Origin of the sequence: Bradyrhizobium sp. KB893862 SZCCT0404, assembly GCF_018130885.1 — a bacterium.
Taxonomy (GTDB): Bacteria; Pseudomonadota; Alphaproteobacteria; order Rhizobiales; family Xanthobacteraceae; genus Bradyrhizobium; species Bradyrhizobium stylosanthis.
In genome coordinates, this window is record NZ_JAFCLT010000003.1 from 399,579 (window position 1) to 505,000 (window position 105,422).

At 65.0% G+C, this 105,422-nt stretch carries 103 protein-coding genes (2 of these 103 cut by a window edge); 45 read left to right on the top strand and 58 right to left on the bottom strand.

Annotation, left to right across the window (positions count from 1 at the left end; translation table 11 throughout):
* Positions 1–218, top strand: partial view of a sensor domain-containing diguanylate cyclase gene (locus tag JQ617_RS15825; RefSeq protein ID WP_212027121.1) — the end only. The gene continues 1,279 nt to the left of window position 1, outside the view; only the last 218 of its 1,497 coding nucleotides appear in the window; its start codon lies off the left edge, out of view; its stop codon occupies positions 216–218.
* Between the two features lie 132 nt (positions 219–350).
* On the opposite strand, the gene galU is transcribed toward JQ617_RS15825, so the two are convergent.
* Complete coding sequence (gene galU / locus JQ617_RS15830; protein WP_212027122.1) at positions 351–1,226, bottom strand: UTP--glucose-1-phosphate uridylyltransferase GalU; 876 nt, start codon at positions 1,224–1,226, stop codon at positions 351–353.
* A gap of 204 nt (positions 1,227–1,430) precedes the next feature.
* Between galU and JQ617_RS15835 the strand changes: the two genes are divergently transcribed.
* Positions 1,431–2,816, top strand: coding sequence for a lytic murein transglycosylase (locus JQ617_RS15835; protein ID WP_212027123.1), 1,386 nt, complete (start codon positions 1,431–1,433; stop codon positions 2,814–2,816).
* 181 nt (positions 2,817–2,997) lie between these two features.
* Entirely contained in the window at positions 2,998–4,686 is a 1,689-nt protein-coding gene (locus JQ617_RS15840; RefSeq protein ID WP_212027124.1) for an SGNH/GDSL hydrolase family protein, read from the top strand.
* Positions 4,687–4,843: 157 nt separating this feature from the next.
* Here JQ617_RS15840 and JQ617_RS15845 read toward each other — a convergent pair whose 3' ends face one another.
* Both JQ617_RS15845 and JQ617_RS15850 read right to left on the bottom strand, forming a co-directional pair.
* Positions 4,844–5,218, bottom strand: coding sequence for a CsbD family protein (locus tag JQ617_RS15845; RefSeq protein ID WP_063694196.1), 375 nt, complete (start codon positions 5,216–5,218; stop codon positions 4,844–4,846).
* A gap of 183 nt (positions 5,219–5,401) precedes the next feature.
* Positions 5,402–6,139 (bottom strand): SDR family NAD(P)-dependent oxidoreductase, encoded by a 738-nt coding sequence (locus tag JQ617_RS15850; protein WP_212027125.1) that lies wholly within the window; start codon positions 6,137–6,139, stop codon positions 5,402–5,404.
* Between the two features lie 97 nt (positions 6,140–6,236).
* Here JQ617_RS15850 and JQ617_RS15855 point away from each other — a divergent pair, with 97 nt between their 5' ends.
* Together JQ617_RS15855 and JQ617_RS15860 are read left to right on the top strand one after the other, a co-directional pair.
* A complete protein-coding gene (locus JQ617_RS15855; RefSeq protein ID WP_212027126.1) occupies positions 6,237–7,016 on the top strand; it encodes an SDR family NAD(P)-dependent oxidoreductase in 780 nt (259 codons plus the stop codon).
* 194 nt (positions 7,017–7,210) lie between these two features.
* Positions 7,211–8,098, top strand: coding sequence for a TauD/TfdA dioxygenase family protein (locus tag JQ617_RS15860; RefSeq protein WP_212027127.1), 888 nt, complete (start codon positions 7,211–7,213; stop codon positions 8,096–8,098).
* A 169-nt stretch (positions 8,099–8,267) separates the two neighbouring features.
* On the opposite strand, the gene JQ617_RS15865 is transcribed toward JQ617_RS15860, so the two are convergent.
* Positions 8,268–8,912: a YqgE/AlgH family protein gene (locus JQ617_RS15865; protein WP_063694200.1), complete on the bottom strand. Its 645-nt coding sequence runs from the start codon at positions 8,910–8,912 to the stop codon at positions 8,268–8,270.
* A gap of 142 nt (positions 8,913–9,054) precedes the next feature.
* Between JQ617_RS15865 and JQ617_RS15870 the strand changes: the two genes are divergently transcribed.
* The 3 genes from JQ617_RS15870 to JQ617_RS15880 all read left to right on the top strand — a co-directional run bounded on the left by JQ617_RS15870 (position 9,055) and on the right by JQ617_RS15880 (position 12,426).
* Entirely contained in the window at positions 9,055–9,894 is an 840-nt protein-coding gene (locus JQ617_RS15870; protein WP_212027128.1) for a protein-disulfide reductase DsbD domain-containing protein, read from the top strand.
* 152 nt (positions 9,895–10,046) lie between these two features.
* Positions 10,047–11,414, top strand: coding sequence for a flippase (locus tag JQ617_RS15875; protein WP_212027129.1), 1,368 nt, complete (start codon positions 10,047–10,049; stop codon positions 11,412–11,414).
* Positions 11,415–11,601: 187 nt separating this feature from the next.
* On the top strand, positions 11,602–12,426 hold the full coding sequence (locus tag JQ617_RS15880) for a sulfite exporter TauE/SafE family protein (RefSeq protein WP_145668324.1): 825 nt from the start codon (positions 11,602–11,604) through the stop codon (positions 12,424–12,426).
* A 154-nt stretch (positions 12,427–12,580) separates the two neighbouring features.
* Here JQ617_RS15880 and JQ617_RS15885 read toward each other — a convergent pair whose 3' ends face one another.
* The 12 genes from JQ617_RS15885 to cysG form a co-directional block, all read right to left on the bottom strand.
* Positions 12,581–13,369 (bottom strand): 3-hydroxybutyrate dehydrogenase, encoded by a 789-nt coding sequence (locus tag JQ617_RS15885; RefSeq protein WP_063694203.1) that lies wholly within the window; start codon positions 13,367–13,369, stop codon positions 12,581–12,583.
* Between the two features lies 1 nt (position 13,370).
* Positions 13,371–14,546 (bottom strand): DUF3734 domain-containing protein, encoded by a 1,176-nt coding sequence (locus tag JQ617_RS15890; RefSeq protein WP_212027130.1) that lies wholly within the window; start codon positions 14,544–14,546, stop codon positions 13,371–13,373.
* A 78-nt stretch (positions 14,547–14,624) separates the two neighbouring features.
* Positions 14,625–15,125, bottom strand: coding sequence for a CAP domain-containing protein (locus JQ617_RS15895; protein WP_212027131.1), 501 nt, complete (start codon positions 15,123–15,125; stop codon positions 14,625–14,627).
* Positions 15,126–15,224: 99 nt separating this feature from the next.
* Positions 15,225–16,259, bottom strand: coding sequence for a sulfate/molybdate ABC transporter ATP-binding protein (locus JQ617_RS15900; RefSeq protein ID WP_063694206.1), 1,035 nt, complete (start codon positions 16,257–16,259; stop codon positions 15,225–15,227).
* Complete coding sequence (cysW, locus tag JQ617_RS15905) at positions 16,249–17,166, bottom strand: sulfate ABC transporter permease subunit CysW (RefSeq protein WP_063694207.1); 918 nt, start codon at positions 17,164–17,166, stop codon at positions 16,249–16,251. Before cysW ends, JQ617_RS15900 begins: the two co-directional genes overlap by 11 nt.
* 11 nt (positions 17,167–17,177) lie before the next feature.
* Positions 17,178–18,014, bottom strand: a complete 837-nt coding sequence (gene cysT / locus JQ617_RS15910) for a sulfate ABC transporter permease subunit CysT (RefSeq protein WP_212027132.1) — start codon at positions 18,012–18,014, stop codon at positions 17,178–17,180.
* A gap of 33 nt (positions 18,015–18,047) precedes the next feature.
* Positions 18,048–19,049 (bottom strand): sulfate ABC transporter substrate-binding protein, encoded by a 1,002-nt coding sequence (locus JQ617_RS15915; RefSeq protein WP_212027133.1) that lies wholly within the window; start codon positions 19,047–19,049, stop codon positions 18,048–18,050.
* 112 nt (positions 19,050–19,161) lie between these two features.
* A complete protein-coding gene (locus JQ617_RS15920) occupies positions 19,162–19,893 on the bottom strand; it encodes a phosphoadenylyl-sulfate reductase (RefSeq protein WP_063694209.1) in 732 nt (243 codons plus the stop codon).
* Positions 19,890–20,405 carry a DUF934 domain-containing protein gene (locus JQ617_RS15925; RefSeq protein ID WP_063694210.1) on the bottom strand — a complete coding sequence of 172 codons (516 nt, stop codon included), beginning with the start codon at positions 20,403–20,405 and terminating at the stop codon, positions 19,890–19,892. The genes JQ617_RS15920 and JQ617_RS15925 overlap by 4 nt, the downstream gene beginning before the upstream one ends.
* The gene (locus JQ617_RS15930) at positions 20,392–22,047 is read right to left on the bottom strand and encodes a nitrite/sulfite reductase (protein ID WP_212027134.1); all 1,656 of its coding nucleotides are present in this window, start codon (positions 22,045–22,047) and stop codon (positions 20,392–20,394) included. Before JQ617_RS15930 ends, JQ617_RS15925 begins: the two co-directional genes overlap by 14 nt.
* 11 nt (positions 22,048–22,058) lie before the next feature.
* On the bottom strand, positions 22,059–22,373 hold the full coding sequence (locus JQ617_RS15935; protein WP_063694212.1) for a DUF2849 domain-containing protein: 315 nt from the start codon (positions 22,371–22,373) through the stop codon (positions 22,059–22,061).
* Positions 22,370–23,794, bottom strand: coding sequence for a siroheme synthase CysG (gene cysG / locus JQ617_RS15940; protein WP_212027135.1), 1,425 nt, complete (start codon positions 23,792–23,794; stop codon positions 22,370–22,372). The genes JQ617_RS15935 and cysG overlap by 4 nt, the downstream gene beginning before the upstream one ends.
* Positions 23,795–24,030: 236 nt before the next feature.
* Here cysG and cysD point away from each other — a divergent pair, with 236 nt between their 5' ends.
* The 4 genes from cysD (at position 24,031) to JQ617_RS15960 (ending at position 29,700) form a co-directional block, all read left to right on the top strand.
* Entirely contained in the window at positions 24,031–24,825 is a 795-nt protein-coding gene (cysD, locus tag JQ617_RS15945; RefSeq protein ID WP_063694214.1) for a sulfate adenylyltransferase subunit CysD, read from the top strand.
* A 21-nt stretch (positions 24,826–24,846) separates the two neighbouring features.
* The gene (gene cysC / locus JQ617_RS15950; protein WP_212027136.1) at positions 24,847–26,763 is read left to right on the top strand and encodes an adenylyl-sulfate kinase; all 1,917 of its coding nucleotides are present in this window, start codon (positions 24,847–24,849) and stop codon (positions 26,761–26,763) included.
* Between the two features lie 407 nt (positions 26,764–27,170).
* A complete protein-coding gene (locus JQ617_RS15955; RefSeq protein ID WP_212027137.1) occupies positions 27,171–29,336 on the top strand; it encodes a malate synthase G in 2,166 nt (721 codons plus the stop codon).
* A 163-nt stretch (positions 29,337–29,499) separates the two neighbouring features.
* Entirely contained in the window at positions 29,500–29,700 is a 201-nt protein-coding gene (locus tag JQ617_RS15960) for a CsbD family protein (protein ID WP_025033984.1), read from the top strand.
* A gap of 128 nt (positions 29,701–29,828) precedes the next feature.
* Here the strand turns inward: JQ617_RS15960 and JQ617_RS15965 are convergent, their stop codons facing one another.
* Positions 29,829–29,984, bottom strand: coding sequence for a Thivi_2564 family membrane protein (locus JQ617_RS15965; RefSeq protein WP_063694217.1), 156 nt, complete (start codon positions 29,982–29,984; stop codon positions 29,829–29,831).
* A gap of 274 nt (positions 29,985–30,258) precedes the next feature.
* Between JQ617_RS15965 and JQ617_RS15970 the strand changes: the two genes are divergently transcribed.
* Together JQ617_RS15970 and JQ617_RS15975 are read left to right on the top strand one after the other, a co-directional pair.
* Positions 30,259–32,352, top strand: a complete 2,094-nt coding sequence (locus JQ617_RS15970) for a methyl-accepting chemotaxis protein (protein WP_212027138.1) — start codon at positions 30,259–30,261, stop codon at positions 32,350–32,352.
* 347 nt (positions 32,353–32,699) lie between these two features.
* The gene (locus tag JQ617_RS15975) at positions 32,700–34,793 is read left to right on the top strand and encodes a methyl-accepting chemotaxis protein (protein WP_212027139.1); all 2,094 of its coding nucleotides are present in this window, start codon (positions 32,700–32,702) and stop codon (positions 34,791–34,793) included.
* Positions 34,794–34,984: 191 nt separating this feature from the next.
* Here JQ617_RS15975 and JQ617_RS15980 read toward each other — a convergent pair whose 3' ends face one another.
* Positions 34,985–35,632, bottom strand: coding sequence for a DUF2865 domain-containing protein (locus JQ617_RS15980; RefSeq protein WP_212027140.1), 648 nt, complete (start codon positions 35,630–35,632; stop codon positions 34,985–34,987).
* Between the two features lie 19 nt (positions 35,633–35,651).
* Positions 35,652–36,428, bottom strand: a complete 777-nt coding sequence (locus tag JQ617_RS15985; protein WP_212027141.1) for a L,D-transpeptidase — start codon at positions 36,426–36,428, stop codon at positions 35,652–35,654.
* A gap of 210 nt (positions 36,429–36,638) precedes the next feature.
* Between JQ617_RS15985 and JQ617_RS15990 the strand changes: the two genes are divergently transcribed.
* The 3 genes from JQ617_RS15990 (at position 36,639) to JQ617_RS16000 (ending at position 38,736) form a co-directional block, all read left to right on the top strand.
* Positions 36,639–37,751: an AI-2E family transporter gene (locus tag JQ617_RS15990; protein ID WP_212027142.1), complete on the top strand. Its 1,113-nt coding sequence runs from the start codon at positions 36,639–36,641 to the stop codon at positions 37,749–37,751.
* Between the two features lie 79 nt (positions 37,752–37,830).
* Positions 37,831–38,202: an ElaB/YgaM/YqjD family protein gene (locus JQ617_RS15995; RefSeq protein ID WP_212027143.1), complete on the top strand. Its 372-nt coding sequence runs from the start codon at positions 37,831–37,833 to the stop codon at positions 38,200–38,202.
* A 78-nt stretch (positions 38,203–38,280) separates the two neighbouring features.
* Positions 38,281–38,736: a hypothetical protein gene (locus tag JQ617_RS16000; RefSeq protein ID WP_212027144.1), complete on the top strand. Its 456-nt coding sequence runs from the start codon at positions 38,281–38,283 to the stop codon at positions 38,734–38,736.
* A 2-nt stretch (positions 38,737–38,738) separates the two neighbouring features.
* Here JQ617_RS16000 and JQ617_RS16005 read toward each other — a convergent pair whose 3' ends face one another.
* From JQ617_RS16005 to JQ617_RS16015, 3 genes are read right to left on the bottom strand one after another with little or no spacing between them, the layout of a single operon-like run.
* A complete protein-coding gene (locus JQ617_RS16005; protein WP_212027145.1) occupies positions 38,739–38,924 on the bottom strand; it encodes a hypothetical protein in 186 nt (61 codons plus the stop codon).
* Complete coding sequence (locus JQ617_RS16010) at positions 38,921–40,129, bottom strand: PepSY-associated TM helix domain-containing protein (RefSeq protein WP_212027146.1); 1,209 nt, start codon at positions 40,127–40,129, stop codon at positions 38,921–38,923. The genes JQ617_RS16005 and JQ617_RS16010 overlap by 4 nt, the downstream gene beginning before the upstream one ends.
* A 5-nt stretch (positions 40,130–40,134) precedes the next feature.
* Positions 40,135–42,144 carry a TonB-dependent siderophore receptor gene (locus JQ617_RS16015; protein WP_249157143.1) on the bottom strand — a complete coding sequence of 670 codons (2,010 nt, stop codon included), beginning with the start codon at positions 42,142–42,144 and terminating at the stop codon, positions 40,135–40,137.
* Positions 42,145–42,840: 696 nt separating this feature from the next.
* Here JQ617_RS16015 and JQ617_RS16020 point away from each other — a divergent pair.
* Both JQ617_RS16020 and JQ617_RS16025 read left to right on the top strand, forming a co-directional pair.
* Positions 42,841–43,989: an OpgC domain-containing protein gene (locus tag JQ617_RS16020; protein WP_212027147.1), complete on the top strand. Its 1,149-nt coding sequence runs from the start codon at positions 42,841–42,843 to the stop codon at positions 43,987–43,989.
* Between the two features lie 92 nt (positions 43,990–44,081).
* Positions 44,082–44,690: a TetR/AcrR family transcriptional regulator gene (locus JQ617_RS16025; RefSeq protein ID WP_212027442.1), complete on the top strand. Its 609-nt coding sequence runs from the start codon at positions 44,082–44,084 to the stop codon at positions 44,688–44,690.
* Between the two features lie 62 nt (positions 44,691–44,752).
* On the opposite strand, the gene JQ617_RS16030 is transcribed toward JQ617_RS16025, so the two are convergent.
* The 17 genes from JQ617_RS16030 to urtA all read right to left on the bottom strand — a co-directional run bounded on the left by JQ617_RS16030 (position 44,753) and on the right by urtA (position 59,710).
* Complete coding sequence (locus tag JQ617_RS16030) at positions 44,753–46,408, bottom strand: CHASE domain-containing protein (RefSeq protein WP_063694230.1); 1,656 nt, start codon at positions 46,406–46,408, stop codon at positions 44,753–44,755.
* 299 nt (positions 46,409–46,707) lie between these two features.
* Complete coding sequence (ureG, locus tag JQ617_RS16035; protein ID WP_212027148.1) at positions 46,708–47,331, bottom strand: urease accessory protein UreG; 624 nt, start codon at positions 47,329–47,331, stop codon at positions 46,708–46,710.
* 159 nt (positions 47,332–47,490) lie between these two features.
* Entirely contained in the window at positions 47,491–48,219 is a 729-nt protein-coding gene (locus tag JQ617_RS16040) for an urease accessory protein UreF (RefSeq protein WP_212027443.1), read from the bottom strand.
* A complete protein-coding gene (gene ureE / locus JQ617_RS16045; RefSeq protein WP_212027149.1) occupies positions 48,200–48,859 on the bottom strand; it encodes an urease accessory protein UreE in 660 nt (219 codons plus the stop codon). Before ureE ends, JQ617_RS16040 begins: the two co-directional genes overlap by 20 nt.
* A gap of 12 nt (positions 48,860–48,871) precedes the next feature.
* A complete protein-coding gene (locus JQ617_RS16050; RefSeq protein WP_212027150.1) occupies positions 48,872–49,171 on the bottom strand; it encodes a putative quinol monooxygenase in 300 nt (99 codons plus the stop codon).
* A 24-nt stretch (positions 49,172–49,195) separates the two neighbouring features.
* Positions 49,196–49,495, bottom strand: coding sequence for a putative quinol monooxygenase (locus JQ617_RS16055; protein WP_212027151.1), 300 nt, complete (start codon positions 49,493–49,495; stop codon positions 49,196–49,198).
* A gap of 127 nt (positions 49,496–49,622) precedes the next feature.
* Entirely contained in the window at positions 49,623–51,338 is a 1,716-nt protein-coding gene (gene ureC, locus JQ617_RS16060; protein ID WP_212027152.1) for an urease subunit alpha, read from the bottom strand.
* Positions 51,339–51,372: 34 nt separating this feature from the next.
* Positions 51,373–51,912 (bottom strand): HD domain-containing protein, encoded by a 540-nt coding sequence (locus tag JQ617_RS16065; protein ID WP_212027153.1) that lies wholly within the window; start codon positions 51,910–51,912, stop codon positions 51,373–51,375.
* Between the two features lie 2 nt (positions 51,913–51,914).
* Positions 51,915–52,355 carry an endonuclease domain-containing protein gene (locus tag JQ617_RS16070; protein WP_212027154.1) on the bottom strand — a complete coding sequence of 147 codons (441 nt, stop codon included), beginning with the start codon at positions 52,353–52,355 and terminating at the stop codon, positions 51,915–51,917.
* Between the two features lie 92 nt (positions 52,356–52,447).
* A complete protein-coding gene (locus JQ617_RS16075) occupies positions 52,448–52,753 on the bottom strand; it encodes an urease subunit beta (RefSeq protein ID WP_212027155.1) in 306 nt (101 codons plus the stop codon).
* Between the two features lie 111 nt (positions 52,754–52,864).
* On the bottom strand, positions 52,865–53,167 hold the full coding sequence (locus JQ617_RS16080; RefSeq protein WP_007605424.1) for an urease subunit gamma: 303 nt from the start codon (positions 53,165–53,167) through the stop codon (positions 52,865–52,867).
* 37 nt (positions 53,168–53,204) lie between these two features.
* Positions 53,205–54,035, bottom strand: coding sequence for an urease accessory protein UreD (locus tag JQ617_RS16085; RefSeq protein WP_212027156.1), 831 nt, complete (start codon positions 54,033–54,035; stop codon positions 53,205–53,207).
* A 33-nt stretch (positions 54,036–54,068) separates the two neighbouring features.
* The gene (gene urtE / locus JQ617_RS16090; RefSeq protein ID WP_063694239.1) at positions 54,069–54,764 is read right to left on the bottom strand and encodes an urea ABC transporter ATP-binding subunit UrtE; all 696 of its coding nucleotides are present in this window, start codon (positions 54,762–54,764) and stop codon (positions 54,069–54,071) included.
* Between the two features lie 3 nt (positions 54,765–54,767).
* The gene (urtD, locus tag JQ617_RS16095; protein ID WP_212027157.1) at positions 54,768–55,529 is read right to left on the bottom strand and encodes an urea ABC transporter ATP-binding protein UrtD; all 762 of its coding nucleotides are present in this window, start codon (positions 55,527–55,529) and stop codon (positions 54,768–54,770) included.
* Positions 55,530–55,535: 6 nt separating this feature from the next.
* Complete coding sequence (gene urtC / locus JQ617_RS16100) at positions 55,536–56,702, bottom strand: urea ABC transporter permease subunit UrtC (protein WP_145668254.1); 1,167 nt, start codon at positions 56,700–56,702, stop codon at positions 55,536–55,538.
* Positions 56,699–58,306: an urea ABC transporter permease subunit UrtB gene (gene urtB, locus JQ617_RS16105; RefSeq protein ID WP_212027158.1), complete on the bottom strand. Its 1,608-nt coding sequence runs from the start codon at positions 58,304–58,306 to the stop codon at positions 56,699–56,701. Before urtB ends, urtC begins: the two co-directional genes overlap by 4 nt.
* A gap of 81 nt (positions 58,307–58,387) precedes the next feature.
* Positions 58,388–59,710: an urea ABC transporter substrate-binding protein gene (gene urtA, locus JQ617_RS16110; protein WP_212027159.1), complete on the bottom strand. Its 1,323-nt coding sequence runs from the start codon at positions 59,708–59,710 to the stop codon at positions 58,388–58,390.
* 507 nt (positions 59,711–60,217) lie between these two features.
* Between urtA and JQ617_RS16115 the strand changes: the two genes are divergently transcribed.
* The 3 genes from JQ617_RS16115 (at position 60,218) to JQ617_RS16125 (ending at position 62,584) form a co-directional block, all read left to right on the top strand.
* A complete protein-coding gene (locus JQ617_RS16115; RefSeq protein WP_063694243.1) occupies positions 60,218–61,792 on the top strand; it encodes a DEAD/DEAH box helicase in 1,575 nt (524 codons plus the stop codon).
* A 24-nt stretch (positions 61,793–61,816) separates the two neighbouring features.
* The gene (gene infA / locus JQ617_RS16120) at positions 61,817–62,104 is read left to right on the top strand and encodes a translation initiation factor IF-1 (protein WP_008131890.1); all 288 of its coding nucleotides are present in this window, start codon (positions 61,817–61,819) and stop codon (positions 62,102–62,104) included.
* A 267-nt stretch (positions 62,105–62,371) separates the two neighbouring features.
* Positions 62,372–62,584 carry a cold-shock protein gene (locus tag JQ617_RS16125; RefSeq protein WP_007599788.1) on the top strand — a complete coding sequence of 71 codons (213 nt, stop codon included), beginning with the start codon at positions 62,372–62,374 and terminating at the stop codon, positions 62,582–62,584.
* Positions 62,585–62,663: 79 nt separating this feature from the next.
* On the opposite strand, the gene JQ617_RS16130 is transcribed toward JQ617_RS16125, so the two are convergent.
* From JQ617_RS16130 to JQ617_RS16145, 4 genes are all read right to left on the bottom strand, one after another.
* The gene (locus tag JQ617_RS16130; RefSeq protein WP_063694244.1) at positions 62,664–63,242 is read right to left on the bottom strand and encodes a TadE/TadG family type IV pilus assembly protein; all 579 of its coding nucleotides are present in this window, start codon (positions 63,240–63,242) and stop codon (positions 62,664–62,666) included.
* 14 nt (positions 63,243–63,256) lie between these two features.
* A complete protein-coding gene (locus JQ617_RS16135; protein WP_212027160.1) occupies positions 63,257–63,835 on the bottom strand; it encodes a TadE/TadG family type IV pilus assembly protein in 579 nt (192 codons plus the stop codon).
* A gap of 229 nt (positions 63,836–64,064) precedes the next feature.
* Entirely contained in the window at positions 64,065–64,562 is a 498-nt protein-coding gene (locus JQ617_RS16140) for a pilus assembly protein N-terminal domain-containing protein (protein ID WP_063694246.1), read from the bottom strand.
* A 154-nt stretch (positions 64,563–64,716) separates the two neighbouring features.
* Positions 64,717–65,544, bottom strand: a complete 828-nt coding sequence (locus JQ617_RS16145) for a sterol desaturase family protein (protein WP_212027161.1) — start codon at positions 65,542–65,544, stop codon at positions 64,717–64,719.
* A 269-nt stretch (positions 65,545–65,813) separates the two neighbouring features.
* On the opposite strand from JQ617_RS16145, the gene JQ617_RS16150 reads away from it, so the two are divergent.
* From JQ617_RS16150 to JQ617_RS16195, 10 genes are all read left to right on the top strand, one after another.
* The gene (locus JQ617_RS16150) at positions 65,814–65,978 is read left to right on the top strand and encodes a Flp family type IVb pilin (RefSeq protein WP_018646598.1); all 165 of its coding nucleotides are present in this window, start codon (positions 65,814–65,816) and stop codon (positions 65,976–65,978) included.
* 70 nt (positions 65,979–66,048) lie between these two features.
* Positions 66,049–66,195: a hypothetical protein gene (locus tag JQ617_RS16155; RefSeq protein WP_212027162.1), complete on the top strand. Its 147-nt coding sequence runs from the start codon at positions 66,049–66,051 to the stop codon at positions 66,193–66,195.
* 121 nt (positions 66,196–66,316) lie between these two features.
* Positions 66,317–66,841, top strand: coding sequence for an A24 family peptidase (locus JQ617_RS16160; RefSeq protein WP_063694248.1), 525 nt, complete (start codon positions 66,317–66,319; stop codon positions 66,839–66,841).
* A gap of 129 nt (positions 66,842–66,970) precedes the next feature.
* Positions 66,971–67,771, top strand: a complete 801-nt coding sequence (gene cpaB, locus JQ617_RS16165) for a Flp pilus assembly protein CpaB (protein ID WP_063694249.1) — start codon at positions 66,971–66,973, stop codon at positions 67,769–67,771.
* Between the two features lie 11 nt (positions 67,772–67,782).
* Positions 67,783–69,276 (top strand): type II and III secretion system protein family protein, encoded by a 1,494-nt coding sequence (locus JQ617_RS16170; RefSeq protein WP_212027163.1) that lies wholly within the window; start codon positions 67,783–67,785, stop codon positions 69,274–69,276.
* 20 nt (positions 69,277–69,296) lie between these two features.
* Positions 69,297–70,031 carry a CpaD family pilus assembly protein gene (locus JQ617_RS16175; protein WP_212027164.1) on the top strand — a complete coding sequence of 245 codons (735 nt, stop codon included), beginning with the start codon at positions 69,297–69,299 and terminating at the stop codon, positions 70,029–70,031.
* Positions 70,028–71,296 carry a CpaE/TadZ family protein gene (locus tag JQ617_RS16180; RefSeq protein ID WP_212027165.1) on the top strand — a complete coding sequence of 423 codons (1,269 nt, stop codon included), beginning with the start codon at positions 70,028–70,030 and terminating at the stop codon, positions 71,294–71,296. The genes JQ617_RS16175 and JQ617_RS16180 overlap by 4 nt, the downstream gene beginning before the upstream one ends.
* A 21-nt stretch (positions 71,297–71,317) precedes the next feature.
* The gene (locus JQ617_RS16185; RefSeq protein ID WP_212027166.1) at positions 71,318–72,790 is read left to right on the top strand and encodes a TadA family conjugal transfer-associated ATPase; all 1,473 of its coding nucleotides are present in this window, start codon (positions 71,318–71,320) and stop codon (positions 72,788–72,790) included.
* Between the two features lie 16 nt (positions 72,791–72,806).
* The gene (locus JQ617_RS16190) at positions 72,807–73,784 is read left to right on the top strand and encodes a type II secretion system F family protein (protein WP_212027167.1); all 978 of its coding nucleotides are present in this window, start codon (positions 72,807–72,809) and stop codon (positions 73,782–73,784) included.
* A 9-nt stretch (positions 73,785–73,793) separates the two neighbouring features.
* Complete coding sequence (locus tag JQ617_RS16195) at positions 73,794–74,768, top strand: type II secretion system F family protein (RefSeq protein WP_212027168.1); 975 nt, start codon at positions 73,794–73,796, stop codon at positions 74,766–74,768.
* A 63-nt stretch (positions 74,769–74,831) separates the two neighbouring features.
* Here JQ617_RS16195 and JQ617_RS16200 read toward each other — a convergent pair whose 3' ends face one another.
* From JQ617_RS16200 to JQ617_RS16210, 3 genes are all read right to left on the bottom strand, one after another.
* Positions 74,832–75,653: a tetratricopeptide repeat protein gene (locus JQ617_RS16200; protein WP_212027169.1), complete on the bottom strand. Its 822-nt coding sequence runs from the start codon at positions 75,651–75,653 to the stop codon at positions 74,832–74,834.
* Positions 75,654–75,741: 88 nt separating this feature from the next.
* The gene (locus tag JQ617_RS16205) at positions 75,742–77,238 is read right to left on the bottom strand and encodes a metallophosphoesterase family protein (protein ID WP_212027170.1); all 1,497 of its coding nucleotides are present in this window, start codon (positions 77,236–77,238) and stop codon (positions 75,742–75,744) included.
* Between the two features lie 291 nt (positions 77,239–77,529).
* Positions 77,530–77,733 (bottom strand): hypothetical protein, encoded by a 204-nt coding sequence (locus tag JQ617_RS16210; RefSeq protein ID WP_063694258.1) that lies wholly within the window; start codon positions 77,731–77,733, stop codon positions 77,530–77,532.
* Positions 77,734–77,930: 197 nt separating this feature from the next.
* Between JQ617_RS16210 and JQ617_RS16215 the strand changes: the two genes are divergently transcribed.
* The gene (locus tag JQ617_RS16215) at positions 77,931–79,304 is read left to right on the top strand and encodes a leucyl aminopeptidase family protein (protein WP_212027171.1); all 1,374 of its coding nucleotides are present in this window, start codon (positions 77,931–77,933) and stop codon (positions 79,302–79,304) included.
* Positions 79,297–80,151 carry a C40 family peptidase gene (locus tag JQ617_RS16220; protein WP_212027172.1) on the top strand — a complete coding sequence of 285 codons (855 nt, stop codon included), beginning with the start codon at positions 79,297–79,299 and terminating at the stop codon, positions 80,149–80,151. The genes JQ617_RS16215 and JQ617_RS16220 overlap by 8 nt, the downstream gene beginning before the upstream one ends.
* A gap of 29 nt (positions 80,152–80,180) precedes the next feature.
* Here the strand turns inward: JQ617_RS16220 and JQ617_RS16225 are convergent, their stop codons facing one another.
* Entirely contained in the window at positions 80,181–80,420 is a 240-nt protein-coding gene (locus JQ617_RS16225; RefSeq protein ID WP_212027453.1) for a hypothetical protein, read from the bottom strand.
* 244 nt (positions 80,421–80,664) lie between these two features.
* Here JQ617_RS16225 and JQ617_RS16230 point away from each other — a divergent pair, with 244 nt between their 5' ends.
* Complete coding sequence (locus tag JQ617_RS16230; protein WP_212027173.1) at positions 80,665–80,946, top strand: hypothetical protein; 282 nt, start codon at positions 80,665–80,667, stop codon at positions 80,944–80,946.
* A gap of 36 nt (positions 80,947–80,982) precedes the next feature.
* A complete protein-coding gene (locus JQ617_RS16235; protein ID WP_212027174.1) occupies positions 80,983–81,210 on the top strand; it encodes a hypothetical protein in 228 nt (75 codons plus the stop codon).
* Positions 81,211–81,295: 85 nt separating this feature from the next.
* On the opposite strand, the gene JQ617_RS16240 is transcribed toward JQ617_RS16235, so the two are convergent.
* The 6 genes from JQ617_RS16240 to JQ617_RS16265 form a co-directional block, all read right to left on the bottom strand.
* Positions 81,296–82,933, bottom strand: a complete 1,638-nt coding sequence (locus tag JQ617_RS16240) for an ABC transporter ATP-binding protein (RefSeq protein WP_212027175.1) — start codon at positions 82,931–82,933, stop codon at positions 81,296–81,298.
* 4 nt (positions 82,934–82,937) lie between these two features.
* Positions 82,938–84,116 (bottom strand): ABC transporter permease, encoded by a 1,179-nt coding sequence (locus JQ617_RS16245; RefSeq protein WP_063694263.1) that lies wholly within the window; start codon positions 84,114–84,116, stop codon positions 82,938–82,940.
* A complete protein-coding gene (locus JQ617_RS16250) occupies positions 84,116–85,225 on the bottom strand; it encodes a microcin C ABC transporter permease YejB (protein WP_063694264.1) in 1,110 nt (369 codons plus the stop codon). Before JQ617_RS16250 ends, JQ617_RS16245 begins: the two co-directional genes overlap by 1 nt.
* A 2-nt stretch (positions 85,226–85,227) precedes the next feature.
* Entirely contained in the window at positions 85,228–87,102 is a 1,875-nt protein-coding gene (locus tag JQ617_RS16255; protein WP_212027176.1) for an extracellular solute-binding protein, read from the bottom strand.
* 14 nt (positions 87,103–87,116) lie between these two features.
* Entirely contained in the window at positions 87,117–89,018 is a 1,902-nt protein-coding gene (locus JQ617_RS16260) for an extracellular solute-binding protein (RefSeq protein WP_212027177.1), read from the bottom strand.
* Between the two features lie 211 nt (positions 89,019–89,229).
* Positions 89,230–89,787: a c-type cytochrome gene (locus tag JQ617_RS16265; protein WP_063694267.1), complete on the bottom strand. Its 558-nt coding sequence runs from the start codon at positions 89,785–89,787 to the stop codon at positions 89,230–89,232.
* Between the two features lie 220 nt (positions 89,788–90,007).
* Between JQ617_RS16265 and JQ617_RS16270 the strand changes: the two genes are divergently transcribed.
* The gene (locus JQ617_RS16270; protein WP_212027178.1) at positions 90,008–90,748 is read left to right on the top strand and encodes a 3-deoxy-manno-octulosonate cytidylyltransferase; all 741 of its coding nucleotides are present in this window, start codon (positions 90,008–90,010) and stop codon (positions 90,746–90,748) included.
* Positions 90,749–90,769: 21 nt separating this feature from the next.
* A complete protein-coding gene (locus JQ617_RS16275) occupies positions 90,770–91,627 on the top strand; it encodes a prephenate dehydratase (RefSeq protein ID WP_063694269.1) in 858 nt (285 codons plus the stop codon).
* A 129-nt stretch (positions 91,628–91,756) separates the two neighbouring features.
* On the opposite strand, the gene JQ617_RS16280 is transcribed toward JQ617_RS16275, so the two are convergent.
* Positions 91,757–92,770, bottom strand: coding sequence for an LLM class flavin-dependent oxidoreductase (locus tag JQ617_RS16280; protein ID WP_212027179.1), 1,014 nt, complete (start codon positions 92,768–92,770; stop codon positions 91,757–91,759).
* Between the two features lie 395 nt (positions 92,771–93,165).
* On the opposite strand from JQ617_RS16280, the gene metF reads away from it, so the two are divergent.
* The 5 genes from metF (at position 93,166) to JQ617_RS16300 (ending at position 100,576) form a co-directional block, all read left to right on the top strand.
* Positions 93,166–94,086, top strand: a complete 921-nt coding sequence (gene metF, locus JQ617_RS16285) for a methylenetetrahydrofolate reductase [NAD(P)H] (RefSeq protein WP_212027180.1) — start codon at positions 93,166–93,168, stop codon at positions 94,084–94,086.
* Between the two features lie 6 nt (positions 94,087–94,092).
* Positions 94,093–97,944 (top strand): methionine synthase, encoded by a 3,852-nt coding sequence (gene metH / locus JQ617_RS16290; protein WP_212027181.1) that lies wholly within the window; start codon positions 94,093–94,095, stop codon positions 97,942–97,944.
* Positions 97,945–98,641: 697 nt separating this feature from the next.
* Positions 98,642–98,770, top strand: a complete 129-nt coding sequence (locus JQ617_RS40250) for a hypothetical protein (RefSeq protein WP_283806199.1) — start codon at positions 98,642–98,644, stop codon at positions 98,768–98,770.
* Positions 98,771–98,802: 32 nt separating this feature from the next.
* Positions 98,803–99,519 (top strand): hypothetical protein, encoded by a 717-nt coding sequence (locus JQ617_RS16295; protein WP_349630621.1) that lies wholly within the window; start codon positions 98,803–98,805, stop codon positions 99,517–99,519.
* A gap of 199 nt (positions 99,520–99,718) precedes the next feature.
* Complete coding sequence (locus JQ617_RS16300; protein ID WP_212027183.1) at positions 99,719–100,576, top strand: tetratricopeptide repeat protein; 858 nt, start codon at positions 99,719–99,721, stop codon at positions 100,574–100,576.
* Positions 100,577–100,602: 26 nt separating this feature from the next.
* On the opposite strand, the gene JQ617_RS16305 is transcribed toward JQ617_RS16300, so the two are convergent.
* Entirely contained in the window at positions 100,603–101,232 is a 630-nt protein-coding gene (locus tag JQ617_RS16305; protein ID WP_212027184.1) for a glutathione S-transferase family protein, read from the bottom strand.
* A gap of 151 nt (positions 101,233–101,383) precedes the next feature.
* On the opposite strand from JQ617_RS16305, the gene JQ617_RS16310 reads away from it, so the two are divergent.
* Entirely contained in the window at positions 101,384–101,797 is a 414-nt protein-coding gene (locus tag JQ617_RS16310; RefSeq protein WP_212027185.1) for a DUF6636 domain-containing protein, read from the top strand.
* 120 nt (positions 101,798–101,917) lie between these two features.
* Entirely contained in the window at positions 101,918–102,307 is a 390-nt protein-coding gene (locus tag JQ617_RS16315) for a hypothetical protein (protein WP_212027186.1), read from the top strand.
* A 111-nt stretch (positions 102,308–102,418) separates the two neighbouring features.
* Here the strand turns inward: JQ617_RS16315 and glpK are convergent, their stop codons facing one another.
* The 3 genes from glpK to JQ617_RS16330 all read right to left on the bottom strand — a co-directional run.
* On the bottom strand, positions 102,419–103,924 hold the full coding sequence (glpK, locus tag JQ617_RS16320; RefSeq protein ID WP_063694279.1) for a glycerol kinase GlpK: 1,506 nt from the start codon (positions 103,922–103,924) through the stop codon (positions 102,419–102,421).
* A 263-nt stretch (positions 103,925–104,187) separates the two neighbouring features.
* Positions 104,188–104,961 carry an SDR family NAD(P)-dependent oxidoreductase gene (locus JQ617_RS16325; protein ID WP_212027187.1) on the bottom strand — a complete coding sequence of 258 codons (774 nt, stop codon included), beginning with the start codon at positions 104,959–104,961 and terminating at the stop codon, positions 104,188–104,190.
* 171 nt (positions 104,962–105,132) lie between these two features.
* Positions 105,133–105,422, bottom strand: partial view of a hypothetical protein gene (locus JQ617_RS16330; protein WP_212027188.1) — the final stretch only. Its footprint extends 307 nt past the window's final position; only the last 290 of its 597 coding nucleotides appear in the window; the start codon falls outside the window, past its right edge; it ends in the stop codon at positions 105,133–105,135.

Genomic DNA, 105,422 nt, shown 5'->3' on the forward strand with positions numbered 1-105,422 from the left:
TCAAGGTCGCCGAGACGATCCGCCTCAAGGTTCAGGGCTGGTCCGACGATCAGGCGACCTCGACGGTGTCCTGCGGCGTTGCCAGCCTCGTTCCCAGCGCCGGCCTCGACTGGGCCGTGCTGGTCGCCGCGGCCGACAAAGCGCTCTACGCGGCCAAAGCCGGCGGCCGCAACCAGTCGGTGGTCGCGAGCTTGCCGCAGCTGTCGCTGGTGGCGTGAGTTAGGCCGTCGTTCCGGGGCGATGCGAAGCATCGAACTATGGTGCGCCCTTGCGCACCAGAGAATCTCGAGATCCCGGGTTCGGTCCTGCGGACCGCCCCGGGATGACACCGAAGGCGTTCGCCTTCGATGTCACTGCCCCAGATACTTCTTCATCTCCGCAATCAGCCCATCTCGCAGCTCGGGGCGGCGCAGGCCGTAGGCGATGTTGGCGCGGAGGAAGCCGGGCTTGGAGCCGCAATCGTGGCGCTCGCCCTCGAACTCGACGCCGTAGAATTTCTGCGATTTGGCGAGGCCGATCATGGCGTCGGTGAGCTGGATCTCGCCGCCGGCGCCGCGCTCCTGGGTCTCCAGAATCTTGAAGATCTCGGGCTGCAGGATGTAGCGGCCGGTGATCGAGAGGTTGGAGGGCGCGGTGCCCTTGGCCGGCTTCTCGACCATGCCGTCGACCTCGAACATCTTGCCGGTGCGTTTGCCGACGCCGCAAATGCCGTATTGATGGGTGAGATGGTCGGGCACCGCCTCGACCGCGATGACGTTGGATTTCTCGCCGAGCTTGCTCGCGGTCTCGATCATCTGCTTCAGGCAACCGGGCGTGTTGAGCACGAGCTCGTCGGGCAGCACCACCGCGAACGGCTCGTTGCCGACGATGTCGCGCGCGCACCAGACCGCGTGGCCGAGGCCGAGCGGCGCCTGCTGGCGGGTGAAGCTGACGGCGCCGGCGTCCGGCTGGTTCTGCGCCAGGATCTCCTGCTCGGCCTTCTTGCCGCGCGCAGCCAGCGTGGCGTCGAGCTCGAACATCTTGTCGAAATGATCTTCGATGACGTTTTTGTTGCGGCCGGTCACGAAGATGAAATGCTCGATGCCGGCTTCCCGCGCCTCGTCATAGACGTACTGGATCAGCGGCTTGTCGACGATGGTCAGCATCTCCTTCGGCATCGCCTTGGTGGCGGGCAGGACGCGGGTGCCGAGGCCGGCGACAGGAAATACGGCTTTGCGAATTTTCATGGGATCGATCGGATACCTGAGGAGATAGGTGAGGTGAGCAATGGCATCTTGCTAGCTTGTTTGCAGCCGCTAACAAAGGCGGATGTGGGGCCTCGCGCGCGCCGGGGTTAAGAAAAATGCAGCCACTAAAATTTCACCTTTGTTAAGCTATTGGCAACCGGTACCGGGCCTCCTGATGGCGGATTTTGGCCGGGCGGATAGGACATGATGCAATCAGTGGCAGGGCTGGCAAAACGTGCTGGATTTGTGACCGGCGGAACGATGCTTGCGGCCGCCTTGTTGCTGCCGGTTCATGCGCATGCCCAGGCGCAGAACGGCCTTTCCAATCTGTTCGGCGGCATCTTCTCAGGGTCAAACCCTGCCCCGTCGCAACCGGCACCCGGCCCCGGCGGCGCACAGCCCTGGAGCGGCGAGGACGGTGCCTCCGGCCATCCGCTGATGACGGCCGCGGCGATCCGCGAGGCCGCCGGCAATTTCAACAATTGCGTCGCCGGCATGTGGCCCGATGCCGCACGGCGCGGCATCACCCAGGACAATTTCCAGCGCTTCACCGCCGGCCTCGCGCCCGACCTGCGCATCATGGACCTGATGGACTCGCAGCCGGAGTTCACGAAATCGATCTGGGACTATCTCGACATCCTCGTGAACGACAACCGTCTCGCCAAGGGGCGTGAGGTGCTCGCCAAGTACAAGGCGCAGTTCGATGCGACCGAGAAGGCGACCGGCGTCGACCGCTACATCATCGCCTCGATCTGGGGCATCGAGTCCAATTACTCGACGCAGATGGGCGACCGCAGCGTGCTGCAATCGACCGCGACGCTCGCCTGCATCGGCCGCCGCCAGGCTTATTTCAAGGATGAATTCCTCTCCGCATTGGAGATCCTCAACCGCGGCGATTTGCGCCCGGAGCAGATGCGCGGCTCCTGGGCCGGCGCCTTCGGCCCGACCCAGTTCATGCCGACCGCGTTCAAGCGCTTTGCCGTGGACGGCGACGGCGACGGCCGGCGCGACGTCGTCGACAATCCGACCGACCTGATCGCCTCCACCGCCAACAACCTGAAGAAGGACGGCTGGCAGGCCGGCCAGACCTGGGGCTTCGAGGTCGTGGTACCCAAGGACTTCAACTACATGCTGGCCGACCGCGCCAAGGCGATGACGCTTGCGCAATGGGAGAAGCTCGGGATGAAGCGAGCGACCGGCCAGCCTTTCCCGCATCCGGCGGAGAAAGCCTATCTGCTGGCACCGGCGGGCGCGCAGGGACCGGGCTTCCTGATGCTGCAGAACTACCGGGTCATCATGAAGTACAACCCGGCCGAGGCCTATGCGCTGGCGATCGGCCATTTCGCCGACCGCCTGCGCGGCGGCCAGCCCTTTGTGCAGCCCTGGCCGCGCCAGGAGCGCGAATTGTCCCGTACCGAGCGGCTGGAACTGCAGCAGCTCCTGGCCCAGCGCGGCTTCTACAAGGGCACCCCGGACGGCCAGTTCGGCGGCCAGACCAGGGAAGCCCTGCGCAATTTCCAGGCCTCGATCGGGATCCCCGCCGACGGTTTTGCCTCCTCCGACGTGCTGGACCGGCTGCGCGGGCGGTAAAATCGCGCCGAAAGTAACCCTAAACAGGGATTTTGGCCGATTGCCTTGACGGGGACGGCAGTTCCCCGGTCTATGGACCAAGAATCTGCAGGAAATCTGCAACGGAATATGCCCGTTTGACGCCTGATTCCGTTATTATATCGAACCACTTCCGATCCCAATTGCGCGTGCCCGAGATCGCATGTCGAAGAAGTCCCTGTTCAAGGCGCTGACCGAGACCGGCCCGCTGATCGCGCTGGGGACGGCGCTTGCGATATTGGTCTCGATTGCGGGGCCGGCTTCCGCGCAGTTCTTCAACTTCCCCGGCTTCGGCGGTCCGCCGCAGCGCCAGGCCCCACCGCCGCGCCAGGGCGGAGGTGGAGGCGGCGGCTGGTTCGGCGGCGACTTCTTCCAGCCGTTCCAGCAGCAACAGCCGCAGGCGCCGCGCCAGGATTTCTCGCGCGCACCGGCGCCGGCCAAGCGCGACAGCGTCGCGGAGAAGAACGTGCTGGTGATCGGCGATGCCATGGCCGACTGGCTCGCCTACGGCCTCGAGGACGCCTACGCCGAGCAGCCCGACATGGGCGTCGTCCGCAAGCACAAGACCACCTCGGGCCTGATCAAGTATCAGCCGAAGGGCGAGCCTTCGGATTGGACCGCGGCCGCGAGAGGCATTCTCGAGACCGAGAAACCCGACGTGATCGTGGTCATGCTCGGCCTCAACGATCGCATCGCGATCCGCGAACCAGTCGCCGACAAGTCGGACAAAGACAAAGATAAGAAGAACGACAAGGGCGCGCGCGCCAAGCAGCCGGCAAAGCCCGGCGATGCCAAGCCCGACGCCGCCGCCAAGCCTGACGACAAGCCCGCCGATGCCGACCTGCCGCAGGATGATGCCGACAACGCCGACACGCCCGCGGCGGCGCCGGAAAAGACGGCGCGCAATCCGAACGGCCTCTACGAATTCCGCGACGAGCGCTGGGTCGAGCTCTACACCAAGAAGGTCGAGGAGCTCGCAGGCGTACTGAAGGCCAAGGGCGTACCGGTGCTCTGGGTCGGCCTGCCCGCGATCCGCGGACAGAAGGGAACGGCGGACATGCTGTTCCTGGATTCGCTCTATCGCGAAGGCGCGGCCAAGGCCGGCATCACCTATGTCGATGTCTGGGACGGCTTTGTCGACGAGGCCGGCCGCTTCCTGCAGAAGGGCCCGGACTTCGAAGGCCAGATCCGCCAACTCCGCAGCTCCGATGGCGTCTTCTTCACAAAGCCCGGCGCGCGGAAGCTCGCCCACTATGTCGAGCGTGAGATCACGCGCCTGCTCGCCGGACGCTCCGGCCCGATCGCGCTGCCGAGCGAGCCTGCGACGCCCGACACCAGCGCCGAACCCGGCAAGCCCGCGCCGCGTCCGCTGGCCGGGCCGATCGTGCCGCTGGTCGCGGCCTCGATCTCGGCCGATCAATTGCTGGGCGGCCCGGGCTCGCGCCCCGCCGCCGTCGATGCGCTCGCCGCAAAAACCATGGTGAAGGGTGAGCCGCTGGCGGCTCCCGCCGGCCGCGCCGACGATTATGCCTGGCCGCGCCGCGAAGTCGGCCGCGAACAGGCCAAGGGCGATACGCCGATGGCGGCGACCACGCCGGACGGCGGCGCCACTTCGGGTTCACCAGGCGCGGCGGCTGCGATCGCGCCGCCTAAGCCCGCGCCGAAAAAGCCGCCGGTGGTGCAGCAGCAGCCGGCGCAGGCCACGCCGTCGTTCCGGGATTTCTTCGGCTTCGGCTCGCCGCAGCCTGCGCCCCGGCAAATGACGCCGGCACCGGGACCGCGCAATCCGAATCTCACCCCCGGGATTCCGCGCCCGCCGGGTAACGTCGGGCGATCGGCGGAAATCAGGTAATTGATATCGCATGTCCCGGACGCGGCGCGGCACCTCTTGGTGATGCGCCACAGAGCCGGGACCCCGCATCCTTACTTCAGAAACAATGGGCCCCGGCTCTGCGCAGCAGCGCTTTAGCGCTGCAGCGCGTCCGGGGCACAAGATACGTGTTTATCCACTAGCCGTAATAGCGCCAGCGCGGCGGCGGACGGCGGGCGGGGCGTGACATCAGCAGCGCGAGTGCGAAGCCGATGCCGCCGGCGACCAGCAGCGAGCCGAGCGGGTTGTCCTTCACCTTCTTGGAGAGCGCCTGCGTGCCGTCGCGGAAGGTGTCGCCGCTATTGTCATAGGCGTCCTTGGCATAGCCGGCCGCTGTGTCCGCGGCATCACGCACCGCATCCTTGGCTTGGCCGTAGAGATTCTGCACCGTGCCGGCGGCTTCGCGCGCCTTGCCCGATGCCTGCGTCTTGGCATCGCCTGCCATGTCTCCGATCGCGCCTTCCGCGCGTCCGGCATATTCCTTGGCCGATCCGACAATCCGATCCGTGTCCATGATGCTCCTCCTCGGGGGTCAGCCCAAGTAACCGATCAGGAGCAGCGCAGTTCCAAGCCACGACGAAAGTGTGTAGCCCAATGAAGATGCGTAGCCCGGATGGAGCGAAGCGCAATCCGGGAAAGTCTTTCCGCGAGGCGAGAACCCCGGATTACGCTTCGCTCCATCCGGGCTACAAGAAGGCTACAAAATGAGGCCGCCATCGACGACCAGCGTCTGGCCGATGATGTAGGACGACAGCGGCGAGGCCAGGAACAAGGCCGCGCCCGCCATGTCGGCCGGCGTGCCCAGCCGTCGCAGCGGAATGCGCGCGAGCGCACCTTCGAGCCGCTTGGGGTTGTCGGTCGTCACCTTCGTCATTTTGGTGTCGACGAGGCCGGGCGCGATGCCGTTGACGCGAATGCCGTCCTCGGCCCAGGCCTCGCCCAGCGTGCGCGTCAATCCGACCGCGCCGGTCTTCGAGGCATTGTAGGCGGGATTGCCCATGGTGGAATGATAAGCCGCGGTGGAGGACACCATGATCAGCGCGCCCTTCGCATCCCGCAACATGGAATGAAACCGCGTCGCGCAGGCCATCAGGCTCATGAGATTGACCTCCACGACCTTGCGGAAGCCGGCCATCTCGAACTCGCCGCGGCGATAGAGCACCGCGCCTTGCGCAAGCACCAGGATGTCGAGACGATCAAAGGACGGATCGAACGCCTCGATCGCACCGGGGTTGCCGACATCGAGCTGCGCGTAAGCAAGCCCTGCGAGATCTGAGCCTTCCTCCGCCGAATATTCCGCTGCGCGAGCACGCGTGCCGCACACCGCAACTGCCGCGCCTCTGGCGCGAAAAGCTTGCGCGATGCCGTTGCCGATGCCGCTGGAACCGCCGACGACCAGCACCTGCTTGCCCGAAAAATCCAGCTCGTTCGCCATCGCGCACCTCCCTTTTGTTTTGCTTGTTTGACCTGTCTGCGGATCGATGCCAGCCTTGTCAATCATAACAACAAGCAAGACGCCGCGAGGAAGCAGCATGACGGAGTTCAGGGAGCTCAGCCGGTCGGTGAAGGGCCTGACCGTTCTCGTGACGGGGGCGGCGAGCGGCATGGGCCGCGCCACTGCGCGCGTGTTCGCACGCGAGGGCGCCAACGTTGCCGTCACCGACTATGACGAGCAGGGCGCGCATGCGGTCGCGACGGAGATCGCGGCGAGCGGCGGAGCGGCGAAGGCCTGGAAGCTCGATGTCGCCGACGGCGGCGAGATCAAGCGCGTGGTCGGCGATGTCGCCGCGCATTTCGGCGGGCTCGACATCGTCGTCAACAATGCCGGCATCTCCGTGCGCGTCGCGATCGACGACGAGACTTACGAAGACGCCTGGGCCAAAGGCATCGCCGTGATGCTGACCGCGCATCCGCGCATCATCCGCGCCGCGTTGCCGCATCTGCGCAAGTCGAAGAGCCCGCGCATCGTCAACATCGCCTCGACCGAGGCGCTCGGCGCGACCGCGCTGCACAGCCCCTATTCGGCGGCGAAGGGCGGCGTCGCGAGCCTCACCCGTTCGCTGGCAGTAGAGCTCGGCCGCGAAGGCATCACCGTCAACTGCATCTGCCCGGGCCCGATCCGCACCGCCATCACCGACCGCATCTCGGAAGAGCACAAGACCATCTACGCCAAGCGCCGCACCGCCCTCGGCCGCTACGGTGATCCCGAAGAGGTCGCGCACATGACGCTGAGCCTGTGCCTGCCGGCGGCCTCGTTCCTCACCGGCGCGGTGATTCCGGTCGACGGCGGCCTGATGGCGCGGAACGCCTGAGAAACTCGTAGCCCGGATGGAGCGTAGCGTAATCCGGGAAGGGCTTTCCGCGGGGTAAGAAGCCCGGATTGCGCTGCGCTCCATCCCGGCTACGGAGGAGCCATGCGTTCCGCGCGTTGACAACTTCGAGTGCAGGAGTAGCTTTTTCACCGACAGAGCGGGACCAACCGCTCGCGGCACCGGGAGAGAACACCATGACGATCGCCATCCGTCAGCTTCAGAAACATTTTGTCGGCGAGGTTTCGGGCCTCGACCTGCGCAAGCCCCTCACACCGGACGAAGCGCGCGAGGTCGAGGCCGCCATGGACAAATACGCGGTACTCGTCTTTCACGACCAGGACATCAGCGACGAGCAGCAGATGGCGTTTGCGCTGAACTTCGGGCAGCGCGAGGACGCGCGGGGCGGCACGGTGACCAAGGAGAAGGATTACCGGCTGCAGTCCGGCCTCAACGACGTCTCCAATCTCGGTAAGGACGGCAAGCCGCTCGCCAAGGACAGCCGCGCGCATCTGTTCAATCTCGGCAATTGCCTGTGGCATTCCGACAGCTCGTTTCGCCCGATCCCGGCAAAATTCTCGCTGCTGTCGGCGCGGGTGGTGAATCCAAAGGGCGGCAACACCGAGTTCGCCGACATGCGCGCGGCCTATGACGCGCTGGACGATGAGACCAAGGCGGAGATCGAGGATCTCGTCTGCGAGCACTCGCTGATGTATTCGCGGGGATCGCTCGGCTTCACCGAATACACGGATGACGAGAAGGAGATGTTCAAGCCGGTGCTGCAGCGGCTGGTGCGGACCCATCCCGTGCATCGCCGCAAGTCGCTTTACCTGTCATCGCATGCCGGCAAGATCGTCAGCATGAGCCTCCCCGAAGGACGCCTGTTGCTGCGCGATCTCAACGAGCACGCGACGCAAGCCGAGTTCGTCTACGTCCACAAATGGAAGCTGCATGACCTCGTGATGTGGGACAACCGCCAGACCATGCACCGCGTCCGCCGCTACGACCAGTCCCAGCCCCGCGATATGCGCAGGGCGACGGTCGCGGGCACCGAGCCGACGGTGCAGCAGCAGGCGGCGGAGTAGGGGCTACTGGGCGCGGTGCTACTCAGCGATCGGTGTCATCGCCCGGGTGGACCGGGCGATGCAGCACGCCGAGACGGTCGTGAAAGAGCCGATGGGCAGCGGCGTACTGGATACCCCGCCCCCCGTGCGCAATTGCGCACTAGGCGGGGCATGACAGCGAGAATGACGCCTACGCGTGTCCGGCCTCGTTCGAGAGCATGCCGGGGTCGATGCCGATCTTGCGCAGGGCGCGGCCATATTTCTCGTCGACGTCGTCGCCGAAGATCAGGTCCGCGTCGGCATCGCAATGCAGCCAGCCGTTACTCTGGATCTCGGTCTCGAGCTGTCCCGGCGCCCAGCCGGCATAGCCGAGCGCGAGGATGGCGTGCTTAGGACCGGATCCGTTGGCGATCGCGCGCAGGATGTCCACGGTCGCGGTGAGGCAGACGCCGTCGTCGATACGCAACGTCGCCTTCTCGATGTAGAAATCGCTGGAATGCAGCACGAAGCCGCGGCCGGTGTCGACGGGACCGCCTTGCAGCACCTTCATGCTCTCGGCATTCCCGGGCAGCTTGATGTGCTCGCCCTTCTTGATGATGCCGAGCTGCTGCAGCAGCTCGGGGAAATCGATGCTGCCGGCCGGATGGTTGACGATGATGCCCATGGCACCTTCGGCGGAGTGGGCGCAGAGATAGATCACCGAGCGTTCGAAGCGGGGATCGCCCATCACGGGCATCGCGATCAGGAGGCGGCCGTCGAGGTAACCGGCCGAATTGGGGAGCGCGACACCCGCGCCGCGGGTGCCTTCGCCCATCCTCTTGCCAGTGGGAGCCATCGCTGAAGCACTCCGGTTTCAATTCCTATCCTGATGTCGGGCCGGGCCGCTGTCAAATCAAGGCTTGCCGAGATTTGATTCGAGTGCATCCATCACAAGCAATTCAATGGTTTGCCCCGGGGTGACCCTGTAAAGACGTGCCATGCTCACACAAGTTCCCCTGCGTGCGGCGATTGGCGTCGTGACAACCCTGTTTGCGTCGTCGCTGGCGCTTGCCGCGCGTGCCGACGACGCCTCACCCTGGCAGCGTGACGGACATTCCGCGGTGCGGCTGCTCGCGGGGTCGCGCAGCGGCGCCGTGCTGCTCGGCGGTATCGCCTTCCAGCTCCAGCCCGGCTGGAAGACCTATTGGCGCATACCCGGCGATTCCGGCGTCCCGCCGCGGTTCGACTTCTCCAAGTCGGATAATGTCGAAGCGGTCACAGTGATGTGGCCGGCGCCGTTGAAATTCGACGACGGCGCGGGCGGCCATTCGATCGGCTATCACGACCAGGTCGTGCTGCCGCTGCGCATCGTCGCCAAGGCAGCCGACAAGCCGGTGACCCTGCGCGCCGAGATCAACTATGCGGTGTGCGAAAAGCTCTGCATTCCCGTCGAGGCCAATGCCGAGCTCGGCTTCAACAGCGTCGCCTCGACCGAGGACGCGAACCTGCGCGCCGCGCTCGACACCGTGCCGAAGCCCGCCACGATCGGCGATCCCAATCCGCTGACCATCCGCGACGTCAAGCGTGACGGGCCCAAGAACGTGATCGTCGACGTGGCCGTGCCCGACAGCCGCAACGTCCATCTCTACGTGGAGGGGCCGACGCCCGATTGGGCATTGCCGATCCCCGCGCCGGTCAAGGAGAGCCCGGCCGGTGTGAAACGCTTCTCGTTCGAGCTCGACGGACTTCCCCCAGGCGCCAAGCCCGACGGCGCGGCGCTGAAGTTCACGCTGGTCGGGCCGGACAAGTCGTACGAGTTCAATACGAACTTGGATTAATCGTCGTCCCGCGCGCAATTGCGCGCTAGGCCGGGACGACAGCGGGGTGAGGCAACAGCCTCCCACCCAACCGAATCTTAACGAATGGTTGCTAATCCCCAAGCCTACCGCATCAAGCCTGCCGCAGCATGCGGAACGCCTGGGGACTCTTCGTGGCCGTGATGGATGCACAACCCGCAACGACCGGACCGGCCGGGCTGATCGCGCGGCTGCGTGCCAGGCTCACGGGCGGGTCGAGCGAGGCGTCGCTGACACGGCGGCTCGCAGGCACCATCTTCATCATCCGCGTGATCAGCGCAGGCCTCGCCTATTTCTCGCAGGTGCTGCTCGCGCGCTGGATGGGCACCTCCGACTACGGCATCTATGTCTATGTCTGGACCTGGGTGCTGCTGCTCGGCAGCATGATGGATTTCGGCATCTCGGCGTCCGCGCAGAAGATCATTCCGGAATACCGCACCAGCGGCGCGCATGCGCTGCTGCGCGGCTTTCTCTCCGGCAGCCGCTGGCTGACCTTTGCCGCCTCCGCGCTGGTGTCGCTCGCCCTTGCCGGCCTCGTCAGGCTGCTTTCGCCCTGGATCAATCCGGCCGAGGTGCTGCCGCTCTATATCGGCTGCATGACGCTGCCGGCTTTCGTCGTCGCCAACACCCAGGACGGCATCGCGCGCTCGCATGACTGGATGCAGCTCGGCCTGATGCCGCAATTCATCATCCGCCAGGGGCTGATCATCGGCATCACGGCCGGCGCCTTCCTGCTCGGCTACCATCTCGGCGCGGTCGCAGCGATGGTGGCGAGCGCGGGCGCCGTGTGGATCGCGATGACCGGGCAGATGGTGGTGCTGAACCGCAAGCTCGCCGGGCACATCGAGCCCGGACCGAAGGCCTATGACGTCAGGGGCTGGCTCGCCATTTCGTTGCCGATCCTGCTGGTCGAGAGCTTCTACCTGCTGCTGTCCTACACCGACGTGCTGGTGCTGCAGCAATTCCGCCCCTCCGACGAGGTCGGCGTCTACTTCGCCGTGGTGAAGACGCTGGCGCTGGTCTCGTTCATTCATTACGCGATGTCGGCGACGACCGCGCATCGCTTCGCCGAATACAATGCGCTCGGCGACAAGGCGCGCCTGTCGGCCTACGTCGCGCACGCCATCAACTGGACGTTCTGGCCGTCGCTGGCGGCGACCATCGTGCTGCTCGCGCTCGGCAAGCCGCTGCTCTGGCTGTTCGGGCCGCAATTCGTGGTCGGATACGACATCATGTTCGTCGCCGCCATCGGCCTCGTGGTGCGCGCCGCGATCGGGCCGGTCGAGCGCCTGCTCAACATGCTGGGCGAGCAGCGGATCTGCGCCCTCGCCTACGCGCTGGCCTTCGTGATGAACCTGGTGCTCTGCGTGATCCTGGTGCCGCGTTACGGCGGCCATGGCGCCGCGGCAGCGACGTCGATCTCGCTGACCTTCGAGACGGTGCTGCTGTTCTGGATCGTGCGCCAGCGCCTCGGCCTGCACGTGCTGGCGTTCGGCAAATAGGCCCCGCGCACCCAGCGGTGCGTTGGAACGGCTGTTTCGCCGGAAGTTGCAAAAAGAGGCGAAACTCCTGCTCATTCTGGGCCGGCAGCATGATTTTTCTTATTCCATCCAAGTAGTTGCGCCTCAGGGAAAGTTTATTCTACGTCATATTGCTCAACCGACGCGATAAACCTAAGATTCCCTGGACATGATCGATCCACTCTACGTGGCCTCCGGATTTGGCGTCGGCCTGCTCGTCGGGATGACCGGCGTGGGCGGCGGCTCGTTGATGACGCCGCTGCTGATCCTGCTGTTCGGCGTCCACCCCTCCACCGCTGTCGGCACCGACCTGCTCTATGCCGCCGCCACCAAGACCGGCGGCAGCGTGGTGCATGGCTGGTCGCGCAGCGTGCACTGGCCGGCGGTGCTGCGGCTCGCCTGCGGCAGCATTCCGGCGAGCGCGCTGACGCTGCTCGTGCTGTGGAAGCTCGACCTGAAAAGCGACGCCGAGCGGAGCCTCGTCAATCTCGTGCTGTGCTTCGCGCTGCTGCTGACAGCGACCTCGCTGATCTTCCGCAAGGCGATCATGGAGCGCTACCGCAGGAGACTGGAGCAGGTCGACGAGCGCACCACGGCGATCGCCACCGTCGTCACCGGCATCGTGCTGGGCGTGCTCGTCTCGATTTCGTCGGTCGGCGCCGGCGCGGTCGGCGTGACCGTGCTGCTGATGCTCTATCCGCGCCTGCCGATGGCAACGATCGTCGGCTCCGACATCGCCCATGCCGTGCCGCTGACGCTGGTCGCCGGCATCGGGCACTGGGCGCTGGGCGACGTCGACTGGGGTTTGATGGGCGTGCTGCTCATGGGCTCGCTGCCCGGCATCATCGTCGGCAGCTACAGCGCAACGCGCGTCCCGGAAACGGTGCTGCGCCTGACCCTTGCCAGCGTGCTGTTCGTTGTCGCCGGCAAGATCGTGTTCGCGGAGCTGAATCTGTCGTCGGCCATCGTGACGGCGCTGGCCTGGACGCATTGAGCGGGAGGCTGCCGCCTCACCCTCGCTCTCGTAGGGTGGGGAAAGCGCAAGCGTGCCCACCACCTTTTTCAATCAGGTACTGAGCGTGGGCACGGCGCAAGTGCGCCTTTGCCCACCCTACGGATCTGTCGTCCGGGAGACAGGGCTTGCGCCCTCACTCCGCCGTCCAGCCGCCGTCGATCGACAAATTGGTGCCGGTGATCTGCGCGGCATCGTCACCGCACAGGAACAGCGCCAGCGCCGCGACCTGCTCGGAGGTGACGAACTCCTTGGTCGGCTGCGCGTCGAGCAGCACGTCGTTAATGACCTGCTCGCGCGTCAGATTGCGCGCCTTCATCGTGTCGGGGATCTGCTTCTCCACCAGCGGGGTCCAGACATAGCCGGGGCTGATGCAATTGCAGGTGATCTTGTGGGTCGCAACTTCCAGCGCGACCGTCTTGGTGAGGCCGGCGATGCCGTGCTTGGCGGAGACGTAGGCCGACTTGAAGGGCGAGGCGACCAGCGAATGCGCCGAGGCCGTGTTGATGATGCGGCCCCAGCCCTTTTTCTTCATACCGGGCACCGCGGCGCGGATGGCGTGGAAGGCCGAGGACAGGTTGATCGCGATGATCTGGTCCCACTTCTCGACCGGGAATTCCTCGATCGGCGAGACGAACTGGATGCCGGCATTGTTGACGAGGATGTCGACCGAGCCGAACGACTTCTCGCCGAGCGCGATCATGCCGGCGATCTCGGCCGGCTTGGTCATGTCCGCGGGCGAGTACACCGCCTTGACGCCGAAATCGGACTCGATCTTGGCGCGCTCCTTCTCGATGTCTTCAGGAGAGCCGAAGCCATTGATGACGACATTCGCTCCCGCGGCGGCAAAGGCACGCGCGTAGGCGAGCCCAATGCCGCTGGTCGATCCGGTCACGACGGCGTTCTTGCCTGACAGAGTACCCATGTTATTCGCTCCTTTTTGGCGGGGGCGCAGTGACGTCCCCCGTGAGATCGTAGGTCACCATGGTCTCGCCGGACTGCGGCTGCTCGAGCCAGTCCTTGTGACGCATCGACAGGTGCACGTCGCGCACGCCGGCTTCCCAATGCTCGACCATGGCGACATGCGAGAAGTCGTAGTCCTTGGACGAGGATTCGTAGTTCTTGCTGCGGTAGATCAGGTGCACCACGGTGACCGTGCTCTCACGAGATGCCTTGGCAAGGAATTCGACGGAAGGGTCGTTCTTGAGATAATCGGGCAATTTGGAAATCAGGTCGCGCACGGCCCGGCGCGCATTGTGGATCTGCTTGTTCTTGTCCGTATTCATGCGCGTACGGCTGGAGAAGCGGATGTCCTTCTCGCGCTCGGTCGCTTCGAGCAGCGAGTTCGGCAGATCGCCGCGCGCGGAAAACAGGTCGACCTGGAAGATCAGCATGTCGCGCGCGAGCTCGGCGTCGAGCACGTAGTCGAGCGGCGTGTTGGAGGCGATGCCGCCGTCCCAGTAATGCTCGCCGTCGATGATCACGGACGGAAAGCCCGGCGGCAGCGCGCCGGAGGCCATGATGTGCTCCGGACCGATCTTCTTGCCGAGCTTCTTGAACTCGTAATTGTCGAAATATTTGAAGTTGCCCGAGGTGACGCCGACCGCGCCGACCGAGAAGCGCGTCTTGAGGTCGTTGATGCGGTCGAAATCGACCAGGCGCTCCAGCGTCTTCTTCAGCGGCGCGGTGTCGTAATAGCTTTCCGCCTCGCGATGGCCCGGCGGCCACATCGGCGCAGGCGGGACGCGCGGCACGAAGAAGCCGGGCACGCCGAAGGTCGCGATCAGCGCGGCGCTGGTCGAGTTGAACAGCTCGCGGCTGTGATCGCTCTTGCCGACCGGCTTCCACGGCACCGGCGCCGAGACCATCTCCCAGAATTCCTTCAGCCGCTTGACGCGGGTGTGGCCCTCATTGCCGGCGATGATGGCGGCGTTGATCGCGCCGATGGAAATGCCGGCGACCCATTCCGGCTCGAAGCCGTAGCCGCACAGCGCCTGATAGGCGCCGGCCTGATAGGAGCCGAGCGCGCCGCCGCCCTGCAGGACCAGGACGCGTTGGGCATTCGCGGGGACGCTGGCGGATTCCGGGCTATGATCTGTCATAAGGGAACAATAGCAAATGGCGCGCCACCGTGGCGACAGTCCGCCGCGGCGTCAATGCATCCCGGGATCAAGTCTGGCTTATCGCTCGGTCGAGGCCAGGATCATGGTCCAGAACACCTTGTACTTGGTGCCCGGAGCATAGCTCGCCGCGATGCCCAATTTTGTGACACCGCTCTTGAGCATATTGGCGCGGTGCGGGGGCGAGTCGCGCCAGCCGGAAAACGCTTCCGCCAGCGTATGATAGCCGGCCGAGACGTTCTCGACCGCAACGGTTGCGGGATAGCCGCCGGTGGCGAGCCGCTTGGCCAGCGGCGCGCGGACGTCATGGTCCATCTTGTTGGCGGCCGCCATGGCGCCCGACTGGGATTCGGCGAGCCGCATCAGGTCGGGGTCGATCACGACGGCGCCGAGCATGTTGTTCTGGCGGTATTGCGAGATCATGATCGCGGCCGCCTGGGCATCGAGCTTGGCGCCCGGGACCGCCATGTCGGTATACATTGACGGCTGCTGGACCGGCGCTTCGTTGCCGGCACAGCCGGCGAGCAGCAAAGTGATGAGAATTGCGGCCGCAGCGCGCATGGTCAGGAGCCCCCAATGAGGGGCCGTTGTTGCATACCAACCGTGGCTGAAAGGTGAATTTTGAGGAAAATCGGCGCTATCGTCCCGGGGCGACAGGCCTCAGCCCGCAAATATCCGGTAGCGGCGGGGATTGAGGCCGATGGTATCGCCGGCACGGAGTTCCTTGTCGCGGGGGGCATCGATCTCGATGGTTTCGCCGCCGGATAGCGCCACCTCGGCCCGCTGCACCGGGCCGAAATTGCGGACATGCTGGACCGCGCCCTCGAAGGCGCCGCTGCCGGCCGGGCCGACCAGCATGTCATGTCGCCGTACGAACAGTTTTGACGCGCCAGGCGCCAAGCCCTCTGCCGCGAGCTGAAGCGGCCGGTCGCCGAGCCTGATCACGCCGCCATCGACCTGGACCGGCAGCTCGATGGACTCGCCGATGAAGCCGTGCACGAAGGCCGTCGCAGGGCTTTCATAGACGTCGTCGGGCGAGCCGATCTGCTCGATCCTACCCTTGTCCATCACCACCACGCGGTTGGCGACTTCCAGCGCCTCCTCCTGGTCGTGGGTGACGAAGATCGAGGTCACGTTGATCTCGTGATGCAGCGAGCGCAGCCAGCGGCGCAGCTCCTTCCGCACCTTGGCATCGAGCGCGCCGAAGGGCTCGTCCAGCAAAAGGATGCGCGGTTCGATCGCGAGCGCACGGGCGAGCGCGATGCGCTGGCGCTGGCCGCCGGAGAGCTGGCTCGGATAGCGGTCGGCGAGCCAGTCGAGCTGTACGAGGTCGAGCAGCTCCTTGACGCGCGCACGGATGGTTGCTTCGTCTTTCCGGACAGCGCGCGGCTGCACGCGCAAGCCGAAGGCGACGTTCTCGAACACGCTCATGTGGCGGAACAGCGCGTAGTGCTGGAACACGAAGCCGACGTGACGCTCGCGCGCGCCCTGTGCCAGCGCGTCCTCGCCGTTGAAGGAGACTTCGCCGGAATCGGGCCAGTCGAGACCGGCGATGATCCGCAGCAGCGTGGTCTTGCCGGAGCCGGAGGGGCCGAGCAGCGCCAGCAGCTCGCCATTGTCGACCTTGAGGTCGACACCGTCGAGCGCGGCAAAGCTGCCGAACTTCTTGACGAGATTTTTGACTTCAATGGTCATTGACGTCTTGTCCTTCGTCGAGGTGACGTTCGAGAACGGTCTTTGCAATCAGCGTGATCAGCGCCAGCATCGCCAGCAGCGAGGCGATCGCGAAGGCGGCGACGAATTGGTATTCGTTGTAGAGGATCTCGACCAGCAGCGGCATGGTGTTGGTCTCGCCGCGGATGTGGCCGGAGACGACCGAGACCGCGCCGAACTCGCCCATCGCGCGCGCATTGCAGAGCAGGACGCCGTAGAGCACGCCCCATTTGATGTTGGGCAGCGTGACACGGAAGAAGGTCTGCAGGCCCGAGGCGCCGAGCGAGATCGCGGCCTCCTCCTCCTGCGTGCCCTGCTCCTGCATCAACGGGATCAGCGCGCGCGCCACGAAGGGGAAGGTGACGAAAGTGGTGGCGAGCGCGATGCCGGGCACCGCGAACAGGATCTGGATGTCGTGATCCCTCAGCCAGCTGCCGAAATAGCCCTGCGCGCCGAACAGCAGCACGAAGACGAGGCCCGAGATCACCGGGCTCACCGAGAACGGCAGGTCGATCAGCGTGATCAGGAAGGTCTTGCCCGGGAATTCGAATTTCGCGATCGCCCAGGCGGCGACGAGGCCGAACACGAGATTGAGCCCGACCGAGATCGCGGCGACGATCAACGTCAGCTTGATCGCCGCCATCGCCTCCGGCTCGGCGAGCGCGGCGAAATAGGCCAGGACGCCCTTCGAGAAAGCCTGCGCGAACACCACCACCAGCGGCAGCACGACGAAGACGGAGAGGAACAGCACCGCCAGCGTGATGATGGCGATCCGTACCGCAGGCGGCTCGGTGCGGAGGCTGTCGCGTGCCGCCGCCGCGCGGGCCTTTTCACGGGCCTTGGCGTCGGAGGCCGAGAGCGACACCGTATCTGCGATCTGCATCGTCATCGCATCCTCCCTCACCGCACCGGGATCCGGCTCTGCGCCCAGCGCTGGAGCCGGTTGACGGCGAAGATGATGACGAAGGACACGACGAGCATGACCACCGCGATGGCGGTCGCATCGGCGTAGCGGAATTCAGAGAGGCGGATCACGATCAGCAGCGGCGCGATCTCCGAGACGTTCGGCAGATTGCCGGCGATGAAGATCACGGAGCCGTATTCGCCGACCGCGCGGGCGAAGGCGAGCGCGAGGCCCGTGAGCAGCGCCGGCGCGAGTGAGGGCAGGATCACGCGGATGATGGTCTGCCAGCGGCTGGCCCCGAGGCTGCCCGCGGCCTCTTCGATCTCGGGATCGAGATCCTGGAGCACCGGCTGCACGGTGCGGACCACGAAGGGGATACCGATGAAGATCATGGCGACGAAGATGCCGACCGGCGTGAACGCCACCTTGATGCCGAGCGCGGCAAGCGGCGCTCCCAGCCAGCCCTTCTCGGCGAACAGCGCGGTCAGCGCGACGCCGGCCACCGCCGTCGGCAGCGCGAACGGCACGTCGACGATGGCATCGAAGATGCGCCGGCCGGGAAAGCGGTAGCGCACCAGCGCCCAGACGATGATGCTGCCCATCACCAGATTGACGCAGGCCGCCGCGAAAGCGAGCCCGAAGGACACGCGGAGCGCGTTCAGGGTGCGGCGGCTGGAGAGGATGTTCCAGAACTGCTCGGGGCTGAGCTCGAACGATTTCAGGAACAGGCCGGCGAGCGGAATCAGGATGATGATGGACAGCCAGGAAAGCGTCAGTCCCATGGTGAGACCGAAGCCCGGCAATGTCCGGCGTCGTGCTGCGAGTGCGCTCACCAGGCCCCCTGTTGCCCCTCCGACAGCGCCCGATCAGTTCTTGTAGATCTGATCAAAGACGCCGCCGTCGGCAAAATGTTCCCGCTGCGCCTTGGTCCAGCCGCCGAAAACGTCGTCGATCGTGAACAGCTCGACCTTGGCAAAGGAATTCTCGTACTTTTTGGCGATCTCGGCATCCCGCGGACGGTAGAAGTTGCGCGCGGCAATCTCCTGGCCTTCCTTGGTGTACCAGTACTGGAGGTAGGCGTCGGCGGCGTTGCGGGTGCCTTTTTTATCGGCAACCTTGTCGACGATCGCGACCGGCGGCTCGGCGAGGATCGACAGCGGCGGCGCCACGATCTGGAATTTCTCGGGGCCGAATTCCTTGAGCGCGAGATAGGCCTCGTTCTCCCAGGCCAGCAGCACGTCGCCGACGCCGCGTTCGACGAAGGTGACGGTCGCGCCACGCGCGCCGGTGTCGAGCACCGGGACCTGCTGGAACAGCTTGCCGACGAACTCCTTGGCCTTGTCGGCCGAGCCGTACTTCTTCTGCGCGAAGCCCCAGGCCGCCAGATAATTCCAGCGTGCACCGCCCGAGGTCTTCGGGTTCGGCGTGATCACGGCGACGCCCGGCTTGAGCAAATCGTCCCAGTCCTTGATGCCCTTGGGATTGCCCTTGCGTACCAGGAAGACGATGGTCGAGGTGTAGGGGGACGAATTCTGCGGCAGACGCTTCTGCCAGTCGGCCGCGGTGAGGCCCTTGCTCGCGACGGCGTCGATGTCATAGGCGAGCGCCAGCGTCACCACATCGGCCTGCAACCCGTCGATCACCGCCCGCGCCTGCGAGCCGCTGCCGCCATGCGACTGCTTGATCTCGACGCTCTTGCCGGTTTCCTTCTGGTAGGCGGTCGCGAATGCCTTGTTGAACTCGGCATAGAGCTCGCGCGTCGGATCGTACGACACGTTCAAAAGATTAATGTCAGCAGCGAGAGCCGAGCTTGCCCAGAGGAGTCCTGCAGCGAGCGGAACGATACGGCGCATCATGTCCATCTCCATTCACTCCGACGACGTCAATGTCGGCGAAGACATGCAGGCGAAACTCGTGGCGAAACACTCTCAAGTCAACGGAACCGGATTTTCTTGTTTGAAGCAGGGCAGCGCGGCTGTGCTACGAAGTCTTCATCGTGTGGATGCCGCATTCTGTCTTGGCCCGGCCGCGCCAGCGACCCGCGCGCTCATCCTCGCCTTCCGCCGTTCTGCTCGTACAAGGCATACACCCAACCGAACGAAAACCGGACGCCGCAAGTGGATGACGCGGCAATTTGGCGCGGACGAAGATCGCCTCGAGTTCCTCACGCGAGACGTTGGCGAAGGGGTTGAACTTCAACCGTGCACCGTCATCCTCGACGACGGGAATATCGGCGCGCGCATTTCCCTGGAAGCGCTTGCGGCCGTTGAGCCAGGCATCGAACGGTTTCAGCGCGCGGGCCAGCGGCTCCACTTTACGGATACGGCAGCAGGCGTCGGGATCGGAGAACCAGAGATCGCGGTCGGGATCTTCGGCCGACAGCGTCTCCTCGGCCGGCTTGATCGAGCGGACATCCTTGAGGCCCAGCGTCGCGATCAGCGTGTCCCGATAGGCCAGCGTCTCCTCGAACAGCCAGCCGGTGTCGAGGAAGATCACGGGGATCGCAGGATCGACATCCGCCATCACCTTGAGCAGCGTTGCCGATTCCATGCCGAAGGAGGACACCAGCGCCAGCTTCTCGCGCCCGACAGTCTTCAGCGCCGCCGCGATGACCTCCGCAGGCGAAGCATCGCGCAAGGCGCGATCAAGCTTCGCCGCGGAAGGCAGCGCAGAGGCTGGCACCGATGAAACCTGGGGCGCGATCGCGTTCACGTGCCGACACCTTCGGAGTGACGCAGCTGCATGCGCCGGTGCAGCGCCGTGATGCGGCCGTCGCCGGTCGGCTGGTAGAAGACCGAATAGCGCTTTGCGGTCTGCATGAAGGCTTCCGCGTCGGCCTGCTTCTTGACCTCGAAGGAATCGAAGCCGGCACGCAGCATGAACACGAACTGGTCGCGCAGCACCTGCCCCGTCGCACGCAACTCGCCGCGATAATTGTAACGCTCGCGCAGTAGCCGCGCCTGGCTGTAGGCGCGCCCGTCGCGGAAGCTCGGGAACACCAGCGCGACCACGGCGATCTTGCCGAGATAGGGCACGAGCTCGGCGATATCGCGATTGTTCGGCCAGATCACACCGATCTTGCCACCACGCTTGAGCAGCGCCTCGGCCTCGCCGAGGAAACGCTCGGCCGGCACCAGGATGTCGCCGCCCTCGGGCAGCGGCGTGTCGACGGCCAGCTTGACGAAGCTGTCGTCGGCGATTTTTCCGCCGTTAACGAGTGGCATAGACGCGCTCCTTGAAGGGTTCGACGCCGAGACGCTTCACCGTCTCGACGAACAGCTCCTCCGGCCGTTCGCGCAGCGCCAGATAAGCCTCGACAATGTCCTCGACGACGTCGGCGACCTCATCGAACTTGACGCCGGGGCCGATCAGATTGCCGAGCGCGGCATTCTCGTCGGCGCGGCCACCGATGGTGATCTGGTAGACCTCCTCGCCGTTCTTCTCGACGCCGAGAATGCCGATATGCCCGACATGGTGATGGCCGCAGGCATTGATGCAGCCGGAGATGTTGATGTGGAGCCGGCCGATCAGATTGGCCAGCTCGTGATTGGCAAAGCGCCGCGTCAGCTCCTGCGCGATCGGGATCGAGCGCGCATTCGCCAGCGAGCAATAGTCGAGGCCCGGACAGGCGATGATGTCGGTGATCAGGTTGACGTTCGGCGTCGCGAGACCGAGCTTGTCGAGCGCCTTCCACAACGCCGGCAGGTCGCGCTTGGCGACATGCGGCAGCGCGAGGTTCTGCTCGTGGCCGACGCGAATCTCGCCGAAGGAGTATTTGTCGGCGAGATCGGCGAGCGCATCCATCTGCTCGGCCGTGGCGTCGCCGGGAGGCGCGCCGATCGGCTTGAGCGAGATCGTGACGATGGAATAGCCCTGGACCTTGTGCGGGGCCACCGAGTTCTTGCGCCAGGCTTCGAACTCGGGATCGGCCGCGGCCTGCCGCAGCTCGTCCGGCATGTGCGGCAGCTTCTCGTAGGCCGGGTAGATGAAGCGGGAGCGGATGTCCTCGATCACCTCGTCGTCGATCTGGAGCGAGGAGTTGCGAAGGTGCTGCCACTCCTCCTCGACCTCGCGGGAGAATTTCTCGATGCCGAGCTCGTGCACCAGGATCTTGATGCGCGCCTTGTAGATGTTGTCGCGGCGTCCGTACTGATTGTAGACGCGCAGGATCGCCTCGATGTAGCTGAGGAGATCGCGGCCATGGACGAAATGCTTGATGGTCTTGCCGATGAACGGCGTGCGCCCGAGACCGCCACCGACCAGCACTTCGAAGCCGGTCTCGCCCTTCTCGTTCTTGATCAGGCGCAGGCCGATATCGTGAACCTTGATCGCGGCGCGGTCATGGTCCGACGCGGTGATGGCGATCTTGAACTTGCGCGGCAGGAACGAGAATTCCGGATGCAGCGTGGTGTGCTGACGGATCAGCTCCGACCAGATGCGGGGATCCTCGATCTCGCCGGGCGCGACGCCGGCCCATTGGTCCGAGGTGACGTTGCGCATGTTGTTGCCGGAGGTCTGCATCGCATGGATGCCGACTTCGGCGAGATCGGCCAGCGCGTCCGGCAGGTCCGACAGCTTGATCCAGTTGAACTGGATGTTCTGCCGCGTGGTGAAATGGCCGTAGCCGCGGTCGTATTTGCGCGCGACATGGGCAAGCGCCCGCAACTGGTTCGTCGCCAGCGTCCCATAGGGGATCGCGACGCGGAACATGTAGGCGTGCAGCTGCAGATAGACGCCGTTCTGCAAGCGCAGCATCTTGAATTCGTCCTCGGTGAGTTCGCCCGAGAGGCGGCGCTGCACCTGGTCGCGGAATTCCGAGACGCGCTCGTTGACAAGTGTGCGGTCGATTTCGTCGTAAGCGTACATTGAAGAGTGCCTTAACCCTGAGCCGGCAGCTCGATGGTGACGCCGGCCTTGCGGATCTGTTCGCGCAGATTGCCCGGCTTGATCGCACCGTCGTCGCCGAGTTCCACCGGCGCGATATAGGGACCGATCGCGCCGACGTCATCGGCAACGGCCTCGGCAAGCAACGCCTTCGCCTCGTCGGAGTTGCGCACGATTGCGGCATCGGCCAGTTCCGCCGACCAGCCCTTGTCGGCCGTGCGGTAGACGACAATGCCGTCCCAGGTGCGGTTGGCGGTCACGATGGAGGGACCGGCGATCTTGATTTTCTGTTGCAGTGGGGAGGTCATTCGGCAGCATCCAGGAGGTCAGAGATGATTTGTTTGGGTGTTTGGCGACGAAGCGAGCCGGCATGCCGGACCACGTCGCCGATGATGAGGATGGCGGGACCGCCTTGGGTCCGCCGCACGACCTCGGGCAGGTCGCGCAGCGTGCCGATCGCGCCTTGCGCGTCGGGCCGCGTGACGCGGGCGAAGACGCCCACCGGGGTCTCCGGCGAGCGGCCGGCTGCGAACAGGCCGGCGCGGATCGCGGGCGCCGCGCTCATGCCCATATAGACCACGACGGTCATCCTGGTGTCGGTCAGCGTCGACCAGTCCACGGCTTCCGCATCGCGCGCCTTGTGCGCGGTGAGGAAGGTGATGCGGGTTGCTTCGTGACGATAGGTGAGCGGCACCTCGAAATCGGCGGCGCCGCCGAGCCCTGCGGTGATGCCGGGGATGATCGAATAGGAAATCCCTGCTGCGCGCAGCGCTTCGACTTCCTCGCCGCCGCGGCCGAACACGAAGGGGTCGCCGCCCTTCAGCCGTACCACGCGCTGGCCGGATTGCGCGGCCTCGATCATGCGCTTGTTGATGGCATCCTGGCCGATGCCGGGCTTGCCGACGCGGCGGCCGACCGGCACGCGGGTGGTATCGCGGCGGATGCGGTCGAGAATTTCAGGCGAGACCAGCTCGTCGTGGAAGACGATATCGGCGTCCTGAAGGGCGCGCAGCGCCTTGATGGTGAGAAGGTCAGGATCGCCGGGACCTGCGCCCACCAGCGCGACCGAGCCTTCCGGCTTGTCCGCGCGTGCGAAATCGGAGGGATCGGCGATCGCCTTGAGCGACGCGTCCGCCTCGGCCTTGCGGCCGGCGAGCACGGCGGCGCCGATCGGACCGTCGATGACGCGCTCCCAGAAGCGGCGGCGCAGCGGAAACTCGACAATGCGCTCGTTGATGGATTTGCGGAAGCCGCCGATGAACTCGGCGAGCTCGCCGATGCGCGCCGGCAGCAGCGCCTCGATCTTCTCGCGCACGCGGCGCGCCACCACCGGCGAGGTGCCGCCGGTGCCGACCGCGACCACGACGTCGCCGCGATCGACGATCGCCGGGAAGATGAAGCTGGAATGCTCGAGATCGTCCATGACGTTGACGGGCAGGCCGAGCGACTTGGCGCGGACCGACATGGCAACGCCGACATCGCCCGCGCCGGCGCAGACGATGGCGATGACACCCGAGAGGTCGGCGGTCAGCGGATCACCGGCCGCGATTTCGATGTGCGCGGCGGCGTCGATGCCGAGGCCGAGATCATCATTGCCGTCGATCGCATGCACGCGAAGGCGCGCGCCGGCAGCAGTGAGTACGCGCAGTTTTGCGCGCAAAAGCTCACCCGCGCCGATGAGGACCACCGGACCGGCCTTGAGATCGAGGAACACCGGCAAGAACCGCATGCGATACTCGCTTCCCCCACATCCGGGGTTGACTGGAATTATTTTCTATATATGTGTCGTTTCGAGCGCGCAAAGAGAAAATTTTTTCTTCTCTTCTGCGCCGCAACTATAGAAAATTCGCCTCCAAACGCAAAGTGGCAGAGATGCATCTTCTCAGGACCGATTCCGGTGCAGATGGACGGGACTTCCGCCCCGCCGTTTCCGAGCAAATTCCAGTCGGGCTGACCGCCCCCAGCATGGACCATCTCGACCAGCTCGAGGCGCAGAGCATCTACATTTTCCGCGAGGCGTTCGCCCGTCTGAAGAAGATCGCCCTGCTGTGGTCGCTCGGCAAGGACTCCAACGTCATGATCTGGCTGGCGCGGAAGGCATTCTTCGGAAAGATGCCGTTCCCGGCCCTCCACGTCGACACCGGCAAGAAGTTTCCGGAGATGTATCGCTTCCGCGATCATTACGGGAAGGAGTGGGAACTCGATCTGCGCGTTGAGCCCTGCCCGCCCATCGATGCCGTCGACCCAACGCTGCCGCCGGCCGCCCGTTCCGCCGCGCGCAAGACGGAAGGGCTCAAGATGGCGCTCGCCAAATACGGTTTCGACGGCCTGATCGCCGGCATCCGCCGCGACGAGGAAGCGACCCGCGCCAAGGAACGCGTGTTCTCGCCGCGCGGCCTGGAAGGCAATTGGGACGTGCGCGACCAGCCGCCGGAGTTCTGGGACCATTTCAACGCCTCGCCGCCGCAAGGCGCGCACTTGCGCATTCATCCGATCCTGCATTGGACCGAGGCCGACATCTGGGCCTACACCAAGCGCGAGAACATCCCGATCATCCCGCTCTATTTGTCGAAAGACGGCAAGCGCTACCGCTCGCTCGGGGATCAGGACATCACCAACCCCGTGAACTCGACCGCGTCGACCATCGACGAGATCCTGATCGAGCTCGAGCAGACCAAGGTGCCGGAGCGTGCCGGACGCGCGCTCGACCACGAGACCGAGGACGCCTTCGAGCGCCTTCGCGTCGCCGGCTATCTCTGATCTCCAGGACGCGAGCGCGATATGAACATGATCGTCACCCCCTCTTCGTCCGCGACGCCGAACGGCACCACGCGACCGCAGGTCCGCATCGTCATCGTCGGCCATGTCGACCACGGCAAGTCCACGCTGGTCGGCCGCCTCCTGCACGAGACCGGCAGCCTGCCCGACGGCAAGCTGGAGATGCTGAAAGCCGTCAGCGCGCGGCGCGGCATGCCGTTCGAATGGTCGTTCCTGCTCGACGCGCTGCAGACCGAGCGTGACCAGGGCATCACCATCGACACCACGCAGATCCGCTTCCGCACCAATTCGCGCGACATCGTGCTGATCGACGCGCCCGGCCATGCCGAATTCCTGCGCAACATGATCACCGGCGCATCGCAGGCCGACGGCGCGGTGCTGATCATCGACGCGCTCGAAGGCGTGCGCGACCAGACGCGGCGGCACGGCTATCTCCTGCATCTGCTCGGCGTGAAGCAGGTCGCGGTCGTCGTCAACAAGATGGACCGCGTCGACTTCTCGGCCGACCGCTTCAAGGAGATCAGCGACGAGATCTCCGCGCATCTCAACGGTCTCGGCGTGAAGCCGACCGCCGTGATCCCGATCTCTGCACGCGACGGCGACGGCGTTGCCGAGCGCACCGACCGCATCCGTTGGTACAAGGGCCCGACCGTGGTCGAGGCGCTCGACCAGCTTGAGCCGGCGCGTCCGCTCGAAGCGCTGGCGCTGCGTTTGCCCGTGCAGGCGATCTACAAGTTCGACGACCGCCGCATCGTCGCGGGCCGCATCGAATCCGGCAGCCTCACCGCGGGCGACGAGATCGTGATCATGCCGGCCGGCAAGATCGCAAAGATCAAGACCGTCGAGAGCTGGCCGGTGACGCCGGTCGCGGGACGGCAGGGCGCGGGCCGCTCGGTCGGCATCACGCTCGACCGCGAATTGTTCATCGAGCGCGGCGACATCATCGCGCATGCCGGCACCGCCCCGCGCGAGACGCGCCGCCTGCGCGCGCGTATCTTCTGGCTGCACGACAAGCCGCTCGCCAAGGGCGATCAGCTGCTGGTCCGCTGCGGACCGAAGGAAAGCCGCGCCACCGTCGTCGCCATCGAGAAGGCGGTCGATCCCGGCGAGCTGTCGAGCTCCGAGAACAAGGCGATCGGCCGCAACCATGTCGGCGAGATCGACATCTCGCTTTCGAATCCGATTGCCACCGATCCCTACACCGAGAACCCGCGCACCGGCCGCCTCGTGATCGAGGTGTCCGGGCGCATCGCGGGCGGCGGCCTCGTGCTGTCGGTCGATGCCGGCCAGCGTGCCGTGCCGGTCGACATCGTGCCGGTGGAATCGGCACTGCGGCCTGACGAGCGCTCCGCGCGCTATCAGCACAACGGCGCCGTGGTCTGGCTCACCGGCCTGCCGGCCTCCGGCAAGTCGACGCTGGCGAAGGCGCTGGAGCGGCGGCTGTTCACCAATGGCGGCTCACCGATCCTGCTCGACGGCGACACGCTGCGCGCAGGTCTCAACAGCGATCTCGGCTTCTCCGCCACCGACCGCAGCGAGAACATCCGCCGCCTCGCCGAAGTCGCGACGCACCTCGCCCGCAACGGCCACATCGCGATCGTCGCCGCCGTCTCGCCGGCGCGCGAGGACCGCGCCACCGCGCGCCGCATCGCCGACACCGCGTTCCGCGAGATTCATGTCGCGACACCGGCCGAGGTGTGCGAGGAGCGCGATCCCAAGGGCCACTACAAGAAGGCCAGGGCCGGCGCGCTGGCCTCGTTCACCGGCATCGGCAACGACTACGAGCGGCCCGAGGCCGCCGAGCTCGTGATCGACACGTCGAAGCGGACGGTGGCCGAGGCCGCAGACGAGATCGAGCAGATGCTGAAGACCTCGGGCGTGCTGTTCGACGAAGTCGTGGACCTCGCCGCGAATATATGAGGCAGGCATTTTCGCTGGTGCGCTCGCTGCATCCGCGCAAATAGTGCGTTCCCTCCCCCCTTGCGGGGGAGGGCTAGGGAGAGGGGTCCACACGGGGACTCTCTCCGTCAGGAGCATTCCGCTCCATCGATCTCAGACCTACCTTTTCCTGGGCCACCCCTCTCCCCCGCCCTCCCCCGCAAGGGTGGAAGGAGCGCAGTTGTGTGCCCGGCGGGAGCCGGTCTCGACCGCTTGTAAAAAGCGTCACGCCCTCACCTCTTCTTGACATTTTGACAGACCTTTGGGGGTCTTCTCACCGCCCCGATTTTGGGGCTAATAGGTCCCGAAAGCCGCCCCCTGTGGGCGCATTTTGCTGCTGTCGGGTCAAAAGCAGCCAAAAACAGCCATTTCCAACAAGAAAGCCCATCATGAAACGCGTCGACGCCCACGGATTGAAGATCGCACCCGTCCTGTTTGACTTCATCGCCAAGGAAGCGGCCCCGAAAACGGGGATCGCGCCGGATGCGTTCTGGGCCGGGGTTGCAGGCATCATCAAGGACCTGGGGCCGAAGAACCGCGCGCTGCTGGCGGTGCGCGACACGTTGCAGGCCAAGATCGACGACTGGCACCGGGCCAACAAGGGCAAGGCGTTCGACCTCGCCGCCTACACCGCCTTCCTGAAGGAGATCGGCTATCTCGTCCCGGAGCCGGCGACGCAGAAGGTCGAGACCGCCAATGTGGACGAAGAGATCGGCAAGATCTGCGGCCCGCAGCTCGTCGTTCCCCTCACCAATGCGCGCTACGCGCTGAACGCGGCGAACGCGCGCTGGGGTTCGCTCTACGACGCCTTCTACGGCACCGACGCGATCCCGCACGACCCGTCCGAAGGCGGCAAGGGCTACAACAAGGCCCGTGGCGACAAGGTGATCGCGAAAGCAAAAGCGTTCCTCGATGCCGCCGCGCCGCTGGCGACCGGCAGCCACACCGACGTCACCGCCTATAGCGTGGTCGCGGGCCAGCTCGCCGTGAAGCTGAAGAGCGGCAACGCCACCGCGCTGAAGAACGCCGCGCAGTTCGCGGGCTTCGAGGGTGAGGCTGCTTCGCCGAGTGCGGTGCTGCTCGTCAACAACGGCCTGCATGTCGAGGTGAAGATCGACCGCAGCAGCGCGATCGGCAAGGACGATCCGGCCGGCGTCGCCGACATGATCATGGAAGCTGCGGTCTCCACCATCCTGGACATGGAAGACTCGGTCGCCGCGGTCGATGCCGAGGACAAGGTTCTGGTCTATCGCAACACGCTCGGCCTGATGAACGGCACGCTGTCCGCCGATTTCGAGAAGGGCGGCAAGACGCTGACGCGCTCGCTCAATGCCGACCGCAGCTACAAGACGCCTGACGGCAAGGGCGAAGTGAAGCTGCACGGCCGCAGCCTGCTCTTGATGCGCAATTGCGGTCACCACATGTTCACCGACGCGGTGCTGGACGAGAAGGGCGAGGAAATTCCGGAAGGCCTGCTCGATGCCGCCGTGTCCGGCCTGCTCGCCATCCACGATCTCAAGGGCAATTCCAAGGTCAAGAACAGCCGCACCGGCTCGGCCTATATCGTCAAGCCGAAGATGCACGGCCCGGACGAGGTGTCGCTGACATGCGAGATCTTCGACCGCGTCGAGAAGATGCTGGGCCTGCCCGAGAACACGCTCAAGGTCGGCATCATGGACGAGGAGCGGCGCACCACCGTCAACCTCAAGGCCTGCATCCAGCGCGCCTCCAAGCGGATCATGTTCATCAACACCGGCTTCCTCGACCGCACCGGCGACGAGATCCACACCTCGATGGAAGCGGGTCCCATGATCCGCAAGAACGAGATGAAGGCGCAGGCCTGGATCAAGGCCTACGAGGACTGGAACGTCGACATGGGCCTGCTCGACGGCCTGCCCGGCCATGCCCAGATCGGCAAGGGCATGTGGGCCGCGCCCGACAAGATGGCGGACATGCTGGCCCAGAAGCTCGCGCATCCGCAGGCCGGCGCCACCACCGCCTGGGTCCCCTCGCCGACCGCCGCCACGCTGCACGCGCTGCACTACCACCAGGTCAACGTCATCGCGCGCCAGCAGGAGCTGACCAAGGGCGGCCCGCGCGCCAAGCTCTCCGACATCCTCACCATTCCGGTGTCGAAGTCGAACTGGGCGCCCGACGACGTCAAGCAGGAGATCGACAACAACTGCCAGGGCATTCTCGGCTACGTCGTGCGCTGGATCGACCAGGGCGTCGGCTGCTCCAAGGTGCCCGACATCCACGACGTCGGCCTGATGGAAGACCGCGCGACCTTGCGCATTTCCAGCCAGCATCTCGCCAACTGGCTGCACCAAGGCGTGATCACCGAGGCGCAGGTGATGGAATCGCTCAAGCGCATGGCCGTCGTTGTCGACAAGCAGAACGCCGGCGATGCGATCTACAAGCCGATGGCGCCCGCCTTCGACGGCGTCGCCTTCAAGGCTGCCTGCGACCTGATCTTCAAGGGGCGCGAGCAGCCGAACGGCTACACCGAGTACATCCTCACCGCGCGCCGCCGCGAGGCCAAGGCGGCCGGTTGAGTCCGGTCATTCGAACGTCAAAAGCCCCGGCGCGAGCCGGGGCTTTTTTGTTGGGCAGGTGTAGCCCGGATGAGCGAAGAAATCGCGGGCGAAACGTCGCGGCGTAGCAAGGAACGGCCGCCCACACCTCGCGTTGTCGGGCCATCAGCAACGGGAGATGCACATGGACTGGAACCGCATCGAAGGAAACTGGAAGCAGTTCAAGGGATCGGCCAAGGAGAAGTGGGCCAAGCTCACCGACGACGACCTCACGCTGATCGAAGGCCGCCGCGAGCAGCTCGAGGGCCGGCTCCAGGAACGCTACGGCAAGGCCAAGGACCAGGTTCGTCAAGACGTCGACGACTGGCTGAAGTCGCTGCACTAGCGCAGCACGAACGAAGCCCCGGCGAAAGCCGGGGCTTTTTGTTACGCTCGTAGCCCGGATGAGCGAAGCGACATCCGGGACCTTTGCTGCGGCACTCCGGATGCGCTCATCCGGGCAACGTACCGTCGCTAGAACACCGCGAGATATTTCAGCAGCGATACGATGCCGATGATGATGACGATCACGCGCGCGATCTGCTTGGCGCGGCCGTCCATCGGCAGCATGTTGATCAGATAAAGAACGAGAATGATGACGAGAAAGGTGACGAGTACGCCAACCAGCATCGCGAAGCCCCCTTCTGGCAAGTTGCGAACGCTATCTTAACGCGCGTCACGCGCGCTGGTTCCATCGCCGCAACCCCCTGCAACTTCTAGTAAATACGTACTTCTACCGTACGGCGGGATGCCTAAAACTTTACCCTTTTCCTTTCACATGCGGAAACCGTTTGGGCCTTGAAGCGCAAACGGCATGTGATTGCTGATTCTTGCAGGCCCCATCCTTTTTCGCTCGTTGCCGGGGCGCCTTCGCGAACTTCGATTTGGGAATTGGGGGACTTCGATGCTGAACCGTCTGACCGTATCCGCACTGCTGAAGGCGGTGATCGCGATCACGTCGGCCTGCGTGGTGATTGCGCTCTCGCTCACCGCGTATGAGTCCTGGGATCGGCTGAGGACCGCCAGCCGCATCTCGCAGATCACGGATGCCTCCGCCGACCTGTTCAAGGCGATGCACAATCTGCGCACGGACCGCTCGACCACCAACCGGCTCCTCAATTCGACCGAGCCGATGGACGCCGAGATCGAAAAATATCTGCGCGCGATCCGGGACGCCGAAATGCCGGCGATGGCCCACGCGCTCGAGTTGCTGCCGGCGATGGACTTTCCGCAGTCGGCCACGCTGGTGCCGGAGTTCGCGCGGCTCTACAAAACGGCCAGCGAGCAGCAGAAGCAGTTCTGGGAGGACGTGGCCAAGCCGAAGGACCAGCGCCGCGCCAGCCTACCGAAGGACTACATGGAGACGACGCAGGGCCTGCTCGACACGCTCGACAAGCTCTCGAACGCCCTGGCCGCCACCGTCAACCACCAGGACGCGACGATCGACCAGCTGCTGTCGATCAAGCAGAACGCCTGGCTGCTGCGCAACACGGGCGGTGAAGCCTCGCTGATCATCTCGACCGGGCTCAACGCCGGCCGCATCACGCCGGAGACGCGCCTCGCCTACACCCAGTTCGTCGGCGGAACGGCTGCGATGTGGAAGGCGCTGGAATTGTCGACCTCGGGCATGCAGCTGCCGCCGGCCCTGTCGTCGGCCATGGCCGCAGCCAAGAGCGCCTATTTCGACCCGCAATATCTGGCGCTTCGCGATCGCCTCGCCAACACGCTCGCCAATGGCGAGAAGGCCGAGATGACCGCGAACCAGTGGACCCCCGTGACGGTGGGCCGCCTCTCGAGCGCGGTCGCCGTCGCCGAGACGGCGCTCGACGCAGCCAAGAGCCATACGCTGGAGCAACGCGGTGCCGCGCTGCGCGCGCTGATCGTGCAGCTCGTGCTGCTCGCGTTCGCCGTCGGACTTGCCGTCGGCGCGATCATGCTGGTCAGCCGCCGCGTGATCCGTCCGCTCAACACCATCCGCGACTCCATGCTCAAGGTCGCCGGCGGCGACCTTGCGGTCGACAGCGGCTATCTCGAGCGCCAGGACGAGATCGGCGCGCTCGCCGGCGCGCTGGAGACATTCAAGCAACAGGCGACCGACAAGCTCAAGATCGAGGCGCACGAGCGCGAGCGCAATGCCGGCGCTTCCGCGCGCCAGCGCGCGATTGAAGGCTATGTCGGCGAGTTCGAGGGCATGGTCCGCAAGACGCTCGGCGAGTTGAGCGACGCCTCCGGCGCGATGCGCAAGACCTCGGGCGATCTGTCCGCGGTGTCGCGCCAGACCAACGACCGCGTGCAGGTCGCGGGCAAGGCCTCGAATGACGCCTCCATGAGCGTCGACAGCGTGGCCGCGGCCGCCGAGGAGCTCTCGGCTTCGATCAACGACATCAGCCAGCAGGCGGCCCATGCCGCCGGCATTGCCAGCCGCGCCGTCAACCAGGCCCGCGAGACCGACGGCACGGTTCAGGGGCTGGCCCAGTCCGCAGGACGCATCGGCGAGGTCGTCGGCCTGATCAACACCATCGCGGCCCAGACCAATTTGCTCGCACTCAACGCCACGATCGAGGCGGCGCGCGCCGGCGAGGCCGGCCGCGGCTTCGCCGTGGTCGCATCCGAGGTCAAGTCGCTGGCCAGCCAGACCGCGAAGGCGACGGAGGAAATCTCCGGGCAGATCGCCGACATCCAGAGGGTGGCGAGCGACGCCATCAACGCGATCCAGACCATCGGTGGCATCATCGGCGAGGTGAACGAGGTCGCAACCGCGATTGCCGCCGCCGTGCAGGAGCAGGGCGCAGCGACGCAGGAGATCACCCGCAGCACGCAATATGCGGCGCAAGGCACCAAGAACGTCTCGGACAACATCACCGGCGTCAAAGCCGATGCGGACGCCGCCGCTGCGGCCGCGGACAACGTGAAGACCGCTTCCGAGACGCTGGAGAGCCAGAGCCGCCAGCTCGGCCACGAGGTCAGCGACTTCCTCGGCAAGATCCGCGCGGCTTAGGGCTGCCAACGCGCAGGCGGCGCCGCCGCATTCCCCCGATGTCGTCCTGGCGAACGCCAGGACCCCTAGCCACCGGCGGTCGTAAAAGGCAGGGCCGGTGGTGAGCATGTGCCGCCACGCCCGCAATCGGGGTAATGGGTCCTGGCTTTCGCAAGGACGACGACGGTGAATGCCCCGTAATTTTACGGCAGGAACACTGTCTAAGTTTTTACCCTTTTCGGGCCAAATGCGTTCCAGACGCGTGCGCCAGGGCACGCGCGTCTGCGCGCATCCCTTTGGTCGTTCGAAGTTCGTTGGGGGCTGCCGATTGGGGGCCACGAACTTCGAAACGCGTACCGGGGTGTCCGATGCTCAACCGCCTGACCGTATCCACGCTGCTCAAAGCGGTGATCCTCTCGACCGCGCTCGTCGTGGTCATCGGCTTCTCGATCAGCGCCTGGAGCTCATGGGGCCGGCTGCAGCAGGCCAACCGGATCGTCGCGGTCTCCGCGGCCTCGGCTGAAGTGTTCAAGGCGATGGCCAACATCCGGGCCGACCGTTCGACCAGCAACCGCCAGCTCACCTCCGACGTCCCGATGGACAAGGACATCGAGAAATACATCCGCGACATCCGCGAGGCCCTGATGCCCGCGCTGGCGCGCACGCTCGAGATCCTGCCCACCACCGATCTTGCCCAGCGCGATACTTTCCTCTCCGAGCTCGGCACGCTGAACAAGACGCTGCTCGCGGCGCAGGCCGAGTTCTGGATCGAGGCCCTCAAGCCGCGCGCCGATCGTCGCGCGGGCCTCGCCAAGGAGTATGTCGCCACCGAGGATGCGCTGATGGCGCAACTCGAGAAGCTCTCCGGCGCCCTCGCCGCCAGCGTCAACCATCAGGATGCGACCATCGACCAGCTCCTGAGCATCAAGCAGATGGCCTGGCTGCTGCGCAATACCGCCGGCGAATCCTCGCAGATCGTGGGCAACGCTCTCGGCAGCGGCAAGATCGCGCCCGAGGTACAGCTCGCCTACACCAAATTCGTCGGCGGCACCGACGCCGCGTGGACCGCGATCGAGCTTGCCGCCGCGGGTATGCAGCTGCCGCCGGCGCTGGCCTCGGCGATCACCGAGACCAGGACGACCTATTTCGATCCGCAATACGCCGCGACGCGCGACGGCGTCATCACGACGATCGCCAAGGGCGAGAAACCGTCGATGACCGCCAACCAGTGGAGCCCCTATTCGGTGCCCCGCATGATGACCGCCGTGAGGCTCGCCGACGCGGCCCTGCAGGCGGCCAAGGACCACTCCGCCGCCCAGCGCGCGACGGCCGTGCAGTGGCTGATCATCAACACCGCCCTGCTGGTCGCCGCGATCGTCCTGACCGGCGCGTCCATGCTGGCCGTCAGCCGCCGCGTGATCACGCCGCTGCACCGGATTCGCGACGCCATGCTGAAGGTGGCCGGCGGCGATCTCGCGGTCGACAGCGGCTACCTCGACCGGCACGACGAGATCGGCTCGCTGGCGGGCGCGCTGGAGACGTTCAAACAGCAGGCGATCGACAAGCTCAAGATCGAGGAACAGGAGCGCGAGCGCAATGCCGGCGCCGCCGCGCGCCAGCGCGCGATGGAAGCCTATGTCGGCGAGTTCGAGGGCGTGGTGCGCAAGTCGCTGGGCGAGCTGAGCGAAGCCTCCGGCGAGATGCGCAAGACCTCGGGCGACCTCTCCGCGGTGTCGCGCCAGACCAACGAACGCGTCGAAATCGCCGGTAAGGCCTCAAATGACGCCTCCATGAGCGTCGACAGCGTGGCCGCTGCCGCCGAGGAACTCTCGGCCTCGATCAACGACATCAGCCAGCAGGCCGCCCATGCCGCGGGCATTGCCAGCCGCGCCGTCAATCAGGCCCGGGAGACCGACGGCACGGTTCAGGGGCTGGCGCAGTCCGCAGGACGCATCGGCGAGGTCGTCGGCCTGATCAACACCATCGCGGCCCAGACCAATTTGCTCGCGCTCAACGCCACGATCGAGGCGGCACGCGCCGGCGAGGCCGGACGCGGCTTCGCCGTGGTCGCATCCGAGGTGAAGTCCCTCGCCAGCCAGACCGCGAAAGCGACCGAAGAGATTTCCGAACAGATCGCCGACATCCAGAAGGTCGCGGGCGATGCCATCAACGCGATCCAGGCGATCGGCGGCATCATCGGCGAGGTCAACGAAGTCGCGACCGCCATCGCCGCCGCCGTGCAGGAGCAGGGTGCGGCGACGCAGGAAATCACCCGCAGCACGCAATATGCGGCGCAGGGCACCAAGAACGTCTCGGACAACATCACCGGCGTGAAGGCCGACGCCGACACCGCAGCCGGCGCGGCGGACAACGTCAAGCAAGCCTCCGAGACGCTGGAGACGCAGAGCCGCCAGCTCGGCCAGCAGGTCAGCGATTTCCTGGGCAAGATCCGCGCGGCGTAGGCAAGACGGCGCTAAACCCCCAATGTCGTCCCGGCGCAGGCCGGGACCCATAACCCCAGGGAGGAGTTGCTGCGCGAGCAGATAACTCCGAGTCTTCGCCAAACCCAATCCTGTGGCTATGGGTCCCGGCCTGCGCCGGGACGACGGCAGAACTTGAGGCTGCGGCGTCGCATCACACGCGAAGCGCCTGCCTACTCCTTCGCCACCACCGGGACTTGGCGGAACTTGGCGCGGACTGACTCCGGCAGCGGCGAGAAATTCACCGCGACGCCGCGGCGGTCATTGGCGCTGCGGTTCGCGACCACGAGGCCATCGCTGCCGGCAACGATGTCGCCCTTGCGCAAGGTAGGGTCGTCCTCGACCTTGACCTGGGCGAGACCGACAGGGTCCTTGCCGTTGCAGGTGCAGCCGGCGACGATCTCGTTGCGATAACGGAACGCGTTAGGCAGATCGGAATAGGATTTGCCCCTGTCCGTCGTGGCGTCGTCGATATTGCTGCCATAGACCAGCGAGGTTTCGGACGCCGGGCAGAAGCTCTTGCAGGACTGCGCCTTGCTCTCGGCATCGTTGCCCTGCGCCGGGAAATACCGGCCATCACAGCCACGCACGCAATAGGCGGTGCCGCCGCCATAGGCGGCGCGCCGGGGCTGGTCGTAGCGCGGCATGTCGTCATTGGGGAACGGGACGCGGATCTCCGGCGGCGGCCGCATCCGGAAGCCGCCGAACAATTGCGAGAAGAAATCCTGCGCATGCGCCGGCGGCGTCAGGGCGAGGCCGAACGATGCGACGGCGAGGAAAGCCGCCGCACCAGCCGGTTTGCTCATCGAACGTCTCTGCATATGGCCTCACTCAAACGCTTCAGTTCACGGCCGACGTCGTGACATTCAACGCCTGCCGGCCCGAGGGCAGCGTCGTCACGGCCGGGCGCTTGCGTACGGGGTCGCCGCCCCTAGCCATCAGCGGCGCGTTCTTCGGCAGCACGACGACCTTGGCGCCGACATCGACGCGGCTGAACAGGTCGGTGACGTCCTCATTGGTCATGCGAATACAGCCGGAAGACACGAACTTGCCGATGGTGGTGGGATCATTGGTGCCGTGGATGCGGTATTCGCTTGATCCCAGATACATCGCGCGGGCGCCGAGCGGATTACCGGGGCCGCCGGCGACGAAGCGCGGCAGATAGGGCTGGCGCGCGATCATCTCTGCCGGCGGGTGCCAGTCCGGCCACTCCGCCTTGCGGCTGACGCTCTGCACGCCCGACCAGGTAAAGCCCTCGCGGCCGACGCCGACGCCGTAGCGGATCGCGCGGCCATTGCCGAGCACGTAATAGAGGTAAGTATTGCCGGTATCGATCACGATGGTCCCAGCCGGCTCGCCGCGGTCGAAGCTGACGATCTGCTTGCGCAGGCGATCGGGTAGCTGTGCATCCTCGTCGGCCGCCTGCGCCTCGTCGTTCACATAGCCGCGGGAATAGGTGGTCTGATCCTGCGGATAGGCCTGCGGCTGCATGGGGAGATAGCCGAGCGTTTGCGCGCTCGCCGCCCCGAACGGTACGACGAGCAGTGCGGTCGCGAAGGCAAAAGCGGTGGTGGCGCGCGGCGAGAAGCGGCGGCGGACGGCAAGGAACGTTGTCATGTGCTGCCCCGTTGGATGGGCGCATCAGGGTGATGCGGCTTGCCAACAAACGCAGGCAGGGCGACTCAAGTTCCGCGCGGTGCCGCTGCAACGACGTCACAGTCAAGCGAGCGCAACTTCACGAAGCCGCGATGGAACCCTAGCGTTCCCTCAGCGTTTCACCATCCAGCAATGGGCGCGCGGAAGGCTTTCCGTGCGGGGAGATATGTTGTGCGCGTCCTTCCCAGTGAACGTTTGATGTCCGGCAGCGGCGAAGGTGATCCGCTCCCCGGTAGCACTGCCGAATTGCCCCCGGTCATCCGCCGCACCGAATTCGTCGCCTTCGCGCTAGCCGGCCTGCTCCTGATCGCCGTGGTCACGGTGCTCTATGTCGCCCGGGCGTTCTTCCTTCCCGTGGTGATGGCCTTTGTGGTCGGCACCATGCTGTCTCCGGCGGCGACCTTCCTGGAAAACCGCAAGGTGCCGCGCGGGCTGGGCGCCGTCCTGATCGTGATTGCCGTAACCGCGGTGGTCGCCTTCGTCGTCGCCCTGATCGCATCGCCCGTGATGGAATGGAGCTCGCGGCTTCCGGAGCTGGGCGCCCAGTTGAAGGACAAGCTCCATATATTCGACCGGCCGCTGGCGCTGTGGCAGGAGCTTCAATTAATGGTCGGCGGTTCGGAAGGGCTGCCGAGCTTCCAGCTGCCGAAATTCGAATGGGTGCAGCCGGCGCTGGAATTCCTGTCGCCGACCTTCACCGAATTCCTGCTGTTCTTCGTCACCCTGATCCTGTTCATCGCGAGCTGGCGCGACCTGCGGCGGGCGCTGATCATGACATTCAGCGACCGCGATGCGCGACTGCGCACGCTGCGCATCCTCAACGAGATTGAGGTTCATCTCGGCAACTACCTGCTGACGGTGACCGTCATCAATGTCGGGGTCGGCATCGTCACCGGCCTCGTTTGCGCAGTGACCGGCATGCCTAACCCGGCCGGCCTCGGTGCGCTCGCGGCAACCCTCAACTTCATTCCGATCATCGGGCCGGTCGCGATGTTCGCCGTACTGGTCGTTGTAGGTATCGTCGCCTTCCCGACCCTCGGCGCCGGCCTGCTGGCCGCCGTCGCGTTCGGCGGCATCACGTTCCTGGAAGGACATTTCGTCACGCCGATGATCATCGGCCGCCGCCTGGCGCTGAATGCGCTGGCGGTGCTGCTGGCATTGGCGTTCTGGACCTGGCTGTGGGGGCCGATGGGCGCCTTTCTGTCGTCGCCGCTGCTCATCGTCGGGCTGATCCTGAAGGAACATCTGTTGCCGGAGGACGCGCCGCAGCTGCCGCAGGCCTGAGGCGGTTTCCACAAACGGAACTTACCCCAGTACGAAACGTTTTCCGGCTATCTCAGCCGCCAACAATTCGGAGTCCCAGATGTCATCGAGTCAAGCCGAAGCCGGGATGAGAGACTGGACCGACAAAGCCACCAGAGAACGCCTCGAGAAGGATGTAGCAGCCGTGAAAAGCGATATCGCCGCCCTCACCGATCAGATCACCGACGCGCTCAACACCTTTGCCAATTCCACCAGCAAGCAGGCCCGGCGCGGCTATCGCCAGGCCCGCGAGAACATGGATTCGGCGATCGACGACGTGTCGGAGCGCGGCAGCGCCATGATGGGCGCAGCGCAGGACGCCTACGGATCGATCGAGGAGACGCTGGAGGATGCGATCACGCAGCGGCCGCTGGCGACCGTCGGGCTCGCGCTCGGCATCGGCTTCCTGATCGGCGCCGCCTGGCGGCGGTAAGGTCGCGGAACGGATCGAGAGGACGGCAGCGCGGCTGCGCTGCCGGTACCGGCTTGTGGGGATCTGAGGAGCAAGGCCATGTTTCAGCGCATCATTGACGGGATCAGTGCATCCGCCGGCTCGACCGCGCGACTGACGTCCCTTGCCGCAGGCGCCGCCTTCGCGCTGTTCATCACGACCTGCTTCCTCTGCGCCGCGGCCTTCATCTCGGTCCTCGACAAATATGGTCCGGTGCAGGCCTGTCTCGCCGGTGCCGGCATCTTCTTCCTGCTGACCCTGACCGCGGCTGTGAGCTATTGGGCCTACAAGCGGCAATTGCGCAAGGAAGCCCACATCGCCGCCGAGCGCGCCGCCAAGTCCGCAGCGCACAGCATGCTCGCCGACCCCATGCTGCTCGCCACCGGGCTCCAGATCGTCCGCGCGATCGGTGTCAAGCGGCTGCTGCCGATCCTGGCGATCGGCGGCGTCGCACTCGGAATCATGGCGAGCCGTGCCGGCGTCGCCGACGAGGCATCGGCCGAGCCTGCCGAATAGTCTCAGCTCGTCCGGCTGCGAAGGATGCAGATCGCGACCACCGCGAGCGGAATGGTCAGCGCGACCCACGACAGCGGCAGCCATATCCCGGTCTGACCGATCAAGGCGGCCAGCAGGCCGAACACGCTCAGCGCCGCGAGCAGGACCGGCCAGCGCCAGATCAGACCGAGCGAACGATTGCCGGTCATTCCGCGGCTCCCGGCATTTGCAGCGCGACGGCGGACCGAGGCTGCGTTTTCGCGGCCCGGGACCGCACCAGCCAGAGATAGAGCCCGCTGCCGAGCACGACGATGGTGACGAGGTCGAGCAGGACCCAGATGATCTTCAGCGGCATGCCGCCGTAGTCGCCGAAATGCAGCGGACGCGAGAGCTCCAGCGCGCGCAGATACCAGGGCATGGTCACCGCCGACACCAGCGCGCCGCTTCGCCCATCGACCAGCACCGGGCTGAACAGCCGCGACGTCAGCGGCTCCTTGCCCTTGGTCCAGACCACGTAGTGGAAGGGTGATCCGAACGGCGAGCCCGGAAACGCAATGCTGGTGGTGATCATGTCGGGAAATGCCGCCTTCACCGTGTCGTAGGCCGCCTGGGTCGAGGCAATCTCGGAGACCTGCGGCACCGGCTTGCCGCGCATCGGCGCCAGCATCGCGCGCACGTCGGTCTGCTGCCACAGCGCGAACAGCGGCGTCGAGAGCTCGTTGATCACGCCGGTCGCGCCGACCACCAGCGCCCAGCCGAGCGTGACGACGCCGAGCAGATTGTGCAGGTCGAGCCATTTCAGCCGCCGTGACCGCGCCGCGCGCACGGTGCCGAAATCCAGCTTGCGCATGAAGGGACCGTAGACCGCGATGCCGGACACGATTGCCGCGCAAAACAGCAGCGCCATGGCGCCGAGAAACAGCTCGCCCGGGAGCCCCATGAAGAGGTCGCGATGCAGCGTCAGCATCAGTTGCAGGAAGGTGAGCCCGTCCTCGCCGAACGGCTTGGTTTGTTTCAGCACGTCGCCGGTATGGGCATCGAACCGGATCGAGTGCAGCGCCTTGCGGTTGGCGCTGAACGCCTCCCAGGAGCTCGCCATGTAGACCATGATCTTGGGCTCGTCGTCGTCGACGAACACCGAGACGATGGTCTCGCCGGGATACAGCTTCCGGGCGGCCTCGACCACCCGGTCGAGATCGACATTGGGCGTACCCTTCGGCACCTGCGCGTAGGGCAAGGCATCGTCGAGCAGGCCGTTGATTTCCTCCCGCAGCACCAGCGGCAGGCCGGTGATGCAGATCAGCAGCAGGAACAGCGTGCAGATCAGGCTCGACCATTTGTGCACGAACAGCCAGCGCCGCAGCGCGGGCTTTCGTCCATAGACGCGTTCGCCGAAGACCGCCTGCCCGCTCATGTCCGTCACCATTTGTAGCGCAGCGTCGCAATCACGTTGCGGCGCAGGCCGTAATAGCAGCCGATGTCCTGGCAATAGGTCACGTAGGTCTTGTCGAACAGGTTGGTCGCATTGACCTGCGCCGAATATCCCTTGAACAGCGGCCCCAGCGCCGAGAAGTCGTAGTGGATCGCCGCGTCGAACAGCGTCACGTCGGGGACGTAGAACGTGTTGGCCGTATTCCCCGGAAGCTCGCCGATATAGCGGACGCCGCCGGACAGGCCGAAGCCGTCGAGCACGCCGCCGCGGAAGGTGTAATCCGCCCAGACCGCGGCGGAATTCATGGGGAAGCCGACCGGATGCTTGCCGAGTTGCGCGGCGGTGTTGGTCCTGGTCACGACGTTGTCGAGATAGGTGTACGAGGCCAGCACCGTCAGCTCGCGATTGACCTCGGTCTTGGCTTCGAGCTCGATGCCGCGCGACCGGATCTCGCCGGTCTGGACGCGCTGCCCGGGCCCGTGTGCCGGATCGGTATCCGGCGTCAGCACGTTCTGCTGAACCAGGTTGAACGCCGCAATCGTGTAGAGCGACTTGTCGTTGGGTTGATACTTGATGCCCACCTCTTCCTGCTTGCCGGTGGTCGGCGCGAACGGACTGCCGGCAAAGGTCGTGCCGGCGGTGGGCTGGAACGATTCGGTGTACTGGATGTAGGGCGCAATGCCGCTGTCGAACTTGTAGAGCAGCGCGCCGCGCTTGGTGACCGCGGTATCGGACTTCGGGCTGGTCGTCGTGATGTTCGACGCGAGCGCCGTGCTGTCGGTGCGGGACTGGGCGAGGTCGTGGCGGATGCCGAGCAGCGCCACCCAATGGTCGTACTTGATCTGGTCCTGGATGTACTCGCCGACCTGATCGATCTGCTGGCGGTTTCGGGTCGTGAACGGCACCGGCCCGAACGGCGTGCCATAGACGGGATTGAATGCGTTGATCGGCGGAGCGACCGCAAGCGCGCCATTGAGGGTCTTGTCGACGCCGTTGCGGTAGTCGATGCCGGCGAGCACGGTGTGCTCGAACGGGCCCGCGTAGAACTTCGCCTCGGCCTGATTGTCGACGGCGATGGAGCGGATGCTTTCCTGCGTGGTGAAGGCGCCGCGAGTCATGTTGGAGGGATCGGTACCGGAGTTGGGGGACACCACCGCAAAATCCGTGCTGAGGTCGGTGTAGCGCAGGTTCTGCCGGACCTTCACGTTGTTGTTGAAGCTGTGCTCGAACAGATAGCCGACCGAGCCGTAGGTGCGGTCGGTCTTGTCGAAGCCAGGCTCGCCCGAATAGAAGCTGGTCGGGATGAAGCTTCCCTTGAAGGGCGTGATGGTGCCGATTCCGAGCGGCGACAGCTGATTGTAGAAGCCGGCCTTGGGATCGCGCTGATAGGTGCCGAGCACCGTCAGCGTCGTGTTGTTGTCCGGTCGCCACGTCAGCGACGGCGCAATCGAGATGCGCTGGTAGTCGCCGTGATCGACCTGGCTGCCGACGTCGAAGCCCGACGCCGTGAAGCGGTAGAGAAACTCCTTGTTCTTGTCGATCGGTCCGGACAGGTCGACACCGGCCTGCATGCGGCCATAGCTGCCGGTCGAGACGAACATCTCGTGATAGGGATCGAGCGTCGGCCGCTTCGAGACCATGTCGACGAGGCCGCCCGGCGACGATTGGCCGTAGAGGATCGAGGCCGGGCCGTGCAGGATCTCGACCCGCTCGAGATTGAACGGCTCGACCAGCGAATAGGCGAAGATGCCGAAGTTCAGCAGCCGCAGCGAATCCAGATACTGGTCGGCGAGGAAGCCGCGAACATAGACGGCATCGGTGCGGGCGTCGGCGCCGGCAAATTCGCCGCGCGTGCCCGGCGTATACCGCACCGCCTGCGCGATGCTCTGCGCGCCCTGGGCCTGGATCTGGTCCTGCGTCACGACCGAGATCGCAGCCGGCGTCTCGATCAGCGGCGCATCGGTCTTGGTGCCGGTCGCGCTCCTCGTCGCGACCATGCCGTCGACATGGCCGAATGCCGACTCCTTTTTGCCTCCGCCGGATCCAGCCCCGGCTGCGGCCGCGGCGGCGGCGCCGGCTTGTGTATTCGCGCGCGAGACCGCACGGGCGCGCGCCGCGCTGCGGCTGCGCGAGGATGATGCGGTGGCCCGCTTGCGGGCCTCGCTTGCCTGGACAACGACCGTTCCAAGCTCCGTGCCTGCGCCCGCCGCCGACGCACCCGAGGTTGATGATTGGGCCGCCGCCCCGCCCGTAACAACGATCAAAACAACCGAGCTGACGGCCCCCATGAACCGCCAGCGCCCCACTTCCAAGACGCCCACTGCAACTTCCCCAACTTCCAACGACTGCGCAACGCAGCCGGACCAAGGAGGTAGCGCAGCGGTTCAATGTTGCGGGCTGGAAGCCTTCCAGACTGGATGTTTTCCATTTCCAGACTACAGAGGTGCTGCAGGTCGGAGCAGACACGTGCAGCACCGGGAGCGATCGGTGCCGTCCGCCGCCGCAGGCGGATTGTCGCCTTTGCGAAAGTTGCGTTTCGGGCGGATCAAACGCGGACCGGCGAATGCCCTGGGATTCACAGCGCAATTTTGCGTCGGCCGGGACAATTTGCCCTCCGCTCACGCAAACGCTACTCGGATAGGCAGGCGGTTGCCGGTAAAAGCATCACCCTGATTCCCAAAGCTATTTTACTCATGAAACCGTCGGTCAAGGCGAACCTCGCCGCATTCCATCACGACGCCAGGCTGTATTTGACGCTCGGCATCGCCAACTGGTCGGTGTTCGTCGACCACATCCCGAACAACGTCGTCAACCTGCTGACGCTGCGCAATTTCGGCTTCAGTGGCGCCGCCGACCTGTTCGTGTTCGTGGTGGGCTACGGCGTCGCCATCATCCACGGCCGGATGGCGCTGGAGCGCGGCTACCTGGTCGCGGCGACCCGCATCTTCCGTCGCGTCTGGCGGCTGTATGCCGCCTACGTCGTGCTGTTCGTGATCTATATCGACACCATCGCCTATGTCGCCTCGCAATCGATGGCGCCGGAGATCATCCACGAATACAACATCTCCGGGATTCTCGAGCACCCGCTGCGCATCCTGGTCCGTGGGCTCGTGCTCCAGGAAGAGCCGCTGAATCTCGACCTGCTGCAACTGATGATCCCGCTGATGGCGTTCTTTCCGCTGGTGCTGTGGGGATTGCTGCGACGGCCGAACGTGACGCTCGCCGCATCGGTCGCGCTGTACGTCGCGGCGCGCTGGTTCGACTGGAATTTCCGGGTCTATCCGGACCAGGACTGGACCTTCAATCCGCTGTGCTGGCAGATGCTGATGGTGCTCGGCGGCTGGTTCGCCGTCACGGGCGCACCGGGGCGCGCGCTGCACCGCATGCCCTGGCTGCGGATCCTCGCGGGCGCCTATCTCGTGTTCGCGATGGCCGTCACCCTGATGCGCCATTCGCCGGCGCTGTCCGCCTACCTCCCCGACGTCCTGCTCAACGGCATCGCGCCGACCGACAAGGAAAACCTCGCGCCCTATCGCGTGCTCCACTTCCTCGCGCTCGCGTTCATTGCCACCCATCTCATTCCGGCCGAGCATCCCGGCCTGAAGTGGAAACCGCTCCAGGCGGTGATCACATGCGGCGAGGAATGGCTCGCGGTGTTCTGCGTCGGTGTGTTCCTGTCCTTCGCCGGCCATCTCATCCTGATCACCGGGCCCAACCTCGTGGTGATGCAGATCGCCGTAAGCATCGTCGGCTTCGCCGCGATGACCGCCGTCGCCTATTACATCACCTGGTCGAAACGGCAGGACCTGCCTGCCGCCTTGCGGCAGCAGGCGTCGAGCTAGATCGCTGCGACAACAAAATCGTGCGATTCTGCTAGGCCGAAAGCAACCGCTGCGCTATGCCGGGACTCCTGTGCGAGGAGACCGGCGTGGCGATGGCGAAAGGCGGGGGTGACGAGGCTGACAGCGCGCCGCGGCGCGGCCGGCCAAGGTCGATCGAGACCACCAACGCCATCCTCGAAAGTGCCTATGCGCTGATGGCCGCCACGGGCCTTGCCACCACCACCATCGACGCGATCGCGCGCCACTCCAGCGTCTCCAAGATGACGATCTACAAATGGTGGCCGTCGCGGGAGGCGCTGCTGATCGACGCGTTCCTCCATCATGCCGCGCAGATGCTGCCGCTGCCGCCCGCGAGCTCCGGCACGCCGGCGGCGCGCGCGCGTCGCCACGCCGCGGCCTATGCCGAGGCGCTCCAGGGCGAGTTCGGCAAGGTCCAGCTCGCCGTCATCTCCGAATGCATCTCGAAGACCGGCTCGGCGGAACTGTTCTACGCCCGCTATCTGCAATTCCGCCGCGACGCGCTGGTGGACATGATCGCAGCCGGCCAGAAGGACGGCAGCATTCTCGCCGAGGGGCTGCCTGAGGATCTCTACGACGCGATCTACGGCAGCCTGTTCTATCGCTACGTCTTCGGCATCGCACCGATCACGCCAGGCTACGCGCGCGGCCTGGTCGATCTCGTCCTGCGGCCGAAGAGCTAGAGGACGATCCGCAACAGCGCGAAGCGGTTTTCCGAAGAGCTCATGCGCGAGACGACAAGCGCCTACCGCACCGGCCTGACCGGCGCCGAGATCTTGTCGGTGCGGTCGCGTTCGGTCATATCGACCACCGTCTGCATCGGCGCCGTCAGTTCATAGACGTAGGAGACGTCGGTGAAATAGCGCTTGGCGGTACCGCCGAGCGCCTCGGGCGCGACGCGGTCGAGCAGGATCAGGCCGAAGTCGGAATCGGGCCGGCGCGTTGCCTCGCTGGTGTTGAATTCCTCCCAGCGGAAATGGAAGACCTCGTCGGGCTCCTCGCCCGTCACCGTCCAGGCGGCGGTGATGTGCGGATGCTTGCCGACCAGCGACAGGCCCTCGTCGGAATGCGAGGCGAGCTCGAAGAACAGCAGCGACAGGCTCTGCGCCGCGCGCGCGCTGACCGCGATATCGGGGCCGGTGACGGCGATGCGGTCCGCATGCGGGATGGCGCGCGCCTCGAACAGGCCCTTGAGCTTGACGCCCTGCCACTGGCTCTCGCTCAGCAGCGACACCACGTTGGACATGGCATGGATGCGGCCGATCAGGAGCTCGCGCGCCACGTCGATGTCGGAGCCGTGGCGCAGCGTGCGCGTCACGATCGACTGGATCACCGCCAGGATGTTCTTCACGCGGTGGTTCAGCTCGTCGATGACCGCGGTCAGGCGGCGCTCGAAGCCGATCCTGACCTGGATCTCGCGGCTGAGCCTCAGATTGTTGTACGCGACATAGCCGAACAGGCCGCACACCATCGCGGTGATGGCAAAGCCGATCGCGGCCACGATGATCGCGGTCTGCTCGGCACGGCGCAGCGAGTTGGTCTTGGCGTAATAGCCGAGCTGCCAGTCACGGCCGCCGAAGCTCACCGTGCGTGTCGCCGACGGCGGTGGTCCGTCCGCTCCCATGCGGGTGGAGACAATGCCCTGGTCGTTGGCGACGAGCTCGCCGCCCTCCTTGCGGGGGTCCTTGAGTGCGACCGAGAACAACGACATGTCGTCATTGGTCAGCATCAGCGAGGCAAGCTCATAAGAAAATGTGACGAAGCCGGCCGGCTCCGTTGCTCCCTCGGGAATCACGGGGGCTGCCACGATGACGCCGATCGGGCCGTTGCCGCGCAGCAGCGGCACCGGGTCGGAGGCCACCGACCGCTTCTCGATCCGGGCCCGGGCGAGCATGGCGCTGCGCACGGGGTCCTGATCATAGCTGCGGCCGGGGAGCGCCTTGGTCTCGTCGCTGCGCGGCTCGAGATCCAGCAGCACATCGATCGGCTGGGTGAGGCTCGCCGGATCGATCGGCTTGTCGCTGTAGTCGCGGATCTGCGGTCGCGGGAAGCCGGCAGCCGAGATCGCGGATTGCGCCGCAGCGAGCTCGTTCGGCTGCAACCGGGCGACCCAGCCGGCCACCACGAAATCGGTCTTGAACGCGTAGATCGCCGAGCGCAGCGGCTCCAGCATGTTGGGCTTGAGCACCGACGGCGCACGGAACAGGCCTGAGGCGACACGGGCAAGCAGCTCGCGCTCGGTGAGCCGGTCCTGGACCAGGCTCGCATGGACATCGATCGCACGCGCCAGCGCGATCCGGTCCAGCGCCAGCTCCTGGTCGTGGACGCGATAGGCGGCGAGCCCGGAGAGCAGCACTCCGAGCAGAGCGATGAAGCCGATGATGAAACCCAGCCTGACCACGCGACTACTCAGACGGAAGCGGGAGGTCGGCAATTAACACGGAGCATATGAACGCCGCTCGAACGGCCATGTGCCGAAACAGGGTGAACCCCAATGGCGGAGATAATGGAGGAGGAGGCATCAGTACGCAACTTGGGTCGCCTGAAAAGCTTAATCCGCCCGGCCGAGGGTCCGGCCAACGCGGGCTTTGCTCCGGGCACCGAAGGTAGATAATCGCCATGTCGGAATTTTGTTCCGCCGCGGCAGCTCTGCCTCAGGCGTTAACGGCGAAAATCCCCTGCGCCAAGTCGTCGCGTCGGTCAGCCCGCCCGTTTCAGGCCGCCTTTGGCCTCGATGAAGCCGACGATGCGGTCGAGCCCCTCGCTCTTCTTCAGGTTGGTCATGACGAAGGGCCGCTCGCCGCGCATGCGCCTGGCGTCGGTGTCCATCTTTTCCAGGGAGGCGCCGACATGGGGGGCGAGGTCGATCTTGTTGATGACCAGCAGGTCGGAGCGGGTGATGCCGGGACCGCCCTTCGACGGGATCTTGTCGCCGGCGGCCACGTCGATGACGTAGATGGTGAGGTCGGCAAGCTCCGGGGAAAAAGTGGCAGCGAGATTGTCGCCGCCGGACTCGATCAGCACGAGATCGAGGCCCGGGAATTTGGCGCGCATGTCCGCGACCGCGGCGAGGTTCATCGAGGCGTCCTCGCGGATCGCGGTGTGCGGACAGCCGCCGGTCTCGACACCCGCGATGCGATCCGAGGTCAGCGATCCCGAGCGCACGAGGAATTCCGCATCCCATTTGGTGTAGATGTCGTTGGTGATCGCGGCGATGTCATAGCGCTCGCGCATGGTCTTGCAGAGCAGGTCCATCAGCGCAGTCTTGCCCGAACCGACCGGGCCGCCGACGCCGACACGCAAGGGGCCGTGAGAAGTCGCCATTGGTTCTATCCTATCGTCGTCCTGGCGAAAGCCAGGACCCATTACCACTGAAGCTCGTTGTTGCAGCAGGCCGGGGCCACAGTCCGCCATAACCACGCAGATCAGGGGTTATGGGTCCTGGCTTTCGCCAGGACGACGGCGGAGTGTGACGCCCCCCACTCATGACCTGAACAGCCGCGTATATTGCGTCTCGTGCCGCAGGCTGGCGAGATCGGCGCGGAACGTGGCGCTACCGAGATCGTCCAATGCCGCATTCAGCGCGCGATGGGCGGCCGCCGCCACTGCGGCTTCCAGCTTCACCAGCACACGCTGGCTGTCGGTCTGGCCGAGCGGAATGAGGCGGCTGGCGGCGGAGATCCAGTTCGAGACCAGCGCATGCAGGAAGGCGTGCAGCGTCGGCGCCAGCGGCACGCCATGCATCGCTGCGACCACGCCGACCGCGACGGGATAGACCAGTGGTGTCCGGCATGCCGCAACCATGGCATCCAGCCCTTCCGCATCCCACGCGGCGCGCGCGATGTCGATGAAGGCGCGCCCCTGCGAAGCCGTCTCCAGTTGCCGCTCCCGCGAGGGCACGAAGGCGGCCGAAAGCTCGGCGACGTCCTTGAGAGCGGTCTCCTCGCCGGCTTCGGCGGCACGATAGGCATGGACCAGGAAGGTCGCGTCACAGAAGCCGGAGCCGTCACCGAGCATCGCATCGAGCCAGTCGGCGAGCGTCGCGACGTCCGTGATATCGCCAGCCTCGACGGCCCATTCGATCCCGCTGGAATAGGAAAAGCCGCCGACGGGAAACGCCGGCGACAGCCAGGTCATCAGCCGGTACAGCGCCGCCGCCTCGCGTTCGGCGAGGTCACCGGCACCGACTGGCTCATTTGTGGTCATGAGCATGCTTGTGGCCGTGGTGATGGTCGGGATGGTCGCAATGCTCGTCGTGATGATGATGATCGTGTCCATGGTCATGCGCGGCATGATCATGGCCATGATGGTCGTGGCCATGGTGGCCATGGTGATCGTGGCCATGATCGTGATGATGATGGCCGTGATCGTGGTGCGCGTGATCGTGATGTGCATGGTCATCATGGCCGTGTCCGTGACCAGCATCGGCGTAAGCGCCGCCTTCGGGATCGAACGGGGCCTCGATCTCGACCACGCGCGCGCCGAGGCCTTTCACCATGGCTTCGATGACGTGGTCGCGGCGGATGCGCAAGGCCTTGGCCATGATCTGCGTCGGCAGATGCCGGTTGCCGAGATGCCAGCCGACGCGGATGAGGTGGTGCGGATCGCGGCCGCGGATCTCGAGCAGCGGCTCGGGCGCCGCGACCACTTCCACCAGCCGGCCATCCTCCAGCACCAGCGCATCGCCGCCGCGCAGCGCGACGGCGTTCTCGAGGTCGAGCAGGAACTCGAGGCCGCGCGTCCCCGTCATCGCCATGCGGCGGCGGTGCCGATCGTCGAAATCGAGCACGACCGTGTCCGCCGGCGTCTCCGTGAAGCGGTGCTGTCCCTTAACCTGCGTCGCCCGGATCATTGGCTTGTGTCCTCAGAACTTCTCGACCTTGCCGTCGCTGATGATCTCGATCACCGTCGGCGCCGTCTTCATCTGCGCGGAATATTCACGCCACACCTTCATGTGCGGCGCCCGGCCGTGGGCGTTGAGATCCTCGCGGGTCTCCCAGCGCTCGACCACGACATAGAGGTTCGGATTGTTGACGCTGACGTTGCCGTCGTAGGAGATACAGCCCTTCTCCTTGAGCGTCTCGACGGTGCAGGCCTTGTGACCTCTAATGAAGTCGTCCTTGTTCTCCGGCTTCATCGGCGTGGTGGCGATGACGTAGATCATGGGGGTTATTCCCTGTTCTTCTTGTTAGCGAACGTCGACCTTCTCGGGCGTGATGTACTCAATCTTCGGCGGCGCCGTGAAGCATTTCACAGCGACCCGCCCGAACGTCTTCATGTGCTCGGCGGCACGATGCGGTCCCAGCGCCTCCATGTTCTCCCACTGCTCGACGAACACCATCTTGGCGGGATCGGTGACGCTCTCATGCAGGTCATAGGCGATATTGCCGGGCTCCTTGCGCGTCTCCTTGATGCAGGCGGTGGCGGCTGCAATGAATTCGGCGCGCGTCTCGGGCTTGATGGTCAAGGTGGCAACGACGTAGATCACGAAATCCTCCCGGCTTTTCTTCTCTGAGTTAGGTACCGGGCGGGACATTAGACCAGGCGGGACCGAACGCAAAACCGGAAAAGCCGTCCCCCGGACCTGCGCCGGGGGCATGCATCGGGACGCTATTTCAGTACATGAAATATCGCTGCGCCATCGGCAGCACCTCGGCGGGCGCGCAGGTCAGAAGCTCGCCGTCCGCACGGACCTCGTAGGTCTCCGGATCGACCTCGATGTTCGGCGTGGCGTCGTTGTGGACCATGCTCTTCTTGGAGATCTTGCCGCGGGTGTTCTGGACCGCATAGAGCTTCTTCTCGATGCCGAGTTTTCGCGCGAGACCACCCGCAACGGCCGCCTTCGAAGTGAACACCACCGAGGACGCGGTGCGCGCCCTGCCGAAAGCGCCGAACATCGGCTGGTAGTGCACCGGTTGCGGCGTCGGGATCGAGGCGTTGGGATCGCCCATGGGCGCCGCGACGATCGTGCCGCCCTTGACGATGCAATCCGGCTTGACGCCGAAGAAGGCGGGCGACCACAGCACGAGGTCAGCCATCTTGCCCTTCTCGACCGAGCCGATCAGCTTCGACACGCCATGCGCGATCGCTGGATTGATGGTGTACTTGGCGATGTAGCGCTTGACGCGGAAATTGTCGTTATCCTTGCCCTTGTCCTGCGGCAACGATCCGCGCTGCTTCTTCATCTTGTCGGCGGTCTGCCAGGTCCGGATGATGACCTCCCCGAGACGGCCCATGGCCTGGGAATCCGAGGACATCATCGAGAGCGCGCCGAGATCGTGGAGGATATCCTCGGCCGCGATCGTCTCCTTGCGGATGCGGCTTTCCGCAAACGCCAGGTCTTCGGCGATCGAGGGATCGAGATGGTGGCACACCATCAGCATGTCGAGATGCTCGTCGATGGTGTTGCGCGTGAAGGGGCGCGTCGGGTTGGTCGAGGACGGCAGCACGTTCTTCAGTCCCGCGACCTTGATGATGTCGGGGGCGTGACCGCCGCCGGCGCCCTCGGTGTGGAAGGCGTGGATGGTGCGGCCCTTGAACGCCTTGATCGTGTCTTCGACGAAGCCGGACTCGTTCAGCGTGTCGGAATGCAGCATGACCTGGATGTCGTGATCGTCGGCCACCGACAGGCAATTGTCGATCGCGGCCGGCGTCGTGCCCCAATCCTCGTGCAGCTTGAGCGCGCAAGCGCCGCCCTTGATCATCTCGACCAGGGCAGCGGGCCGCGAAGCGTTGCCCTTACCGGAAATGCCGAGATTGACCGGGAAGGCGTCGAACGACTGGATCATCCGCCCCATGTGCCACGGTCCCGGTGTGCACGTCGTGGCGAAGGTGCCGTGCGACGGACCTGTGCCGCCTCCCAGCATCGAGGTGACGCCACTCATCAACGCGTGCTCGATCTGCTGCGGGCAGATGAAATGGATGTGGCTGTCGAAGCCGCCCGCGGTGAGGATCTTGCCCTCACCCGCGATCACGTCCGTGCCCGGGCCGATGACGATGGTAACACCCGGCTGGATATCGGGATTCCCGGCCTTGCCGATCGCGGAGATCATGCCGTCCTTGATGGCGACGTCGGCTTTCACGATGCCCCAGTGATCGACGATCAGCGCATTGGTGATGACCGTGTCGGCCGCGCCCTGCTTGTTGGTGACCTGCGACTGCCCCATGCCATCGCGGATCACCTTGCCGCCGCCGAACTTCACCTCCTCGCCATAGGTGGTGAAATCCTTCTCCACCTCGATGATGAGATCGGTGTCGGCGAGCCGCACCCTGTCGCCGGTGGTCGGGCCGAACATGTCGGCATAGACGGAACGCTTTATTTTGACGGACATCACAAGCCCCGTTTGCGTTTGAATTTCTGGCTTTTCACAGCAAGGCCTTTGCTGCTTTCACCGCATCATCGAATTTCTCGTCGAGCCACGCATTGCCGCCGCGGCAGCCCGCGACCACCTGCTCTGCCCAGCCGGCGTAGTCGGCGAGGTCCTCGCGCTCTTCAGTGGTCGGATCGGTATGAACGCGGGCGCCGATATTGCTGATCTTGTCGGCGATCTTGATCAGCTTTGCGCCGGGGGATTTGTGCGGAGCGTCCTCGACCTGCTTTTGCCGCCGCTCGGCCTTGGGCAGACTCATGTCGTCGGTACATTCGACAACGAGAGACGCGACTCGCTCGGAGAAGGTTTGCGCGAGCTCCGCGCCCGTTGTGTCGGTGTCCTCGATCACGTCGTGCAGCCAGCCGGCCGCGATCAGTTCGGCATCGGCGCCATCGGTCGCGGCCGCCAGCAGGTTCGCGACCTCGGCGAGGTGATTGATATAGGGCTCATTGCCACGCCCCTTGCGCGCCATGCCGTTGTGGCGGCGCGCGGCAAGCTCGGCGGCTTCGGAAACGAGGCGGATTGGTGTGAGCATTGTTATGCCTCCTCCGCGTCATCAGAGGCACTGCTCCCTCCGTTCCCTCCCCCCTTGCGGGGGAGGGTCAGGGAGGGGGGTGCTCCGGGCTCCGCTGCCTGAAGGATGGCAAGAGCTACACCCTCCAGGTTTTTCATCACGTCGTCATTGGTGAAACGCAACACGCGATAGCCGCGGGAGGCGAGCCACTCATCCCGGGTTTCGTCGTGGCGGACGCGCTCCGCGAAATCGTGACTTTGGCCGTCAACCTCGATAACGAGCTTGCAGGAATGGGCTACAAAATCGGCGATGTAATTGCCCATTGGAGCCTGCCGGCGAAAGCCGAGGCGAGCCAAACGGTGGGCTTTGAGATGACGCCACAGCAGCGTTTCCGCGCGCGTCATCGCGCACCGCAATTGCCGAGCGCGAGTCCTTTGAAAATGAGAGACCTCGTCGTGTGGCATACCCCCCTCCCCGACCCTCCCCCGCAGGGGGGGAGGGAGCGAGACAGTTGCGCTCACCTCACTGTGGACCACCACTCTCATCTCGGTTTACGTCACAGCCTCCCCATGACGTCGCCGCGGAAACCGTAGATGGTCTTCTTGCCCGCGAGCGCGACGAGCTGGACGTCGCGGGTCTGGCCGGGCTCGAAGCGGACGGCGGTGCCGGCGGCGATGTCGAGGCGCATGCCGCGGGACTTCTTGCGGTCGAACTTCAGCGCGGGGTTGGTCTCGAAGAAATGGTAGTGCGAGCCGACCTGGATCGGACGGTCGCCGGTGTTGGCGACCGTCAGCGTCACGGTCTTGCGGCCGGCATTGAGCTCGATCTCGCCGTCCTGGATGAAGAGTTCGCCGGGGATCATTTTATCCTCCTCGTCATTCCGGGCTCGCGCAGCGAGAACCCGGAATCTCGAAACCAAACCTCTGGATTCCGGGTTCGCCCCTTCGGGCGCCCCGGAATGACGAATTCAAAACTACCTGATCGGCTCGTGCACGGTGACGAGCTTGGTACCATCAGGGAATGTGGCCTCGACCTGGATGTCGTGGATCATCTCCGGAATTCCAGGCATCACCTGGTCGCGGGTCAGCACCTGCGCGCCGGATTGCATCAGCTCGGCGACGGTGCGGCCGTCGCGCGCGCCTTCGAGGATGAAATCGGAGATGATCGCGATCGCTTCGGGATGGTTGAGCTTGACGCCGCGGTCCAGCCGCCGCCGCGCCACGATCGCCGCCATCGAGATCAGAAGCTTGTCCTTTTCGCGGGGAGACAGGTTCATGAAGAATCTCTTCCGTTCATCACGTCAATTCAGCCAGTCAGTTCAGCCAAAGCCGCGGCAGCGCCGCGCCGGTCCGCGCCAGCACGGCCGTCATGTCGGCGCGCAAACGCGCCGCATCTTGGGCACAGAACCGCGCCATTGCAAAGCCATTCCACGCGGAGATTCCGACCTCGCCGGAGAAAGACTCCGATGCCTCGCGAATGCGCTCCACCAGAGCTTCGTCGCCGGGCACGATCAGAGCCGTGCCGATCGCCGCGCCGCCCTTCGTGACAGCCGATCGCGCGAGCTTGGCGCCGATGTTACCATCGAGCCGGACGGTTTCCGCGAACACCAGCTTGCCGCCGCGGCGCAGCCGCCAACGGTCCACGAACTCGCCCTGCTCCATCCGCTCGCCCATGGCGGTGCGGCCGAATACGACAATTTCGCAAAGCAGGAGCGAAGCGGCCTCGTCGAGGTCGATGTCGAAGCGGCGATGGACCCGGGCGCGATCGAACAGGATGGTCTCTTGGGGCAGCCAGGACAGATGCGCGCCCGGACCGGCCGTCAGGGCGATATTGAGCTGCGCCGCCGGCCCCGGCGCGCGATAGACCTTTTCGGCGGCCGCCGTGGTCAGCGTCAGTCGCGCGCTGTCCGCCGCCGATATCTCGATATCGAAGCGATCGCCACCGGCGACACCGCCAGCCGTGTTCACGAACACGCCGGACAGGCCCTGATCTTCCGGCGAGGGAAAGCGGACCCGGAGCGAGCCGGATTCATGCAAGGTCCCGCGCCGCGTCACCCCATCGCGCGCATGCACGTCGAAGCGCACGGCACCGCGAGCACGGTTCGCCTCGAACAGAGTTGACGTGGCTGATAGCTCGCTGCGCATCCGCCTCCCCAGCCGGTTGCGGCAAAATGAGGCTTACAGCGCCATCTGGCGGCTGATCTCGCCGGGATCGAGATTGGAGCGGTCGCAGGTGAACTTCACCGCGCCGCGATCCATCACCGCGAAACTGTCGCCGAGTTCGCAGGCAAAGTCGAGATATTGTTCAACCAGCACGATGGCGATGTTGCCGAGGTTGCGCAGGTAAGAGATGGCGCGGCCGATGTCCTTGATGATCGAGGGCTGGATGCCCTCGGTCGGCTCGTCGAGCAGGAGCAGCTTTGGCCGCATCACCAGCGCACGACCGATCGCGAGCTGCTGCTGCTGGCCGCCGGAGAGGTCGCCGCCGCGCCGGCCGAGCATGGACTGCAGCACCGGAAACAGCGAGAACACGTCGTCCGGAATGTGCCTGTCCTCGCGCTTGAGCGGACCGAAGCCGGTCTTGAGGTTCTCCTCCACCGTCAGCAGCGGAAAGATCTCGCGGCCCTGCGGCACGAAGCCGATGCCCTTGCGGGCGCGCTCGTAGGGCTTGAGGCCCGTGATGTCGCTGCCGTCGAGCACGATCGCGCCCGAGGAGATCGGGTACTGCCCGACCATGGCCCGCAGCAACGATGTCTTGCCGACGCCGTTGCGCCCGAGCACGCAGGTCACCTTGCCCGGCTCGGCCGCGATCGAGACGCCGCGCAGTGCCTGCGCCGCGCCGTAGAACAGGTTGATGTCCTTGACCTCAAGCATCGCTCAGCGTCCCAGATAGACTTCGATGACCCGCTCGTTGGACGAGACCTGGTCGATGGTTCCTTCCGCCAACACCGTGCCTTCATGAAGGCAGGTGACCTTGACGCCGAGCTCGCGCACGAACGTCATGTCGTGCTCGACGACCATCACGGTGTGGGTCTTGTTGATCTCTTTCAGCAGCTCGGCGGTGAGATGAGTCTCGACGTCGGTCATCCCAGCGACGGGTTCGTCGACGAGCAGCAGCTTCGGGTCCTGGGCCAGCAGCATGCCGATTTCCAGCCATTGCTTCTGGCCGTGGCTGAGGCTGCCGGCCAGGCGATTGCGCGCCTCGGTGAGGCGAATCGTCTCCAGCACCTTGTCGATACTTTCGGACTCGGCCTTGCTGCCGCGCCAGAACAGCGTGCCGCGAACCGAATGGTCGACATTGAGCGCCAGCAGCAGATTGTCCTGCACCGTCTGGCTCTCGAACACGGTCGGCTTCTGGAATTTGCGGCCGATGCCGAGCTCGGCGATACGGGTCTCGTCCAGCCGCGTCAGGTCGGTCACGCCGTCGAACAGCACCGTGCCCTCGTCGGGCTTGGTCTTGCCGGTGATGATGTCCATCATCGTGGTCTTGCCGGCGCCGTTCGGGCCGATGATGGCGCGCATCTCGCCGGGCTCGAGCGTCAGCGACAGATTGTTGATGGCGTGGAAGCCGTCGAACGAGACGTGCACGCCGTCCAGGTAGAGCATCGCGGAGGTCGCGCGGGTATCCATGACGTTCATGACCGCTTACTCCGCCATCTTCGGTTGGGTGACGCCGTCTTCGGCCGCAGCACTCGCGGAGGCGGCGGCGCGCTTCTCCTTGGACTGATCCCACCAGGCATTGAAGGTGCCGACGATGCCCTTCGGCAGCAGCAGCGTCACCAGGATGAACAGCGCGCCCAGCATGAACAGCCAGTACGGCGCCAGCATGCCCGAGGTGAAGAACGTCTTGGCATAGTTGACGACGACGGCGCCGAGCGCAGCACCAACCAGCGTGCCGCGGCCGCCGACCGCGACCCAGATCACCGCCTCGATCGAATTGCCGGGCGCAAACTCACTGGGATTGATGATGCCGACCTGCGGCACGTAGAGCGCGCCGGCGACGCCGGCCATGCAGGCCGACACCGTGAACACGAACAGCTTGTAGGATTCGACGCGGTAGCCGAGGAAACGCGTGCGCGATTCCGCGTCACGCACGGCGATCAATACCTTGCCGAGCTTGGAGGAGACGATGGCGCGGCAGATCAGGAAGCCGACAATCAGCGCCAGGCAGCTCAGCGCGAACAACGCGGCCCGCGTCCCCTCCGCCTGCACGTTGAAGCCGAGGATATCCTTGAAGTCGGTCAGGCCGTTGTTGCCGCCAAAACCAAAGTCGTTGCGGAAGAAGGCGAGCAGCAGCGCATAGGTCATCGCCTGCGTGATGATCGACAGGTACACGCCGGTGACGCGGGAGCGGAAGGCGAGCCAGCCGAAGCAGAAGGCGAGCAGGCCGGGCACAACCAGCACCATCAGCGCCGCGAACCAGAACATGTCGAAGCCGTACCAGTACCAGGGCAGCTTCGAATAGTTCAGGAACACCATGAAGTCGGGCAGGATCGGGTTGCCGTAGACACCGCGCGTGCCGATCTGCCGCATCAGATACATGCCCATCGCGTAGCCGCCGAGCGCGAAGAACGCGCCGTGGCCGAGCGAGAGGATGCCGCAATAGCCCCAGATCAGGTCGATCGCGAGCGCCAGGATGGCGTAGCACACATACTTGCCCCAGAGCGCGACCAGATAGGTTGGCACCTGCAGGAACGAGCCCGCGGGCAGCAGCAGGTTGGACAGCGGGATCAGCACGCCGATCGCGGCGACGACCAACAGGAAGATTGTCGCGCCGCGGTCCAGCGATCGCGTCAGCATGTGAGGGGTCATGCTTCCACCGCACGGCCCTTGAGCGCGAACAGGCCGCGCGGCCGCTTTTGAATGAACAGGATGATGAGGACGAGGATCGCGATCTTGCCGAGCACGGCGCCGGCGACCGGTTCCAGGAACTTGTTGGCGATGCCGAGCGTGAAGGCGCCGACCAGCGTGCCCCAGAGATTACCGACCCCGCCGAACACCACGACCATGAAGCTGTCGATGATGTAGCTCTGGCCGAGATTGGGGCTGACATTGTCGATCTGCGACAGCGCCACGCCGGCGATGCCCGCGATGCCCGAGCCGAGGCCGAAGGTCAGCGCGTCGACGCGCGAGGTGGCGATGCCCATCGAGGCCGCCATGCGGCGGTTCTGCGTCACGGCACGCATCTCGAGACCGAGCGCGGTGTAACGCAGCATCGCAAGCAGGATTGCGAACACGGCGAGCGTGAAGACGAGGATCCAGAGCCGGTTATAGGTGATGGTGATCTGACCGAGCTCGAACGCGCCGCTCATCCAGGAGGGGTTGCCGACCTCGCGGTTGGTCGGACCGAACATGGTGCGCACCGCCTGCTGCAGCACCAGCGACAGGCCCCAGGTCGCCAGCAGCGTCTCCAGCGGGCGGCCATAGAGGAAGCGGATGATACTGCGCTCGATCAGCACGCCGATCGCGCCGGCGACGAGGAAGGCGAGCGGCACGGCGATCAGCAGCGAATAGTCGAACAGAGCAGGATAGCGGGTGCGGATCACCTCCTGCACCACGAAGGTGGTGTAGGCGCCGATCATCACCATCTCGCCATGGGCCATGTTGATGACGCCCATCACGCCGAAGGTGATGGCGAGCCCGATCGCGGCGAGCAGCAGCACCGAGCCGAGCGAGAGGCCGTACCAGGCGTTCTGCACCGTGGACCAGACCGCGAGCGACGACTGGATCGAGCTGATTGCACTGGCTGCGGCCTTGGTCACCGAGGCCGGCTGGTCACCCATGCCGGTGAGCAGCGCCATCGCTTCCTGGTCGCCGCGCGCCCTGAGGGTGGCGACGGCCTCGAGCTTCTCGACCTCCGTGGCATCGGACTTGAACAGCAGGATCGCGGCGCGGGCCTCGCCGAGCGCCGTCTTGACCGACTTGTTGGTTTCCTTGGCGAGCGCGGCGTCGACCGGCTCGAGCGCGGTCTCCTCGTGCGACTTGAACACGGATTGCGCGGCCTGCAGGCGCGTTCCGACGTCCGGCGACTGCAGCGTGAGGCTGCCGAGCGCGGCATCGACGCTGCGGCGCAGACGGTTGTTGAGGCGGACCGCACTCGCACTGTCGGGAACGCTGGCGATGGCCTCGCCGGTCGCGGCATCGATCGACTTGCCGTCGGCACCGGTGACGTAAACCTTCTTGCTGTCGGAATCGGCCATGAGGCGGCCGTCCTGGAGCGCGCTGATGATCGGGAAGGCCAGCTTGTTGCCGCTGCTTGCGACCGCGGCGATCGCCTCTTCCGTGTCGGAAAAATCATCGTTGGCGAATTTGGCGACCGCATCCTCGAACGGGCCGGCGAAGGCCGGCAGTGCGAACGCGATCAGGAATAGCGAAAGAACGAACGTGCAGAGACGAGCGGAAAGATTGGTTGGCACTGTGGATCACCCCGGCAGAAGTGGGGAGAAGGCGGCGGAATAGCCGTCTTCTCCCATCGTGCGATCAATTTCAGATCCGGATCAGGAGCCGGAGCCGAGGCACTTGTTGGTCTTGGTGTTGAAGTTGCCGCACTTCTTGCCGACCCAGTCGCCGATCAGGTCCTTGGAGCCGTCGAGCTCCTTCGACCAGGCATCGCCCGCGACGAGGCTCGGGGTCTTCCACACCACGTCGAACTGGCCGTTGCCCTTGATCTCGCCGATGAACACCGGCTTGGTGATGTGGTGGTTCGGCAGCATCTTCGAGATGCCGCCGGTCAGGTTCGGCGCCTCGATGCCGGGAAGCGCGTCGATCACCTTGTCCGGATCGGTCGACTTCACCTTCTCGACGGCCTTCACCCACATGTTGAAGCCGATCACGTGCGCTTCCATGGGGTCGTTGGTCACGCGCTTCGGGTTCTTGGTGTAGGTCTGCCAGTCCTTGATGAACTTCTCGTTCGCCGGGTTCTTGATCGACTCGAAGTAGTTCCAGGCGGCGAGATGGCCGACCAGCGGCTTGGTGTCGATGCCGGCGAGCTCTTCCTCACCCACCGAGAACGCGACGACCGGGATGTCCTTGGCCTTGATGCCCTGGTTTCCGAGCTCCTTGTAGAAGGGAACGTTGGCGTCGCCGTTGATGGTCGAGACCACCGCGGTCTTCTTGCCGGCCGAGCCGAACTTCTTGATGTCGGCCACGATCGTCTGCCAATCGGAGTGACCGAACGGCGTGTAGTTGATCATGATGTCTTCCTGGGCGACACCCTTCGACTTCAGATAGGCTTCCAGGATCTTGTTGGTGGTGCGGGGATAGACGTAGTCGGTGCCCGCGAGCACCCAGCGCTTCACCTTCTCTTCCTTCATCAGGTAGTCGACGGCGGGGATCGCCTGCTGGTTCGGCGCCGCACCCGTGTAGAACACGTTACGCTCGGATTCCTCGCCCTCGTACTGCACGGGGTAGAACAGGATGCTGTTCAGCTCCTTGAACACCGGCAGCACCGACTTGCGCGACACCGAGGTCCAGCAGCCGAACACGACAGAGACCTTGTCCTTGGTGATCAGCTCGCGCGCCTTTTCGGCGAACAGCGGCCAGTTCGAGGCGGGGTCGACGACGACGGCCTCGAGCTTCTTGCCGTTCACGCCGCCTTTCTTGTTCTGCTCGTCGATCAGGAAGAGGATGGTGTCCTTCAGCGTGGTTTCGCTGATGGCCATGGTGCCGGAGAGGGAGTGGAGCACGCCGACCTTGATGGTGTCGTCAGCGGCCTTGGCACCGGAAATGGAAGCCAGACCGAGCATCAGGCCGGCGGTCGCGGCGAGCACGCCGCGGCGGCTAAATGACGCCGCTATATCGTGAATGGATTTGGTAGGCATGGATGTATCATCTCCCTGACGCAGACGTGAAAAGACGCTGCGAAACGGCCCCACGGCCGCCTGCGATTAACGGAATCGCAAGAACCGTGCCATGCCTTGGGCACGTGCCAACTCATTGGTCAGGCTAGACAATTTTGTCGCAATCCAAGTTTCGCCGCAGTTAGACTGCTCAAATATTGGGCGAATAAAATGTATGCCAATGCGGCAGTCAGTTTATTTTTTGAGCAAAATGGTGCCTCTGTCTAAAATTCCGGCATAACTATTTCTGCACCGCAACCGCGGTTTCGGGCCAAGTTGCCTTGAAAGCGCCCGCTCAATGTTCCATATGAACGGTCGAGACCTCTTGCGAATCAAGGGGTCGTAGCGAGCCGCGTGTTCTTAAGCCCTCTCGGGCCTCTGGCTTGCCCCATCAGCTCCCAAGCCATCCGACACCCCAAACACGCAGGTGTCTTCTCGACACCCTTTTGCGTACGCCGCGCTGAATGCGCCGGGCGTTGCGCTTTTGACATGGAAAGAACCCATCTTTTGACTTCGTTTCAGGACTTCGGCCTCGCCGAACCGATCGCACGTGCTCTCGCCGAAGAGAATTACGTCACCCCCACCCCGATCCAAGCCCAGACCATCCCCACGGCGCTGACCGGCCGCGACGTCGTCGGCATCGCCCAGACCGGCACCGGCAAGACCGCGTCCTTCGCGCTGCCGATCCTGCACCGCCTGCTCGAGAACCGCATCAAGCCGCAGCCCAAGACCGCCCGCGTACTGGTGCTGTCGCCGACCCGCGAGCTGTCCGGGCAGATCCTCGACAGCTTCAATGCCTATGGCCGCCACATCCGCCTGTCCTCGACGCTGGCCATCGGCGGCGTGCCGATGGGCCGCCAGGTTCGCGCCCTGATGCAGGGCGTGGACGTGCTCGTCGCCACCCCCGGCCGCCTGCTCGACCTCGTGCAGAGCAACGGTCTGAAGCTCTCGAGCGTCGAGTTCCTCGTGCTCGACGAGGCCGACCGCATGCTCGACATGGGCTTCATCAACGACATCCGCAAAATCGTCGCGAAACTCCCGATCAAGCGGCAGACGCTGTTCTTCTCGGCCACCATGCCGAAGGACATCGCCGAGCTCGCCGATTCCATGCTGCGCGACCCCGCCCGCGTCGCGGTGACCCCGGTCTCCTCGACCGCCGAGCGGATCAACCAGCGCATCATCCAGGTCGATTTCACGGCCAAGCCCGGCTTCCTGACCAAGCTCCTGAAGGACGAACCGATCAACCGCGCACTGGTGTTCACCCGCACCAAGCACGGCGCCGACAAGGTCGTGAAGACGCTCGAAAAGGCGGGCATCCCCGCCAGCGCCATCCACGGCAACAAGTCGCAGAACCATCGCGAGCGCACACTGGCCCAGTTCCGCTCGGGTGAAATCCGCACCTTGGTCGCCACCGACATTGCCGCCCGCGGCATCGACGTCGACGGCATCACCCATGTCATCAATTTCGACCTGCCCAACGTCCCCGAGACCTACGTCCACCGCATCGGCCGCACTGCGCGCGCCGGCGCCGACGGCACCGCGATCTCGCTGGTCGCCGGTGGCGAGGAACTCGCCTATCTCCGCGACATCGAGCGGCTGATCCGCGTGGCGCTGCCGCGTGAGGACCACCGCACCGACGCCGGCCGCCGCGATGCGGGTCCTCCGCCGCAGCAGCAGCGGCAGGGCCGGCCGGGCGGCCGCCCGGGCCAGCGTCCGCAGGGCGCACGGCATGGTGACGGGCGGCGTGGCGACGACAGGCATGCCGACGGGCGCCACCACAGCGCCGGCAGGAACGGCGACGGACGGCCCGGCGAGGGACGCCATGAAGGACGTCATGCCGATGGCAGACCTGTTGATGGCAGGCCCGGTGAAGCCCACAAGGCCTCCAAGGGGTCTCGCCGCCGCCGCGGTTCCGGTGGTAAGATGAATTCCTCACCAGCCGATCGGTCGGAACAGCGTCCCGCGCATAGCGCCGGCAAGCCTGATGGAATACAAGGCGTTGCCTTTTTGCGTCGCGAGAGTCGCCCCAACGGCCGACCGAACCGCAATCCTCATTCGCACTAGCCGTCCACGACTGGAGACAACCACATGGCTAAGGAAGAGCTGATCCAGTTCGAAGGACTGGTCACCGAAATCCTCCCCGACGCCCGCTACCGCGTGCAGCTCGACGCCGGACACGAGATCGTCGCCTACACCGCCGGCAAGATGAAGAAGAACCGCATCAAGACGCTCGCGGGCGACCGCGTGACGGTGGAGATGTCGCCTTACGATCTGGAGAAGGGCCGGCTGATTTTCCGCCACAAGGACGAACGTCCGAGCGGCGTTGGCGGACCGCCGCGTCCCGGACAGCGCGGCGGCCAGTTCCGTCGCCGCTGATCACTTCGCGCACGCGAGTGCAGAGGTAAAATTCCGACCTGTATGCTGATCCGCCATGGACGCCATGGCGGATCAAAAAATCGTGCACGTCCCGATTGTTTTGAGACCCCGTTTCCAATAAAATGAACTAATCGATTTTCGGCCGGACGACATTGGCATCCACCGGTACAGCCGGTTCAGACACGCTGACGACCCTTCCAGAAACTCGATCTAACCTGCCTGCGAAAGTGGGCTTCGATACTGCATATCTGAGAAGGAACTACCCCCGTGAGCATGGGAACCGTGAAGTGGTTTAACGCGACCAAGGGCTTCGGCTTCATTCAGCCCGACGATGGCGGCCAGGACGTCTTCGTGCACATCAGCGCCGTCGAGCGCGCCGGTCTCGGCACGCTGCGCGAAGGCCAGAAGATCTCCTACGAGATCGTCGCTGACCGTCGTTCCGGCAAGTCGGCCGCCGACAACCTTCGTTCCGCCGGCTGAGCCAGCGGACGTCGAAGCGACAACGGAAAAGGCCGTGCGCATGCACGGCCTTTTTTCATGCTCGAACGATGCCGCGCGCTCAGTAGGTCGTGCAGGAGGTATCCGGGCTGTAATAGACGCAGGTCGACTGCCGCGGCCTTGTATAGGCGACGTCGCTCAGCGTGATCGCGCTCTTGAGCGCGTAGCCCACCGACGGCGTGTAGGTGTAGCTGACCTCGCTGAAGATCAGATAGGTGCCGCCGACCGCCAGCGTCGTGGGAATTGTGACCGCCGACTTCTGCGTCCGCGGCACCGATCCCTTGCTCCACTGCACATGCGCCTGCAACGTCGATGGATCGACATAGAGCTCGGTGATCGTCGCCGAGACCGGCGAGGTGGCATAGGGCGTCATGATGCCGGTCGAGGCAGCGAAGAAGTTGGTCATGTCGGTATCGCTCACCGACGTCGACTGCGAGGTGAGGTCCGACAGCGTCCGCGCCATCAGCGTCACCTTGCGATCGATCGCCACCGCCGACGAGAACTCCACCGTCCCGAAGAACATCACCAGCATCAGCGGCACGACGACGGCAAATTCGGTCGCCGCCAGACCGCGGCCGTCGGCAAGGAATTCATACGCGGACAGACGCATCGCCCGCCGGATCTTCGCAATCGCCTGCATCGCTCCACCGATCTCTAATAGGGCTCGTTCTTGAATGCGGCCGTGGCCACCAGGAGCCGCTTGCTGCCGGTGAGATTGGCGATGTTGTAGCCGAGCCCGGTCACGAACAGCGGCCACTGGTAGAACAGCCGCACCACCACGATGTCGCCGGCGCTGCCCGGGCTGTAGCTCACGGTCGTGTCGAAATTTCCGGAGCCGTCGATGTGGCTCGACAGCGTCACCGCGGAGAAGGTCGAGTAGCTCGTGACGTCGACATAGAGCTTGCTGCAATCGAACAGGGCCGGGATCTGGCTGCAGACGTAGGTCTTGAAGGTGGTTTGGGTACAGGGCGTGCTGACACCGGACACCGCGCAGGCGGTCACCGAACCCGACTGCGCCTGCCCGGTCAGCACCACGCGCGCCGAGTTCTGCGTGATGGTCTCGAGCACCTGGCTCGCGAAGAACATCAGCGCCGTCTCGATGATGGCGAACAGCAGTGCGAAGAAGATCGGCGCGACCAGCGCGAACTCGACGGCCGCAGAGCCGCGGCGGTTGCCGCGAAACCGGCGCAGCGCAGTTCGCAGCGTGAGCCTTACAGGTGCAGGCGATGGCATCGCGTCAAATTCCCCAGCAACGGCAATTTATTGGCTCAAAACTAGCTAAAACTGATTGTTTAAGTGTTGCAGGCCGGCCGCAGGCGCGCCGTTAACGGATCGTTAACCGGAGACGATCGGACGTGCAGGAGAAGGGCGCAGCAAGTGCAAATGCCCGGACCGGATCACAGGATCCGCCCGGGCACCCCCGTTGATCTGACTTGCCAGCAGGTCTTGCCAGCTGGTCTTGCTAGTTGGTTTTGGCGCCCGCGCCGGCGTTGCCGCTGGCATTGCTGCTCAGCGAACCGGCCTGGCTCATCGTGGTGTTGAAATAGGCGTCGCTGTCGCCAAGCGTCACGCGACGCTGGCAAATCGGCACGCAGCTGTAGGACTCGCGCTCGACCCCGCGATAGACGGTGACGAGGCGGTCGCTCGGACCCTCGACCTGGATCTGGCGATCGACCAGGATCTCGCCGGCGCGGTCGAGTGCGATGAAATTGGTGGCGCCGTAGCCCTTCCCGGTCACGACGATCATGCCGCCGGGCTGCAGCGTGACGTCGGCGATCAGCGGATTGCCGACCACGATGGTCGCCACCTTGCCGGGCAGCCGGACCAGCTTGGCCTGGTCGACGTTGACCGCGATCATTTCGGCGGTGGATTCGGCGAGGCCGGCAGCCGGCGACGACAGCACCGCGGCCGCAACCAGAAGACAGACGCGCGCATGGCGGCGCAGCAATTGTTTACGCATACTCTTACCCCCGGGACGTCACAAACCGGCAGAAGCGATCAGATAACAGCGGAGCCGGTGCCCGACCCCGCTAACCTGCCTTCAATTCGTGAACGTTCCGCAAATTCGCCTTCTATTGTTTGAACGGACCGCCGATTTGCCGCCCTGGCCGGCCTTAGCGGCGGAACGGATAGGCAAGCTGCCCTCCGATCTCCTTCGGCATGGTCGCTTCGTCCTTGCCGTAATCCTGCGGAAGCTTCCCCTCCGGCATGCGGAAGGTGCCGAACAGCATGTCCCAGACCGGGAACGTCCCGGCGAAATTGGTGTCGCCGCCCTCTTCGAGCGGGGTGTGGTGCCAGCGATGGAAGACCGGCGTCGCCAGCACGTATTTGAACGGCCCGAAGGTCCAGTTCAAATTGGCGTGCACGAAGGCCGAATGGAAGGTCGTGAACGGGGACAGCCAGATCATGACATTCGGGGAGATGCCGGCCATCAGCAACACGACGTCGACCCCGATCGTGCCGAGCACGAGATTGACCGGATGGAAGCGGGCCGCCGAAATCCAGCTGATCTCCTCGGAGGAGTGATGGATCGCGTGGTACTTCCAGAACTCGCCACCGTGAAACAGCCGGTGCAGCCAGTACAGCATGAAATCGGACAGCACCAGGAATAGCGCGGCCTGCACCCAGAGCGGCAATTGCGCCAGCGGACCATGGCCGTTGTCGTAGAAGGCGATGAGACCGTCGGCATCATGGATGTTGAAGAAGGCACTCGCCCCGACGATCAGGAGCCCGATCCGCATGGTCCGGGCGAATACGGGAACGAAGAACCAGTAGCAGATGTCGGTGACGATCTCCCGCTTGCGCCACCACGGCGCGCCGGGATTGCAGGCCCAGAAATGCTCGAGCACCGTGAACACCATCGCGAGCACGAAGGTGACCGGGACCACTTTCGCGATAGTCTCGCCGAGCATCAGGGCGACTTGCATGGGCAGGCTCGACATCGTCGCCTCTTTTCCGGATTGCGGGTCCCCTTACGCCTACTCCGCGAAATTTAAGGGAGGGTGAAGTCAAGGCGCGCACTTGCGGCACGTCCGGAACCGAGGCGAAATTCGATAGGCGCCTTAAGGTGAAATTCACTCTGGGCAAAAGCATCGCGCGGAAGGCGCCTTTGCGCGATCGAATTAACTCTACCGAAAGAGCTCGGCTCTCATCTTCGGCGCGTCAAAGACAGCGCCGAACGAGGCGATCCAACCCCAGATGGAGTTTGTTCATGAAGAACTTGATTGCACGTTTCGCCAAGGATGAATCCGGCGCTACCGCCATCGAATACGGCCTGATCGCCGCCGGCATCGCGCTGGCCATCATCACCGTCGTCAACAACCTCGGCAGCACGCTGAACACCAAGTTCGGCTCGATCAGCTCGTCGCTGAAGTAAGCGACCGACAAACGACGGCAAAAGCCCCGGTCCGCCGGGGCCTTTGTTTTTCTGAGCACGGCGAGTTCCAGTGGCGTTGCGAAAGTACAGGACCGATGCCGCGGTTGCGGCGAGCGAAGCGGAGACGGCGCAAGCCGGCTCGCCGGCCTACTGGGTATGCCTCGCGCTGCTGCTGGCGACGGTCGCGCTCGCCGCGCGTATCGCCACCCTGTGGTGAGCCCGCCGCTCCAGGCAGCGCCTGTTAAGGCCCCTGCCCTGTTGTCGGTTTATTTAGCACTGCCGGCTAGCCTCGGGGCGACGCCAGATCCCGCGACAACCCAGGCCTCAAGACGCAGCCCATGATCCTCGACCTCGCGCGCCTCATGCTCTTCCCGGCCCTGATGGCGTTCGCCGCCGCAAGCGATCTGTTCACGATGACCATCTCGAACCGTGTGTCGCTGGCGCTGGTCGCGGGCTTCTTCGTGCTTGCCTTCGCCGGTGGCATGGCACCTTACGAGATGCTGACCCATGTCGGCGCCGGCGCGCTTCTGCTGGCCGTGGCTTTCACCTGCTTTGCGATGGGCTGGATGGGCGGCGGTGACGCCAAGGTCGCAGCCTCCGTCGCGCTGTGGTTCGGCTTCGCTCATCTGATGAACTTCCTGCTCTACGCCTCGCTGTTCGGCGGTGCGCTGACGCTGCTCCTGCTACAGTTCCGGCAATGGCCGCTGCCCTATGGCCTTGCGGGCCAGGCCTGGCTCGCGCGGCTGCACGACAAGGAGAGCGGCATTCCCTACGGCATCGCGCTCACGCTTGGCGCGCTGATGGTCTATCCGGAGACCGATTGGGTGAAGGCGATCGACCTCGCTCACCTCGCACTGCGCTGAACGCCCACGGGTAAACCCGGCGTTAAGGCGATTTAGATACGCCTCATTAACCATGCTTTGACGAATAGCTGGTCAACTGCCGATTACGGCGGCGGCAGCGTCGCGGCGTTTTGTTGGAAAGTGAAGCGTATGAATAGGGCACGCATTGTCGTCCTGACCGTCGCCATCTGCGCCGGCGGCGTCGCCGCGTACCTGGCGAGCGGCTCGGACAATTCTGCGCCGCCCCCAGCGGCTCCGGTCGCGCAGCTTCCCACCGTCGACGTGCTGGTGGCCAAGAACGACATCGGCCTCGGCCAGACCGTCAAGCCGGAAGACGTGCAGTGGCAGACCTGGCCGGCTGCGACCGCCAGCGCCACCTTCATCCGCCGCAACGAACGGCCGGAGGGCGCGACCCAGGTGACGGGCTCGATCGCGCGCGCTCCCTTCATCCAGGGTGAACCGATCCGCGACCAGAAGCTGGTCAAGCCCGAGGGCTCGGGCTTCATGGCGGCGATCCTGCCCACCGGCATGCGCGCGATCTCGACCGAGATCTCGCCGGAGACCGGCGCGGGCGGCTTCATCCTGCCCAACGATCGCGTCGACGTCCTTCTGACCCGCCGCCTCAAGAATCCGGACCAGAGCAGCGGCGCTCCCGATATCGTCACCTCCGAGATCATCCTGGCCAACATCCGCGTCCTCGCCATCGACCAGGCGCCGAAGGAGAAGGACGGCCAGAACGCGGTGGTCGGCAAGACCGTCACCCTCGAGCTCAATCCCGCGCAGACCGCGACGCTGTCCGCGGCGCGCCAGAGCGGCACGCTGTCGCTCGCGCTGCGCAGCATCGTCGACGTCAAGATGAGCGAGATCACGCTCGATGACTCCGCACAGAAGCGCGATGGCGTTTCGATCATCCGCTACGGAATTCCGAGCTCGACGGCAAAGGCACGATGAGGTCAGTCGATATGAAATGCAGGGCAGATTTGACGACGATGCGAACCTCCTTGGTCCGCGCCCTGTCGTTCTCGGCCGCCGTCGCGCTGGTGCTCAACCCGGCGCTGACCCCCGTGCTCGCCGCCGACTACCGTCCGGTGGCGGGAGCGCCGGCACCGGTGCCGGTTGCAGCCGACGGCCAGATGAACGCGCGCTTCCTCTCGCTCGGCGTCGGCAAGTCGATCGTGATCGACCTGCCGCGCGACATCAAGGATGTGCTGGTCGCCGACCCCAAGATCGCCAACGCGGTGGTGCGCTCGGCGCAGCGCGCCTACATCATCGGCGCGACGGTCGGACAGACCAACATCGTGTTCTTCGATTCCGCCGGCCAGCAGATCGCGGCCTATGACATCGCGGTCAAGCGCGACCTCAACGGCGTGCGCGCCGCGCTGAAGCAGATCCTGCCCGGCTCCGACATCCAGATCGACGGGCTCGGCGAGAGCATCGTGCTGTCCGGCACCGCGGCGAACCCGATGGAGGCGCAGCAGGCCCACGAGCTCGCCGCGCGCCTCGCCGGCGGCGCCGACAAGGTCGTGAACTCGATCGTGGTCCGCGGCCGCGACCAGGTCATGCTCAAGGTGACGGTGGCCGAGGTCCAGCGCACCATCGTCAAGCAGCTCGGCATCGACCTCTCCGCCAACCTGAACTACGGCACCTCGGTGGTGAGCTTCACCAACTCGAACCCGTTCACGGCGCTCGGCCGCAACCTCGTCGACGGCAACAACCTGACCACCAAGTTCGGCGCCACGCCCTCGGTGCAGGCCACCCTGCGCGCGATGGAAACCGCGGGCGTGATCCGCACCCTGGCGGAGCCGAACCTGACCGCGATCTCCGGGGAATCGGCGACCTTCATCGCCGGCGGCGAATTCCCGGTGCCCGCAGGCTATTCGTGCGATCCCACCACGCATGTCTGTACCACCCAGATCAGCTTCAAGAAGTTCGGCATCTCGCTCAACTTCACCCCGATCGTTCTGACCGAGGGCAAGATCAGCCTGCGGGTGATGACCGAGGTCTCGGAGCTCTCGAACGAAAATGCGATCACGCTGTCGCAGGCCGTGACCTCGACCTCGGTGAACTCGCTGACGGTGCCCTCGATCCGGACCCGCCGCGCCGAGACCTCGCTGGAAATTCCCTCCGGCGGCGCGATGGCGATGGCCGGCCTGATCCAGCAGCAGACCAAGCAGGCCGTGAGCGGATTGCCGGGGCTGATGCAGCTCCCGATCCTCGGCACGCTGTTCCGCAGCCGCGACTTCGTCAACAACGCGACCGAGCTCGTCGTGATCGTGACGCCCTATGTGGTTCGCGCGACGACGCCAAAGGACCTGTCGCGTCCGGATGACGGCTTCTCCGCGCCTGCGGACCCGCAGGCCGAGCTGATCGGCAACATCAACCGCATCTACGGCGTGCCTGGCCGGACCGAACCAGGCCGGAATTACCGCGGCACCTACGGCTTCATCACCGACTGAGGCGGAACGGGGACTTCACGATGATCACAAGACCACCCCAGCTTCGCAAACGCGCCATCGGCTTCGGTGGCGCGCTCGTCGGTATCGCGCTTGCGCTCGGCGGCTGCCAGCACGACGAGATTGCGACCGCCTCCATTCCCGACGACTACAAGCAGCGTCATCCGATCGCGATCGAGGAGCAGAACCGCTCGATCGTGGTCTTCGTTGGCCACGCCCGCGGCGGCTTGACCGCCGCCCAGCGCGCCGACGTGATGGGCGTGGCGTCGACCTGGCTGCGCGAAGGCACCGGCGCCATCCATATCGACGTGCCGGCCGGCACGCCGAATGCGCGCCCGGCGGCGGAATCGATGCGCGAGATCCAGGCGATGCTGAGTGCTGCGGGCGTTCCGCCGCGCGGCATCATCACCCGCCCCTACCAGCCGGAAGACAAGCGCTTCCTGCCGCCGATCCGGCTGACCTATTCCAAGATCGCCGCGGTCGCCGGTCCCTGCGGCCTGTGGCCGGAGGACATCGGACCCTCGATGAAGAACAAGAGCTGGTTCGAAAACAAGGACTATTACAATTACGGCTGCGCCTATCAGCGCAACCTCGCGGCCATGGTCGACAACCCGTCGGACCTCGAGCAGCCGCGGTCCGAGACGCCGTCCTACACGACACGGCGCACCGCCTTCTTCGAGAAGTATCGCAAGGGATTGCCAACGGCGGTCCCCTATCCTGAAGCCGAAAAGGCCAAACTCAGCGACACCGGCAAATGATCAACTACGCTCGCCAGTCCCAAGAAGAGCAGCCGGAAGCAGCGCCTCCGCCGGTCGAGGAGCATATTGCTCCCGCGCCGCGCGTGTCGGTCCAGGCTTTCTGCGAGACCGTGGAGACCGCTGCCGCGGTGCAGTCGGCCGGCGAGGATCGCCGGCTCGGCAAGGCTCACCTGAAGATCCAGATGGGCGGCATGGCGGCCGCGATCGAAGCCTACCGCTCGGCCCCGACGCCGAACGTGATCGTGCTCGAGAGCGACGGCCGCAACGACCTCCTGGGCGGGCTCGACCACCTCGCCACCGTCTGCGACGCCGGCACCCGCGTGGTGGTGATCGGCCGCATCAACGACGTCACGCTCTATCGCGAGCTGGTGCGCCGCGGCGTCAGCGACTACGTGCTCGCGCCGGTCGGCGCGATCGACGTCGTGCGCTCGATCTGCAACCTGTTCTCCGCGCCGGAAGCCAAGGCGGTCGGCCGCATCATCGCCGTGGTCGGCGCCAAGGGTGGCGTCGGCGCGTCCACCATCTCCCACAACGTCGCCTGGGCGATCGCGCGCGACCTCGCGATGGACGCGGTGGTCGCCGACCTCGACCTCGCCTTCGGCACCGCCGGGCTCGACTACAACCAGGACCCGCCGCAGGGCATCGCCGACGCCGTGTTCTCGCCCGATCGCGTCGATACCGCCTTCATCGACCGCCTGCTGTCGAAATGCACCGACCATCTGAGCCTGCTGGCGGCCCCCGCCACGCTCGACCGGGTCTATGATTTCGGCACCGACGCCTTCGATTCCGTGTTCGACACGCTCCGCGCCACCATGCCTTGCATCGTGCTCGACATCCCGCATCAATGGTCGGGCTGGACCAAGCGCGCCCTGATCGGCGCCGACGACATCCTGATCGTGGCGGCGCCCGACCTTGCCAATTTGCGCAACACCAAGAACCTGTTCGACCTGCTCAAGGCCTCGCGCCCGAACGACCGGCCGCCGCTGTACTGCCTGAACCAGGTCGGCGTGCCGAAACGGCCCGAAATCGCCGCCGCCGAGTTCGCCAAGGCGATCGAGAGCCAGCCGGTCGTCTCGATCCCGTTCGAACCGCAGATCTTCGGCTCGGCCGCCAACAACGGCCAGATGATCGCGGAGATCTCGGCCAACCACAAGTCGATCGAGATGTTCCTCCAGATCGCCCAGCGCCTGACCGGCCGCAGCGAAACGAAGAAACAAAAGTCGTCCTTGCTTTCACCCCTGATTGAGAAGTTGCGGGGAAAATAAGCCGCCGCATGGAGTCGTTAAGTGTTCGGTAAGCGTAGCGGAACAGACACCGATCTTCGGGCCCCCAAGCCCGGTGCCGTGTCGCCAGAGCCGACCCCGGCTCCGGCGCCGACGGTGTCGCGCGCGCCGCCTCCGCCGGCCATCGCCTCGCCTCCGCTCGCCCCGATCAAAGCCCCGCCGCCGCCTCCCCCCATGGAGAGCCGCCGCTCGGACAATTACTACGAGGTCAAGGCGACCATCTTCGGCGCGCTGATCGAGGCAATCGATCTCGCCCAGCTCGCCAAGCTCGATTCGGAGTCCGCGCGCGAGGAAATCCGCGACATCGTCAACGAGATCATCGCGATCAAGAACATCGTGATGTCGATCGCCGAGCAGGAGGAACTGCTCGACGACATCTGCAACGACGTGCTCGGTTACGGTCCGCTGGAGCCGCTGCTGTCGCGCGACGACATCGCCGACATCATGGTCAACGGCGCCAACACGGTCTTCATCGAAGTCAACGGCAAGATCCAGAAGACCGGCATCCGCTTCCGCGACAACCAGCAGCTCCTCAACATCTGCCAGCGCATCGTCAGCCAGGTCGGCCGGCGTGTCGACGAATCCTCGCCGATCTGCGACGCGCGTCTCGCCGACGGCTCCCGCGTCAACGCCATCGTGCCGCCGCTGTCGATCGACGGCCCCGCGCTCACCATCCGCAAATTCAAGAAGGACAAGCTGACGCTGGATCAGCTCGTCAAGTTCGGTGCGATCTCGCCGGAGGGCGCCGAGATCCTCCAGATCATCGGCCGCGTCCGCTGCAACGTGCTGATCTCCGGCGGTACCGGCTCGGGCAAGACCACGCTGCTCAACTGCCTCACCAACTACATCGAGCACGACGAGCGCGTCATCACCTGCGAGGACGCCGCCGAGCTCCAGCTCCAGCAGCCCCATGTGGTGCGGCTGGAAACCCGCCCGCCCAACATCGAGGGCGAGGGCCAGGTCACCATGCGCGAACTGGTGCGCAACTGCCTGCGTATGCGTCCCGAACGCATCATCGTCGGCGAAGTCCGCGGACCCGAGGCGTTCGACCTGCTGCAGGCCATGAACACCGGCCATGACGGCTCGATGGGCACGCTGCACGCCAATAATCCGCGCGAGGCGCTGTCGCGCTGCGAATCCATGATCACGATGGGCGGCTTCTCGCTTCCCTCGCGCACCATCCGCGAGATGATCTGCGCCTCGATCGACGTCATCGTCCAGGCCGCGCGCCTGCGCGACGGTTCGCGCCGCATCACCCACATCACCGAGGTGATGGGCATGGAAGGCGACACCATCATCACCCAGGACATCTTCCTCTACGACCTGGTCGGCGAGGACGCCAACGGCAAGATCATCGGCCGCCACCGCTCGACCGGCATCGGCCGTCCGAAATTCTGGGAGCGCGCGCGCTATTACGGCGACGAGAAACGACTTGCCGCCGCGCTAGACGCCGCGGAAGTGGCGCCGAAGACGTGAGCGGGTCAGCAACATCATGAACATCCAGGTCCTCGCCCTCGCCTTCCTCGCCACCGCCGCTGTCGGCGGCATCGCCTGGGTCTTCCTCTATCCGATGCTGTCCGGAGAGCGGAAGGCCGAAAGCCGACGCGCCTCGATCGCGCGCGCCGACGCGCCGGCGGCCAAGCAGTCCGAAAAGAGCCAGCGTTCGCGCCGCGAGCAGGTCGAGACCTCGCTGAAGGATCTCGAGGCCCGGCGCCAGCAGGAGAAGAGCGTCCCGCTCAGCGTCCGCATCTCGCAGGCCGGGCTGAACTGGACGCCGCAGAAATTCTGGATCGTCTCCGCCATCGTCGGGGGCGCGCTGTTCGCGGCCGCCATGTTTGTCGGCGGCGGTGTGCTCGGCGCCGCCGGTCTTGCCTTCGCCGGCGGCTTCGGCCTGCCGCGCTGGGCGCTCGGCTTCCTGAAGAAGCGCCGCGAAACCAAGTTCCTGGCAGCACTGCCCGACGCCGTGGACGTGATCGTCCGCGGCATCAAGGCGGGCCTGCCGCTGTTCGAATCGATCAAGGTCGTGGCCGCCGACGCGCCCGAACCGCTGCGCAGCGAGTTCCTGGCCATCATCGAGACCCAGGCGATCGGCATGCCGCTCGGCGAAGCCTGCTCACGCCTCTACGATCGCATGCCGCTGCCGGAAGCCAACTTCTTCGGCATCGTCATCTCGATCCAGCAGAAATCGGGCGGCAACCTCTCCGAAGCGCTCGGCAACCTCTCCAAGGTGCTGCGCGACCGCAAGAAGATGAAGGAAAAGATCCAGGCGATGTCGATGGAAGCCAAGGCTTCGGCCGGCATCATCGGGTCGCTGCCGCCGATCGTGATGTTCCTCGTCTATCTCACGACGCCGCACTACATCTCTCTGCTCTGGACCCATCCGACCGGTCAGCTCATGCTGGTCGGTTGCGTCATCTGGATGTCGGTTGGCATCATGGTGATGAAGAAGATGATCAACTTCGATTTCTGACGGTGGCGTATGGTCGAGTTCCTCGTTTCCAAACTGCATGACGTCCGCTTCATGACCATGCTGCTTGCGGCCATCGCCGCGAGCGCGACCGTCTATACGCTGGTGATGCCGCTGTTCGCCGGCGAAGGCCTCTCCAAGCGGATGAAGGCGGTGGCGAGCGAGCGCGAACGCATCCGCCAGCGCGAGCGCGAGCGTCTCAACAAGAACGAGAAGGTCTCGCTGCGCCAGACGCCGAAGCAGCTCGTCTCGCGGGTGGTCGAGGACTTCAACCTCACCAAATGGCTCGCGCAGGAGGCCGCGCGCGACAAGCTCATCATGGCGGGCTACCGCGGCCAGGCGCCCTACATCACATTCCTGTTCGCGCGCATGGTGGCTCCGATCGTGCTGTTCGTCGGCTCGATCCTGTATGTGTTCCTGATCACGCATATGGAGAAGCCGATGCCGATCAAGATCGGCATCTGTGTCGGCGCCGCCTATCTCGGCCTGCAGGCGCCGATGCTGTTCCTCAGGAACGCGATCTCCAAGCGTCAGCTCTCGATCAAGCGCGCCTTCCCGGACGCGCTCGACCTGCTGCTGATCTGCATCGAATCCGGCATGTCGGTCGAAATGGCGTTCCGCAAGGTCGCCACCGAGATCGTGGGCCAGTCGATCGCGCTGTCGGAAGAATTCACGCTGACCACCGCCGAGCTGTCCTATCTGCAGGACCGGAAGGTCGCCTACGAAAACCTGGCACGGCGCACCGGGCTCGAAGGCGTGAAATCGGTGTGTCTGGCGCTTCAGCAGGCCGAACGCTACGGCACGCCGCTCGGGCACTCGCTGCGCGTCATGGCGCAGGAAAACCGCGACATGCGCATGAACGAGGCCGAGAAGAAGGCCGCCGCACTGCCGCCGAAGCTGACGGTGCCGATGATCCTGTTCTTCCTGCCGGTGCTGTTCGTCGTCATTCTCGGACCGACCGGCATCAAGATCTCCGAGCTGCAATGATGCGGGAGGCGGACCGCAAGCGGTCCGCGCCGGCAATATCGAGACGAGGTTATCCGGTCTGGATCAGTCGGACTGGCTGAGCGAGGCCACCGGCATCCGCTTCGGCGCGCCGCGCGGGCCTTCGCTGCGGCTCAGCATGTCCTTGAGGTAGGCCACATTGGCTGCGGCCTGGTCCGGCGGCAGGTCCGCCTTCACGATGGTCTCGGCCTCGGCGAAGCGGCCCTGGAGACCGACGACCAGGCCGAGATTCTGCCGCACCCGGCTGCTGGCGCGCGGCGAGGCGTAGGCCTGCCGCAGTGCCTCCTCGGCCTTCGGCAGGTCTTTCGACAGCATGTAGGACAGGCCCAGATTGGAGAGCACGCCGGGGTCGCCCGGCGCGATCTTCAGCGCGCTCGTGTAGTAGCCGCGCGCCTCCTCGTGACGGCCCATCTGGTCGAGCGCCGTGCCCTGCACCGAGAGCAGGCGCCAGTCCGGATTGTCGGGCGAATGTGCCTTCGACAGCACGTCGAAGGCCTGCTGGAAATTGCCGTTGTCGGCGAGCGCGCGGCCGTACTGGGCCAGCAGCACCTTGTTGCCGGGATTGGCGATAGTCGCCTGCTCGAGCACGGCGGCGGCCTGCGCGCGCTGGCCGTTGGCGCGCAGCGCCTGGCCATAGCCGAGCGCGGCGTCAGGGTCCTTGGGATTGGCACGGTAGCGCTCACCATAGACTTCGACGGCGCGGGCGGGATCGGCGGGAGCTGCCTCCGCGCGCGCACCGCTCGATCCGATCGAGCCGGTGACGTCGGAGAGCTTTGACATTGCCGTGCAGCCGCCGAGGCTGATCGCCACCATCGCGACGAGCGAGGCAGACGCGAGAAGCCGGGCAGGACTGAACCGTTGACGCATGACGCTTTGACTCTCGAGCGGAGGGATCGAGCCGAACGCGCCAGCAATAGACTGTTAACCCTAATGGCCGGTTAACGCCGGTTGCTCGTCAATTTGGCGTCCGCGGCGACGCCTGCCCGCCAGGGTCGACGCCGAGCCTGCTGACCTGCTCGTACAGGTCCCGCAACAATTGCAGTCTTTGCTGCACCTGCGCCTCGATGTCGACGTCCGCACGCGGTCCGCCCGGCAGTTCGCGCAGGAGATCGTCGCGATTACCCAGACACCTGATGCGGATCTCGTCGAGCTGAGCGTCGTCGATACCGAGCACGCCGGCGGAGTGGGCGGCCAGCCGCCGCAGCATCTGCGTCACCGCGGCAAGCGCCTCGGCGTCCGGCCTGCGCGCCGACCTCGCGAACCTGCCCTCCAGTTCGGCCCAGGTCTCGGCGGTGACGAGGTAGGTGAGGAACGCGCTGGGCCAGTCCACTTCGTCGACGGGATGGAAGACGTGGCGCTTCAGGAGCTGGCGGGCGAAAGCCGCGGCTCGATCCCGCGTCAGTGTCGTCAATGCGCCGATCTCGATGGCCGATTGAACCACCGGGTCGCGGGAAAAATCCCGCCCGGCGGGCAGCCTGATCACGCCATCAGGCAAATTCGAGTCGAGCGGTTTGAAGACGCTGTCGTTGCGCCGCCGCGAATAGCGGGCGATCGCGAAGCAATACTCATCATTGCCCGTGCCGGACATCGGGCCGAAATGGATGAGGTTGAAGCCGGCATCGTCGCCCGCCTGCCCGGTCGAGGACGGACAGGACAGCACGTAGATCGTGCGCCAGAACGTTTCATCGCCCCTGCTTCGCGTCGCACGCGGATCGGGAATCGAATAGCGGGTCAGCCCCTCGACGTGCCGGTGACCGTGCAGGACCAGATCGACGTTGAGCGAGGTCGCCGCTTCGAGGAAGGTCGCGGGCGCGGCGAGATACATCAGCGGCTCGTCCGGCGCGCCGAGAAAGCGTTTTCCTTCGCCGGTTGCCTGCGGCAGCGGATGATGGTGCATCGCCAGCACCCGCACGAGGTTTTCGACCGGCTCGGAATAGTCGGCGCGGCCGGCCGATCCAAGGCTGCCTGCGAGATCGACGCTCAGCCGCGCGGAATCGGCGACCATGGCGTTGTAGGCCGCCTGGTCGATGTTGCCGCTCGCAAAGGTGGTGAGGCTGGCGCGGTTGGAATCCAGCAGCACGAGGTCGAGGCCGGCCTGGCGGTAATAGACGCTCTTCGAGGTCCGCGGCAGATGCAGGTAGTCGTAGACGTCGTGGCGGCCGGCACGCCGGCCCGCCCGCCCGGCGTCGTGATTGCCGGCGACCGCCTGGATATCGGTGAACAGCCCGCCCTGCCGGAAGGACGCGATGACGGCGAGCGCTTCGTCCAGCGCGCGCGGCGTCGGGTCGTCGACGAGATCACCGGTGATCAGCAGGATGCGATCGGGAATATCGGCGAAGTCCGCCATCTTCTCGCGCAGAGCGGCTCCCAGCGCCTCGATCGTCGCGAGCAGCCGGCCTGATCCATCCAGATGCAGGTCTGAGATCTGGGCAATGACAAACGATCTATGCATTTTGCGCCGCTCATTTGCGAATGCCGCGCCGCTCAAACGAAAAGAGAAATGGCTTCGACGAACAGGTTCAGGCTGGTCTCGACCGGCGCAGGGATGACACCGGAGCAAGTATCAACCGCATGCCGCCGCGCTCTTGCGCTCGACAAGTGCAGGGACGCGGAGCACAATCTAAAATATGCACCAATAATGCCACAACCGCAGCGCTAGTAAAGCCCCGTGGCCGCGCCCTCGTGAACGGCAGTTCTCAACGTGGATACGAGAGCTGCCGCACGACGGTTTCGTTCCGCCCGATCAATATTCGATGGCAAGCCGCTTGCGGATTTCGTCGATGCGCTTGTCGAGTGCATCGAAGCGCGCGTGGACGGAGCGGTCGTGCAGATAGAAGACGTAGCCGCCGGCCAGGAACGCGAAGATCCAGTGATGATGCTCGACGTAAACAAAGATCGCCTCGACGGCCTGGCCGATGAATGTGACCACGCTCCACACAAATTCCATTGCGTTCCCTCCCGGCAGGCTTCGCCTTCGGCCGTCGACGATCCTTCGTACGCCTGACGGCCTTTGCCGGAACCTAGCATGGCCGCCTTGCAGCGAGTAGCGGCCACCGATGGACCGGCAGCAAAGCTGATTGCGGCCACGGCAAAACTCTGCGAAGTCTCCTGGAGTTTGCCTGACCAGACGATCCGGACCCACCAATGCCCTCTGTCTTTGAGACGTCCTCGACCGCCATCCCGATCACCTTCGTCACCAAGTCGGGCTGGGATGCCGTGCGCGAGAGCCTGCCGCCGGCGCAGCGCCAGTTCGCCACCGCGAGCGCCTATTCGGCCAAGCCGGGCGGCTATCTCGCGCTGCCCGCGCCCGACGGCACCATCGCGCAAGTGCTGTTCGGCCTCGAGGACGAAGGGGCAAGGTCGCGCGACCTGTTCCGGCCGGGCGCCCTGCCCGGCCTGCTGCCGCCGGGGACCTACCGCTTCGCCAATGCACCGCACGATGCACGGCTCGCCGCGCTCGCCTTCGCGCTCGGCACCTACCGCTTTGCCCGCTACCGCAAGGCCGACAGGCCGGAGGTCCGCCTCGTGCCGCCCGACGGCGTGGACGCCGCCGAGATCGATCGCATCGCAAACGCCGCGATGCTGGCACGCGACCTCATCAACACGCCCTCCAACGACATGGGGCCGGAAGAGCTCGCCGCGGCAGCGCAAGCGCTTGCCGCCGAATTCGGCGCGAGCTTCGCGTGCACCATCGGCGAGGAGCTGGAGAAGAGTTTTCCGCTGATCCACGCCGTCGGCATGGCCTCCGACCGCGCGCCGCGGCTGATCGACATCGGCTGGGGCGACCCTGCGCATCCCAAGGTGACGTTGGTCGGCAAGGGCGTCTGCTTCGACACCGGCGGGCTCGACCTCAAGCCGTCGAGCGGCATGCTGATCATGAAGAAGGACATGGGCGGCGCCGCCAACGTGCTGGCGCTGGCGCGCATGGTGATGGACGCCAAGCTGAAGGTGCGGCTGCGCGTGCTGATCCCCGCGGTCGAGAACGCGGTCGCCGGAAATGCCTTCCGCCCGCTCGACATCTTCACCTCCCGCAAGGGCATCACGGTCGAGATCGGCAATACGGATGCGGAAGGCCGCCTGGTGCTTGCCGACGCGTTGGCGCTCGCCGACGAGGAGAAGCCCGACCTGCTGATCGATCTGGGCACGCTGACCGGCGCGGCGCGCGTTGCGCTGGGCCCGGATTTACCGCCCTTTTACACCAATGATGAGACGCTGGCCGCCGATGTCGCGCGCTGCGCGGCGAAGGAGAACGATCCGTTGTGGCGCATGCCGCTGTGGCCGCCTTACGATGCGTGGCTGGACTCCAAGACCGCCACCATCACCAACGCGCCGTCCGGCGGCTTTGCCGGCTCGATCACCTGCGCGCTGTTCCTGCAACGCTTCGTCGAGCACGCCGGGAGCTGGCTGCATGTCGACATCTACGGCTGGACGCCGTCGGCCAAGCCTGCGCGCCCCGAAGGCGGCGAGTGCCAGGCCGCGCGCGCCATCTACAAGGTGCTGAGCGAGCGCTATGCGTGATCCAGAATACGACCCAAGGCTGACGCCGGCGCGGGGCGACCTCGCCGCAAAGTATCTCGAAGGCAAGGTGCAGGCCGATCGTTTCGTCGAGGGCGAAATTTGCGAGGTGACGGAAACGATCGTTCCGCTGCGACGCGCGCCCGCGGCGGACGCTGAACTGATGACCCAGGCCTTGAAGGGTGAGCGCGTCACCGTCTACGATCGCAACGGCGAAGGCTGGGCCTGGGGGCAACTCAACATCGACGGTTACGTGGGGTGGCTGCCCGACTCTTCGCTGGCGAGCGAAAATACCGAACCGAACCACAAGGTTTCGGCGATCCGGACCCTCGCCTTCCCCGGCCCATCCATCAAACTACCGCCCACGGAGTCGCTGGTCATGGGCTCATGGGTCGAAATCACGCGCGAAGACGGCGTTTTCGCCGTCACTCGTGACGGTCAGTATTTGCCGAAACGGCATCTCGCCGACCTCCACGACTATGAGTCCGATTTTGTCGCGATCGCAGAACGCTTCGTCGGAACGCCCTATCTGTGGGGCGGCAAGAGCAGCCTCGGCATCGACTGCTCCGGCCTTGTGCAGGTGTCCCTGGAGGCTGCCGGCATCGGCTGCCCGCGCGACAGCGACATGCAGCAGGCGGGGCTCGGCCGCGCGCTGGAGCCGCATGAGCGCAGCAGCTTGCGGCGCGGCGACCTGATCTTCTGGAAAGGGCATGTCGCGATCGTCCGTGACGGCAACACCATGGTTCACGCCAATGCCCATCACATGGCGACGGTGGTCGAGCCGATCGGGCCTGCGATTGCGCGGATCAGGCAGGCCGGCAGCGACGTCGCGGAGATCAAGCGGCTATAGGCCGTCTCCTCACGAAGTCGCCGCGCGGATCAGACGTCACGATCGTGGCTGGCGCCTGGTTTCGGCTTGTAGATCGGGGGGATGCAGCTGCCGAAGCGCGGATCGAGCGGATCGTAACGCGACCGCGTTCTCGCGACGATATACAGCACCGCCAGCGTAAAAGAGCCGAGCAGCAGCGATAGCCACAAGGGCGCTCGAATTGCGATCAAAAGCACCGTTGCACCAAGCATCAGCAAGGCGACAGTGCCCGCAGACAGCTTTGCAGCCATCACCGGCGCAATCAGCTTGAGGCGGGGATATTACCTCGGAAACCGATACATTTGTGCGAGCCGGCTGCGACACTCCAGCGCAGATCCCTCGCGTTCCGGGAACACGGGCATGCCCCCCGGCACCGGAAGGGCGATCCGCTCCGGCATCTCGCACCGTGCGGTGCAGCTACGGAACAACGTTACATCTCGGAGTTTCGCGGAACGAAACGCGTCGTCAGCCTTTCTCTGGCTTAGGGAGGTGCCCATGAGTTCTCAGGCCAGAGAAGGCGCGTGTGCGTTCGCTTGGCGGAACTACTTGCTGGTCCACAGCGGCATCAGCGAGAATGATGACAGGCGCTCCGCCCTCCACCGCTACATTTCCAATCTTCGCGATACCGGCGAAGATGATTTCGATCTCCTGCAAATCGCCGCAGTCGCCTACCTGAAAAAGCTGGACGAATTGCACGATGAGCAATGTGCGCGGCTCGCGGTGGATCAGATTTTGGCCGAGCGCCTGGAAGAACGCAGTTCACAGCCAGGCCGATAGCTTAGGCAATAGCACCAGAGCGAAGGAGCGAACAGCATGGCAGACAACACCAATGCAGATCGTTTCGCGAGCGAGCCGCAACGACGTATCGCCGCCGCGACAGCAATGGGCATGAATGCCCTGAAGCCGATGATGCACTTTCAGGTCTCAATGCTGAGGATGTGGGCCGACAGCATCGAGAGGCTCGAGGCCAGCTACGAAAAGAAGTTGGAAGAAACGGCAACCTCGGCCGAGGACCGCTCGGACAAGGATCGCGCTGCGTAAATCAACGCGATTGGCCGGGTGAAGCCACCTCGACCGGAATTGAAACCGCCCCTCGAGTTCTGCTCGCACGCCTGGAAATGGCGGGCTACGTCGCCACCGCCCCGTTGCCCGCCGTCTCCAGCCGGAACGCCGCCGCGAACAGGGCCCGCGTGTAATCCGTCTTCGGGTTCTTGAACAGCTCGGCCGCCTGTCCCTCCTCGACCACCTTGCCGCCGCGCATCACGATGAGGTGGCTGGCGAGCGAGGCGACGACGCGCAGATCGTGCGAGATGAACATGTAGGTGAGTTCGCGCTTGCGCTGGAGCTCGCGCAGCAGATCCACCATCTGGGCCTGGAACAGCATGTCGAGCGCGCTGGTCGGCTCGTCCAGCACGACGAAATCCGGCTCGAGCACCACCGCGCGCGCGATCGAGATGCGCTGACGCTGGCCGCCGGAGAACTCGTGCGGATAACGGTGGCGCGTGTCCGGCTTCAGCCCGACATCTTCCAGCGCCTTGACGACGCGCGCCTCGCGCTCCTCGCGCGAGAGGTTCGGCTGATGCACGGACAGGCCTTCGGCGATGATGTCGGCGACCGACATGCGCGGACTGAGCGAGCCGAACGGATCCTGGAATACGATCTGCATGTCGCGCCGGAACGGCCGCATCTCCTTGAAGCGCAGGCCCTGAATGTCCTTGCCGAGGAACACGATGCGCCCGTTCGAGGAGATCAGCCGCAACAACGCCAGCCCCAGCGTGGTCTTGCCCGAGCCGGATTCGCCGACGACGCCGAGCGTCTCGCCCTTGCGCACGGCGACGCTGACACCGTCGACCGCCTTGATGTGACCGACCGTCTTGCGCATCAGGCCGCGCTTGATCGGAAACCAGACCTTCAGATCGTCCGCCGACATCACCACCGGCGCGTCCGGCTGCGGCGGCGCCGGATCGGGCTTCGGCTCCGCCGCGAGCAAATCGCGCGTATAGGGATGCTTCGGGGTCTTGAAGACCTGCTCGACCGGCCCCTGCTCGACGATCACGCCGCCCTTCATGACGCAGACGGTGTCCGCGATGCGGCGGACGATGCCGAGGTCATGGGTGATGAACAGCAGGCTCATGCCGAGCCGGGAGCGGATCTCGGCCAGCAGCGCCAGGATCTGCGCCTGCACGGTGACGTCGAGCGCCGTGGTGGGCTCGTCCGCGATCAGCAGGTCCGGCTCGTTGGCGAGCGCCATCGCGATCATCACGCGCTGGCGTTGGCCGCCGGAGAGCTGATGCGGATAGCTCTTCAGCCGCGTCTCGGGATCGGGAATGCCGACCTGCGTCAAGAGCTCCAGGGTCCGCTTGCGCGCCTCGGCATTGCTGGTCGGATTGTGCAGCTGGATGATCTCGCCGATCTGCGCCTCGATCGTGTGCAACGGATTGAGCGAGGTCATCGGCTCCTGGAAGATGATGGAGATGTCGCTCCCGCGGATCTCCCGCATCTGCTGCTCGGACTGGTCGATCAGCTCCTGTCCCTTGAAGCGGATGCTGCCCGTGGGGTGCGAGGCGTTCGGATACGGCAGCAGCTTCAGGATCGAGAGCGCGCTGACCGACTTGCCGGAGCCGGATTCACCGACCAGCGCGACGCATTCGCCGCGCTTGATCTGGAACGAGACCTTGTCGACCGCGAGCGTGGTGGCGCCACCCTGGTGGAAGGCCACCGAAAGGTCGCGAACGGCAAGCAGGGGCTGATTGATCGCGTCCATGGCCTTACCTGAACGTCTTGCGCGGATCGAAGGCGTCGCGCACGGCTTCGCCGATGAAGATCAGCAGCGACAGCATGATCGCGACCGAGAAGAAGCCGGAGAAGCCGAGCCAGGGCGCCTGCACATTGGCCTTGGCCTGCGACAGCAGCTCGCCCAGCGAAGGCGATCCCGGCGGCAGGCCGAAGCCGAGGAAATCGAGTGCCGTCAGTGTCATCACCGAGCTCGACACGATGAACGGCAGGAACGTCATGGTCGCCACCATCGCGTTCGGCAGCAGATGACGGAACATGATCACCGGGTTGGAGACGCCGAGCGCCCGCGCCGCCTGGATGTACTCAAAATTGCGCCCGCGCAGGAATTCGGCCCGCACCAGACCAACCAGCGAGACCCAGGAAAACAGCAAGAGGATGCCGAGCAGCACGAAGAAGCCGGGCACGAGCACCGAGGACAGGATCAGGAGAAGGTAGAGCGAGGGTATGGCCGTCCAAATCTCGATGAAGCGCTGGAAGATGAGGTCGACCCGGCCGCCGAAATAACCCTGCACCGCGCCCGCCGCGATGCCGACGACGGACGAGACGATGGTGAGGCAAAGGCCGAACAGCACCGAAATGCGGAAGCCGTAGATCAGCCGCGCCACCACGTCGCGGCCCTGATCATCGGTGCCGAGCCAGTTGTATTCGAGGTCGCGGCAGCTCTTCAGCCCCTTCTTCTCCACCACCGGCTGGCATTGCTTCTCCGTCAGCATCCAGGTCGGCGGCGACGGCGCCGGCGTCGGCAGGTCGAGATTGTGGGTGTCGTAGGAGTAGCGGATCAGCGGCCAGACGATGGTGCCGCCCTTGTCCTTGATCAGCTTCTGCAGATAGGGGTCGCGGTAGTCCGCCGCCGTCTCGAAATCGCCGCCGAAGGTCGTCTCCGAATAGGTGACGAAGGCAGGCCAATAGAGGCGGCCGTCGAACTTGATCAGGAAGGGCCGATCGTTGGCAATCAACTCGGCGAACAGCGAGACCACGAACAGGATGATGAAGATCCAGAACGACCAGTAGCCGCGCCGGTTGGCCTTGAAGTTCTGCCAACGCCGCTTGTTGAGCGGCGAGGGCGCGAACGGCTTGCGCGTGATCGGAACGGCATCGCCGAGCGGCGACTTCGCCGTGGTCTCGATCGGCGTCGGTGCGGTGATCGTCATCAGACCTCCCGCGCCTCGAAATCGATCCGCGGATCGATCCACATATAGGTCAGGTCGGAGACCAGGTTGATCACGAGTCCGACCAGCGAGAAGATGTAGAGCGTGCCGAACACCACGGGATAGTCGCGGTTGAGCACGCTCTCGAAGCTGAGCAGCCCGAGCCCGTCCAGCGAGAAGATGGTCTCGATCAGAAGCGAGCCGGAAAAGAAGGCGTGGATGAAGGTCCCGGGGAAGCCGGCGATCACGATCAGCATGGCGTTGCGGAAGACGTGGCCGTAGAGCACCCGGTTCTCGCTGCAGCCCTTGGCGCGGGCGGTCATGACGTATTGCTTGCGGATCTCGTCCAGGAACGAGTTCTTGGTCAGGAACGTCATGGTGGTGAACGCACCCAGCCCCATGGCGATCAGCGGCAACGTCAGATGCCAGAAATAGTCGATGATCTTCCAATACCAGGGAAATTGCGACCAGCCGTCCGAGGTCAATCCGCGCAGCGGGAACCAGTTGAAGAACGAACCGCCGGCAAAAAGGATGATCAGGAGGATCGCGAACAGGAAGCCCGGAATGGCATAGCCGAGCACGAGCACGGTCGAGGTCCAGGTATCAAACCGCGCACCGTCGTTCACCGCCTTGCGAATGCCGAGCGGGATCGAGATCAGGTAAGTCAGAAGCGTCAGCCAGAGGCCAAGCGAGATCGAGACCGGCAGCTTCTCCTTGATGAGCTGGAGCACGCTGACATCGCGGAAATAGCTCTTGCCGAAGTCGAAGCGCGCGAAATTCCACACCATCAGCGCGAAGCGTTCCGGTGCCGGCTTGTCGAAGCCGAACTGCACCTCGAGCTTCTTGATGAAATCAGGGTCGAGGCCCTGCGCGCCGCGATATTTGGAGTTGATGGCATCGCCGCCGGCACCGACCTGCCCCGGCGCGCGCTGCGCAAAGTCGCCGCCGCCCGAAATGCGCGAGGTGCCGCCGGTGTCGGCGCCAGAGAGCTGCGCGATCACGCGCTCGACCGGGCCACCCGGCGCGAACTGCACCACGACGAAGGAGACGAAGAGGATCCCGAGCAAAGTCGGGATCATCAGGAGGAGGCGACGGGCGATATAGGCGCTCATGATTATTTCGCCTGCTCGAGCTTGGCCGCCTTGGAGCCGTCATACCACCAGATGTCGGGAGCACCGACGCCGTTGGCGTAACGCGGCAGCTTCTGTGGGTGACCGAACTGGTCCCAATAAGCCAGCCGGTGGGTCTTGTTGTACCATTGCGGCACCCAATAGCGGCCGGCACGGAACAGACGGTCGAAGGCACGGCAGGCAATGGTCAATTCCTCGCGGCTGTCGGCCGCCATGATCTTCTCGATCATGGCGTCGATGGCCGGATTGGCGACGCCCGCCAGATTGTACGAACCCTTGGTGTTCGCGACCTGCGACGAGAAGAACGCGCGCATGGCATCGCCCGGGGTCGCCGACATGCTGAAGCGCTGGATCGTCATGTCGAAATCGAAATCTTCCTGGCGCGCCTTGTGCTGCACGGCATCGACGACACGCACGCTCGCCTCAATGCCGAGCGTCCCGAGATTCTTGACGTAAGGCGCATGGTGCGGCTGGAAAGAAGGCTCGTCGAGCAGGAACTCGATCTTGAAGATCTCGCCGTTCGGCAGCACCCGCTTGCCGTCCTTGATGGGTACGCCGGCCTCGTTCAGCAATTGCTGCGCCTTGCGCAGCAGGCTGCGGTCCTGGCCGGAGCCGTCTGAAACGGGCGGCGTGAACGGCGCGGCGAATACGTCGTCGGGAACCTGGCCGCGGAACGGCTCCAGCAGCTTCAGCTCATCCGGCGACGGAGGCCCATCGCCGGCCATGAGGTCCGAATTCTGGAACGGCGACACCGTACGGGCATAGGCGCCGTACATGATGGTCTTGTTGGTCCACTCGAAATCGAAGGCGTTGATCAGGGCCTCGCGCACGCGAGGGTCTTTGAACTTGTCGCGCCGCGTGTTGATGAACCAGCCCTGCGCACCGGAGGGCGTATCGTCGGGCACGACCTCCATCTTGACGCGACCGTCCTTCACGGCCGGGAAGTCGTAACGCGTCGCCCAGATGCGGGAGGTGAACTCCTCCCGATACAGATAGTTCTTGCCGGTGAAGCCCTCGAACGCGACGTCGCGATCGCGATAGAATTCGTAGCGCACGACATCGAAATTGTAGCTGCCGCGGCAGACCGGCAGATTGGCGGCCCACCAGTCCTTCACCCGCTCGTATTCGATGTAGCGATTGACCTCGAACCTGCCCACCTTGTACGGGCCCGAGCCGAGCGGGATGTCCAGCGACGACTCGTCGAACGGACGGGAGGCGTAATAGGCCTTCGAGAAGATCGGCAGGCCCGCGACATAGAGCGGGACGTCGCGCGCGCGTCCCTTGGCGAAGGTGACGACCAGCGTCGCATCGTCGACGGCTTCCGCACTGACCATGTCGCGCATCTGCACGATGATCAGCGGATGCCCCTTGGTCTTCAGCGCCGTCAGCGAAAACGCCGCATCATGCGCCGTCAGCCTGGTCCCGTCATGGAATTTCGCTTCGGGCCGCATGGTGAAGCGATAGACCAGTTTGTCCGGCGAGATCTGCACGGATTTGGCGGCCAGCCCGTACATCGCATCGGGCTCGTCGTTTGCGCGCACCATCAGCGGCACGAACGTCATGTCCATGCCCTGCGCGCCGTCACCCTTGAGGATGTAGGCATTGAGCGAGTTGAAGGTCTGGTAGGACTGGTTGTAGGCGCGCACCGACGGAATCAGCGAGAACGTGCCGCCCTTCGGCGCGTCGAGATTGACGTAGTCGAATTGGCGGAAGTCCGCGGGATATTTGAGGTCGCCGAAGGCCGAGATGCCGTGCGCTTCGACCGGCCCTTCCGAGGCCGCCGCGCCGCGCGACAGGGCGACGCTGAGCGCACCGCCCGCACCCAGGACCAGCACATGCCGGCGTGAAAGCTGCGCCATACGGGGGAAATCCTTCACGACTTCTTTGCGATCCGCGCCGCCTTGTCTGCGTCGTACCACCAGATGAACGGGAATCCGGACTGGCCGTATTTGGGCAATTCCGAGGGCCGGCCGAAGCGGTCCCAGCGCGCGGTGCGCACCTTGTTATAGGTCCATTGCGGCACGACGTAGTGATTCCACAGCAGCACGCGATCGAGCGCCTTGGTGGCCGCGACGAGATCGTCGCGGTCCGTGGCGTAGATCAGCCGCTCGATCAGCTTGTCGACCGCCGGGTTCTTGATGCCGGCGATATTGCGCGAACCGGCGATGTCGGCGGTCTTGGACGACCAGAACTCGCGCTGCTCGTTGCCCGGCGATTGCGACTCGCCCCAGGAATTGGTGACGATGTCGAAATCCCAGTCGCGCGTCCTGTTCTCGTATTGGGTCGGGTCGACTGTCCGCACGTTCACGGCAATGCCGAGCCGCTCCAGCGACGGCTTGTAGAACAGCGTGACCCGCTCGAAGCTCGGATCCTGATTGAGCAATTCAAGCGAGAACTGAGTGCCGGTCTTGACGTCGATCAGCTTGCGGTCGCGCACCTCGTAGCCGGCCTCCTTGAGCAGGCGCAGCGCCTCGCGCAGATTGTCGCGCACGGCTTCCGGGCTGCCGCCGACCGGATTGGTGTAGGCCGTCGTGAAGACTTCGGGCGGCACCTGGGCGCGAACGGTCTCGAGGATCTCGAGCTCTTTTCCCTGAGGCAGGCCGGTCGCCATGAGCTCGTCGATGCCGTCGAAATAGCTGCTGATGCGCTTGTACTGACCGAAGAAGATCTGCTTGTTCATCTCCTCGAAGTCGAATGCGTAGTTGAGCGCGCGGCGCACGCGCGGATCGCTGAACTTGGCGCGGCGCAGGTTCGGCACGAAAGCCTGCATCACGCCGGAGCTGCGATTGGCGAACTCTTCGAGGATCACGCGCTTCTCGGCCACGGCCGGGAAATCGTAGGCCGTCGCCCAGCTCTTCGCGCTGTTCTCGTTACGCCAATCGACCTGATCGGCCTTGAACGCCTCGATCGCCACGGTGGCGTCGCGGAAATACTCGTAGCGCAGCTCGTCGAAATTGTTGCGGCCCACGTTGGCGGCGAAATCGCGGCCCCAATAGTCCTTGACGCGCTCCAGCGTGATCGAGCGTCCGGCGACGAATTCCTTGATCTTGTAGGGCCCGGAGCCGAGCGGCACTTCGAGCGTGGTCGCGGAGACATCGCGCTTGCGGCCTTGCGCGTCCGTCCCTTCCCACCAATGCTTGGGCAGGACCGTGAGCTGGCCGACGATCTGCGGCAGTTCGCGATTGCCCGGCGCGTCGAACACGAATTTCACGTCGCGCTCGCCCACCTTCTCGGCCCGGACCACATGGCTGTAATAGGCCGAGTACATCGGGTGGTGCTTCTTGAAGGAATCGAGCGAGAAGATCACGTCCTCGACAGTGACCGGCTTGCCGTCATGCCATTTGGCCTGCGGCCGCAAACGATAGATGACGAAGGAGAAGTCGTCGGGGTGGCTGACGGCTTCGGCCAGCGCGCCATATTCGGTCGAGACTTCGTCGAGCGCAGGCGTCAGCAGGGTTTCGTAGATGAAAGCGACCGCTCCGGACACCTGGCCCTTCACCCCCGACACGACGATGTTGAAATTGTCGAACGTGCCGACAGCGATCTGGCGCACGACGCCGCCCTTCGGCGCTTCCGGATTGACGTAGTCGAAGCGCTTGAAGTCGGCGGGATACTTGACCTTCCCGAACAGCGACAACGCATGACGCCAGGGCGGCTCGCTCGCCGATTGCGCCGCGGCCGTACCGATGACGGGAACGCCCGCCGCGGAACCGAGGGCGGGGAGCGCTGCGGCCGCAGCACCGGTGAGCAGGAGATCGCGTCGGGTAATGGCCAAATCAATAGTCCTGTCTTGAAGGAGGCTACTCCTTTAAGTTCCCAATATAGGCGAGGTTTCGACGGAATATGTTGCTTTTTCCTCATGTTGGAAGGCCGGATGGCCTGCCGGATGCGGCCAAACGCCCCGATAAATTCGCCGCGAGGCCCGGATATGGAAACGGCCAGGCTTTCCAGCCTGGCCGCGTCTTCCAAGTCCAGCTTTTGAGGCCTTATTTCGAGGCCGTCGGCAGCGGCTGCGGATGCTCCGACAGCGAATTCAGATAGGCAATGACGTCGGCGCGCTCGGAATCCTTGGGGATACCGGCGAAGCCCATTGCGGTGCCCGGGATGAAGCCCTTCGGATTGGCGATGAACTTGTTGAGGTCGTCGAAGGTCCAGGTACCGCCCTTGCCCTTCATCGCAGCCGAGAAGTTGAAGCCGTTGCGGCCCTCACCCCGGGCTTCGCCGACGACACCATAGAGGTTCGGACCGACGCGATTCGGGCCGCCCTTCTCGAAGGTGTGGCAGGCGCCGCACTTCTTGGCGGCAGCCGCGCCCTTTTCGACGGAGGCAGTCTGGAGCAGCTTTTCGATCGGCTCGGAGGAAGCAGCGGCAGCGCCGCCTTCCTTGCCGCCATGACCGGCGTCTTCCTTGACCGCGATCTCGAAACCCGGCTTTTCCGGCATCTTCGGTGAGAATAGCGCCTGGGCGGTGAAGCTCGTCACCAGCAGGATGAGACAGGTGCCAAGAACGGCACCGAGAATTTTATTGAGTTCGAAAGAGTCCATTTCCGGCCAGGCCCCACACCGCAAGAAGGATTAGCGGCCGGGCGGCCGCCAGGACGAGCCTCGGGAGAATCAAAAACGTTCCTTATTGTTTCCCCGAGTTTTGCCATTGAGATATCGGTTTGCCCGGGGTCTGGCAACCCGTATAAGCGACCCGGCTTTCAGCCCGTCCCCACCCCATTTCTCGGCGCGGAAAACGCCCCGTTTCCAGGCTCTTGAACCGATGATCGATCCCCGCATCCTGGTGCTGATCCCGGCCCGCATGGCCGCCACCCGTCTGCCCGGCAAGCCGCTCGCCGACATCGCGGGCCAGCCGATGATCGTGCATGTGATGCGCCGTGCCGAGGCCGCCGGCATCGGCCGGGTTGCGGTGGCCACCGACACCGACGAGATCGCCGCAGTCGTAACCGCCCATGGCGGCGAGGCGGTGATGACCCGCGCCGACCACCCCTCCGGCTCGGACCGCATCCACGAGGCCATGCAGAAGCTGGATCCCGAGGGCAAGGCCGAGATCGTGATCAATCTGCAGGGCGATTTCCCGACCATCACGCCGGCAACGATCCGCGAGGTGCTGCCGCCCTTTGAGGACCCCGCGGTCGACATCGTGACGCTGGCCTCGCAGATCCACACCGAGGAGGAGGATCTCGCCCCGAGCGTCGTCAAGGCAGTCGGCTCGCAAATCGGGCCGAAGCGGCTGCGGGCACTTTATTTCACCCGCGCCACCGCCCCTTACGGCAACGGACCGCGATACCACCATATCGGGCTTTACGCCTATCGCCGTGCCGCGCTGGAGCGGTTCGTGTCGCTGCCGCCCTCCCCCCTCGAAAAGCAGGAGAGCCTGGAGCAGCTCCGGGCGGTAGAAGCCGGCATGCGGATCGACATCATGATCGTCGACAGCGTGCCCCGCGGCGTCGACACGCCGCCCGATCTCGAAACCGCGCGCAGCATCCTTTCCAAATCCTGAGCCGCTGCTAGAAGGCCGACCATGAGCAAGATGAAGATCGCATTCCAGGGTGAACCTGGAGCCAATTCCCACATCGCCATCGTCGAGGCCTATCCCGACGCCGAGCCGATGCCCTGTGCTACCTTCGAGGACGCACTGTCGGCGATCTCGTCGGGCGAAGCCGATCTCGGCATGATCCCGATCGAGAATTCGGTCGCGGGCCGGGTTGCCGACATCCATCATCTCCTGCCGGCCTCCGGCCTCTTCATTATCGGCGAATGGTTCTTGCCGGTCCGCCACCAGTTGATGGCCGTGAAGGGGACCAAGCTCGAGGACATCAAGAGCGTCGAGAGTCATGTCCATGCGCTCGGCCAGTGCCGGCGCATCATCCGCAAGCTCGGCATCAAGCCGATCGTGCATGCCGACACCGCCGGCAGCGCCCGCGACATCTCCGAGCGCAAGGACAAGACCGTCGCCGCGATCGCCTCGCGCCTCGCCGCCAAGATCTACGGCCTCGACATCCTCGCCGAGGACATCGAGGACGAGGCGCACAACACCACGCGCTTCGTGGTGCTGGCGCGCGAGCCGAAATGGGCAGCGCAAGGCTCCGGCCCGCTGGTCACCACTTTTGTCTTCCGCGTGCGCAACCTGCCCGCGGCGCTCTACAAGGCGCTCGGCGGCTTTGCCACCAACGGCGTCAACATGACCAAGCTCGAGAGCTACATGGTCGACGGCAATTTCTTCGCCACGCAGTTCTATGCCGACGTCGACGGCCATCCCGACGACAAGGGCCTCGCCTTCGCGATCGAGGAGCTGAAATTCTTCTCGCGCGAATTCCGCATCGTCGGCGTCTATCCGGGCCACCCGTTCCGCGCGACGTTCAGCGAAACGCAGGATTAGTCTCGCGTCCCGGACGCGCGCAGCGCGAGCCGGGACTCAGGGGCTGCGATATCCGGGGCTGCGATGGGCCCCGGCTCTGCAGCGCACCGCTGAAGAAGCGCTGCGCTGCGTCCGGGGCACGAGAGCGGCCTACGCCGCGGCTCTAAGCCCGAACGCCTCGGCCAGCAGCGAATACGACTTCTTCCGCGCCTCGTGATCGTACACGGCCGTGATCACCATCAACTCATCCGGCTTGCTCGCATCGATCAGCGGCTGCAGCTTCTTCTGCACCGTCGCCGGGTTGCCGACGAACAGGCGCGAGCGGTTGCGCGCGATCGAGATGCGCTCGGAATCCGTATAGGGATAAGCCAGCGCCTCCTCGACACTCGGCAGCGGCAGATACTGGCCACGGTCGCGGCGCAGGCGGTTGAGGTCGAAGGACGCCGCGAGTTTTTCGGCCTCCTCATCCGTATCCGCCGCAATGACGGCGACCGCGAGGATCGCCTGCGGGCTCGCGCTCCAGGCCGAGGGTGTGAAGTGGTCACGGTAGTGCACCATCGCGTCGATCGCATCGTGGGACGCAAAATGATGCGCGAAGGCGAAGCCCATGCCGACTTGCGCGGCGAGCTCCGAAGAATAATCGCTGGAGCCGAGCAGCCAGATCGGCGGCAAGGCGGTATCGTCGGGCATCGCCACGACATTGTTGTAGGGGTGTCCCGACGGGAATTCGCGGGTCTGCCACAGAATCAGTTCGTGCAGCCGCTCGAGAAAATCGTCGCCCTCGCGACGGTCGAGCCGGCTGCGCAGCGCGTAAGCCGTCGCGCCGTCGGTGCCCGGCGCACGGCCGAGCCCGAGATCGATGCGGCCGGGAAACAGCGCCTCCAGCATCTTGAAGCGCTCGGCCACGACCAGCGGCGCGTGGTTGGGCAGCATCACGCCGCCCGAGCCGACGCGGATGTGTTTTGTGACCGCCGCGATCTGCCCGATCATCACATCGGGCGCGGGGCTTGCAACCGAGGCGAGGTTGTGATGCTCGGCGAGCCAGTAGCGGACGTAGCCGAGACCATCGACATGCCTGGCCAGATCGATGCTGTTGCGCAGCGCCGCGGCGGGCCTAGTGCCTGTGGTGACGACGGAAAGGTCGAGAACTGAGAGCGGGATCATGGCGCGTTAACGTAGTCGAGGGCCGCGCCGCGGCAATGGCACGCGGCGCAGATCTGGCGTGTGTGAGCCGCGCCTGTGCCCGGCCAAGTCACCGATGTTGGGACAAGATCAGCGGGAGAAATACGGCCTTCACATTGCCCACCCCGATTCAGAGAAGCAACACACCGCCGATTTATCAGCTAATATATTGTAGAAACTAAATAATTGTTGTTATTATCCGAATCCCACCGAAACCTTAAAATGGCAGGGAATACCGGTTGCCCCACCGCAAGTGGGCCACTTCCCACCACCAATGGGCTGTCGGCCCAATCGCCGTTGTCCTATCTTACGCGCTCCCAAACGAGACCTGACGGCCGGCCACGAAGACTGGCGGGACCCCTGGAGTGAACGGTGCCATGACTGACCTGACGACGCCTGCGACAGCCGACCGGCATGACGGGCACCTGAAGCGGCCTGCGATCTCCTTCGAGTTCTTTCCGCCCAAGACCGAGGAGATGGAGCGCAATCTCTGGGAGACCATCAACCGGCTGGCCCCGCTCGACCCGAAATTCGTCTCGGTGACCTATGGCGCCGGCGGCTCGACCCGCGAGCGCACCCATTCGACCATCGCCCGCATCCTCAAGGAAACCGCGCTGCTGCCGGCCGCGCATCTGACCTGCGTCGGCGCCTCGCGCGGGGAGATCGACGAGATCGTCGACCGCTATCACGAGGTCGGCGTCCGCCACATCGTCGGCCTGCGCGGCGATCCCGCCGGCGGCATCGGCACGCCTTATTCGAGCCACCCCGACGGCTACCAGAGCTCGGCCGAACTCGTCGCAGGGATCAAGAAGCGGCACGGCGACATCGAGGTCTCGGTCTCGGCTTACCCTGAGAAGCACCCCGAGGCGCGCGACTTCGACGACGACATCGACACGCTGCAGGCCAAGGTCGACGCCGGCGCGACGCGCGCCATCACCCAGGTGTTCTTCGACAACGACCTCTACTTCCGCTATCTCGACCGCGTCCGCGCCCGCGGCATCAATATCCCGATCGTGCCGGGCATCATGCCCATGCACAATTTCAAGCAGGCCCGCAATTTCGTCACCCGCGCCGGCACCACCGTGCCGGACTGGTTCGCCGCGAAATTCGAAGGCCTCGACGAAGACGCCGAGACCCGCAAGCTGGTCGCTGCGACCGTTGCGGCCGGCCAGGTGCAGAAGCTCGCCAAGCACGGCGTCGACACCTTCCATTTCTACACCATGAACCGCGCCGATCTCGTGTTCGCGATCAGCCATTTGCTCGGCATTCGCGCCAAGAGCGCCCAGAAGGCTGCGTAAGAGAAAATGACCGTACCCGTCTCCACCAAGCGAACTGCCCTGATCAACGCCGCACGCGAACGCATCCTCGTGCTCGACGGCGCCATGGGCACGATGATCCAGAACCTGCAGTTCGACGAGGCCGCCTTCCGCGGCGAGCGCTTCAAGAATTTTCATCGCGACCTGCGCGGCAACAACGACCTCTTGATCCTTACCCAGCCGCAGGCGATCGAGGACATCCACGCCGCCTATTTGCGCGCCGGCGCCGACATCGTCGCGACCAACACCTTCTCGACGACCTCGATCGCGCAGGCCGACTACGACCTCACCGACATCGTCTACGAGATGGCGCGCGAAGGCGCCCGCCTCGCCGGCAATGCCGCAAGGCGCGTCGAAGCCGAGGACGGCAAGCCGCGCTTCGTCGCCGGCGCCATCGGCCCCACCAACCGCACTGCCTCGATCTCGCCCGATGTGTCCAATCCGGGCTACCGCGCCGTCACCTTCGACGATCTGCGCAAATCCTATGGCGAGCAGATCCGCGGCCTGATCGACGGCGGCGTCGACCTCCTGCTGGTCGAGACCATCTTCGACACGCTCAACGCCAAGGCGGCGCTCTATGCGATCGCCGAGATCACCGAGGAGCTCGGCATCGACATGCCCGTGATGGTGTCGGGCACCATCACCGACAAGTCCGGCCGCCTGCTGTCGGGCCAGATGCCGGAAGCGTTCTGGAACTCGGTGCGGCACGCAAAGCCCGTCACCATCGGCTTCAACTGTGCGCTCGGTGCCGAAGACCTCCGCGCCCACATCGCCGATATCGGCCGCGTCGCCGACACGCTTGTTTGCGCCTACCCGAACGCCGGCCTGCCCAACGAGTTCGGCCAGTACGACGAGACGCCGGAATACATGGCGCGCCTGGTCGGCGAGTTCGCCCGTGATGGCTTGGTCAACATCGTCGGCGGCTGCTGCGGCACCACGCCGGACCATATCGCCGCGATCGCCGCCGCGGTTGCCCCGCACAAGCCGCGCCTTGTGCCCGAGATCGAGCCGCGCTTGCGGCTGTCCGGCCTCGAGCCGTTCGTGCTCACCGACGCCATTCCCTTCGTCAATGTCGGCGAACGCACCAACGTCACGGGCTCCGCGAAATTCCGCAAGCTGATCACCAACGGCGACTACACCGCCGCGCTGCAGGTCGCGCGCGACCAGGTCGAGAACGGCGCGCAGATCATCGACGTCAACATGGACGAAGGCCTGCTCGATTCCGAAGCGGCGATGGTGACCTTCCTCAACCTCGTCGCCGCCGAGCCCGACATCGCCCGCGTCCCCGTGATGGTGGACTCCTCGAAATTCTCGGTGATCGAAGCCGGCCTGAAATGCGTGCAGGGCAAGCCGGTCGTCAATTCGATCTCGATGAAGGAAGGCGAGGAGAAGTTCATCCACGAGGCGAAGATCGCACGTCGCCACGGCGCCGCCGTGGTGGTGATGGCGTTCGACGAGGTCGGCCAAGCCGACACGTTCGCGCGCAAGACCGAGATCTGCAAGCGCGCCTACGACATCCTGGTGAACAGGGTCGGCCTCCCGCCCGAGGACATCATCTTCGATCCCAACATCTTCGCGATCGCAACCGGCATCGAGGAGCACAATAACTACGGCGTCGACTTCATCGAGGCGACGCGCTGGATCCGCCAGAACCTGCCGGGCGCGCATGTCTCGGGCGGCGTCTCCAATCTGTCGTTCTCGTTCCGCGGCAACGAGCCGGTGCGCGAGGCCATGCACTCGGTGTTCCTGTATCACGCCATCAAGGCCGGCATGGACATGGGCATCGTCAACGCCGGGCAGATGATCGTCTATGACGACATCGACCCCGAGCTGCGCCAGACCTGCGAGGACGTCGTCCTCAACCGCGACGCGGGCGCCTCCGAGCGCCTGCTTGCGCTCGCCGAGAAATTCCGCGGCAAGAAGACCGAGAGCAAGGAAGCCGATCTCGCCTGGCGCGAATGGCCGGTGGCGAAGCGGCTGTCGCATTCGCTGGTGCACGGCATCACCGAATTCATCGAGCAGGACACCGAGGAAGCCCGCAAGACCTCCTCGCGCCCGCTCGACGTGATCGAGGGGCCGCTGATGGCCGGCATGAACGTGGTCGGCGACCTCTTCGGCGACGGCAAGATGTTCCTGCCGCAGGTGGTGAAGTCCGCGCGCGTGATGAAGCAGGCCGTTGCCTATCTCATGCCGTTCATGGAGGAGGAGAAGGCCCGCAACCTTGCCAACGGCATCGGCAGCGAGGGTTCCTCGTCCGCCGGCAAGATCGTGCTCGCGACGGTGAAGGGAGACGTCCACGACATCGGCAAGAACATCGTCGGCATCGTGCTCCAGTGCAACAACTACGAGGTCATCGACCTCGGCGTGATGGTGCCGGCCGCCAAGATCGTCGAGACGGTGAAGGCCGAGAAAGCCGACATCGTCGGGCTCTCCGGCCTGATCACGCCCTCGCTCGACGAGATGGCGTTCTTCGCCGGCGAATTGCAGCGCGAGGGACTGAAGCTGCCGCTGCTGATCGGCGGCGCCACCACCAGCCGCGTGCATACGGCGGTGAAGATCGACCCGAGCTATCGCGCCGGCCCCGTCGTGCATGTCAACGACGCCAGCCGCGCCGTCGGCGTCGCGTCCTCGCTGCTCTCGCCGGAGAAGCGCGAGGCCTATGCTGCCGAGGTGCGGGCCGAATACGCAAAGATTTCGGACGCGCATCTGCGCGCACAGGCGGACAAGAAGCGCCTGAAGCTGGCCGACGCCCGCAAGAACCGCGTGCCGGTCGATTTTGCCGCGAGCAAGCCGGTGAAGCCGACTTTCCTCGGCACCAAGAGCTTCGACGAATACGATCTCGCTGAGCTCGTGCCCTATATCGACTGGACGCCGTTCTTCCAGACCTGGGAGCTCGCGGGACGCTTCCCGGCGATCCTTGACGACGCCAAGGTCGGCGAGGTCGCACGCTCGCTCTATGACGACGCGCGCAAGATGCTCGACACCATCGTCAAGGAGAAGTGGTTCCGGGCCCGCGCGACGGTCGGCTTCTGGCCGGCCAATGCGCAAGGCGACGACATCGTGCTCTACACCGACGAGAGCCGTGCGAAGCAGATCGCGACGCTGCACACGCTGCGCCAGCAGCTCGAGAAGCGCGAGGGCCGCTTCAATGCCGCACTGTCGGACTTCATCGCGCCCGCCGGCGTGCCCGACTATATCGGCGGCTTCGTCGTCACGGCCGGCATCGGCGAGGATGCCGTCGCCGACCGCTTCAAGATGGCGAACGACGATTACTCCTCGATCCTGTGCAAGGCGCTGGCCGACCGTCTCGCCGAGGCTTTCGCCGAGCGCATGCATGTCCGCGTGCGCCGCGAGTTCTGGGCCTATGCACCGGACGAGGCCCTCTCCAGCGAGGAGCTGATCCTGGAGAAGTATCAGGGCATCCGCCCGGCGCCCGGCTATCCCGCGCAGCCCGATCACACCGAGAAGGCGACGCTGTTCGAGCTGCTCGATGCGGAAGCTACCGCCGGCGTGAAGCTGACCGAGAGCTTTGCGATGTGGCCGGGCTCCAGCGTGTCCGGGCTCTACTTCGCCAACCCCGAGAGCTATTATTTCGGCGTCGGCAAGATCGAGCGCGACCAGGTCGAGGACTACGCCGCGCGCAAGGGCATGACGGTCGCGGAGACCGAGCGCTGGCTCGCGCCGGTGCTGAACTACATCCCGTCGCGCGAGGACGCGGACAAGGCCTTCGCGGCGACGGCCGCGAACGATGAGACCTCGAAGGACCTCGCCTCGCATCCGCCGGGCTGCACCTGCGCCGTGCATCTGGTCTGGCAGAAGAAGCGCGCCGGCGCGGGATAGCTCGCGCCGCGTTTGGAGCGGCGCAGCCGCTCCAAAACCAAAAGTGCGAAAACAACCCCATGCACAGTAGAGGCGGGACTGAAAAGCCTCGCCAATTTCGGTCTTGCCGAATCCGGTTGCGGCGTCGGGCAAAACAGGGGTAATATTCCATCATCGCCAGCCGCCCGCATCGGACTCTGACGGGTGCGAATACCCCGATCCCGTCATTGCGAGGAGCGAAGCGACGAAGCAATCCAGGTTGCCTCGGCGGCGACAATCTGGATTGCTTCTACCTTCGCCAGAGGCTTTGGCGGACAAGTCGCTGCGCCCGCAATGACGGAGGCAGGTGGCGAGCACATGCCCACTCCTATGTCCCGGACGCGGCGCGGCGCGACGTGCCGCTCCGCAGAGCCGGGACCCAGAAGGCGGCGCCAGCGAATGCGGGGAGATGGGCCCCGGCTCTGCAGCGCACCGCTGAACTGGACGATGCTTCGCATCGCCAGGGGAGCGCTGCGCTGCGTCCGGGGCACGCGAGCGGTTTTCAGTCGATCCGCATTCGATCTTCAACGGCGAACGCGCCTGCGTGTTCTCGCCGCGGCCACTCTCGTCTCGCGGGAACCGGGCGCCTGTGAACTCGTTCACTTGTCCGTTCAACCTCGATTCGATAACCTCCCGGCCTACTACCTTCAAACCGGTGGCCAGGTTTGGGATCGAGCATATGAATCAAATCATTGCGTTGTTCGCCGCGATCGCGCTCGTCGTGCTGCCCGCGATTGCCGCGGCGGACTGTCCGAAAGGCTACGTGCCATGCGGCGAACGAAACCAGCTGTGCTGCCCGGGAAAGTAGCCAGCCGCAAATGGCTTTGGCTGGGCAGTGGCGTGTTTGTCGCGATCGGCCTGGTGATGATCGCAACCTGGGTCGGCTTCCCGCGCAAGAAGCAGACCATCACGGCGATCCTCTCCGAGACAGGCTATTTCGAGGTGGTGCCGCCGAGCACGTTCGGCGGGCCCGGCACGATCAACACGATCGAATATCTGAGCAGCGGCCGACTGGAGCTGCATCCCACCTGTGACGTCGATCCCGCGCTGCTGACGGGCAAGATCCAGAGATCGCCGACCGTGGACCGCGACCTCAAGCAGTCGCTGGAGAGGAATCTCGACGTCTCCGCGCAGATCAGGGACAAGCTGTCCGCCGTCGCCGGGATGCAGCAGGTCGATTCGATCCGCCTCAAGCTCGAGAACGCCAACATCCTGCTGATCTCGGACGAGGCGCTGATCGCGACCCGCAACGCGTTGCTGAAGGCCGAGTGCGAGGACGCGGTCACGCTGAACATTTCGAGCGGCGGCGTCGTGTGCCAGACCCGGTCCGTGCTGGAGGCCGATGTCGTATACGAGATCAAATATCACAACAAGGTCTCGATGGAGGAGCGCGCCAAGCTGACGTCCGAGATCGCGGCCAAGCTCGACCTCGACGCGCATCAGGGGTCGGACGACAAGGTCTCAGGTTCGCAATTGTTCTTCGGCATCAGGCTGTCGCCGAATCCGATCGTGCTGAAGACCGCGGCCGGCGAGATCAAGCCGTGTACGCGCAGGTAGGATGAACCGGCGCGCGTCTCGTGCCGACAAACACCCGGTCGGCGTATGGGAGGGTGGCATTCGCAATCGTCTGAAGTCCATGGCCGTCTGCCTCGCGATGGCGGCCGGGTTATCTGTCGCGCATCACGCAGTCTCACCCGATGCGGCGATGGCGCAGGCCACGCAGCCGCCATCGACACCAGCGGATACGCGTTCGAACATGGAAACCGTCACGAAGCTCCTCGCCGAGCCCCGTTCGTCGTCGCGTGACGGCCAGCTCTATGCCGCCGCCGTGGCCCTGTTCAGGGCGATCGAGGCGGGCGAGGCACCGGTCGAGAACCGCGAGACGCTGGCCACGGCCCTGCGCGAAGTCGCGCTCGGCGGGCACGCCAGCGCGTGGATCGACTATGGCCGCTGCCTCTGGAATGGCTGGGGCGTGCCGCGCGATCGCGACGCGGCGATCGCCGCTTACAAGCGCGCCGCGGAGCTCGGCTCGGACTATGGCGCCTATCTCGTCGCCTACAATCTCTACTGGACGTTCCGGAAATATGACGACGCCCTCTCTTACGCGCAGAAGGCACTTGCAGGCGGCGATCCCGACGGCGCGGTGCGCTATCTGCTGGGGCTGATGGCCTATAACGGTCGGGGGCGACCGAAGAACGTCGCGGAAAGTCTCGCGCTGCATCAGGAGGCGGCGAAGCGCGGCAATGCCGATGCCTATTTCGAGCTGTTCGTCTATGCGATGCAGGGGATCGGCGACCGCAGCAAGGCGGTCGACTATCTGAAGCAGGCCGGACAGCGCGACCAACCGCGCGCCTGCGCCAATCTCGGTGCGCTCTATGCCACCGGCCAATTGCCCGGCATTGCCAGGGATCTCAACGAGTCCGTTCGCTGGTACAAGCGCGCCGCCGATCTCGGCGTCGGCCGTGCCGCGGCGGCGCTCGGCGTCATGGCGAGCCGCGGCGAAGGGATGGAGAAAGACCCCGACGCCGCGGAAGCCTATTTCGATCGCGCCGACGAATTGGGGTTTGAGCTGGACGCCTATCTCAACGAGAATGGCGTCAAGCGGAAGAGATAGCTCGCGATATCTCCATCGAGCCCACCCTACCCCTTTGGCGGCGCGAGGGGCTGAACGATCTCCGTGAACTCCGCCAGCGCCTCGCAGCGTTCGGAATGCCGGGCGAGGGCCGGATAACGGGCCGCATCGAACAGTTGCGGATGCGCCTCGCGGGTGAAGCGCACGACGCAGGCGACCGCGATGTCGGCATGACCGATGCGATCGCCCAGCCAGTACGGCGTCGTCACCTTGGCGCGCTCGGCCTCGAGCACCTTCAGCACGTCGGCGATCTGCGCACTGCAGCGCTCGACCCACAGCGCAAGCTGCTCCTTCCGCAGCACGCGCTCATAGAGCAGGCTGACCGCCTTGTCGCCGAGGCCCGAGGCGAGCGCACAGATCCGCAGGTGCCTGCGCCGTTCGGCACCACTGCGCGGCAGCATCGCCTTGGCCTCGCCGACCAGCTCGTCGAGATAGTCCAGGATGATCGTGCTCTCGATCAGCGCCTCGCCGCCGTCGAGCACCAGGGTCGGCACGCGTCGCAGCGGATTATAGGGCGCGATCTTGTCGGCATCGCCGAAGGTCGACCACGGCCTATGCTCGAAGGCGAGCCCATAAAGGCGGAGCGCGATGGCGACGCGGCGGACGAAGGGGGAATCATATTGGCCGATCAGGAACATAGTTCGCGCTCTTCTCGAGGGGGAAAATCGCCGGGCCGTCCAGTTCATCGCCAAACCGGGCCCGCGGCAACAAATATCTTGGAACAAGAGCATTGCGCATCGTGCAGCAAAACGGAATCAATGGGTGGCCGACCAGCCCCGGGGTCCCGTCATGCATCTGCGATTTTTCATCACGCTTTGCCTGCTCGCCGCCGCGAGCGTCGCCCGCGCCCAGGACAGCCCGGTCGGCTTCCTGACGCCATCGAAAAACATCGTCTGCCAATTTATCACCGACAACGGCCAGAGCGTGCTCCGCTGCGACATCATGAGCCTGGACGCGCGCCCGCGCCGTCCCGCCGATTGCGACCTCGACTATGGCCATGCCTTCGCGATGAACGCAAAGAGCACCGCGGCGCGCATCTGCGCCGGCGATACCGTGATGGACGCCTCGCTGCCGGTGCTCGCCTATGGCGCGGTCTGGCAGCGCGCAGGATTTACCTGCCGCTCGGAGCAGACGGGGCTGACGTGCTTCAACGCCATGCAGCACGGGTTTTCGCTGGCCCGAGCGGAGCAGAAGGTGTTTTGAGGTTGTAGCCCGGATCGGTCGGACGGAACGCAGAGACGCGACTTCAGACATTGCCTAACGACTTCAGGACCAAGGACTTTCTCGGAATCTCGCCGCTCATTGCGCAGTGATCGAACGTGCGTGCCTGTAAGCCTGTACGAACGCGCCGTCGAGGTACTACTTGATACTTGGAATATTCAGGGACATGAACCCCTAAACCTGAAAGAGGCGGTTCCGCAGCTATCTTTCGTAGCTTTTGAGTTGATGCGTAGGGGCGTTCAGACGGCAACAGAAAAAGAACTACTTTTGCTGTTGGAAGAAGCCCGAGAGAAAGTACCTCAGATAGGGCGGTACGCAAAAGATACACCCGATGTATTCTTAAAGCGTGTAGAGCTTCGATCTAGCTTGCTCGTTGAAGCGGGACATCAGCTCGAAGGTTCTAGCCTAGTCCCCTTCTATCAATTTCGCCATTTAACATTTCAAGAGTATTTGGCAGCGGTGGCAGCGGTCGAAGGCCACTACGTCGGCTAACCACGAATGTCGATTGATTTGCGAGGCTGGAACGACGAGTCTCGTTCGCAACTTCTGCTGCGGAGTATGGGTCCCGGCCTTCGCCGGGACGACGCGTTGAGGGAGGCGTGCCTACCCCTCCCCCTCGTCGCTCGCGAGCACGCCCTTCACCGCCCTTGCCCAGCCGGCGAGCTTCCGCTCGCGCGTGGCTTCGCTCATGTTCGGCTTGAAGCGGTGTTCGAGGCGCCAATTGTCGGCGAATTTTGTCGGCTCGGGATAGACGCCCGCCTGAAGGCCGGCGAGATAGGCGGCGCCCAGCGCCGTGGTCTCCTGGATCACGGGGCGGTCGACCGGCGCGTTGAGGAGATCGGCGAGGCGCTGCATGGTCCAGTCCGAGGCGGTCATGCCGCCGTCGACGCGGAGCACGACGGATGCCGTCTCCGAGCTCGGCCAGTCCGCGCGCATCGCGGCCCAGAGGTCGAAGGTCTGGTAGCACACGCTTTCGAGCGCGGCGTGGGCGAGCTCGGCCGGGCCGGTGTTGCGGGTGAGGCCGAACAGCGCGCCGCGCACGCGCGGATTCCAATAGGGCGCGCCCATGCCGACGAAGGCCGGCACCAGATAGACGCTCTGCATGGAGTCCGACTGATCCGCGAGCGGGCCGGTCTCGGCGGCGTGCTTGATGATGCCGAGGCCGTCACGCAGCCATTGCACCGCCGAGCCCGCGACGAAGATCGAGCCTTCGAGCGCATAGGTGCGTTTACCGTCGAGCTGATAGGCGACGGTGGTGAGCAGCTTGTTCTTGGACACGACCGGCGTTGTGCCGGTGTTGAGCAGGGCGAAGCAGCCGGTGCCGTAGGTGGACTTCATCATGCCCGGACGGAAGCAAGCCTGGCCGATGGTCGCGGCCTGCTGATCGCCGGCGATGCCGGAGATGGCAATGGCGCCGCCGAACAGATCGGGCGTGCTCTCGCCGAAGCGGGCGGAGGAATCCTTCACCTCGGGCAGCATCGAGCGCGGCACGCCGATGATTTCCAGCAGCTCGTCGTCCCACTGCCCGGTGTGGATGTTGAACAGCAGCGTGCGCGAGGCGTTGGTGGCATCGGTGGCGTGCACCTTGCCGCCGGTGAGGCGCCACAGCAGGTAGCAATCGATGGTGCCGAACATCAGCTCGCCGCGTGCCGCGCGCGCGCGGGCGCCCGGGACGTGATCGAGGATCCAGGCGACCTTGGTGCCGGAGAAATAGGGATCGATAATCAGGCCGGTCTTCTGCGAGATGACAGGTTCGCGGCCGTCATGCTTCAGCTTCGCGCAGATGTCGGCGGTGCGGCGGTCCTGCCAGACGATGGCGCGGTGCACGGCCTGCCCGGTGGCGCGGTCCCACACCACGGTGGTCTCGCGCTGGTTGGTGATGCCGATCGCGGCGATGTCCTTGGCGCTGATGCCGGCCTGCTCGATCGCCTCGCGGCAGACCATCACCGTCGAGGTCCAGATGTCCTCCGGCTCGTGCTCGACCCAGCCCGAGGCTGGAAAATGCTGCGGAAACTCCTGCTGCGCCTTCGCCGCAATGGAAATATCGCCGCGAAACACGATCGCGCGCGAGGAGGTGGTGCCCTGGTCGATGGCGAGGACAAAAGACATGGCGGCTTACCTTGGCGTTTTCTTGGCGTTTTCCCTGACGGGGTCGTTGTGTCGCGCCAAAGGGAGCGGATTGGAGGCGGAAGGTCAATATCCCCGATGTCCCCCCGAACTCCGCCGTCGTCCCGGCGAAGGCCGGGACCCATAACCCCAGGCAGAGGTTTCTAATACGAGCTGACAACTACGAATCTTCGCAAAACCACACCCTGTGGTTATGGGTCCCGGCCTTCGCCGGGACGACTCGTGGAGAGATCAGCGCAAGGGAGCTACACCGCCGCCGTGGTGACGCCGCCGTCGATGACGATGGTCTGGCCGGTCATGAAGCTCGAGGCGTCCGAGGCGAGATAGGCGACCGCGCCGGCGATTTCGTCGGGTTCGCCGATGCGGCGGAGCGGCGTGGTGGCGGTGCGGCGCTTCAGCATGGCTTCGTCTTCCCAGAGCGCGCGGGCGAAATCGGTCTTCACGAGGCCCGGCGCGATGCAATTGACGCGGACGCCTTTGGGGCCCCATTCGCCGGCGAGGCTGCGGCACAGCGCGAAATCGGCGGCCTTGGAGATGCCGTAGGCGCCGATCACGGTGGAGCCGCGCAAGCCGCCGATCGAGGAGATGATGACGACGGAGCCGTTGCCGCGCTCGGCCATCTGCGGGATCGCGAGCGCGGAGAGCCAGATATTGCTCTTCACGTTCGAGCCCATGATCTTGTCGAAGGCCTCGTCGGTGATGTCGAGCAGCGGGCCGTAATACGGATTGACCGCGGCGTTGCAGACGAGGATGTCGATCTTGCCGTAGTGCTTGGTGGCGCCCGCGATCAACGCTTCGACCTCGTTCCTGCGGGCGATGTTGCAGGGGATGACGACGGCGTCACCGCCGGCCGCGATGATTCCGTCGGCGACCTCCTTGCAGGCGTCCGCCTTGCGCGAGGAGACCACGACTTTCGCGCCGAGCTTCGCCAGCAATTCGGCCGAGGAACGGCCGATGCCGCGGCTCGAGCCGGTGACGACGGCGACCTTCCCGGTGAGATCGAACGGAGTGTTTTTCATTGTTGTCGGCCTCGCTGCTTCCGCTTGTTTGTCATTGCCCCCCTGATCGGCAGAAAGCCCCGGCGAAGCCTTGATCTGATCTTGGCTTGCCGGGGCACGGGGTGTGACTTGCGGAGAGTTTGGCTGGCGCTGCGCCGTCTGTCGAGAGCGGACGGCGGCGCAGGTCGCCGCTCAGTTCTGGTCGTCGCCGAGCGCTGCGACCAGCTTGTCATAGTACTTGCCGACGAGATCGATGTTGCCCTTGTTCTCGATCGCGGGCGCCGGCGTCTTCAGCGCCTGGTTGAGCTCGTCGATGGCTTCCTTCTTGTCCTTGGCCGGCATCTTCTTGTCGGCCTGGACCTGTGCGATCTGCGCCTTGATGACGGCTTCGGGGCCGACATATTTCTTGGTGGCGGGATCGAAGCCGCCGAGCACCAGGCTGATGTTGTCGACGACGTTGTTGTAGTCGTCATAGCCGGCAA

Excerpts from the sequence above, each read along its gene's own strand:
- JQ617_RS15840 (WP_212027124.1), top strand. The coding sequence starts at position 2,998 with ATGTCGAAGAAGTCCCTGTTCAAGGCGCTGACCGAGACCGGCCCGCTG.
- JQ617_RS16040 (WP_212027443.1), bottom strand. The coding sequence starts at position 48,219 with ATGCTCATGACCACAAATGAGCCAGTCGGTGCCGGTGACCTCGCCGAA.
- JQ617_RS16085 (WP_212027156.1), bottom strand. The coding sequence starts at position 54,035 with ATGCGCAGCGAGCTATCAGCCACGTCAACTCTGTTCGAGGCGAACCGT.
- urtD (WP_212027157.1), bottom strand. The coding sequence starts at position 55,529 with ATGAACGTCATGGATACCCGCGCGACCTCCGCGATGCTCTACCTGGAC.
- JQ617_RS15895 (WP_212027131.1), bottom strand. The coding sequence starts at position 15,125 with ATGCGCGCTGCGGCCGCAATTCTCATCACTTTGCTGCTCGCCGGCTGT.
- JQ617_RS15975 (WP_212027139.1), top strand. The coding sequence starts at position 32,700 with ATGCTCAACCGCCTGACCGTATCCACGCTGCTCAAAGCGGTGATCCTC.
- JQ617_RS16275 (WP_063694269.1), top strand. The coding sequence starts at position 90,770 with ATGAGCAAGATGAAGATCGCATTCCAGGGTGAACCTGGAGCCAATTCC.
- JQ617_RS15955 (WP_212027137.1), top strand. The coding sequence starts at position 27,171 with ATGAAACGCGTCGACGCCCACGGATTGAAGATCGCACCCGTCCTGTTT.
- JQ617_RS16190 (WP_212027167.1), top strand. The coding sequence starts at position 72,807 with ATGAACATCCAGGTCCTCGCCCTCGCCTTCCTCGCCACCGCCGCTGTC.
- metF (WP_212027180.1), top strand. The coding sequence starts at position 93,166 with ATGACTGACCTGACGACGCCTGCGACAGCCGACCGGCATGACGGGCAC.
- JQ617_RS16130 (WP_063694244.1), bottom strand. The coding sequence starts at position 63,242 with ATGCAGGCGATTGCGAAGATCCGGCGGGCGATGCGTCTGTCCGCGTAT.
- metH (WP_212027181.1), top strand. The coding sequence starts at position 94,093 with ATGACCGTACCCGTCTCCACCAAGCGAACTGCCCTGATCAACGCCGCA.
- JQ617_RS16150 (WP_018646598.1), top strand. The coding sequence starts at position 65,814 with ATGAAGAACTTGATTGCACGTTTCGCCAAGGATGAATCCGGCGCTACC.
- ureG (WP_212027148.1), bottom strand. The coding sequence starts at position 47,331 with ATGGCGACTTCTCACGGCCCCTTGCGTGTCGGCGTCGGCGGCCCGGTC.
- JQ617_RS15885 (WP_063694203.1), bottom strand. The coding sequence starts at position 13,369 with ATGGGTACTCTGTCAGGCAAGAACGCCGTCGTGACCGGATCGACCAGC.
- JQ617_RS15850 (WP_212027125.1), bottom strand. The coding sequence starts at position 6,139 with ATGGCGAACGAGCTGGATTTTTCGGGCAAGCAGGTGCTGGTCGTCGGC.
- JQ617_RS15930 (WP_212027134.1), bottom strand. The coding sequence starts at position 22,047 with ATGTACGCTTACGACGAAATCGACCGCACACTTGTCAACGAGCGCGTC.
- JQ617_RS15835 (WP_212027123.1), top strand. The coding sequence starts at position 1,431 with ATGATGCAATCAGTGGCAGGGCTGGCAAAACGTGCTGGATTTGTGACC.
- JQ617_RS16215 (WP_212027171.1), top strand. The coding sequence starts at position 77,931 with ATGCCCTCTGTCTTTGAGACGTCCTCGACCGCCATCCCGATCACCTTC.
- JQ617_RS15915 (WP_212027133.1), bottom strand. The coding sequence starts at position 19,049 with ATGGAGATGGACATGATGCGCCGTATCGTTCCGCTCGCTGCAGGACTC.
- JQ617_RS16210 (WP_063694258.1), bottom strand. The coding sequence starts at position 77,733 with ATGGAATTTGTGTGGAGCGTGGTCACATTCATCGGCCAGGCCGTCGAG.
- JQ617_RS16225 (WP_212027453.1), bottom strand. The coding sequence starts at position 80,420 with ATGGCTGCAAAGCTGTCTGCGGGCACTGTCGCCTTGCTGATGCTTGGT.
- JQ617_RS16005 (WP_212027145.1), bottom strand. The coding sequence starts at position 38,924 with ATGACCGGCAATCGTTCGCTCGGTCTGATCTGGCGCTGGCCGGTCCTG.
- JQ617_RS16270 (WP_212027178.1), top strand. The coding sequence starts at position 90,008 with ATGATCGATCCCCGCATCCTGGTGCTGATCCCGGCCCGCATGGCCGCC.
- JQ617_RS15935 (WP_063694212.1), bottom strand. The coding sequence starts at position 22,373 with ATGACCTCCCCACTGCAACAGAAAATCAAGATCGCCGGTCCCTCCATC.
- cysG (WP_212027135.1), bottom strand. The coding sequence starts at position 23,794 with ATGCGGTTCTTGCCGGTGTTCCTCGATCTCAAGGCCGGTCCGGTGGTC.
- JQ617_RS16010 (WP_212027146.1), bottom strand. The coding sequence starts at position 40,129 with ATGAGCGGGCAGGCGGTCTTCGGCGAACGCGTCTATGGACGAAAGCCC.
- JQ617_RS16255 (WP_212027176.1), bottom strand. The coding sequence starts at position 87,102 with ATGGCGCAGCTTTCACGCCGGCATGTGCTGGTCCTGGGTGCGGGCGGT.
- JQ617_RS16015 (WP_249157143.1), bottom strand. The coding sequence starts at position 42,144 with ATGGTCGCGACGAGGAGCGCGACCGGCACCAAGACCGATGCGCCGCTG.
- JQ617_RS15980 (WP_212027140.1), bottom strand. The coding sequence starts at position 35,632 with ATGCAGAGACGTTCGATGAGCAAACCGGCTGGTGCGGCGGCTTTCCTC.
- JQ617_RS16235 (WP_212027174.1), top strand. The coding sequence starts at position 80,983 with ATGGCAGACAACACCAATGCAGATCGTTTCGCGAGCGAGCCGCAACGA.
- JQ617_RS15900 (WP_063694206.1), bottom strand. The coding sequence starts at position 16,259 with ATGACCATTGAAGTCAAAAATCTCGTCAAGAAGTTCGGCAGCTTTGCC.
- JQ617_RS15960 (WP_025033984.1), top strand. The coding sequence starts at position 29,500 with ATGGACTGGAACCGCATCGAAGGAAACTGGAAGCAGTTCAAGGGATCG.
- JQ617_RS16065 (WP_212027153.1), bottom strand. The coding sequence starts at position 51,912 with ATGCTCACACCAATCCGCCTCGTTTCCGAAGCCGCCGAGCTTGCCGCG.
- JQ617_RS15855 (WP_212027126.1), top strand. The coding sequence starts at position 6,237 with ATGACGGAGTTCAGGGAGCTCAGCCGGTCGGTGAAGGGCCTGACCGTT.
- JQ617_RS15860 (WP_212027127.1), top strand. The coding sequence starts at position 7,211 with ATGACGATCGCCATCCGTCAGCTTCAGAAACATTTTGTCGGCGAGGTT.
- JQ617_RS16145 (WP_212027161.1), bottom strand. The coding sequence starts at position 65,544 with ATGTCGAGCCTGCCCATGCAAGTCGCCCTGATGCTCGGCGAGACTATC.
- JQ617_RS16020 (WP_212027147.1), top strand. The coding sequence starts at position 42,841 with ATGAAACCGTCGGTCAAGGCGAACCTCGCCGCATTCCATCACGACGCC.
- JQ617_RS15870 (WP_212027128.1), top strand. The coding sequence starts at position 9,055 with ATGCTCACACAAGTTCCCCTGCGTGCGGCGATTGGCGTCGTGACAACC.
- JQ617_RS16265 (WP_063694267.1), bottom strand. The coding sequence starts at position 89,787 with ATGGACTCTTTCGAACTCAATAAAATTCTCGGTGCCGTTCTTGGCACC.
- JQ617_RS16245 (WP_063694263.1), bottom strand. The coding sequence starts at position 84,116 with ATGACGATCACCGCACCGACGCCGATCGAGACCACGGCGAAGTCGCCG.
- JQ617_RS15880 (WP_145668324.1), top strand. The coding sequence starts at position 11,602 with ATGATCGATCCACTCTACGTGGCCTCCGGATTTGGCGTCGGCCTGCTC.
- JQ617_RS16025 (WP_212027442.1), top strand. The coding sequence starts at position 44,082 with ATGGCGAAAGGCGGGGGTGACGAGGCTGACAGCGCGCCGCGGCGCGGC.
- JQ617_RS15890 (WP_212027130.1), bottom strand. The coding sequence starts at position 14,546 with ATGACAGATCATAGCCCGGAATCCGCCAGCGTCCCCGCGAATGCCCAA.
- JQ617_RS16160 (WP_063694248.1), top strand. The coding sequence starts at position 66,317 with ATGATCCTCGACCTCGCGCGCCTCATGCTCTTCCCGGCCCTGATGGCG.
- JQ617_RS16200 (WP_212027169.1), bottom strand. The coding sequence starts at position 75,653 with ATGCGTCAACGGTTCAGTCCTGCCCGGCTTCTCGCGTCTGCCTCGCTC.
- JQ617_RS16180 (WP_212027165.1), top strand. The coding sequence starts at position 70,028 with ATGATCAACTACGCTCGCCAGTCCCAAGAAGAGCAGCCGGAAGCAGCG.
- JQ617_RS16195 (WP_212027168.1), top strand. The coding sequence starts at position 73,794 with ATGGTCGAGTTCCTCGTTTCCAAACTGCATGACGTCCGCTTCATGACC.
- ureE (WP_212027149.1), bottom strand. The coding sequence starts at position 48,859 with ATGATCCGGGCGACGCAGGTTAAGGGACAGCACCGCTTCACGGAGACG.
- JQ617_RS16075 (WP_212027155.1), bottom strand. The coding sequence starts at position 52,753 with ATGATCCCCGGCGAACTCTTCATCCAGGACGGCGAGATCGAGCTCAAT.
- cysW (WP_063694207.1), bottom strand. The coding sequence starts at position 17,166 with ATGACGATGCAGATCGCAGATACGGTGTCGCTCTCGGCCTCCGACGCC.
- JQ617_RS16325 (WP_212027187.1), bottom strand. The coding sequence starts at position 104,961 with ATGAAAAACACTCCGTTCGATCTCACCGGGAAGGTCGCCGTCGTCACC.
- galU (WP_212027122.1), bottom strand. The coding sequence starts at position 1,226 with ATGAAAATTCGCAAAGCCGTATTTCCTGTCGCCGGCCTCGGCACCCGC.
- JQ617_RS16305 (WP_212027184.1), bottom strand. The coding sequence starts at position 101,232 with ATGTTCCTGATCGGCCAATATGATTCCCCCTTCGTCCGCCGCGTCGCC.
- JQ617_RS15845 (WP_063694196.1), bottom strand. The coding sequence starts at position 5,218 with ATGGACACGGATCGGATTGTCGGATCGGCCAAGGAATATGCCGGACGC.
- JQ617_RS16000 (WP_212027144.1), top strand. The coding sequence starts at position 38,281 with ATGTTTCAGCGCATCATTGACGGGATCAGTGCATCCGCCGGCTCGACC.
- urtC (WP_145668254.1), bottom strand. The coding sequence starts at position 56,702 with ATGACCCCTCACATGCTGACGCGATCGCTGGACCGCGGCGCGACAATC.
- JQ617_RS16050 (WP_212027150.1), bottom strand. The coding sequence starts at position 49,171 with ATGATCTACGTCATCGCCACCACGCCGATGAAGCCGGAGAACAAGGAC.
- JQ617_RS16140 (WP_063694246.1), bottom strand. The coding sequence starts at position 64,562 with ATGCGTAAACAATTGCTGCGCCGCCATGCGCGCGTCTGTCTTCTGGTT.
- JQ617_RS16220 (WP_212027172.1), top strand. The coding sequence starts at position 79,297 with ATGCGTGATCCAGAATACGACCCAAGGCTGACGCCGGCGCGGGGCGAC.
- JQ617_RS40250 (WP_283806199.1), top strand. The coding sequence starts at position 98,642 with ATGAATCAAATCATTGCGTTGTTCGCCGCGATCGCGCTCGTCGTGCTG.
- JQ617_RS16230 (WP_212027173.1), top strand. The coding sequence starts at position 80,665 with ATGAGTTCTCAGGCCAGAGAAGGCGCGTGTGCGTTCGCTTGGCGGAAC.
- JQ617_RS15995 (WP_212027143.1), top strand. The coding sequence starts at position 37,831 with ATGTCATCGAGTCAAGCCGAAGCCGGGATGAGAGACTGGACCGACAAA.
- JQ617_RS15985 (WP_212027141.1), bottom strand. The coding sequence starts at position 36,428 with ATGACAACGTTCCTTGCCGTCCGCCGCCGCTTCTCGCCGCGCGCCACC.
- JQ617_RS15925 (WP_063694210.1), bottom strand. The coding sequence starts at position 20,405 with ATGCCACTCGTTAACGGCGGAAAAATCGCCGACGACAGCTTCGTCAAG.
- JQ617_RS16135 (WP_212027160.1), bottom strand. The coding sequence starts at position 63,835 with ATGCCATCGCCTGCACCTGTAAGGCTCACGCTGCGAACTGCGCTGCGC.
- JQ617_RS16170 (WP_212027163.1), top strand. The coding sequence starts at position 67,783 with ATGAAATGCAGGGCAGATTTGACGACGATGCGAACCTCCTTGGTCCGC.
- JQ617_RS16070 (WP_212027154.1), bottom strand. The coding sequence starts at position 52,355 with ATGCCACACGACGAGGTCTCTCATTTTCAAAGGACTCGCGCTCGGCAA.
- JQ617_RS16280 (WP_212027179.1), bottom strand. The coding sequence starts at position 92,770 with ATGATCCCGCTCTCAGTTCTCGACCTTTCCGTCGTCACCACAGGCACT.
- cysD (WP_063694214.1), top strand. The coding sequence starts at position 24,031 with ATGGACCATCTCGACCAGCTCGAGGCGCAGAGCATCTACATTTTCCGC.
- JQ617_RS15970 (WP_212027138.1), top strand. The coding sequence starts at position 30,259 with ATGCTGAACCGTCTGACCGTATCCGCACTGCTGAAGGCGGTGATCGCG.
- JQ617_RS16205 (WP_212027170.1), bottom strand. The coding sequence starts at position 77,238 with ATGCATAGATCGTTTGTCATTGCCCAGATCTCAGACCTGCATCTGGAT.
- JQ617_RS16240 (WP_212027175.1), bottom strand. The coding sequence starts at position 82,933 with ATGGACGCGATCAATCAGCCCCTGCTTGCCGTTCGCGACCTTTCGGTG.
- JQ617_RS16080 (WP_007605424.1), bottom strand. The coding sequence starts at position 53,167 with ATGAACCTGTCTCCCCGCGAAAAGGACAAGCTTCTGATCTCGATGGCG.
- JQ617_RS16175 (WP_212027164.1), top strand. The coding sequence starts at position 69,297 with ATGATCACAAGACCACCCCAGCTTCGCAAACGCGCCATCGGCTTCGGT.
- cpaB (WP_063694249.1), top strand. The coding sequence starts at position 66,971 with ATGAATAGGGCACGCATTGTCGTCCTGACCGTCGCCATCTGCGCCGGC.
- JQ617_RS15965 (WP_063694217.1), bottom strand. The coding sequence starts at position 29,984 with ATGCTGGTTGGCGTACTCGTCACCTTTCTCGTCATCATTCTCGTTCTT.
- ureC (WP_212027152.1), bottom strand. The coding sequence starts at position 51,338 with ATGTCCGTCAAAATAAAGCGTTCCGTCTATGCCGACATGTTCGGCCCG.
- JQ617_RS16310 (WP_212027185.1), top strand. The coding sequence starts at position 101,384 with ATGCATCTGCGATTTTTCATCACGCTTTGCCTGCTCGCCGCCGCGAGC.
- glpK (WP_063694279.1), bottom strand. The coding sequence starts at position 103,924 with ATGTCTTTTGTCCTCGCCATCGACCAGGGCACCACCTCCTCGCGCGCG.
- JQ617_RS15865 (WP_063694200.1), bottom strand. The coding sequence starts at position 8,912 with ATGGCTCCCACTGGCAAGAGGATGGGCGAAGGCACCCGCGGCGCGGGT.
- JQ617_RS16250 (WP_063694264.1), bottom strand. The coding sequence starts at position 85,225 with ATGAGCGCCTATATCGCCCGTCGCCTCCTCCTGATGATCCCGACTTTG.
- JQ617_RS16300 (WP_212027183.1), top strand. The coding sequence starts at position 99,719 with ATGGAAACCGTCACGAAGCTCCTCGCCGAGCCCCGTTCGTCGTCGCGT.
- JQ617_RS16115 (WP_063694243.1), top strand. The coding sequence starts at position 60,218 with ATGGAAAGAACCCATCTTTTGACTTCGTTTCAGGACTTCGGCCTCGCC.
- urtA (WP_212027159.1), bottom strand. The coding sequence starts at position 59,710 with ATGCCTACCAAATCCATTCACGATATAGCGGCGTCATTTAGCCGCCGC.
- cysC (WP_212027136.1), top strand. The coding sequence starts at position 24,847 with ATGAACATGATCGTCACCCCCTCTTCGTCCGCGACGCCGAACGGCACC.
- urtE (WP_063694239.1), bottom strand. The coding sequence starts at position 54,764 with ATGCTTGAGGTCAAGGACATCAACCTGTTCTACGGCGCGGCGCAGGCA.
- infA (WP_008131890.1), top strand. The coding sequence starts at position 61,817 with ATGGCTAAGGAAGAGCTGATCCAGTTCGAAGGACTGGTCACCGAAATC.